Origin of the sequence: Pseudomonas sp. 15A4 (genome assembly GCF_016925575.1) — a bacterium.
Lineage (GTDB): Bacteria > Pseudomonadota > Gammaproteobacteria > Pseudomonadales > Pseudomonadaceae > Aquipseudomonas.
On the sequence record NZ_CP068986.1, the window covers coordinates 3,588,302 to 3,703,644 of the forward strand.

General features: G+C 62.3%; 94 protein-coding genes, 1 tRNA gene and 12 pseudogenes (2 of these 107 running past the window's edge). 78 read left to right on the top strand and 29 right to left on the bottom strand.

Annotated elements, in window-relative coordinates; all coding sequences use genetic code 11:
• The 16 genes and pseudogenes from phnD to JN403_RS16005 all read left to right on the top strand — a co-directional run.
• Nucleotides 1-482, top strand: partial view of a phosphonate ABC transporter substrate-binding protein gene (gene phnD / locus JN403_RS15930; protein WP_205483138.1) — the 3' end only. It extends 523 nt beyond the left edge of the window; the window shows 482 of its 1,005 coding nt (coding positions 524-1,005); its start codon lies beyond the left edge, outside the window; its stop codon occupies nucleotides 480-482.
• Nucleotides 483-539: 57 nt separating this feature from the next.
• Nucleotides 540-1,346: a phosphonate ABC transporter, permease protein PhnE gene (gene phnE / locus JN403_RS15935; protein WP_205483139.1), complete on the top strand. Its 807-nt coding sequence runs from the start codon at nucleotides 540-542 to the stop codon at nucleotides 1,344-1,346.
• Between the two features lie 37 nt (nucleotides 1,347-1,383).
• A complete protein-coding gene (phnF, locus tag JN403_RS15940; RefSeq protein ID WP_205483140.1) occupies nucleotides 1,384-2,103 on the top strand; it encodes a phosphonate metabolism transcriptional regulator PhnF in 720 nt (239 codons plus the stop codon).
• A gap of 14 nt (nucleotides 2,104-2,117) precedes the next feature.
• On the top strand, nucleotides 2,118-2,600 hold the full coding sequence (phnG, locus tag JN403_RS15945; RefSeq protein WP_205483141.1) for a phosphonate C-P lyase system protein PhnG: 483 nt from the start codon (nucleotides 2,118-2,120) through the stop codon (nucleotides 2,598-2,600).
• A 26-nt stretch (nucleotides 2,601-2,626) separates the two neighbouring features.
• A pseudogene (gene phnH, locus JN403_RS15950) lies at nucleotides 2,627-3,258 on the top strand (phosphonate C-P lyase system protein PhnH).
• Entirely contained in the window at nucleotides 3,258-4,331 is a 1,074-nt protein-coding gene (locus JN403_RS15955; protein WP_205483142.1) for a carbon-phosphorus lyase complex subunit PhnI, read from the top strand. Before phnH ends, JN403_RS15955 begins: the two are co-directional and overlap by 1 nt.
• On the top strand, nucleotides 4,328-5,239 hold the full coding sequence (locus JN403_RS15960) for an alpha-D-ribose 1-methylphosphonate 5-phosphate C-P-lyase PhnJ (RefSeq protein WP_205483144.1): 912 nt from the start codon (nucleotides 4,328-4,330) through the stop codon (nucleotides 5,237-5,239). Before JN403_RS15955 ends, JN403_RS15960 begins: the two co-directional genes overlap by 4 nt.
• Entirely contained in the window at nucleotides 5,211-6,041 is an 831-nt protein-coding gene (gene phnK / locus JN403_RS15965; RefSeq protein WP_074887616.1) for a phosphonate C-P lyase system protein PhnK, read from the top strand. Before JN403_RS15960 ends, phnK begins: the two co-directional genes overlap by 29 nt.
• A 22-nt stretch (nucleotides 6,042-6,063) precedes the next feature.
• Nucleotides 6,064-6,804, top strand: a complete 741-nt coding sequence (gene phnL / locus JN403_RS15970) for a phosphonate C-P lyase system protein PhnL (RefSeq protein WP_205483146.1) — start codon at nucleotides 6,064-6,066, stop codon at nucleotides 6,802-6,804.
• Nucleotides 6,798-7,962, top strand: a pseudogene (locus JN403_RS15975) (alpha-D-ribose 1-methylphosphonate 5-triphosphate diphosphatase). Before phnL ends, JN403_RS15975 begins: the two are co-directional and overlap by 7 nt.
• Nucleotides 7,962-8,528 carry a phosphonate metabolism protein/1,5-bisphosphokinase (PRPP-forming) PhnN gene (gene phnN / locus JN403_RS15980; RefSeq protein WP_205483148.1) on the top strand — a complete coding sequence of 189 codons (567 nt, stop codon included), beginning with the start codon at nucleotides 7,962-7,964 and terminating at the stop codon, nucleotides 8,526-8,528. The pseudogene JN403_RS15975 and the gene phnN overlap by 1 nt, the downstream one beginning before the upstream one ends.
• Nucleotides 8,519-9,267, top strand: a pseudogene (gene phnP / locus JN403_RS15985) (phosphonate metabolism protein PhnP). The gene phnN and the pseudogene phnP overlap by 10 nt, the downstream one beginning before the upstream one ends.
• A 137-nt stretch (nucleotides 9,268-9,404) precedes the next feature.
• A complete protein-coding gene (locus JN403_RS15990) occupies nucleotides 9,405-9,590 on the top strand; it encodes a hypothetical protein (protein ID WP_205483150.1) in 186 nt (61 codons plus the stop codon).
• 130 nt (nucleotides 9,591-9,720) lie between these two features.
• The gene (locus JN403_RS15995; protein ID WP_205483153.1) at nucleotides 9,721-10,911 is read left to right on the top strand and encodes a methyl-accepting chemotaxis protein; all 1,191 of its coding nucleotides are present in this window, start codon (nucleotides 9,721-9,723) and stop codon (nucleotides 10,909-10,911) included.
• Entirely contained in the window at nucleotides 10,869-11,408 is a 540-nt protein-coding gene (locus JN403_RS16000) for a methyl-accepting chemotaxis protein (RefSeq protein ID WP_205483155.1), read from the top strand. The genes JN403_RS15995 and JN403_RS16000 overlap by 43 nt, the downstream gene beginning before the upstream one ends.
• Before the next feature lie 712 nt (nucleotides 11,409-12,120).
• Complete coding sequence (locus JN403_RS16005; RefSeq protein WP_205483157.1) at nucleotides 12,121-12,942, top strand: alpha/beta hydrolase; 822 nt, start codon at nucleotides 12,121-12,123, stop codon at nucleotides 12,940-12,942.
• Between the two features lie 89 nt (nucleotides 12,943-13,031).
• Here the strand turns inward: JN403_RS16005 and moaA are convergent, their stop codons facing one another.
• From moaA to JN403_RS16055, 10 genes and pseudogenes are all read right to left on the bottom strand, one after another.
• Nucleotides 13,032-14,030 (bottom strand): GTP 3',8-cyclase MoaA, encoded by a 999-nt coding sequence (moaA, locus tag JN403_RS16010; RefSeq protein ID WP_122535803.1) that lies wholly within the window; start codon nucleotides 14,028-14,030, stop codon nucleotides 13,032-13,034.
• 74 nt (nucleotides 14,031-14,104) lie between these two features.
• A pseudogene (locus JN403_RS16015) lies at nucleotides 14,105-14,931 on the bottom strand (formate/nitrite transporter family protein).
• A 315-nt stretch (nucleotides 14,932-15,246) separates the two neighbouring features.
• On the bottom strand, nucleotides 15,247-16,596 hold the full coding sequence (locus JN403_RS16020) for a sodium:proton antiporter (protein ID WP_205483158.1): 1,350 nt from the start codon (nucleotides 16,594-16,596) through the stop codon (nucleotides 15,247-15,249).
• A 254-nt stretch (nucleotides 16,597-16,850) separates the two neighbouring features.
• On the bottom strand, nucleotides 16,851-17,903 hold the full coding sequence (locus tag JN403_RS16025) for an ABC transporter substrate-binding protein (RefSeq protein ID WP_205483160.1): 1,053 nt from the start codon (nucleotides 17,901-17,903) through the stop codon (nucleotides 16,851-16,853).
• A complete protein-coding gene (locus tag JN403_RS16030) occupies nucleotides 17,900-19,096 on the bottom strand; it encodes an FAD-binding oxidoreductase (RefSeq protein ID WP_205483162.1) in 1,197 nt (398 codons plus the stop codon). Before JN403_RS16030 ends, JN403_RS16025 begins: the two co-directional genes overlap by 4 nt.
• A complete protein-coding gene (locus JN403_RS16035) occupies nucleotides 19,093-20,469 on the bottom strand; it encodes an FAD/NAD(P)-binding oxidoreductase (RefSeq protein ID WP_240356606.1) in 1,377 nt (458 codons plus the stop codon). The genes JN403_RS16030 and JN403_RS16035 overlap by 4 nt, the downstream gene beginning before the upstream one ends.
• A complete protein-coding gene (locus JN403_RS16040) occupies nucleotides 20,466-20,756 on the bottom strand; it encodes a (2Fe-2S)-binding protein (protein ID WP_205483164.1) in 291 nt (96 codons plus the stop codon). The genes JN403_RS16035 and JN403_RS16040 overlap by 4 nt, the downstream gene beginning before the upstream one ends.
• Nucleotides 20,757-20,799: 43 nt before the next feature.
• Nucleotides 20,800-21,594, bottom strand: a complete 795-nt coding sequence (locus JN403_RS16045; protein WP_122535809.1) for an ABC transporter permease — start codon at nucleotides 21,592-21,594, stop codon at nucleotides 20,800-20,802.
• Between the two features lie 3 nt (nucleotides 21,595-21,597).
• Nucleotides 21,598-22,461 carry an ABC transporter permease gene (locus JN403_RS16050; RefSeq protein WP_122535810.1) on the bottom strand — a complete coding sequence of 288 codons (864 nt, stop codon included), beginning with the start codon at nucleotides 22,459-22,461 and terminating at the stop codon, nucleotides 21,598-21,600.
• Nucleotides 22,458-23,485: pseudogene (locus JN403_RS16055) on the bottom strand (ABC transporter ATP-binding protein). The gene JN403_RS16050 and the pseudogene JN403_RS16055 overlap by 4 nt, the downstream one beginning before the upstream one ends.
• A gap of 246 nt (nucleotides 23,486-23,731) precedes the next feature.
• On the opposite strand from JN403_RS16055, the gene JN403_RS16060 reads away from it, so the two are divergent.
• Nucleotides 23,732-24,568 carry an IclR family transcriptional regulator gene (locus JN403_RS16060; RefSeq protein WP_205483166.1) on the top strand — a complete coding sequence of 279 codons (837 nt, stop codon included), beginning with the start codon at nucleotides 23,732-23,734 and terminating at the stop codon, nucleotides 24,566-24,568.
• 265 nt (nucleotides 24,569-24,833) lie between these two features.
• Nucleotides 24,834-26,453, top strand: coding sequence for a methyl-accepting chemotaxis protein (locus JN403_RS16065; protein WP_205483168.1), 1,620 nt, complete (start codon nucleotides 24,834-24,836; stop codon nucleotides 26,451-26,453).
• A 205-nt stretch (nucleotides 26,454-26,658) separates the two neighbouring features.
• Here JN403_RS16065 and JN403_RS16070 read toward each other — a convergent pair.
• Nucleotides 26,659-27,596, bottom strand: a pseudogene (locus tag JN403_RS16070) (class I SAM-dependent methyltransferase).
• A 182-nt stretch (nucleotides 27,597-27,778) separates the two neighbouring features.
• Between JN403_RS16070 and JN403_RS25550 the strand changes: the two are divergent.
• Nucleotides 27,779-28,282 (top strand): annotated as a pseudogene (locus JN403_RS25550) (N-acetyltransferase family protein); the annotation flags it as partial.
• A gap of 38 nt (nucleotides 28,283-28,320) precedes the next feature.
• Here the strand turns inward: JN403_RS25550 and JN403_RS16075 are convergent.
• Nucleotides 28,321-29,565 carry an MFS transporter gene (locus JN403_RS16075; protein WP_205483172.1) on the bottom strand — a complete coding sequence of 415 codons (1,245 nt, stop codon included), beginning with the start codon at nucleotides 29,563-29,565 and terminating at the stop codon, nucleotides 28,321-28,323.
• Between the two features lie 259 nt (nucleotides 29,566-29,824).
• On the opposite strand from JN403_RS16075, the gene hemB reads away from it, so the two are divergent.
• Nucleotides 29,825-30,799, top strand: coding sequence for a porphobilinogen synthase (hemB, locus tag JN403_RS16080; protein ID WP_205483174.1), 975 nt, complete (start codon nucleotides 29,825-29,827; stop codon nucleotides 30,797-30,799).
• A 191-nt stretch (nucleotides 30,800-30,990) separates the two neighbouring features.
• Here hemB and JN403_RS16085 read toward each other — a convergent pair whose 3' ends face one another.
• Entirely contained in the window at nucleotides 30,991-31,938 is a 948-nt protein-coding gene (locus JN403_RS16085; RefSeq protein WP_205483176.1) for a VTT domain-containing protein, read from the bottom strand.
• Between the two features lie 209 nt (nucleotides 31,939-32,147).
• Between JN403_RS16085 and JN403_RS16090 the strand changes: the two genes are divergently transcribed.
• Nucleotides 32,148-32,633 carry a Dps family protein gene (locus JN403_RS16090; protein WP_205483178.1) on the top strand — a complete coding sequence of 162 codons (486 nt, stop codon included), beginning with the start codon at nucleotides 32,148-32,150 and terminating at the stop codon, nucleotides 32,631-32,633.
• Between the two features lie 139 nt (nucleotides 32,634-32,772).
• Here the strand turns inward: JN403_RS16090 and JN403_RS16095 are convergent, their stop codons facing one another.
• Entirely contained in the window at nucleotides 32,773-34,203 is a 1,431-nt protein-coding gene (locus JN403_RS16095; RefSeq protein ID WP_205483180.1) for a mechanosensitive ion channel family protein, read from the bottom strand.
• Nucleotides 34,204-34,426: 223 nt separating this feature from the next.
• Here JN403_RS16095 and JN403_RS16100 point away from each other — a divergent pair, with 223 nt between their 5' ends.
• From JN403_RS16100 to JN403_RS16130, 7 genes are all read left to right on the top strand, one after another.
• Complete coding sequence (locus JN403_RS16100) at nucleotides 34,427-35,419, top strand: MBL fold metallo-hydrolase (protein ID WP_205483182.1); 993 nt, start codon at nucleotides 34,427-34,429, stop codon at nucleotides 35,417-35,419.
• A 112-nt stretch (nucleotides 35,420-35,531) separates the two neighbouring features.
• Complete coding sequence (locus JN403_RS16105; protein WP_205483184.1) at nucleotides 35,532-36,830, top strand: cytochrome c; 1,299 nt, start codon at nucleotides 35,532-35,534, stop codon at nucleotides 36,828-36,830.
• Nucleotides 36,827-37,291 (top strand): (2Fe-2S)-binding protein, encoded by a 465-nt coding sequence (locus tag JN403_RS16110; protein ID WP_172612371.1) that lies wholly within the window; start codon nucleotides 36,827-36,829, stop codon nucleotides 37,289-37,291. Before JN403_RS16105 ends, JN403_RS16110 begins: the two co-directional genes overlap by 4 nt.
• Nucleotides 37,288-39,549: a molybdopterin cofactor-binding domain-containing protein gene (locus tag JN403_RS16115; protein WP_205483186.1), complete on the top strand. Its 2,262-nt coding sequence runs from the start codon at nucleotides 37,288-37,290 to the stop codon at nucleotides 39,547-39,549. The genes JN403_RS16110 and JN403_RS16115 overlap by 4 nt, the downstream gene beginning before the upstream one ends.
• A 466-nt stretch (nucleotides 39,550-40,015) precedes the next feature.
• The gene (locus tag JN403_RS16120) at nucleotides 40,016-41,560 is read left to right on the top strand and encodes a winged helix-turn-helix domain-containing protein (RefSeq protein ID WP_205483188.1); all 1,545 of its coding nucleotides are present in this window, start codon (nucleotides 40,016-40,018) and stop codon (nucleotides 41,558-41,560) included.
• Nucleotides 41,561-41,599: 39 nt separating this feature from the next.
• Complete coding sequence (locus tag JN403_RS16125; RefSeq protein ID WP_205483191.1) at nucleotides 41,600-42,217, top strand: response regulator; 618 nt, start codon at nucleotides 41,600-41,602, stop codon at nucleotides 42,215-42,217.
• Between the two features lie 197 nt (nucleotides 42,218-42,414).
• Nucleotides 42,415-44,700 carry an ATP-binding protein gene (locus tag JN403_RS16130; protein WP_205483193.1) on the top strand — a complete coding sequence of 762 codons (2,286 nt, stop codon included), beginning with the start codon at nucleotides 42,415-42,417 and terminating at the stop codon, nucleotides 44,698-44,700.
• Between the two features lie 29 nt (nucleotides 44,701-44,729).
• Here JN403_RS16130 and JN403_RS16135 read toward each other — a convergent pair whose 3' ends face one another.
• Nucleotides 44,730-45,374 carry a phosphohydrolase gene (locus JN403_RS16135; protein ID WP_205483196.1) on the bottom strand — a complete coding sequence of 215 codons (645 nt, stop codon included), beginning with the start codon at nucleotides 45,372-45,374 and terminating at the stop codon, nucleotides 44,730-44,732.
• Between the two features lie 225 nt (nucleotides 45,375-45,599).
• Here JN403_RS16135 and JN403_RS16140 point away from each other — a divergent pair, with 225 nt between their 5' ends.
• From JN403_RS16140 to JN403_RS16175, 8 genes and pseudogenes are all read left to right on the top strand, one after another.
• Nucleotides 45,600-46,022, top strand: coding sequence for an AraC family transcriptional regulator (locus JN403_RS16140; protein WP_122623816.1), 423 nt, complete (start codon nucleotides 45,600-45,602; stop codon nucleotides 46,020-46,022).
• A gap of 130 nt (nucleotides 46,023-46,152) precedes the next feature.
• Nucleotides 46,153-47,072: pseudogene (locus JN403_RS16145) on the top strand (LysR substrate-binding domain-containing protein).
• 1,018 nt (nucleotides 47,073-48,090) lie between these two features.
• On the top strand, nucleotides 48,091-48,507 hold the full coding sequence (locus tag JN403_RS16150) for a DoxX family protein (RefSeq protein WP_205483198.1): 417 nt from the start codon (nucleotides 48,091-48,093) through the stop codon (nucleotides 48,505-48,507).
• On the top strand, nucleotides 48,500-49,129 hold the full coding sequence (locus JN403_RS16155; protein WP_205483199.1) for an antibiotic biosynthesis monooxygenase: 630 nt from the start codon (nucleotides 48,500-48,502) through the stop codon (nucleotides 49,127-49,129). The genes JN403_RS16150 and JN403_RS16155 overlap by 8 nt, the downstream gene beginning before the upstream one ends.
• Nucleotides 49,130-49,274: 145 nt before the next feature.
• Complete coding sequence (locus JN403_RS16160) at nucleotides 49,275-51,113, top strand: amidohydrolase (RefSeq protein WP_205487406.1); 1,839 nt, start codon at nucleotides 49,275-49,277, stop codon at nucleotides 51,111-51,113.
• Between the two features lie 126 nt (nucleotides 51,114-51,239).
• Nucleotides 51,240-51,863 carry an isochorismate family cysteine hydrolase YcaC gene (gene ycaC / locus JN403_RS16165; protein ID WP_037010340.1) on the top strand — a complete coding sequence of 208 codons (624 nt, stop codon included), beginning with the start codon at nucleotides 51,240-51,242 and terminating at the stop codon, nucleotides 51,861-51,863.
• Nucleotides 51,864-52,018: 155 nt separating this feature from the next.
• Entirely contained in the window at nucleotides 52,019-52,426 is a 408-nt protein-coding gene (locus JN403_RS16170) for an SRPBCC family protein (protein ID WP_205483200.1), read from the top strand.
• 429 nt (nucleotides 52,427-52,855) lie between these two features.
• Complete coding sequence (locus JN403_RS16175; RefSeq protein WP_240356608.1) at nucleotides 52,856-53,479, top strand: dihydrofolate reductase family protein; 624 nt, start codon at nucleotides 52,856-52,858, stop codon at nucleotides 53,477-53,479.
• A gap of 167 nt (nucleotides 53,480-53,646) precedes the next feature.
• On the opposite strand, the gene JN403_RS16180 is transcribed toward JN403_RS16175, so the two are convergent.
• The 3 genes from JN403_RS16180 to JN403_RS16190 form a co-directional block, all read right to left on the bottom strand.
• Nucleotides 53,647-53,722 (bottom strand) — tRNA-Asn (locus JN403_RS16180).
• A 545-nt stretch (nucleotides 53,723-54,267) separates the two neighbouring features.
• Nucleotides 54,268-56,322, bottom strand: coding sequence for a TonB-dependent siderophore receptor (locus tag JN403_RS16185; RefSeq protein WP_205487408.1), 2,055 nt, complete (start codon nucleotides 56,320-56,322; stop codon nucleotides 54,268-54,270).
• A gap of 350 nt (nucleotides 56,323-56,672) precedes the next feature.
• Nucleotides 56,673-57,716, bottom strand: coding sequence for an SDR family oxidoreductase (locus tag JN403_RS16190; protein WP_205483201.1), 1,044 nt, complete (start codon nucleotides 57,714-57,716; stop codon nucleotides 56,673-56,675).
• Between the two features lie 299 nt (nucleotides 57,717-58,015).
• Here JN403_RS16190 and JN403_RS16195 point away from each other — a divergent pair, with 299 nt between their 5' ends.
• From JN403_RS16195 to JN403_RS16370, 37 genes and pseudogenes are all read left to right on the top strand, one after another.
• Nucleotides 58,016-58,420: an antitoxin Xre-like helix-turn-helix domain-containing protein gene (locus JN403_RS16195; RefSeq protein ID WP_172612358.1), complete on the top strand. Its 405-nt coding sequence runs from the start codon at nucleotides 58,016-58,018 to the stop codon at nucleotides 58,418-58,420.
• Nucleotides 58,414-59,106, top strand: coding sequence for an RES family NAD+ phosphorylase (locus tag JN403_RS16200; protein ID WP_205483202.1), 693 nt, complete (start codon nucleotides 58,414-58,416; stop codon nucleotides 59,104-59,106). The genes JN403_RS16195 and JN403_RS16200 overlap by 7 nt, the downstream gene beginning before the upstream one ends.
• Before the next feature lie 86 nt (nucleotides 59,107-59,192).
• Complete coding sequence (locus tag JN403_RS16205; protein ID WP_122625453.1) at nucleotides 59,193-59,624, top strand: DNA methylase; 432 nt, start codon at nucleotides 59,193-59,195, stop codon at nucleotides 59,622-59,624.
• A gap of 59 nt (nucleotides 59,625-59,683) precedes the next feature.
• Complete coding sequence (locus tag JN403_RS16210) at nucleotides 59,684-60,424, top strand: DUF72 domain-containing protein (protein WP_205487410.1); 741 nt, start codon at nucleotides 59,684-59,686, stop codon at nucleotides 60,422-60,424.
• A 143-nt stretch (nucleotides 60,425-60,567) separates the two neighbouring features.
• Nucleotides 60,568-61,690: pseudogene (locus tag JN403_RS16215) on the top strand (GGDEF domain-containing protein).
• A 138-nt stretch (nucleotides 61,691-61,828) separates the two neighbouring features.
• Nucleotides 61,829-63,453: pseudogene (locus JN403_RS16220) on the top strand (NADP-dependent glyceraldehyde-3-phosphate dehydrogenase).
• A gap of 385 nt (nucleotides 63,454-63,838) precedes the next feature.
• Nucleotides 63,839-64,342: a type VI secretion system contractile sheath small subunit gene (gene tssB, locus JN403_RS16225; protein ID WP_205483205.1), complete on the top strand. Its 504-nt coding sequence runs from the start codon at nucleotides 63,839-63,841 to the stop codon at nucleotides 64,340-64,342.
• Nucleotides 64,343-64,370: 28 nt separating this feature from the next.
• Nucleotides 64,371-65,909 (top strand): type VI secretion system contractile sheath large subunit, encoded by a 1,539-nt coding sequence (gene tssC / locus JN403_RS16230; RefSeq protein WP_205483206.1) that lies wholly within the window; start codon nucleotides 64,371-64,373, stop codon nucleotides 65,907-65,909.
• Nucleotides 65,910-65,932: 23 nt separating this feature from the next.
• The gene (tssK, locus tag JN403_RS16235) at nucleotides 65,933-67,288 is read left to right on the top strand and encodes a type VI secretion system baseplate subunit TssK (RefSeq protein WP_205483207.1); all 1,356 of its coding nucleotides are present in this window, start codon (nucleotides 65,933-65,935) and stop codon (nucleotides 67,286-67,288) included.
• 8 nt (nucleotides 67,289-67,296) lie between these two features.
• Nucleotides 67,297-67,968 carry a type VI secretion system protein TssL, short form gene (gene tssL / locus JN403_RS16240; protein ID WP_205483208.1) on the top strand — a complete coding sequence of 224 codons (672 nt, stop codon included), beginning with the start codon at nucleotides 67,297-67,299 and terminating at the stop codon, nucleotides 67,966-67,968.
• A 7-nt stretch (nucleotides 67,969-67,975) separates the two neighbouring features.
• Nucleotides 67,976-69,802 carry an OmpA family protein gene (locus JN403_RS16245; protein WP_205483209.1) on the top strand — a complete coding sequence of 609 codons (1,827 nt, stop codon included), beginning with the start codon at nucleotides 67,976-67,978 and terminating at the stop codon, nucleotides 69,800-69,802.
• Nucleotides 69,768-70,259 carry an Hcp family type VI secretion system effector gene (locus JN403_RS16250; RefSeq protein WP_065991578.1) on the top strand — a complete coding sequence of 164 codons (492 nt, stop codon included), beginning with the start codon at nucleotides 69,768-69,770 and terminating at the stop codon, nucleotides 70,257-70,259. The genes JN403_RS16245 and JN403_RS16250 overlap by 35 nt, the downstream gene beginning before the upstream one ends.
• A 193-nt stretch (nucleotides 70,260-70,452) precedes the next feature.
• The gene (tssH, locus tag JN403_RS16255) at nucleotides 70,453-73,083 is read left to right on the top strand and encodes a type VI secretion system ATPase TssH (protein ID WP_205483210.1); all 2,631 of its coding nucleotides are present in this window, start codon (nucleotides 70,453-70,455) and stop codon (nucleotides 73,081-73,083) included.
• Nucleotides 73,083-75,617: a type VI secretion system Vgr family protein gene (gene vgrG, locus JN403_RS16260; protein WP_205487427.1), complete on the top strand. Its 2,535-nt coding sequence runs from the start codon at nucleotides 73,083-73,085 to the stop codon at nucleotides 75,615-75,617. Before tssH ends, vgrG begins: the two co-directional genes overlap by 1 nt.
• Nucleotides 75,618-75,752: 135 nt before the next feature.
• Complete coding sequence (locus JN403_RS16265; protein WP_205483211.1) at nucleotides 75,753-77,780, top strand: lipase family protein; 2,028 nt, start codon at nucleotides 75,753-75,755, stop codon at nucleotides 77,778-77,780.
• Nucleotides 77,781-77,784: 4 nt separating this feature from the next.
• The gene (locus JN403_RS16270; protein ID WP_205483214.1) at nucleotides 77,785-78,198 is read left to right on the top strand and encodes a hypothetical protein; all 414 of its coding nucleotides are present in this window, start codon (nucleotides 77,785-77,787) and stop codon (nucleotides 78,196-78,198) included.
• A gap of 134 nt (nucleotides 78,199-78,332) precedes the next feature.
• Entirely contained in the window at nucleotides 78,333-78,575 is a 243-nt protein-coding gene (locus JN403_RS16275; protein ID WP_205483216.1) for a hypothetical protein, read from the top strand.
• Between the two features lie 35 nt (nucleotides 78,576-78,610).
• The gene (locus JN403_RS16280; RefSeq protein ID WP_205483217.1) at nucleotides 78,611-79,450 is read left to right on the top strand and encodes a hypothetical protein; all 840 of its coding nucleotides are present in this window, start codon (nucleotides 78,611-78,613) and stop codon (nucleotides 79,448-79,450) included.
• Complete coding sequence (locus tag JN403_RS16285; RefSeq protein ID WP_205483218.1) at nucleotides 79,447-80,241, top strand: hypothetical protein; 795 nt, start codon at nucleotides 79,447-79,449, stop codon at nucleotides 80,239-80,241. The genes JN403_RS16280 and JN403_RS16285 overlap by 4 nt, the downstream gene beginning before the upstream one ends.
• Before the next feature lie 39 nt (nucleotides 80,242-80,280).
• The gene (locus JN403_RS16290) at nucleotides 80,281-81,081 is read left to right on the top strand and encodes a hypothetical protein (protein ID WP_205483219.1); all 801 of its coding nucleotides are present in this window, start codon (nucleotides 80,281-80,283) and stop codon (nucleotides 81,079-81,081) included.
• 160 nt (nucleotides 81,082-81,241) lie between these two features.
• Complete coding sequence (locus JN403_RS16295) at nucleotides 81,242-81,904, top strand: hypothetical protein (RefSeq protein ID WP_205483220.1); 663 nt, start codon at nucleotides 81,242-81,244, stop codon at nucleotides 81,902-81,904.
• A gap of 186 nt (nucleotides 81,905-82,090) precedes the next feature.
• Nucleotides 82,091-82,357, top strand: a complete 267-nt coding sequence (locus tag JN403_RS16300) for a PAAR domain-containing protein (RefSeq protein ID WP_205483221.1) — start codon at nucleotides 82,091-82,093, stop codon at nucleotides 82,355-82,357.
• 2 nt (nucleotides 82,358-82,359) lie between these two features.
• On the top strand, nucleotides 82,360-83,517 hold the full coding sequence (locus JN403_RS16305) for a hypothetical protein (RefSeq protein WP_205483223.1): 1,158 nt from the start codon (nucleotides 82,360-82,362) through the stop codon (nucleotides 83,515-83,517).
• The gene (locus JN403_RS16310) at nucleotides 83,514-86,882 is read left to right on the top strand and encodes an ImcF-related family protein (protein ID WP_205483225.1); all 3,369 of its coding nucleotides are present in this window, start codon (nucleotides 83,514-83,516) and stop codon (nucleotides 86,880-86,882) included. The genes JN403_RS16305 and JN403_RS16310 overlap by 4 nt, the downstream gene beginning before the upstream one ends.
• The gene (gene tssA, locus JN403_RS16315) at nucleotides 86,879-88,483 is read left to right on the top strand and encodes a type VI secretion system protein TssA (protein WP_205483227.1); all 1,605 of its coding nucleotides are present in this window, start codon (nucleotides 86,879-86,881) and stop codon (nucleotides 88,481-88,483) included. Before JN403_RS16310 ends, tssA begins: the two co-directional genes overlap by 4 nt.
• Nucleotides 88,484-88,507: 24 nt before the next feature.
• The gene (gene tssF / locus JN403_RS16320; protein ID WP_205483229.1) at nucleotides 88,508-90,277 is read left to right on the top strand and encodes a type VI secretion system baseplate subunit TssF; all 1,770 of its coding nucleotides are present in this window, start codon (nucleotides 88,508-88,510) and stop codon (nucleotides 90,275-90,277) included.
• Nucleotides 90,241-91,335 (top strand): type VI secretion system baseplate subunit TssG, encoded by a 1,095-nt coding sequence (gene tssG, locus JN403_RS16325; protein WP_205483231.1) that lies wholly within the window; start codon nucleotides 90,241-90,243, stop codon nucleotides 91,333-91,335. The genes tssF and tssG overlap by 37 nt, the downstream gene beginning before the upstream one ends.
• Nucleotides 91,313-91,852 carry a type VI secretion system lipoprotein TssJ gene (tssJ, locus tag JN403_RS16330; RefSeq protein ID WP_205483233.1) on the top strand — a complete coding sequence of 180 codons (540 nt, stop codon included), beginning with the start codon at nucleotides 91,313-91,315 and terminating at the stop codon, nucleotides 91,850-91,852. The genes tssG and tssJ overlap by 23 nt, the downstream gene beginning before the upstream one ends.
• 3 nt (nucleotides 91,853-91,855) lie before the next feature.
• Nucleotides 91,856-92,296, top strand: coding sequence for a type VI secretion system baseplate subunit TssE (gene tssE, locus JN403_RS16335; RefSeq protein ID WP_205483235.1), 441 nt, complete (start codon nucleotides 91,856-91,858; stop codon nucleotides 92,294-92,296).
• Nucleotides 92,297-92,313: 17 nt separating this feature from the next.
• Complete coding sequence (locus JN403_RS16340; RefSeq protein ID WP_205483238.1) at nucleotides 92,314-93,048, top strand: type VI secretion system ImpA family N-terminal domain-containing protein; 735 nt, start codon at nucleotides 92,314-92,316, stop codon at nucleotides 93,046-93,048.
• A gap of 150 nt (nucleotides 93,049-93,198) precedes the next feature.
• A pseudogene (locus JN403_RS25910) lies at nucleotides 93,199-93,561 on the top strand (biliverdin-producing heme oxygenase); the annotation flags it as partial.
• Nucleotides 93,562-93,667: 106 nt separating this feature from the next.
• On the top strand, nucleotides 93,668-93,868 hold the full coding sequence (locus JN403_RS25915) for a hypothetical protein (protein ID WP_345945851.1): 201 nt from the start codon (nucleotides 93,668-93,670) through the stop codon (nucleotides 93,866-93,868).
• Nucleotides 93,861-96,083 (top strand): ATP-binding protein, encoded by a 2,223-nt coding sequence (locus JN403_RS16350; protein WP_205483239.1) that lies wholly within the window; start codon nucleotides 93,861-93,863, stop codon nucleotides 96,081-96,083. Before JN403_RS25915 ends, JN403_RS16350 begins: the two co-directional genes overlap by 8 nt.
• A 126-nt stretch (nucleotides 96,084-96,209) precedes the next feature.
• Entirely contained in the window at nucleotides 96,210-97,466 is a 1,257-nt protein-coding gene (locus JN403_RS16355) for an MFS transporter (protein WP_205483240.1), read from the top strand.
• A gap of 82 nt (nucleotides 97,467-97,548) precedes the next feature.
• Nucleotides 97,549-98,844, top strand: a complete 1,296-nt coding sequence (locus JN403_RS16360) for a HAMP domain-containing sensor histidine kinase (RefSeq protein WP_205483241.1) — start codon at nucleotides 97,549-97,551, stop codon at nucleotides 98,842-98,844.
• A gap of 882 nt (nucleotides 98,845-99,726) precedes the next feature.
• Entirely contained in the window at nucleotides 99,727-101,175 is a 1,449-nt protein-coding gene (locus JN403_RS16365) for an ATPase domain-containing protein (protein WP_205483242.1), read from the top strand.
• A gap of 24 nt (nucleotides 101,176-101,199) precedes the next feature.
• Complete coding sequence (locus tag JN403_RS16370) at nucleotides 101,200-101,562, top strand: response regulator (RefSeq protein WP_205483243.1); 363 nt, start codon at nucleotides 101,200-101,202, stop codon at nucleotides 101,560-101,562.
• 29 nt (nucleotides 101,563-101,591) lie between these two features.
• Here the strand turns inward: JN403_RS16370 and JN403_RS16375 are convergent, their stop codons facing one another.
• From JN403_RS16375 to JN403_RS16420, 10 genes are all read right to left on the bottom strand, one after another.
• Entirely contained in the window at nucleotides 101,592-102,266 is a 675-nt protein-coding gene (locus JN403_RS16375) for a DUF3313 domain-containing protein (protein WP_205483244.1), read from the bottom strand.
• A gap of 274 nt (nucleotides 102,267-102,540) precedes the next feature.
• Entirely contained in the window at nucleotides 102,541-102,777 is a 237-nt protein-coding gene (locus JN403_RS16380) for a hypothetical protein (RefSeq protein ID WP_205483245.1), read from the bottom strand.
• A gap of 94 nt (nucleotides 102,778-102,871) precedes the next feature.
• Nucleotides 102,872-103,663: an amino acid ABC transporter ATP-binding protein gene (locus JN403_RS16385; protein ID WP_205483247.1), complete on the bottom strand. Its 792-nt coding sequence runs from the start codon at nucleotides 103,661-103,663 to the stop codon at nucleotides 102,872-102,874.
• Nucleotides 103,656-104,306, bottom strand: a complete 651-nt coding sequence (gene ehuD / locus JN403_RS16390) for an ectoine/hydroxyectoine ABC transporter permease subunit EhuD (protein ID WP_205483250.1) — start codon at nucleotides 104,304-104,306, stop codon at nucleotides 103,656-103,658. Before ehuD ends, JN403_RS16385 begins: the two co-directional genes overlap by 8 nt.
• The gene (gene ehuC, locus JN403_RS16395; protein WP_205483252.1) at nucleotides 104,303-104,983 is read right to left on the bottom strand and encodes an ectoine/hydroxyectoine ABC transporter permease subunit EhuC; all 681 of its coding nucleotides are present in this window, start codon (nucleotides 104,981-104,983) and stop codon (nucleotides 104,303-104,305) included. The genes ehuD and ehuC overlap by 4 nt, the downstream gene beginning before the upstream one ends.
• A gap of 323 nt (nucleotides 104,984-105,306) precedes the next feature.
• Complete coding sequence (gene ehuB / locus JN403_RS16400; RefSeq protein ID WP_205483254.1) at nucleotides 105,307-106,179, bottom strand: ectoine/hydroxyectoine ABC transporter substrate-binding protein EhuB; 873 nt, start codon at nucleotides 106,177-106,179, stop codon at nucleotides 105,307-105,309.
• A gap of 63 nt (nucleotides 106,180-106,242) precedes the next feature.
• Nucleotides 106,243-107,148, bottom strand: a complete 906-nt coding sequence (locus JN403_RS16405) for an aliphatic sulfonate ABC transporter substrate-binding protein (protein ID WP_240357002.1) — start codon at nucleotides 107,146-107,148, stop codon at nucleotides 106,243-106,245.
• A gap of 250 nt (nucleotides 107,149-107,398) precedes the next feature.
• Nucleotides 107,399-107,920: a peptide-methionine (S)-S-oxide reductase MsrA gene (msrA, locus tag JN403_RS16410; protein ID WP_205483256.1), complete on the bottom strand. Its 522-nt coding sequence runs from the start codon at nucleotides 107,918-107,920 to the stop codon at nucleotides 107,399-107,401.
• Nucleotides 107,921-108,037: 117 nt separating this feature from the next.
• A complete protein-coding gene (locus JN403_RS16415) occupies nucleotides 108,038-109,012 on the bottom strand; it encodes a GlxA family transcriptional regulator (protein WP_205483257.1) in 975 nt (324 codons plus the stop codon).
• Nucleotides 109,013-109,212: 200 nt separating this feature from the next.
• On the bottom strand, nucleotides 109,213-109,881 hold the full coding sequence (locus JN403_RS16420) for an ATP-binding protein (RefSeq protein ID WP_205483258.1): 669 nt from the start codon (nucleotides 109,879-109,881) through the stop codon (nucleotides 109,213-109,215).
• A gap of 857 nt (nucleotides 109,882-110,738) precedes the next feature.
• Here JN403_RS16420 and JN403_RS16425 point away from each other — a divergent pair.
• From JN403_RS16425 to JN403_RS16440, 4 genes are read left to right on the top strand one after another with little or no spacing between them, the layout of a single operon-like run.
• Nucleotides 110,739-111,404: an amino acid ABC transporter permease gene (locus tag JN403_RS16425; RefSeq protein WP_205483259.1), complete on the top strand. Its 666-nt coding sequence runs from the start codon at nucleotides 110,739-110,741 to the stop codon at nucleotides 111,402-111,404.
• Complete coding sequence (locus JN403_RS16430; protein ID WP_205483260.1) at nucleotides 111,385-112,044, top strand: amino acid ABC transporter permease; 660 nt, start codon at nucleotides 111,385-111,387, stop codon at nucleotides 112,042-112,044. The genes JN403_RS16425 and JN403_RS16430 overlap by 20 nt, the downstream gene beginning before the upstream one ends.
• Complete coding sequence (locus tag JN403_RS16435; RefSeq protein WP_205483261.1) at nucleotides 112,041-112,802, top strand: amino acid ABC transporter ATP-binding protein; 762 nt, start codon at nucleotides 112,041-112,043, stop codon at nucleotides 112,800-112,802. The genes JN403_RS16430 and JN403_RS16435 overlap by 4 nt, the downstream gene beginning before the upstream one ends.
• Nucleotides 112,796-113,647: a transporter substrate-binding domain-containing protein gene (locus JN403_RS16440; protein WP_205487429.1), complete on the top strand. Its 852-nt coding sequence runs from the start codon at nucleotides 112,796-112,798 to the stop codon at nucleotides 113,645-113,647. The genes JN403_RS16435 and JN403_RS16440 overlap by 7 nt, the downstream gene beginning before the upstream one ends.
• Before the next feature lie 208 nt (nucleotides 113,648-113,855).
• Here JN403_RS16440 and JN403_RS16445 read toward each other — a convergent pair whose 3' ends face one another.
• Nucleotides 113,856-114,167, bottom strand: a complete 312-nt coding sequence (locus JN403_RS16445; protein WP_172612315.1) for a cupin domain-containing protein — start codon at nucleotides 114,165-114,167, stop codon at nucleotides 113,856-113,858.
• Nucleotides 114,168-114,473: 306 nt separating this feature from the next.
• Between JN403_RS16445 and JN403_RS16450 the strand changes: the two are divergent.
• Nucleotides 114,474-115,343, top strand: a pseudogene (locus tag JN403_RS16450) (alkene reductase) (it continues 260 nt past the right edge of the window).

Below are 115,343 nucleotides of genomic sequence, written 5' to 3' on the forward strand. Positions count from 1 at the left end.
GCACGCTGAACTCCAGCCATGAAGTCAACGCCCTCAGCGTGGCCAAAGGTCAATTGGACGTCGCGACCTTCAACACCGAGAGCTGGGACCGTCTGGAAGTCACCCAGCCAGACAAGGCGGCGATGCTCAAGGTGATCTGGAAATCGCCACTGATCCCGGCCGACCCGATGGTCTGGCGCAAGGGCCTGTCCGACGCGGACAAGAACAAAATCCGCAATTTCTTCGCCAATTACGGCGACACCGACGAAGAAAAGGCCGTGCTGAAGAACATGCAGATGGGCAAGTTTCTCAAGTCCTCGGACGACCAGCTGCTGACCATTCGCCAGCTCGACCTGTTCAAGCAGAAGACCGAAACCACGGCCAGCACCACCCTCAGCGCCGAGGAGAAGGCCACCCGCCTGAAAGACATCGACGCCGGGCTGACCAAGCTGCAGGACCGCATCTCCGAGCTGGAAAAACAAGGCACCGCCAAGGCGGGTTGATGCACGGGGCGCGCTGCAGCTCGAGGGCCCAGCGCGCCAGTCATGACGCTTCACCCGATGGCAACTGGATTCTTTATGACCACTCACGCTGCTTACATCCAGGCCGCTGGCAAGCGCAGCTGGCCGCAATACCTGGGCTGGGGCCTGTTCCTGGCGATGATGGCCTGGGCCTGGCACGGCGCGGAAATGAACCCGCTGGCGCTGTACCGCGACTCCGGCAACATGGCGACTTTCGCCGCCGACTTTTTCCCGCCCGATTTCCACGAATGGCGCGCGTACCTCAAGGAAATGATCGTCACGGTGCAGATCGCCCTCTGGGGCACCCTGCTGGCGATCGTCTGCTCGGTGCCGCTGGGCATCCTTTGCGCCGACAACATCACGCCGTGGTGGATTCATCAACCGCTGCGCCGGGTCATGGATGCCTTCCGCTCGATCAACGAAATGGTCTTCGCCATGCTCTTCGTGGTGGCGGTCGGCCTCGGCCCATTCGCCGGCGTGCTGGCGTTGTGGATCAGCACCACCGGCGTGCTCGCCAAGCTGTTTGCCGAAGCGGTGGAAGCGATCGATCCCGGCCCCGTTGAAGGCGTTCGAGCCACCGGCGCCAGCGCCTTGCAGGAAGTGATCTTCGGGGTCATTCCGCAGGTGATGCCGCTGTGGATTTCCTACGCGCTGTACCGCTTCGAATCCAACGTGCGCTCGGCCACGGTGGTGGGAATGGTCGGTGCCGGCGGGATTGGCGTCATCCTCTGGGAAAACATCCGCGCCTTCCAGTTCACCCAGACCTGTTCGGTGCTGCTGGTGATCATCGTGGTGGTGAGCGTCATCGACATCTTCTCCCAGCGCCTGCGCAAGCAGTTCATCTAATGACCACGACAGGAGAGGGTGCGAACCCTTTTTAGCCATGCAGTTGTCTAGACAATCCGAAGCCCTGCACCGAGAACCGATGTACCTCGAACTGGCGCAGACCCTGCGCAGTGAACTCGACCGCTACACCGCCGGTGAATACCTGCCGGCTGAAATCCAGCTCGCCGCACGCTTCGAGGTCAACCGGCATACGGTTCGCCGGGCCATCGACGAGCTGGTCCGCGAAGGCAGCCTGCTGCGCCGCCAGGGCAAAGGCACCCAGGTGCTGGGGCGTCCGCTGGTGTACCCGGTTGCCGCCGGCAGTGCCTACAGCGAATCCCTTGCCGCGCTCGGCCACGGCGTCGAAGCGGTGCTGCTGCAACGCCGGCATTGCACGGCGACGGCAGAGGAGGCCGGGCATCTGGGCCTCGAACCCCACGCGCCGCTGATCGAACTGCAAACCCTGCGCCGCCTCGACGGCCAGCCGGTCTGCCTGATTCGTCACCGCTACTGCGCCACCCGCGCGTCGTTGATCGCCGACTACGTCAGCGGGTCGGTGCGCCAGTTCCTCACCGAACGGCAATTGCCGTTGACTCGCACCTTCAGCCTGATCGGCGCGCGCCTGCCCAGTCGCGAAGAAGCCAGTGTGCTGCTGATGCCGCGTCATCTGCCGGCGCTGACGGTGCTCACCCTTTCCCATGATGCGCACGGAAACCCGGTGGAGATTGCCCATTCCACCAGCCGCTCCGACCGCTTCCAGTATCAGATCGTCACCTGACGGAGATGCCCTCGATGACTGCGACACCCGTTCCCTCCACCGCGCCCGACGCTTCAGCCCCCGAACTGTCCGCCCGTCAGCACTGGATCGGCGTGCTCTCGCGCAGCCGCCGCGATGAATTGCTCGCCCATGAAGCCGCATTGCGTGACGCCGAATACCAACTGATCCGCGCGCCGGAAATCGGCATGGCCCTGGTGCGGGGCCGCATGGGCGGCAGCGGTGCGCCGTTCAACGTCGGCGAGATGACCGTGACCCGTTGCGTGGTGCGCCTGGCCGACGGCCGCACCGGCTTCAGCTACCTGGCCGGGCGTGACAAGGCCCACGCCGAACTCGCCGCCCTGGCCGACGCCCATTTGCAGGGTGCTCAACAGGCGCACTGGATCACAGAACTGATTGACCCGCTGGCCCGCGCGCAAGACCTGCGCCGGGCCCAACAACAAGCCGAAACCGCGGCGACCAAAGTGGACTTCTTCACCCTGGTCAGAGGAGAAAACTAATGAGCACCTTTCTCGCAACTGAATCCTTGCCCGCGTCCTTGCTGCAGCCGGCATTCAACGATCCGGTGCTGGATGCCCAGCGCAGTTTTCGCGCCGCCCTCAAGGCGCTGGCCGGCCCCGGTGTCGCGCAAAGCCTGCTCGCCGCGCAAACCCCGCCGCACCTCGAAGGCCTCGCCGCGGCCAGCCACGCCCTGTGCCTGGCCTTGCTGGACATCGACACGCCGCTGTGGCTTGCGCCCACGTTCGACACCCAGGCCATTCGTGCCAACCTGACCTTCCATTGTGGTTGCCCGATCGTCAGCGACCGGCAGAACGCCCGCTTCGCGCTGCTCGACGACAGCCAGTTGCACGACCTCAGCGGTTTCGACCTGGGCAATGATCGCTACCCCGATCAGTCCTGCACGCTGCTGGTCCAGTTGCCGAGTCTGCAGGGCGGCACGCAACTGGCCTGGCGCGGGCCGGGCATCGAACGCCAAAACCACGTCAGCCTGCCGCTGCAGGAAGCGTTCTGGCAGGAGCGCGAATCGCGCAATGACTTCCCCGCGGGATCGACGTGTTCTTCGTCGCTGGCAGCGAATTGCTCGGTTTGCCGCGCAGTACTCAAGTGCTGTTCAAGTCCCAGCCTTCGAGTCTTCAACCCTCAAGAGGAGCGGCCTGATGTACGTTGCCGTCAAAGGTGGCGAACAGGCCATCGACAACGCCCACAAACTGCTGGCGAAACAGCGCCGGGGCGACCCCTCGGTTGCCGAGCTGGGCGTGGAACAGATCCGTCAGCAATTGCCCCTGGCCGTCGCCCGGGTGATGACCGAAGGCTCGCTGTACGACGCCGAACTGGCGGCGCTGGCGATCAAGCAGTCGGCCGGCGATCTGGTGGAAGCGATCTTCCTGCTGCGCGCCTACCGCACCACGCTGACGCGCTTCAGCGCCAGCTTGCCGATCGACACCTCCAACATGCAGCTCAACCGGCGTCTGTCGGCCACGTTCAAGGATGTGCCCGGCGGGCAACTGTTGGGACCGACCTTCGATTACACCCACCGCTTGCTGGACTTCACCTTGCTGGCGGAAGGCGAATTCCCTGGCCCTGAAAGTCAGGCCGACGCGGCGGTCCAGGACTGTCCGCGGGTGCTGGGATTGCTGGCGAAAGAAGGCCTGATCAAGGAAGAACAGGACACCGGCGCACCGGTCGCTGATATCACCCGCGAGCCACTGGAGTACCCGGCCAGCCGCGCCGAACGCCTGCAGGCGCTGGCCCGGGGCGATGAAGGCTTTCTCTTGGCGCTGGGCTATTCGACCCAGCGGGGCTACGGCCGGAATCACCCGTTCGCCGGGGAGATTCGCGTGGGTGAAGTGGAGGTGTGGATCGAGCCGGAAGAGCTGGGCTTCCCGATCGCCATTGGCGCCATCGAGGTGACCGAGTGCGAGATGGTCAACCAGTTCGTCGGTTCCGCCACCGAGCTGCCGCAGTTCACGCGCGGCTATGGCCTGGCCTTCGGGCACGCCGAACGCAAAGCCATGGGCATGGCGCTGGTGGACCGCTCGCTGCGCGCCGGTGAGTACAGCGAGGAAATCGTCTCGCCGGCCCAGCAGGAAGAATTCGTCCTGGCCCACTGCGACAACGTCGAAGCCGCCGGTTTCGTCTCGCACCTGAAACTGCCGCACTACGTGGACTTCCAGGCCGAACTGGAACTGATCCGCACACTGCGCACGCCCTCCAAGGAGCAGGCTCAATGAACGCCGCCACGCAGCCACGTCCGCAACCACAGACGCCGCGAGACGAGGCCTACAACTTCGCGTACCTGGATGAACAGACCAAACGCATGATCCGTCGCGGCCTGCTCAAGGCCGTGGCCATTCCCGGTTATCAAGTGCCCTTCGGTGGCCGTGAAATGCCGCTGCCCTATGGCTGGGGCACCGGCGGCATGCAACTGACCGCCGCGATCCTCGGTGCCGAAGACGTGCTCAAGGTCATCGATCAGGGCGCCGACGACACCACCAACGCCGTGTCGATCCGCCGCTTTTTCGCCCGCACCGCCGGCGTCGCCACCACTGAGCGCACCCCCGAAGCGACGATCATCCAGACCCGTCACCGCATCCCGGAAACGCCGCTGCACGCCGACCAGATCATGGTCTATCAGGTGCCGATTCCGGAGCCGTTGCGCTTCATCGAACCGTCGGAAACCGAGACCCGCACCATGCACGCCCTGAATGATTACGGCGTCATGCACGTCAAGCTTTACGAGGACATCGCCACCTTCGGCCACATCGCCACGGCCTACGCCTACCCGGTGACCGTCGACGAGCGCTACGTCATGGACCCGTCGCCGATCCCCAAATTCGACAACCCGAAACTGGACATGAGCCCGGCGCTGATGCTGTTCGGCGCCGGTCGCGAGAAGCGTCTTTACGCCGTGCCGCCGTTCACCCGCGTCACCAGCCTGGACTTTGAGGACCACCCCTTCGAAGTGCAGAAGTGGGAACACAACTGCGCCATCTGCGGCAGCCAGGATTCGTTCCTCGACGAGCTGATCCTCGACGATCAGGGCACCCAGAGCTTCGTCTGCTCGGACACCGACTACTGCGCGCAACGGGTCAGCCAGGGAGGGCCGCGCTATGAACGCTGCTCAACAGATCGACCGTGATGCCGTCAGCGACCGCACCCAGCCACTGCTGAAAGTGCGCGGACTGACCAAGTTGTACGGTCCGGAGAAAGGCTGCCAGGACGTCAGTTTCGAGCTGTACCCCGGCGAGGTGCTGGGCATCGTCGGCGAATCCGGCTCCGGCAAGTCGACGCTGCTGTCGCTGCTCAGCGGCCGTTGCCCGCCCGACCGGGGCGTCATCGATTACCGCCTCGCCGACACCCATAAAAATGCCGGCCAATGGCTGGACCTGTACAGCGCCAGCGAGGCCGAACGGCGCACCTTGCTGCGCACCGAATGGGGCTTCGTCGAGCAGAACCCTCGGGACGGCCTGCGCATGGCGGTGTCGGCCGGTGCCAATATCGGCGAGCGGCTGATGGCCCAGGGCGTGCGCAATTATCAGGCGCTGCGGGCGGCGGGGCTGGACTGGCTCAACCAGGTCGAGATCGACCCGGCGCGCATCGACGACTTGCCACGGACCTTTTCCGGCGGCATGCAGCAGCGCCTGCAAATCGCCCGAAATCTGGTGTCCGGCCCACGGCTGGTGTTCATGGACGAGCCCACCGGCGGCCTCGACGTGTCGGTGCAGGCGCGTTTGCTGGACCTGATGCGCGGGCTGGTGCGCGAGCTGGACCTGGCGGTGGTCATCGTCACCCACGACCTGGCCGTGGCCCGTTTGCTCGCCGATCGGCTGATGGTCATGCGCCGTTCCCACGTGGTGGAAACCGGCCTGACCGATCAGATCCTCGACGACCCGCAACATCCGTATTCGCAGCTGCTGGTGTCTTCGGTGCTGCAGCCATGATCCGACTTTCGGGATGCCTTCAATGAACACGCTGATCGAGGTCCGTGACCTCTCGAAAACCTTCACCCTGCACCAGCAGAACGGCGTCGTGCTCAACGTGCTGCGCGGCCTGAATTTCTCCGTCAGCGGCGGCGAATGCCTGGTGCTCCACGGCCATTCCGGCGCGGGCAAAAGCACGCTGCTGCGCACCTTGTACGGCAACTACCTGCCGGCCGGCGGCAGCATTCGCGTGCAGCACCAGGGCGAGTGGATCGAGCTGGTCGGCGCTGCGCCGCGGGAGGTGCTGCAAGTGCGCCAGCACACCCTAGGCTACGTCAGCCAGTTTCTGCGGGTGATTCCCCGCGTCGCCACCGTCGACGTGGTCATGGAACCGGCCCTGGCCCGTGGCTGGACACGCGAAGACGCCCAGGCCCGCGCCGAGCATCTGCTCGCTCGGCTGAACATTCCCCAGCGGCTGTGGCAGCTGGCGCCAGGGACGTTTTCCGGCGGCGAGCAGCAGCGCGTCAACATCGCCCGCGGCTTCATGGTGCCGTGGCCGGTGATGCTGCTGGACGAGCCGACCGCTTCGCTGGACGACGGCAATCGCCAGGTGGTCCTTGAATTGATCCATGAAGCGAAATGCGCCGGCGCTGCGGTGATTGGCATCTTCCACGACCGACTGGCGCGGGAAGCGGTGTCCGATCGCCACCTGGACATGACCCCGCCAGATGTCGACCTGCAACCCTCGATGGTGTCGAGCCCGAAGGAGACCGAACAATGCTGAACGAACAGATCCTGACCCACGCCAAGATCGTCACTGCCGAGCGCGTGTTCACCGGCACCGTGGTGCTGCGCGACGGGTTGATCAGCGAAGTCGATGACAGCATCAGCCAGCTGTCCCACGCGCAGAACCTCAACGGTGACTACCTGCTGCCGGGGCTGGTCGAACTGCACACCGACAACCTGGAAAAACACCTCAGCCCGCGCCCCGGTGTGGACTGGCCGTCGGCCTCGGCGGTGATGAGCCACGACGCGCAAATCATCGCGGCGGGCATCACCACGGTGTTCGACGCGCTGTCCATCGGCGACGTCAATCCCAAGGGCAAGCGCATGCAGCAATTGCCGGGCATGGTCGACGCGATCGCCAAGGCCAACGCCGCCGACATGACCCGCGCCGAGCACCGCTTGCACCTGCGCTGCGAAGTCTGCCATCCCGACACCCTCAGCGTGTTCCGCGACCTGGTCGAGCAGCCGCTGGTGCAACTGGTGTCGGTGATGGACCATTCGCCGGGCCAGCGCCAGTTCGCCCTCGAATCCAAGTACCGTGAGTACTACATGGGCAAGTACCACCTGAGCAGCGAGCAAATGGACGCCTTCATTGTCGAGCAGGTCGCCAACTCCAAAACCTACAGCGACCGTAATCGCCGGGCCATCGTCGACATCTGCCTGGCCCGTGGGTTGTCGGTGGCCAGCCACGACGACGCCACCCTGGCTCACGTGGAAGAGTCGGGCGGGTTACGGCATGAGCATCGCCGAGTTCCCGACCACCCTCGAAGCCGCACAGGGCTGCCGGCGTCTGGGCATGAGTGTGTTGATGGGCGCCCCGAACATCGTTCGCGGCGGCTCGCACTCGGGCAACATTGCGGCGGCGACATTGGCCGAAGAAGGGCTACTGGATATTCTCTCCAGCGACTACTATCCGGCCAGCCTGTTGCAGGCGGCGTTCACCCTGGGCGCTCAGCTGGATGCAGCGGACGAGTCGACAGGTGCCGGACTGGCTCGCGCGGTGACCACGGTCAGCCTGGCACCGGCCCGTTCGGCGGGCTTGCACGATCGCGGCGAGATTCGCGTCGGCGTGCGCGCCGACCTGATCCACGCCCGGGCTATCGGCACACTGCCGGTCATTCAACAAGTCTGGCGACAAGCGAAGAGGGTGTTCTGATGGCAGGCAGGTTGATCTATCTCATCGGACCGTCGGGTTCGGGCAAGGACAGCCTCCTGGACGCGGCCCGCGAGGCATTGGCCGCGCGGGACTGCCGTATCGTGCGCCGAGTCATCACCCGTTCGGCGGAAGCCAAGGGCGAAGCGGCCCAGGCCGTCAGCGTCAACCGCTTTGCCGAACTGCAGTCTCAGGGCGCCTTTGCCTTGAGTTGGTTCGCCAACGGCCTGCATTACGGCATCCCGAAAGAGATCGATCAATGGTTGGCCGACGGGCACGACGTACTGGTCAACGGCTCCCGCGGGCATCTGCCTCAAGCGCGGTCGCGCTATCCGTCGCTGTCGGTGGTGCTGCTGACAGTTGATCAATCGGTATTGCGGGATCGCTTGCTAAGCCGGGCGCGGGAATCGGCCGAAGACATCGAAACCCGACTGGCGCGCAACGCTCAGTTTGCTGACGACCTGCGGGTGAACGATCCGGCGTTGATCGTGCTCGACAACTCCGGCGCCCTGGAGCAAACCGTCGCCCGATTGTTGCAGCGACTGCAGCGCGCGCCCGCATGCGCCTGACCCTGTTGGGCACGGGGGATGCGCGGCAAGTCCCGGTTTACGGCTGTGAATGCGCGGCCTGTTGCGCGGCCCATACAGACAAACGCCTGCGCCGCCGTCCGTGCTGCGCGCTGGTGGAACTGGGGGAACAACGCTGGCTGATCGACAGCGGCTTGCCCGATCTCACCGAGCGCTTCCCGCCGCGCAGCCTCAGCGGCATCCTGCAGACTCACTACCACGCCGACCATGCCCAGGGCCTGTTGCACCTGCGCTGGGGCCAGGGTTTGGTGATCCCGGTGCACGGCCCGGTGGACCCGGAAGGGTTGTCGGACCTGTACAAGCACCCCGGCATCCTGGATTTCAGCCAGCCGTTCATGCCCTTCGAAAGCCGGTCGCTGGGCGAACTGCAAGTCACCGCGCTGCCGCTGCTGCACTCCAAGCCAACGCTGGGTTATCTGCTGGAAGGCGGAGGGCGGCGCATCGCCTACCTCACCGACACCGTCGGCTTGCCCTACGACACACAAGCTTTTTGCAGCGGGAGGCGCTGGACGTGCTCATTCTCGACTGCTCATTGCCGCCCCAGGCGCAAACGCCGCGCAACCACAATGATGTGACGCTGGCGCTGCAGATCATTGCCGAGCTGAAACCCGAGCGGGCTGTGCTGACCCACGTCGGGCACACGCTGGATGCGTGGTTGATGGAACACGCCCATGAATTACCCGAGCACGTTCGGGTGGCGCGGGACGCAATGCAGCTCTGAGCGCGACGGGGGCTGACGTTTGGCCAGTCGTCCTATGACCACCGGTCGCCCATGTCGCTTAAACCTCGGTCCGGCTTCAACTTTTCCCTGTCATGGCCGTTGCAAATGTAGCCCTACATTTCCTTCGGAGCTTGACCATGTCTTTGATTCCCCGCCGTATTGCTGGACGAATGACCCTGGGGATCCTGACATTGCTGATTCTCACGGCGGTGGCGATTTTCGCGGTCATGACCCTGGGGGCAAACCCCAACTGGTGGCCGCTGGCACCGAGTCGGCGGAGCAGTCAGCCAGCGCCATTACCCGTCAGTTGGCGCTACCATTGAGTCGCATCGAGGGGACCGCTGCTGCCATGGCGCTGCTGGCGGAGACACTGCCCCACGAAGAAACCCTGTACATGAGCAATTTCCCGGGCTGATCGACAGCCAGGGGGATTCCGCCATCGCCGGTGGCGGCGTGTGGCCGGAGCCCAACGCCTTTGCCGCAGGCACCGAGCGGCGCAGTTTTTTCTGGGCACGGGACACCGGCAACCGACTGGACTTCTCGGACGAATACAACCAGGCCAAAACGCCGCCTTATCAGGCTGAATCCTGGTACGCCGGGGCCAAGTCTGCACCGGCAGGGCATTGCGTCTGGTCCGATGCTTATCAGGACCCGGTCAGCGGCGTGGCCATGACCACCTGCAGCGTCCCTTATCGGGCCCAGGGCGCGTTCGCCGGTGTGGCGACCATCGACCTGAAGCTTGACGGTCTGGCGGCCTTCCTCAAGGACAAAGGCGGCGTCACCGACGGCTACGCATTTGCGGTCGATCCTTCAGGGAATCTGCTGTATTTCCCCGATGCGAAGGGCACCAAGGGCCTGTTGACCATTACTGGATTGAGCCAGGAGCAACCCTGGTTAAAGCCGGTGGCTGATCAGCTCGCGAGCAACACCTCGGCGCTCTCGACCCTGAGGATTGAGCACGACGGTCGGCTCAACGGCCCGGCCTACGTCACCCTGGCGACCATGGCCGGCACGGGCTGGCGCATAGGGCTGGTGACCCCGGAAGCCCGCGTCGTCGGCCTGGCCGACCGCCTCACCGGACAAATTCTGTTGTTCCTGTTGCCGCTGTTGGGCGTGCTGCTGGGTCTGGCGTGGCTGGCAGGCAAGCGGCTATTGGCGCAACTGGAGGAAACCACCGCGCAGATATCGAGTCTGGGCCAGGGCGGTCAGATCGATACTCAGCTGGCGATTTTGCGCGCCGACGAGATCGGCGCGCTGCGTGAGTCGGTCAACCGCTACGCCGGTTCCCTGCGCGACATGCTGCACCGCATCGCCGAGGAGTCGGTGTCCCTGGAACGCCAGGCCAACGAGCTGGCGCAGCTGTCCCAAGGCGTCGCCGAGCGGGCCGAATCCCAGCGCCAGGACAACACCTTGCTGGCGACTGCGATCACCGAGATGTCGGCCAGTGCCAACGAAGTCGCCCAGAACACCACGGACTGCTCCGACACCGCCCGCCGTCCCTGGGCGATGCGCAGAAAAGCCAGGATCAGGTCAACAGCAACAGCCAGTCCATCGAAGTACTGGCAACGGACATTGCCGGCGCGGCGGGCGCCATCACCCAATTGGGCGATGACATCGAGCGCGTGGGCAGCGTGCTGGAAGTGATCAAGTCGATCTCCCAGCAGACCAACCTGCTGGCCCTGAACGCCGCCATCGAAGCGGCGCGGGCAGGCGAGCAGGGGCGTGGTTTTGCGGTGGTGGCGGATGAGGTGCGCACACTGGCCGGCAGAACCCAGGCCTCGGCGAACGAAATTCAGGAGATGATCTCGCAACTGCGTCAGGCCTCCAGTGCGGCGGTGTCGACCATGCAGAACGGCGCCGCGCGCACCCGTGAGTCGGTGCAGCAGGCGGTCAGTGTCGCCGCCACACTGGGCACCACCGTCTTCAGCTTTGATGACATCGTCCAGCGCGCCCATCAGATCGCCGTGGCCGCCCAGGAGCAAAGCCACGTCACCCACGAAATCAACGAACTGGCAGTGCGCATTCACGCCTCCAGCGAACAAGGCGCGCGGGACGCCGGCACCCTGCGCGAACTGGGCAAAGGCATGCAGTCGATCTCCGGTCGGCTGGGTGCATTGAGCCGCGGTGGCAACCAGGCCTGAGGCGCCTGTCTCAGGCCTCATCACCGGTGGCCACACCGGCGTCTTCCGGCTAAAGCCGGTCCTACATGTGTATGCGGTCAGTAGGACCGGCTTGCGCCTGGTATGGACGCGGAGCGTCCCGTGATGCATACCCACGCGGAGCGTGGGCACGATCAGACAGTGAGGGTGCGTGCATTCAGCGGAAATGGTGATGGCCACACCGGCCTCTTCCCGGCTAAAGCCGGTCCCACTAAAAGCAGCGCGTCCATTCAGGAAAAGTGGCGGCGACCTCGACCGTAGGACCGGCTTCAGCCGGGAAGCTTTTGATCTGCTTTTGATCTGCTTTTGATCTGCTTTTGATCTTCGTACACAAAAAGCTCAGTCACCGCCAATCGCGACTTGGGTGCAGGCTGAACGCAGGTCTCGCGCAGTGGGCCGAGCCGCATGGATGCGGCGAGAGCGCCGTCAGGGCATGGATGCCCGTTCGGCGCGGGCCCACGGAGCGGGACCGGAGTGAAGGAACCCTGAGGAACGAAGGGCCAAACCAGGAGCAAGCACCCTTGGTTACTTGGGGTGCTTTTCCAAGTAACTCGCCGAAGGCGAAACAGTCTGCCCCCAGGCAGACGCTCTGGATCTCGCTTCACGGCAATTAAGCACATAACTGCAATCCAGCCGCGCCACAAACGACTACGCTCAACCTTCCCCCGCACCCACTCCAGAGGACCGCATCCCAATGACCACCCTGACCCTCAAAGACGGCACCGAATTCTTCTACAAAGACTGGGGCACCGGCCAACCGATCGTCTTCTCCCACGGCTGGCCCCTCGACGGCGACGCATGGGATGCACAAATGCTCTTCCTCGGCCAGCACGGCTACCGCGTCATCGCCCACGACCGCCGCGGCCACGGGCGCTCCGGCCAGACCTGGGACGGCAACGACATGGACACCTACGCCGACGACCTCGCCCAACTGTTCGACGCCCTAGACCTCAAAGACGCCATCATGATCGGCCACTCCACCGGTGGTGGCGAAGTCGCCCGCTACATCGGCCGTCACGGCACCGCCCGCGTTGCCAAAGCCGTCCTGATCGGCGCCGTGCCACCGATCATGCTCAAAACCGACGCCAACCCCGAAGGCCTGCCCATGGAAGTCTTCGACGGCATCCGCGCCGGCTTCACCGCCGACCGCTCGCAGTTCTTCAAGGATCTGGCCGTGCCGTTCTTCGGCTTTAACCGCGACGACGTGAAAACCTCCCAGGGCGCCATCGACTCGTTCTGGTCCATTGGCATGCTCGGCAGCGTTAAAGGGGAGTTCGACTGCATCAAGGCGTTCTCGGAAACCGACTTCACCGAAGACCTGAAAAAGATCGACGTGCCCACCCTGATCCTGCACGGCGATGACGACCAGATCGTTCCGATCGTCGCGTCCGGCTATAAGAGTCACGAACTGGTCAAAGGCTCGACACTGCACGTGGTCAAGGGCGGCGCCCACGGCATGTGCAACGTGCAGCCGGAAGAGATCAACGAGATTCTGCTGGGCTTCATCAAGGGCTGATCAGCCTGTTCAACAGAGGCGGGCGGTCTCAAGCTGGAGGCTGCCAGGCTTCTCATCAACGCCAGGTCAGCTCATGATCAAGGGCGTATTCAGCCGCCCGTCATGTTCATGAAGCGCACCACCTGCACATCATCGTTGAGCTCGAAGTTGTGCTTCCACGGCTTCAGCTGCATGGCGTTGACGATGGCTTTCTCCAGCTTCTCCGGCTGACCCGGATTGGCCCGCAGCACGGCTTTCAGATCGGCCGAGTGCTCGTTCCCGAGACACAACAGCAGACGACCTTCCACCGTGACCCGAACCCGATTGCAGGTCGCGCAGAAGTTGTGGCTGTGGGGCGAAATGAAGCCAATGCGGATGTGCGGTGCTTCCGCCACGCGCCAGTAGCGCGAAGGCCCGGACGTGGTTTCGGTCGAATGCACCAGGGTGTAACGCTCGGCGATGCGTTCGCGCACCTGCTCGCTGGAGTAAAACGACTCGGCGCGGCTGTGCTCGCTGATCGTGCCCAGGGGCATTTCTTCGATGAACGTGATATCGACACCGCGATCAATCGCAAAGGCCACCAGATCATTGATCTCGTGGTCGTTGCGGCCCTGCATGACCACGCAGTTGAGCTTGGTGCGCTCGAAGCCGGCCGCGTTGGCGGCGTCGATACCGGCAATGACCTTGCTCAGATCACCGGTGCGGGTCAATTCCTTGAAGCGCGCCGGGTCGAGGCTGTCGAGGCTGATGTTGAGGCGCTTGAGGCCGGCTTCGAACAGCGGCACGGCGAGTTTGTCCAGCTGCGAGCCGTTGGTGGTCATGCACAGTTCGCGCAGGCCGGGCAGGGCGGCGATGCTGCGCACCAGCCCGACGATACCGGAGCGCACCAGTGGCTCACCGCCGGTCAGGCGAATCTTCTTTGTGCCCAGCGCCACGAAGCGCTCGGCCAGCTGATGGATTTCTTCGAGGGAGAGAATCTGCTGACGCGGCAGGAACGTCATGTCCTCGGCCATGCAATACACGCAGCGAAAATCGCAGCGATCCGTGACCGACATGCGGACGTAATCGACCTTGCGTGAATAGCTGTCCATCAGGACTCGATCTGACATTGATTACTCTCACAACGTGACGCGTGGCAGAAACAGGGTGCGCGCCTGCAGCAACGAAGCGCGCGGCTGCAGCGTTAAATCTGGCGACCGGTCTGCTGCTCGATACTCGCTGCAGCGACGCCGGTGGCCGAAGCCTGAATGGCTTTCGAATAGGACACGTAATACGCGAGCCCGACGAAAATTGCACCCCCACGGCGTTGCCCAGGAACACCGCGACGAAGTTTTCGACGAAATCGGTCCAGCTCAGGGCGTCGGCAAAGATCGCCGCCGGGATCACGAACATATTGGCGACGACGTGCTGGAAGCCGATGGCGACGAAGGCCATGATCGGGAACCACATGGCAACGACCTTCCCGGTCACGTCTTTGCTGGCGTATGACAACCAGACCGCCAGGCACACCAGCCAGTTGCAACCAATACCGGAAATAAACGCCTGGCTGAAATCAGCGCTGGCCTTTGCCTTGGCGATGGCCAGGGTCTTGGCCAGGTACGCACCTTCTGTGAGGCCCAGCACATGGCCGAAGAAGTAGGCGACGAACAGCGCGCCCAGCAGATTAGCGAACGTCACCAGCGCCCAGTTGCGCGCCACCGCCGACAACGGGACCCGACCCGCGAACATCGCCGTCGGCAGGCTCATCATGTTGCCCGTGAGCAGCTCGCCGCCGGCAAGGATCACCAGAATCAGACCCAGCGGAAACACCGCCGCGCCCATCAGGTTGCCCAGTGACGCCCAAGGCGCCGGGATCATGGTGCTGACATGGATGTCCAGCAGAAAGCCCAGGGCGATGAACGCGCCGGCGAGAAAGCCCAGCACCAGAATTGCCGGGGTCGGCAGGTGGGACTTCTTCACGCCGGCTTGAATGGTGATTTCGGCGATCTGCTGCGGTGTATTGATGGACATAGGCTTTCAGGCTCGCAAGCGATGAACCGCGCCGCGGCTCAACGAGCCGTGACGCGTAAACAAAGGAGGGGTCAAGCATCCGGGCTTGGTGCGCGGGGTGTCAGCCGACACGGCGCCGATCCCTGATGGGCAGGCTGCTGCGACGTTAAACCGCAGGGCAGTCAGCGCCCAAAAGACCTGATCAATTCGTGAGCACGCTACCGATCAGGGGGTTGAGCGTCCAATCGCTTGTTCCGATAGCGTCATCGACGCTGTCTATCACAAGTGTTCAGGCACGGGACCGTCCCTCTGGAATCAAAGCGGCATCGTCCCTGGTCAGTCTCTGTTGGCCCGGGCGATGCTGCGTTCGTATCGCTCCAGCAACGGTTGGATACTGATACCGTGCAGCAGGATGCTCAATGCCACCACCGACAACGTCAGGCTGATGGTGGTGTGAACGGCCTCAGCGGGAAGGCCATGGGTCAACGCATAGCAGAGGTAGTACAACGTGCCGATGCCGCGAATGCCAAACCAGCCGACCAGTGCCTTTTGCGGCCGGGTCAGCAATTTGCCACTGATCAGCAGCCAGACGCTCAACGGCCTGATCACGCAGAACAACGCCAGGCCCAGGCCAACGGCGCGCCAGTCCCAGTAAGTGGCGAGGGCCGCGCCGAGGAGGGTGATCAACAGCACCTCCATTGCGCGCTCTACCAGGCTGCCGAAGACCATCATGTCGCCCATCATCACGCCGGCCGCCAGTTGGCTGTCTGACAAAGAATCGCGATCGCCCATGATCGCCGACTCCGGGTCGCTGTGGGTGTGGCCCACCACCGGGATCGCCACGTGCTCCGACGGCACCTCAGACTGGGTGGCGTTGGACTCGGCATGACGCATGCCGATGCCCGCCGCGAATACCGCCAGAAATCCGTAGGCGCCAAGGCCTTCGGCGCTGACGTAGGCAATGGCAATCAGCGCCAGGGCGAGGAAGTCGTTGGGCGACAACGTGCTGTCGGCGTTCTTGATGCGCAGGTAGATCATCAGATGGCCCACGCCTCGGCCCAGGCCGTAACCGAGCATCAGCCCGACCGGCACGCCCCAGATGATGTTTTTCAGCAGCCAGCCCTGGGTCCAGTCGAAATCCGAAAAACCGTGGGTGATGAACATCAGGGCGAAAATCACGAAGGGGAACGCAGTGCCGTCATTCAGCCCGGCCTCACCGGACAGGCCGAAGCGCACCCGGTCCAGGTCCTGGGCGCTGTTGACCTGCACCAAGCCGGCCAGCACCGGGTCGGTGGGCGAAAGCATGGCGCCGAGCAGCAACGCGATCGGCCATGACAGGCCGAACAAGTAATGGGCGGTCAGGCTGACGCCGGCAATGGTCGCCAGCATCACCGGCCCGGCCAGCAGGTACGCCGAATACCAGCCGCTACGGTGCAGGGGCAGGCGCAGCTTGATGCCGGTGTTGAACAGGGAAAACAGCACGGCGATTTCGGTGAGGCGTTCGAGCCAGTGGCGGGCGTCGCGCACGTCGAGCTGCGCAATGTCCAGGCCCCAGGGGCCAATCGCGGCGCCAAACGCCAGACACACCGCCGACGTGGTGACCGGCAGCCAGCGCAGGTAAGAAGAAGTCAGTGCCAGCAGCATCAGCAGGACACCGAAGACGGTCATGCAAAGAATGAAACTCATGCGAATTCGTCATCAGTCAAAGGGCGGGAATGACTGTGTGACTGTAGTAGGCAGGGATAGTTGAAACAAATGTGGGATGGATTCGCGACCGGCGTGGGACCCCGGATGCCCGGGGCATGGTTGGGCCCACTGGCTGCACGCGATCGCCTTGTGGGACCGGCTTCAGCCGGGAAGAGGCCAGCGCATACGCCATAGATCTTGCGGCGTACCTACAGCCCTATTCCCGGCTAAAGCCGGTCCCACTTAAATCGCGCCTACCGCTCGATCGACCGGCTCCACCGCGCGTTCCATTCCGGGCGCACCTGGTTGACCTGATCCCAATCGATGGTCACGGCGGTTTCCAGGTATGTGTTCATGGCTTCAACCTGACCACGGGTCTTGTCGGTGGTCGGGGTTTTCGGATTGGACGGGATCTGGTCGCCCATCTCCAGCGCCGGCGCCTGGGCTTCCGGGGTCAGCAGGAAGGCCGCGAGCTTCTGCGCCAGTTCCGGCTGGTCGTTGTTGGCGATGGTGCATTCGGCCACGTTCAACACCACAGCGCCTTCCTTCGGTGGCGCGTATTCCACCGGCACGCCCTTGAGCTTGAGCGCGGTGACCTGGGTCGGCGTCAGCGGGAACAGCGCCGCTTCGCCGGTCTGCACCATCTCCGAGATCTTCGCCGAGCTGGCGATGTACTCCAGCACGTTCGGTCCGACGGTCTTCGGCCATGCCTTGAAACCTGGCTCGACGTTGGTTTCGTTGCCACCCTGCAGCCGGTTGAACATCAGAAAACCATGCAGCCCGAACGTGGAGGAGGCCAGCGACTGGAACACCAGCTTCTCCTTATACTTGGGGTCCGCCATGTCGGCCCAGGACGTCGGCGCGCTCCAGCCGTTGTCCTTGAACATCCGGGTGTTGTAGGCAAGCCCCGTGACACCGAGGCTGACGGCCACCGCTTCTTCCTTGATCTTGCCCTTGGCCGGAATGTCCGCCAGGCTCGCGCTCGGGCTCAACTTGCCGCACAGGCCCATGGAAATGGCCCGGTACATGATGCCGTCGTCGAGGAACATCACGTGCATCTGGGGGTTGTCCTTGCTGGCCTGGGCCTTGGCGAGGATGTCCGAAGACGTGCCCGGCACGATCACCACCTTGACGTTGTTGGCCTTCTCGAACGCCGGCAACACGTGGTCGGCGTACAACCGCTCCATGGTGCCGCCGTTCATGCCCAGGTACAGCGTCGGTTCGGCCTGTACGGGCATCGAAGCAAGAAACATAGCGAACGGCAGGCAAGACAAGCCAGTCAGGGCAACACGTTTCATGTGAGTCATGGGTTCGACCTTCCTCTGAGCAATGGAATCACGTTATCGGTGCCGGACGGCACGACGATGGCAGGCGATGAAGTGTGCGATGGCGATTGAAAGCGGGTGATCGAGAACGGGCTCAGATCAATGTTCGAAGCCCCGGCACAGACGATCTGCGCCAGGGCCTCGCCCGCCGCCGGGCCAATCTGAAAGCCCGAGCCCGCAAAACCGAAACCGTGCAGAAGGCCGGGCTGGGTCGAACTGGCCCCCAGCACCGGCTCGCGGTCGGGCAAATAACCTTCGGTGCCGCTCCAGGTGCGAATGGCCTGGGCACCGGCCAGCGGCGGATACAGTTCAACGGCGTTGCGCAGGATCTCCAGAATTGCCGCCTGACCCGGGCGGGCGGTGGCCGGGTCCAACGGAAATCCCTGCCCACCGCCCAGTACGCAATTGCCCCGCGCCACCTGTCGGGCATAAATCCCGCCGCCCTCGACGCCGGTGCTGACGTCCATGAACATCGGCAGCGGTTCGGTCACCAGCATCGCCGGGTGGCCCGCGCGCATCGGCACCGGTTCGCCGAACTGCCGGGCCAGCTGAGCCGCCCACGCCCCGGCGCAATTGAGCAGCCACGGCGCGCGAAAACTCAGACCGCTGGCGGTCTTAACCAGAAAAGACTGCCCGTTATGGCTGACCTCGCTGACGTGGGCCTGCTCGAAGGTCTGGGCACCGGCCAGGCGTGCAGCAGAGGCGAATGCCGGCGAGACGAGGCGCGGATTGGCATGGCCGTCCTCGGCGCACAGCGAAGCGCCCACCGCCACGTCGCCAGCCCAGGGGAAGCGGGCGCGCAACTGGGCATGATCGAGCAACTGCAGCTCCATTCCGAACCCGCGCGACGCTTCCTCATACGCGACCAGCGCGGCCATGTCTTTGTCACTGCGGGCCAGTTTGAGATGGCCCGAGCGGACGTATTCGCCGTCAGTGCCGATGAACGCGCGCAGGTCTCCCCAGATTTCATGGGCGCGCTGGGACAGCCGCAGTTGCGACAACGGCCGACCCTGGCGCCGCACGCCGCCATAATTGACGCCGCTTGAGTGAGAGCCGAAAAAGTCCCTTTCCAGCAGCGCCACGCGTTTGCCGCTCAGGGCGAGAAACAGCGCCGCCGACGCACCGACAATCCCGCCGCCCATCACCACCGCATCCACCTCAACGGGCTGGCTCATTGTTCTGCCTCCACACCAAACGGCAGCGGCTTGATCGGCGCCTGCCCGCGCAAACGACCGACGCTGGCGATGTCCCGCCCCGACGCCTGAGCGACGATTTCCGTGGCGGCCAGCCCGCACATGCGCCCCTGACAGCGGCCCATGCCGACCCGGCACATGGCCTTGACCCGGTTGATTTCCCAGTGACCCTCGGCCACGGCCTGACGGATGTCGCCGGCGCTGACTTCCTCGCAGCGGCACACGGTCAGGCTGTCCGGCGCCTTGGCCGCCCAGTCTTCGGGGAAGGGGAACGCGGTTTCCAGTCCCTGGCGAAACCGCTGGATGGCTTCCAGTTGCCGCTGCAATTCAACGCTGCGGGCGCGGTCGACGGGATGACCCATGTCGCCCAACAAGGTCAGCGCCGCCAGTTCGCCAGCCATTTCCGCAGCGTCGGCGCCCATGATCCCGGCGCCGTCACCGGCCAGATAAACCCCGTCGACGCTGCTGCGGCCGGCGGCGTCGCGGATGGGCAGCCAGGCACGATTCAATGGGCTCCAGCTGAACGCGCAGCCGAGCAGATCGGCCAATTGGGTTTCGCTGCGCAGGGCATGGGCGAAGGCGACGGCGTCACAGGCGAGGTTTTTGAGCTGATTGCCCTGTTGCCAACTGACCCCGCTGACCCGGCGCTCGCCCTGAATGTCGCGCAGATGCACGCCTTGGTGCACCGGCACGCCGTGAGCGGTCAGCCAGGCGCGGTAATAAAGCCCTTTGGCCAGCGTCGACGGTTGCCCGAGCAGCGCGGGCAGGGCGCGGGTCTGAGCGGAAAAGGGCGAGCTGTCGAGCACCGCCGCCACCGTCGCACCGGCCTTGGCGTACTGATACGCCACCAGATACAACAGCGGCCCGCTGCCGGCAAAGACCACGGGCTGACCTATGGCGCAGCCCTGAAACTTCAGCGCGATCTGTGCCGCGCCGAGGCTGTAGACGCCGGGCAAGGTCCAGCCCGGCACCGGCAAGATGCGGTCGGTGGCGCCGGTGGCAACGATCAGGTGCTTGAACGGCACCTGCGCGGCGCGGCCATTGCAGAGGGTGTCGAGGGTGCGGGCCTCGGCGTTCCACACCAGCGTCTCGGGGCGGTAGTCGATCTCGCGCTGCAACTGATCGAGGGTGGCGTGAACCGAATCGGCCTTGCCCGCTTCAAAACCGTACAGCGCCTTCGCCGAGCGCTTGAAGTTCTCCGGCTGGCGACGATAGACCTGACCGCCGCCGCGCAGGCTTTCATCCAGCAGACAAGGGCGCAGGCCGTGGGCGAGCAGCGTCTGCGCCGCGCGAATCCCGGCTGGGCCGGCGCCGACGATAACGGTGTTCATGGCTTGAAGGGTTGGCGCACTCATTGGTTGCGCCCCGGTTCACGACTCACGCACACGCCGGCTTCCAGCAGCGTCGAGCAGGCCCGCGCCCGCCGACCGTCGCCCAGTTTCACCCAGCAGTCCTGGCACGCGCCCATCAGGCAGAAACCGGCGCGCGGTTCGCCGCTGAAGTCGCTGCCGCGCAATGAATCCTCAGCCGTTAGCACCGCCGTGAGCAAGGTATCGCCCTGCAAACCACTGGCCGGCTGGCCGTCGAGGGTGAAGGGGATGACGGCGCGGTCGCGTTCGGCGAGTCGTCTCAGCAAGGCCATGGCGCGCGCTCCATCGGGTGAAGGTGGGTAAACCGAACAGTCATCAATGCCTCCCTACCAGCACACGGTCCAGGCCATACACCCGGTCGAGGATGATCATGGTCGCCGCCGTCAGGGCGATAACCAGCGCCGAGACCGCGGCCATCATCGGGTCAATGGATTCGGTGGCGTACACGTACATGCGCACCGGCAGGGTCTGGGTCGACGGCGAGGTGACGAAAATCGACAGCGTCACTTCGTCGAAGCTGTTGATGAACGCCAGCAGCCAGCCACCGGCGACGCCGGGCAGGATCATCGGCAGGGTGATCAGACGAAACAGCGTGAAGCGGCTGGCACCGAGGGATTCTGCCGCTTGCTCGGCGCTGCGGTCCATGCCGATGGAGGCGGCGATCACCAGGCGCAACACGTAAGGCGTGATGACCACGACATGGGCGAACATCAGCCAGACGAAACTGCCGTTCACCCCCATCAGCGCAAACAGGCGCAGCATTGCCACGCCCAACACCAGATGGGGAATGATGATCGGCGACAGGAACAGGCCGTTGAGAAAGTCGCGGCCGGGAAAGCGATAGCGGGTGATCGCCAACGCCGCCGGCACCGCAATCAACGTCGCCAGCGTGGCGGCGACCACCGCCAGAATCAGGCTGTTATAGAAGGACTGAATGAAGTCGGCACGCTCGAACACCGCCCTGAACCAGCGCAGGGAAAACCCGTGCCACGGCAGGCTCAGGGTGTTTTCCGGGGTGAACGCCACCAGGCACACCACCACCAGCGGCGCCAGCATGAAGATCACCACCAGGGCATGAAACGACAAGGCCAGAGGACCGTTTTTGGACATGGCTCATTCCCCCAGGGATTTTTTGTAGCGGCCTTCGACCAGCCGGTTCCACGACAGCATGACCAACAGGTTGATCAGCAGCAGTGCGACGGCGATCGCTGCGCCCATCGGCCAGTTGAGTTCCGAGAGGTATTGGTCGTAGACGACGGTGGCGACCATCTTCAGCCGGCGCCCACCGAGCAGACCCGGGATGGCAAACGAACTGGCCGACAGGCCGAAGACGATCAACGTCCCCGACAGCACGCCCGGCATCACTTGCGGCAACACCACCATCCTCATCACTTGCGCCTGGGTGGCACCGAGGGACAGCGCGGCCTGTTCGGCGGAGGCGTCGAGTTTCTGCAGCGAGGTCCACACCGGGATGATCATGAACGGCAGCATCACGTGGACCAGCGCCAGAATCACCGCGAACGGCGTGTACAGCATTTTGATCGGACGCCCGCCGAGGGCCTGGATCGCCTGATTGATCAGACCGTCGGCGCCCAGCAGCAGGCTCCAGCCAAACGCCCGCACCACCACCGAAATCAGCAGCGGCGTGAGGATCAGGATCAGGAAAATGGAGCGCCACGGGGTGCCCATGCGGCTGAGAATGTAGGCCTCGGGCACGCCGATCACCACGCACAGCAGGGTCACCAGCGCGCTGATCCAGAAGGTCCGCAGGAAGATCTCGTAGAAGTAGGAATCGGTGACCAGATTGGCGTACTGCGCCAGGGTCCATTCACCGCCCTTGACCCCGACTTCGTAGTCGAACACGTTGAACGACAGCACCAGCGTCAACGCCAGTGGCAGCAACAGCAGGCCGAAGAACAGCGCCAGGGCCGGGGCCGACAGCAGATAACCGCGTCCAGTGTCGCGCAGCACACTCATGCCGACACCTCGTCGACGCTGAGCACGCGCAGCAGATCCGACGGCCAGTCCAGCCCCACCGCGAAGCCTTCGTTCATCGGCGCGTCGCCATCGTTGCGGCGCACCACGGTGATTTCGCCGATGGGCGTTTCGATGCGGTACAGCCACTGGCTGCCGAGAAAGTAGCGCATGACCACTCGTCCTTGCAGACGGCCGGTCCCCGCAGGCACCAGGTCGATTTTCTCCGGGCGCAGGCTCAGCACCAGCTGGCCGTCGCCGGGCTCATGGCGCACCTGGGGGCGCCGCTGGCATCGCGATCGCCGCGCAGCAGATTGGCCTTGCCGACGAAGCCGGAGATGAAACGCGTACGCGGGTGTTCGTAGAGGTGGTAGGGCTCGTCGATCTGGGTGATGCGCCCGGCCTGCATGACCACCACACGGTCGCTGATGGACAGCGCTTCGGCCTGGTCGTGGGTGACCATCAGGGTGGTGATGCCGACTTCGCGCTGGATGCGCCGGATCTCGAACTGCATTTCTTCCCGCAGGTTGGCGTCGAGGTTGGACAGCGGTTCGTCCAGCAGCAACACCGGCGGCTCGATCACCAGCGCCCGGGCCAAAGCCACCCGCTGACGCTGGCCGCCGGACAGCTCGCGGGGGTAACGCTCGGCGTGGGGCGTGAGGCGCACCAGTTCCAGCACCCGTGAAACGCGGCGCTGGATGTCGGCGGCGGAGACTTTACGCATCTTCAGGCCGAAGGCCACGTTGTCGCGCACGGTCATGTGCGGGAACAGCGCATAGGACTGGAACACCACGCCAAGCCCGCGACTGGCAGGCTTGGCGTGGGTGATGTCGCGGCCGTCCAGCAAGATGCGGCCGGCGCTGACATCAACGAAGCCAGCGATCATTTGCAAGGTGGTGGTTTTGCCGCAGCCGGAGGGGCCGAGCAGGGAGACGAATTCGCCTTGCTCTACGGAAAGGTCAGTGGCCACGACGGCATCGACGGGGCCGTAGCGCTTGCACAGTGCCTGCAGTTGAAGAAAAGCCATGGCTGCGTTCCACCTTTTTTCGTGCACACCGAAGGCGTGCGTTTTTTATGGGCAGATGCGAAGAGAAGTGCTGCGTGTGACCGTGGACGCTGGCGCTCGATCAATGTCGGCTGCCGCTGTTATTCAAATCGCCCTGTGGACCGATCCTAGGCCCAAGACTAGGATGCGCTCAACGGGCAATTTCATTGAGTGAGTAGTTTTTTCGAATTCATTCATTCAGCGGAAATAGATTGGGAAAAGCGCTATATGGATTTCACTGAGCGGAATAGCGTCGAGAAAGAAACGGGTGTCGGGGCGGTCTCTCGCCTGTTTGCCGTGCTGCGGGCACTGGGCGATTGTCCCGATGGCAGTGAGCGCGTGACGCAACTGGCGCAGAAGGTCGGCCTGTCGCAACCGACCACCCACCGCTTGCTGCGCAGCCTGATGGACGAAGGCATGGTTGAGCAGGACCTGCGCAGCAAGCGCTATCGACTGAGCCTGGAATTCTTCGCCCTGGCGGCTCGGGCCGGGCAGTCCGGCAACCTGCGGGACGTGGTGCGTCCGAGCTTGTTGCGGTTATCGGCCTCGTTGGGAGATTCGTTGTTTCTGCTGGCGCGCAGTGGTTTCGACGCGGTGTGCCTTGACCGCAGCGAAGGTCCATACCCGATCCGCACCTTCACCGGCGACATCGGCGGCCGCGTGGCGCTGGGCGTGGGGCAGGGCAGTCTGGCCATCCTGGCGTATCTGCCGGAAGAAGAACGCGAGACCGTGATCCGCTACAACCTGCCGCGCCTGCGGGATTTCCACCTCTACGACGAAGTGATGCTGCGCTCGGAAATCGACACGGTGCGGCGTACTGGCTACGCCGCGCGCAACACCGGCGTGCTGGAAGGTATGGCGGGTCTGGCGGTGCCGATCCTCGACCGTGATGGCCGGGCGGTGGCGGCGTTGAGCGTGGCGACCATCAGCGATCGCCTCAGTGCAGATCGCATGCCCACGGTGGTGGACATGCTCAAGCGCGAGGCAACGGCGATCAGCCAGAAGATCAACCCCTTCGATCCGGTCTTGCGCAGACCTTCTCAGGTGTTCGGTCAGCGGGAGTGATCGCTGCTTCTTGAGCACTCATCTGAATCCCGTTCAGCGCGTTTCGACAACCGTTTGACGGGGCTGAAAGGCAGATCGTTGACGCTTTTCAACCGCCCGTCGGCTACGTCGGGCTGCCCTTCAAGAAGCCCTGCGCGAGGTCGAATCAATCTGTGTAGGCGCCTCGCTTTCGGATCGATCCGACGCGATGGCACAGGGATGTGGCAAGCCGCAAAAACTCCGGGTGATCCTCGGAGCAGGTTGTCCTCCCTTTTGAGATTCCCGTATGTCGAAATCCCTGAGATTGCAGATCCTCGCGCTGCTCAGCGGCAGCCTCGTGCTGGTCGTGCTGATTGCCCTTGCGTGTTTCCAGTTCCTCTCCAGCAACGTACACGCCTATCGCGGTCTGCTTGAAGGGCCTTTGCACGCCTCGCAACTGGTCGATCAGGCCAACCTGCAATTCAAGGTTCAGGTGCAGGAGTGGAAGAACGTGCTGTTGCGCGGCAAGCAGCCGGCCGATCGCGATAAATTCTGGGCGCAGTTCGAGGACCAGGAGCGTCAGGTGCAGGACACGCTTGGGCAACTGAGCGCCATGAATGGCCTGGACAGCACGACCAAGACCCAGATCGATGCCCTGCGCACCGAGCACCGCACGTTGGGTGCCGCGTATCGCAAGGGCCGTGATGCTTATATCGCCTCCGGTGGTGATCCGGTCGCCGGTGACATGGCCGTGAAAGGCGTCGACCGCGCGGCCAGCGAGCAGATGACCGGCCTGGTGGCCGGCCTGCGCAAACAGAGTGACGAACAGTCGAAAATCCTCAGCAGCACGGCCGACCAGACCATCCTGATCGGCACGCTGGTCATGCTCGCCTCGGCGTTGCTGGTCGGCGTGCTGACGCTGTGGGTGGTCAACCGCAACATCGTCGCGCCGATCAGCATGCTCATCGAATACGTTGCGCAGTTGAGTCAGGGCAAGTTCAGCGACCGTGTCAGCATCACCCGCCAGGATGAACTGGGGCGTCTGGCCGTTGCGGCCAATACCTTGCGGGATTTCCTCGCCGACACCTTTACCCGCCTCAAGCGCAGCACCACCGACCTGGACAGCGCCGGCGGCGAACTGAAAGCGATCGCCGCGCTGATGGCCCAGGGCACCCATGAGCAATTCGAGCGTACCGATCAGGTGGCGACGGCGATGACAGAGATGTCTGCCACAGCTCAGGAAGTCGCACGCCATGCCGCTCAGGCGGCTCAGGCCGCTGACGAAGCGGACCGCAGCTCCCAGGAAGGCAGCAAGGTGATGGGCGCGACCATCACCGCCATTACCCAGATGCGCACCGAAATCAGCAATACCGCTGACGTCATTCGCCGTCTGGAAGCCGACAGCGGCCGAATCGGCAAGGTGCTGGAAGTGATTCGCGGCATCGCCGAGCAGACCAACCTGCTGGCGCTGAACGCGGCCATCGAAGCGGCCCGTGCCGGCGATGCCGGGCGCGGTTTTGCGGTGGTCGCCGACGAAGTGCGCACCTTGGCCCAGCGCACCGCGGCCTCGACGGCGGAAATCAACCAGATCATCAGCTCGGTGCAGACCGGCGCGGTGGATGCTGCCCAGGCGATTGAAAGCGGCCAGGCCCGCAGCCAGGAAAGCGTCGATCAGGTAGCGCTGGCAGGTTCTTCGCTGGAACGCATCACCTCGGCCGTCGAAGCCATCCGCGACATGAACCGGCAGATCGCGACGGCGGCGGAAGAGCAGACCTCCGTGGCCGAAGACATCTCCCGCAACCTGACGGAAATCACCGCCATCGCCACCACCAACCAGGACAACGTCCAGCGCACCCAGACCGCGAGCCAGAATCTGCATGTGTTGTCGGTGGGCTTGAATGACGTGATCTCGCGGTTGAGTGCCTAGCGCTCAACCCCGTTGTCACTGCTGAAGCGCGCTCCTACAGGTTCGTGCGGGCTCTCACCATCCGGGCCGGACGCAGATCTACTGTAGGAGCAATCGGAGGTTACGACGGTCGCGAATGCGGTAGGTCTGTCACACCACCATTGCCTGACCCAACGCATTCGCCAGCAAGCCGGCTCCTGCTGAGATCGCGTCGTGCGGTCACCTTTCAGCCCTGGCGAAACACCAACGCTTTCAAGCCACCCCTTCCTCGGCATCGGCGAATTCGGGCGGGTTTTCCAACCGCTCGACAAACCGTAATCCCGGCGCTTCGCGGGTCACGCCTTCGATGAGAAAGTCAGCGCCCAGCAACGGGTCGTTCATGCAGGCCAGCACAGTGCCTTCCGCCGTCAACAGCTCCGGCAGCTGACGCAGCACCCGCTGGTAATCCTTGGTCAGCAAAAAACTGCCTTTCTGAAACGACGGCGGATCGATGATCACCAGGTCATACGGCCCGGTGCTTTTCACCTTGCCCCAGGACTTGAACAGTTCGTGGCCGAGGAACGTCACCTTGCTCAGGTCATGGCCATTGAGGCGGTGGTTGTCGCGGCCGCGACTCAGCGCCGCCCGGGACATGTCCAGATTGACCACACAATCAGCGCCCCCTTCGATCGCCGCCACCGAGAACCCGCAGGTGTAGGCGAACAGGTTCAGCACCCGTTTGTCCGCGGCATTGGCCCGCACCCAATCGCGGCCGTAACGCATGTCGAGGAACAACCCGGTGTTCTGTTTTTTGCCGAAGTCCACGAGGTAACGCAAGCCGCCCTCGGTCAGTGTCCATTCCTCAAGCACCTCGCCCAGCAGCGCTTCAGTGTGGCTGTCCGGCAGATAACGGTGCTGTAGCAACAGCGTATGGGCGCGGGATTGCTGCCACGCGGGTGACCTGATCAGTGTGAACAGCCGCTGCTTCAGGGCCTCCAGCTCATCGGCGGCCGGTGCCTTGAACAGCGACACCAGCACCACGCCCTGCATCCAGTCGACGGTCAGTTGTTCCAGCCCAGGCCAGCGTCGGCCACGGCCGTGAAACAGCCGACGTGTTTCGGCGGGCGCGTCGGCGAGGGCGGTATGAAGGTGGGAGTCGAGCAGGTCGAGGGCGTCGGCATTCATCGGTGGCGGGCAGGTCGGCAGTGGGAAAGGGCGGCATTCTAGACCAATCGCCGGGCCAGCGTTCGGCGCCCCGGCGCTGGAAGTGAACGCGCAAGAAAATGCCCCGAGCCGGGTTGGACAGGCCCACCGCTTCACGGGCAAGCTTCGCTCCCTCCGCGTTCTGATCTGGAAGAGGAAATGCCATGGCCGACGAATTAATCGTGCGCGACGCCCGTGAGTCCGACATGCCCGCTGTGCAGGCGATCTACGCCCATCATGTGACTCACGGCACTGCCAGCTTCGAGCTGGAACCGCCGACGCTTGCGCAAATGCTGCAGCGCCGCGCCGACATCTGCGCCAACGGATTGCCGTATCTGGTCGCCGAGCGTGAAGGTGAAGTGGTGGGTTACGGTTATGCGACGCTGTACCGGCCGCGGCCGGCCTATCGCTTCACGGTGGAAGATTCGGTTTACGTGCGCGAAGGCATGGCCGGGTTCGGGATTGGTCACGCGTTGCTGGCGGCGGTCATCCAGCAGTGCACCGAATCGGGCCGACGGCAGATGGTGGCGATAATCGGCAACAGCGAAAACGTCGCATCGATTCGGCTCCATGCGCGACTGGGCTTCCGCCAGGTCGGCGTATTTGAGTCCGTCGGCTTCAAGCACGGCCGCTGGCTGGACACGGTGATCATGCAGCGGGAATTGGGGAGGGCGCGAGCACCATCCCCGACCGTTGACCCGGTCGATCAGGTTGCGGCCGCGCCATGCAGATCATCATCCGCCACGCGCTCGCCGGTTTCCGGCACCGCCAGCCACAACAGCACAAACGCCACCGCCGCAATCGCCGCCAACGTCAGAAACGCCGCGCTGTAGCCCGCCTCGCGCACGACCAGTCCGGCCAGGCCGTTGCTCAGCGCCGCGCCCAGGCCGAACACGGTCGAAATAGCCCCGAGGCTGACATTGAAGCGCCCGGTGCCGCGGGTCAGGTCCTTGACCACCAACGGCAGCAGCGCGCCAAACGCCCCGGCGCCGATGCCGTCGAGCAATTGCACGCCCACCAGCCAGTAAGGGTTATCCGACATGACATACAGCACGCCCCGCAGCGGCAGAAAAATGAAGCCCGCCAGCAACAGGGGTTTACGCCCCCACACGTCGGCCTTGGCGCCCACCAGCCAGGCCACCGGCACCATCACCAGCTGCGCGGCGACGATGCAGGCCGAGGTCAGCGGCGTGGCGAGGTTGACGTCGATCTGCGAGAGCTTCTGACTCACCAGCGGCAGCATCGCCGCATTGGCCAGGTGAAACAGCCCGCAGCAGATGGCGAACACCAATAACGGTCGGTTGTGCAGCAATGCTGCCCAGCCGCTGGGTTGATCGTGGGCCTGGACGTGGGCGGGGTCAAAGCCGCGGGCGACGTCATGATCGATCGCCGACGCATCGACGAATGCCACGGCGACAATGCTCGCCAGGGCCATGAATGCCATCAGGTAGAACACCGCAATCGGCCCGAACATCCATGAAAAGATGCCGGCCAGCAGTGCGGCGCAGGCATTGCCGGCGTGATTCCAGGTTTCGTTGCGTCCGGTCCGGCGGGTAAAGGCTTTCGGCCCGGTGATCCCCAGGGAAATCGCCGCGATGGCCGGGGCGAACACGGAGCCGGCAATGGCGCTGATGCTCTGGGTGATCGCCACCCAGGTAAACGAGTGAATGAACGGCAGCACCAGACAGCCGGCCGTCACCAGTAATGCCGCCACAATGACAACAAGCCGCTTGCTGCGGGTGCGGTCAATCAGCGCACCCGCCGGGGTTTGCGTGACCAGCGCGGCAATGCCGGCGAGGGTCATGACCAGCCCGATGCTCGCCGGGTCCCATTTATGGACGGCCAGTAAATAGATCGCGAGATAAGGCCCAAGGCCGTCGCGCACATCCGCCAGAAAGAAGTTCAGACCGTCCAGAGAACGGTTGTTGCGCTGATCGGATGGGTTGCTCAAGGTCGGCCTCATTCTGGCGATGCGCAAGCGAAACGGCTGCGGCATTGCTAAATGACCCGGCGCCGTGCCAATGGTTCTTCACTTGGTTTTCTGGACGGTTTCTTCGCGTCGTTCACGCCCACTGTTGCGTCGCAAGTAACGGACTTTCTCGTCACGGCATTTGAATCGGCGCCGGTGCAGGCATAAGCTTCGCGCCATTGATATCGCCGGACGTGTTGGCTCCGGCGATCTCCCGGATATTCTTGACTCAGGAACCGCCATGTCCAGTCTGTTTCCCGCTGCCCGTCCACGCCGTCTGCGCAGCAACGAAAACTTTCGCTCGCTGTTTCAGGAAAGCGAATTCACCCTGAATGATCTGGTGTTGCCGATCTTCGTCGAAGAAGAAATCGACGACTTCGTGCCCATCAACAGCATGCCCGGCGTGCAGCGCATCCCCGAGTCAAAGCTGGCTCAGGAAGTCGAGCGCTATGCCCGCGCCGGCATCAAGTCGGTGATGACTTTCGGCGTGTCCCACCACCTGGACGCCACCGGCAGCGACACCTGGCAGGAAAACGGCTTGGTCTCGCGGATCTCGCGGACCATCAAGTCCGCCGTGCCGGAAATGATCGTGATGTCTGACACCTGCTTCTGCGAGTACACCGACCACGGCCATTGCGGCGTGATGCACGGCGGCCATGTCGACAATGACGCGACCATTGAAAACCTTGGCAAGCAGGCGGTGATGGCAGCCCGTGCCGGCGCTGACGTGATTGCCCCGTCGGCCGCGATGGACGGCCAGGTGAAGGCCATTCGTGCCGCCCTCGACGCCGCCGGTTTCACCCAGACGCCGATCATGGCGTACTCGACCAAGTTCGCCTCGGCGCTGTACGGCCCGTTCCGCGAAGCCGGCGGCTCGGCCCTGAAGGGTGACCGCAAAACCTACCAGATGAACCCGATGAACCGCCGCGAAGCCCTGCGCGAATCGCTGCTGGACGAGGCCGAAGGCGCCGATGCGCTGATGGTCAAGCCGGCCGGCGCGTACCTGGACATCATCCGCGACATCCGCGAAGCCTCGAACCTGCCACTGGCGGCGTATCAGGTCAGCGGCGAGTACGCGATGATCAAGTTCGGCGCCCAGGCCGGGGCCATCGACGAACACCGCGTCGTACGCGAAACCCTCGGCGCGATCAAGCGCGCGGGTGCGGATTTGATCTTTACGTACTTCGCGATGGATTTGGCGCTGAGCGGGATCTGATTGACGGCTTCGTCACCTCGAGGGTCGGATTGTCCTGTCCTCCGGGGTCGCGAAATCCCGTAGGAGCCGGCTTGCTGGCGAATGCGGTGGGGCAGTCGCTGAATCGGTGCTGATCGACAGGGTTCGCCAGCAAGCCGGCTCCTACGGATCTGTCTCCGACCAGACTCAGGCGGGTGTTACTGGCACCGCCCTCACGCCGCCGTTCTGCCCGGTACCTCAGGCTGCACATGGGCAGCCTGCCACGCATCCAGCCCGCCGATGAGCGCTTTGCCCCGGGTCAGGCCGTGGGCGTGGAGCTTTTCCGCCAGCAATGCCGCCGACAGCTCATTCGGGCAGGCGCAATAGAACACCATGTCGACATCCCCCAGGCGCTCGATCCACGGCGCGATGGGTTCCTCGAGACTGATCGACACCGCTCCCGGTATGCCCTCGACGACGGCCGCATGAAAACTCGGCCGCACGTCGATGACCACCGGCGCATCCACGGTGTCGCGCAGGGCCAGCAGCTCGGGAACAGTGATGCGCGGGACTCGTGCCGTGCGCGCCTTGAGCCGACGCCGCTTGGCGTACTTCCAGCCAATGAACAGCCCCAGCACCGCCAGGACGCTGACGATGACGATCGGTATGTAGCCGCTCAACCAGTCGAGCATGGGGATCAACGCGTCACTGAACAGCATGCCCAAGAGCAGCGCCGAACCCGCCCAGATAAACGAACCGGCCAGGGAATAGCGCACGAACACCCCGATCGGCGTGGCGTTCATGCCGGCCACGGTGGTGACCAGGGCGCCCGCGCCGGGCAGGAATTTCGACAGCAGCATTGCCCTGGGCCCAACACGCTCGTAAACGGTCAGCCCCTGACGAATGCAGGTGTCCTGGGACAGGGAAATCTTGCAAATGGTTTTGAGCAGCACGCCGCCATAACGCTTGCCGGCCCAATACCACAGCCCATCGGCGATCAGGCAGGCGACCATCGCCACCAGCACCCCGGCGCCCAACAGCGGCTTGCTCTGCATGGCCAGCGCCCCGGTCACGATCAGGGTCGGGTAGGCCGGCACCGGCAAGCCGATCTGCTCCAGCAGCACGTTGACGAACACCAGCAACAGCCCGTGGCTTTCATTCAGCTGCTGCAGTTCGTTCATGGCGGTGCCTGTTCGGAAGGTTCAGGGAGTGAAAAGCGGTGGCCGTACCGTCGCCGAACAGCGCTTTTGTGTCAACGCTGGATGGCTTTGGCCGGGCAACGTTTCATAGGCAGTGTCGATGGCGGCGATTGGCAGCGGTGATTTCAGTTAATCGGGCGTGCTCTCTAGAATCGACCCCTCAGCAATCAACAGACCTTAGGGAGCAACTCATGGCTATTGAAATCGGAATCAACGAGCAGGACCGTGCAGAGATCGTTGAAGGACTGTCGCGACTGCTTTCCGACACCTACGTGCTGTACCTGAAAACCCACAACTTCCACTGGAACGTGACCGGCCCGATGTTCCGCACGCTGCACCTGCTGTTCGAAGAGCAATACACCGAACTGGCGACGGCGGTGGACTCCGTTGCCGAACGCATTCGAGCCCTGGGCTTCCCGGCGCCGGGCACTTATTCAACCTATGCGCGGTTGTCGTCGATCAAGGAAGAGCCAAGCGTGCCTGCGGCGACTGACATGATCCAGCAACTGGTTGAAGGGCAGGAGGCGGTGGTACGCACCGCGCGCGAACTGTTTCCGCTGCTGGAAAAGGTCAGCGACGAGCCGACTGCCGACCTGCTGACCCAGCGCATGCAAGTCCACGAAAAGGCCGCGTGGATGCTCCGCTCGCTGCTGGAAGGTGACGGGTTCGTTGCCTGAAAGCTGCGTCGCGGCTGAGGGCAATTCATTGTAGGACCGGCTTCAGCCGGGAAGGCGTCAGGTGTTACACCGCAAAATGTATGGTGTACAAACCGACCTCTTCCCGGCTAAAGCCGGTCCCACTGAATTCACCATTCATTTATCGCTTCTGCAACCATCCCAGAAAATTATTCTTCTTGATCACCGCCGGTTTGCGCATCAGCACATGCTGGGTGCCTTGCTGGCGGACCGCTTGCAGCTTGTTCAACGCCGTGACGATTTCAACGCGCTGTTCCATGGCCTGGCGCGTAGCGGCTTTATCGATGCGGTAAACGACGCAGGAGGTGAGGGCAGTGAAGCGCGCCTGGGATGGCGTGTCGGCCAGCACGCTCTGTTCGCCCATCACTTCGCCGGGGCCCATGCGCCCGGCTTCCACCATCTCGTTGCCATCCTTGACGCTCGCCGACACCACGCCTGTGGCAATCACCAGCAAGCCGTCGGTGATCTCATCGGCTTCGATGATCGTCTGCCCGGCGGTGTATTCCCGCGCGACCATGCTCTGGGCCAGGTGGTCCTTTTCGTCGGCGGTGCTGGTGCGGAACACCTTGACCTCGTCCAGCAGCGCGCGGGGACGAGACATCGCTTCAGCGGTAGCTTCCGACTGCCAGGCGATGCCCGCCGCTTCCAGATGCCGATAGGCCAGATCGAACAGCAGATTGCGCACATCGCTCTTGTTGTTCAGGTCGCTGATGAACCCGGTGACCGCGTATTCAATGGTGGTGGGGCTGGTTTCCTTGACCACTGCGCGAGGCTTGGGCGTCTGCAGCAGAGCGCTGCAGCCCTGCAGCGCACGCTCCAGCGCATCAAGCACCCGGCGCGGGCGAATGTGCGGTGACATCATGATGTTGATCGACACGCCATGAATATGGACCGGTCGGCTCAAATTGACGATCTTGGCTTTCGCCGCCACGGAATTGGGGATGACCACCATGGTGCCGACGCCGGTGAGCAAATGCGTGGCGCGCCAGTCGATGTCCATGACTTTGCCTTCCATGCCGTCGATGGAGATCGAATCGTCGACCTGATAGGGCTTGGTGGTGTTGAGGATGATCCCGGAGAACACGTCGCTCAGCGTGCTCTGCAGGGCCAGGCCGACGATGATCGCCATCGCCCCGGACGTCGCCAGCAGCCCCTTGACCGGGAGCTGCAGCACATAACCCGCCGCCGCCACGATGGCGATCAGGAAAATCACCGCACCGATGACTTCCTGCAACAGCCGACCGCTGTGTCCCACGCGACTGGTCAGCGCCAGCCCGAGGACCACGGTGAGGGTACGCGCGGCGTAGAGCCACCAGACGATCGCCAGCGCCGTGGCGCCGAATTGCAGGGCGCTGTCGTCAGGCCAGGCCGGCGCTTCCAGAGGGCTCACGCCGGCATTGATGATCACCAGGCTGTAGGCAACGAATGCCGCCAGCCGCGTGGCGATGCGCGCCAGCCGGTTGCGGTCGGCCAGCAAGTGCCAGGCCAGCGCGTCGGCGAGCAACAGAAGCAGGCTCCAGGCCAGCGAATAGTGAGGGACGACGGTCGACATGAAAGATATCCGCAGGAAAAGTGCAGGGCCTAACGTGCAGGGCCTGGCTGGCCCGCGCGAATGCGCGCGCTCAATGTAGGCATGACCATGGACGATGTCTATAACCGATGGAGCCTGGTGATCCTGCGAAAAAACGCGTTGCTTCAAGCACAATGCTTCAAGACCATTACCCACGGACAGCGCAGTATCGGACGCCTCTCTTTCTCCGATTCGAGGCATCTCCATGCGCTCATCCGTTCTCCCGCTCGCCCGTTCCGTCGCTCTCGGAGTCGCCTTGTGTTCTGGTCTGGCCTTCGCTCAAGCGCCCGCCCAGCAGAAAACCCAGGTGCCCGGTTATTTCCGTCTGGCTGTCGGCGACTACGAAGTCACGGCGCTGTTCGACGGCTACAACGACCTGTCGCCCAAGCTGCTCAAGGGCATGAAGCCTGAAGCAATCCGCGCCTTGCTGGCCCGCCGCGACATTGACACGCCGGGCGTGCAGACCGCGTTCAACGCGTTCCTGATCAACACCGGCGAGCACCTGATCCTCGTCGACACCGGCGCCGGCCAATGCATCGGCGAGACGGCAGGCCTGCTTTCGCAGAACATCAAGGCCGCCGGGTATCAGCCGGACCAGGTCGACACCATTCTGCTGACCCACATGCACCTGGATCACGTCTGCGGCCTGGTCGACGCCGAAAAGAAACCGGTGTTCGCCAATGCCACCGTGTACGCCGCCAAACCCGAAGCCGATTACTGGCTGGACCCCACCGCCATCGGCCGGGTGCCGGAGCAGGCCAAGGCCTACTTCAGGATCGCCCAGGACTCCACCGCACCCTACGTCGCCGCTGGCCGGTTCAAGACCTTCGCCCCGGGCCAGTCGCCGGTGCCGGAAGTCAGCACAGCGCTGGAGGCGGGGCACACGCCGGGCAGCACGACGTACCAATTCAGCTCCAGGGGCCAGACCATTCTGTTCATCGGCGACCTGATCCACAGCCTGGCCGTGCAGTTCGATCACCCGGCAGTGAGCATCGCTTTCGACGAGAACAGCCAGAAGGCCATCGCCAGCCGTGATCAAGTATTCACCGAGGCGGCCAGCAAGAAGATCTGGGTGGCCGCCGCGCACCTGCCATTCCCCGGCACCGGTCACATCGTCGCCATCGACAAGCACTTCCAGTGGGTGCCGGTCGAGTACGGCACGTATCAGCGCGCGGCCCATGTGCCGTTGCTGGAATAGTCTGAGTTCGCCGGCGCCCAGGCGGCTGCAACTTTGAGCACAGCCGTACAAGTCTCGGTGGATCTAAGGGCTAGTCTGAGCAGACGTTGGCCAGCGAAAGATCGGGGGTGACATGAGGCGTGGGACGCTTTACCGGGCAGCATCGTTGATCGTCGTCGCCGGCCTGATCGTCTGCGCGGCAATGATGTGGCGCCCCTCGATCGATCCATTGGCGAAGGCGCAGGTGACCGACGACGCCAGCGCCCGGCGTGGCGCGCGGGTGGCGGAGCAGGGCGATTGCGCGGTCTGCCACACGCGCCCCGGCGGTGCGTACATGGCGGGCGGGCTACCACTGGTGACGCCCTTCGGTAGGTTGTACACCACCAATATCACCCCCGACCGCGACACGGGCATAGGCAGCTGGCCGCCAGAAGCATTTGTCCGCGCCATGCGCCACGGCGTTTCCCGCGACGGCCACTTTCTCTATCCGGCGTTTCCCTACGTCCACTACAGCAAGATGTCCGATGGCGACATCAGCGACGTATACGCCTACCTCATGAGCGTTGACCCGGTTTCGGCCCGTGCGCCGGAAAACCACATGATGTTCCCGATGAATTTCCGCCCGCTGGTCTCGTTCTGGAACCTGCTGTTTTTGCGGGATGATCGCCTGACCGACCTGCCGGATCGCTCGGCGCAATGGAACCGCGGGCGCTATCTGGTCGAGGGTGCGGGGCATTGTTCGTCCTGCCACACGCCGCTCAACTTCATCGGTGGGGAGAAGAACAGTGAGCATCTGGGTGGCGGTCTGGTGGACGGCTGGAATGCACCGGCCCTGACCGGTATGGCACAGCGCAGCAACCCGTGGACCGCCGAGCAGTTGGTCACCTACCTGCGCGCCGGCGTGGCAGGGCATCACGGTGCGGCGGCCGGGCCAATGCTGCCGGTCAGCCTGAGTCTGGCGCAACTGCCTGAAGCGGACGCTCAAGCCATCGCCGAGTACCTCCTCAGCCTGGACAGCAACACGCCGTCACCCGGTCCAGACTGCGGGGCAACAGGCGCAGCGTCAGCAGGTGCTGCGAGCCGTGTATCGGCGCCGGCGTTGGCTCAGGGCGAAGCGCTTTTCGCCGGGGCCTGCGCGGGCTGTCACGGCGGCGGGGCGCCCATGCGCACGATCGACGGACGGCCGCGCCTGAGCGTGGTGTCGGCGGCTACCGCAAGCGACCCGCGAAACCTGATCAAGACGATTCTCGATGGCATCCCGATGTCAGACCGGGCGCCCAGTCATTACATGCCGCCGTTCGCCGACACCCTCGACGACGCGCACATCGCCGCGCTCGCCGGTTATCTGCGCAATCAGGCGTGTGGCGCCGCGCCGTGGCGCGATCTGCAACAAACGGTCAACACGCTTCGTCAGGAGGGTCAGTCGAAATGATCACGCTGAACGTCAATGGCACGGATCATTCGCTGGACATCGATCCGGACATGCCACTGCTCTACGCGCTGCGCAATTACCTGCAACTCAACGGTGCCAAATATGGCTGCGGCCTTGGGCAGTGCGGCGCCTGCACGGTGATGGTCGAAGGCAAACCGGTCTTTTCCTGCCTGCTGCCTTCGGGCGCCGCCACGGGCCGGGCGGTCAAAACCGTCGAAGGCCTGGGCAGTGCCGACAAGCCCGGGCCGTTGCAACAAGCGTTCATCGACAACCAGGCCGCGCAGTGCGGTTATTGCATCGCCGGCATGATCATGCGCGCCCAGGCGCTGATCGATACCGTCGCAGCGCCCACCGACGAGCAGATTCGCACGCACATGGCACCGAACCTGTGCCGCTGTGGCACGCACCTGCGGATTTTCGCCGCGATCAAGGCCACGCTGGCGGCCAGGGTGAACCCATGAAGCACGGCGAGGAGAGGGTCGACCAGGGCCGGCGGGCGTTCATCATCAATGGCGCGCTGGTGGTGGGGTTCGCGATGGTGCCGGGGGCGGGGCGCGCATTTGCCGACACCGAGGTCGACACCCTGGGCACACAGGTGCTGGCGCCGGATCTGCCTGGCAGCCTGCGCACCAATCCGTTCCTGGACGCCTGGATTCGGATCGACGAGCAGAACGTCATCACCGTCTACACGGGCAAGGTGGAGTTGGGCACCGGTGTGAAGACGGCTTTGCTGCAAGTGGCGGCAGAACGCCTTGAGGTCGCGCCGCAGCTGATTCATTTTCTGACGGCCGACACCGCGCTCACCCCCAACGAAGGCTACACCGCCGGCAGCCACACGATGTTCGACAGCGGCACGGCGTTGTTCAATGCCGCCGCACAGGTTCGGCAACTGCTGCTTGAATCCGCCGCGCGGCAATGGGGGAGCGCGGTCGAGCAGCTCAGCACAAAGGACGCCGTGATCCAGGGGCCCGCCAACCAATCGATGACCTACGGCCAGGCGCTCGTCGGCGTTCAGTTGCACCGCTATGCCAGCGCCCATTCGCCGGCCATGGCGCCCGACCGCTTCACCCGGATCGGCCACTCATTGCCGCGCGTCGACATCCCCGCCAAGGTCAGCGGCGGTGCCAGTTATGTCCAGGACATGCGCTTGCCCGGCATGCTTCACGCCCGGGTCATTCGACCGCCGCGCCGCGGCTGCCAGCTTGAAGACATCGATCAGTCCGCCATCGAAAACCTCGGCGGCGGGGTCAGGCTGGTGCGCAACGGCAGCTACCTCGCGGTGGTCGCCGATGACGAATGGCAGGCGATCAAGGCCATGCGCAAGGGCTATGAACTGGCACGCTGGTCCGAAGGGGATGCGCTGCCTGATTCAGGCACTATCCATCAGTTGCTGACCGAGCTGCCGTCGAAACGCTACCCGATCCGTAATTCCGGCGGGTCGGTGCTCAGTCCGTCGCTCAGTCCGGTGCACCGTTGGAAAGCGACGGTGACCAAGCAGTACTTGATGCACGGCTCCATCGGCCCGTCGTGCTCGGTGGCCTGGTTCAACGAAGGCACGTTGACCGTCTGGACCCACACCCAGGGAGTCTACCCGCTGCGGGCCGGCATCGCCGAAATGCTCAGGCTGCCGCTGGCACAGGTGCGCTGTATTCATGCCGAAGGTTCTGGCTGCTATGGCCACAACGGCGCTGACGATGCGGCCGCCGATGCGGCGTTGATCGCCATGGCGCTCCCGGGCAAGCCGATTCGCGTGCAATGGATGCGCGAGCAGGAACATCTCTGGGAGCCCTACAGCTCGGCGATGCGCGTCGAGCTGGATGTCGCGGCGGATGCCGGCGGGCGCCTGGGCCTCTGGAACGCCGAGCTGTGGACCACGCCGCACAACGAGCGGATCGTCAACGCCGGGCGTCTGATGCCGGCGTGGCTGTTGGCGAAGCCGTTCGCGCCGGCGCCTTCGGTACCGATCGCCCAGCCCGAAGGGGATGGCGACCGCAACGTGATCCCGCTGTATGACGTCGCCAGCAGTCGGATCAACATGACGTTTGTCACGCAGATGCCGTTTCGCACCTCGGCGATGCGCTCGCTGGGCGCTCACGTCAACGTCTTCGGTATCGAGTCCGCCATGGACGAGTTGGCCGTGCAAGCCGGCGTCGACCCGGTCGAATTTCGTTTGCGCAACCTCAGCGATCCGCGGGCCCGGGCGGTGATCGAGCAGGTCGCTGCTGCGTTTCAGTGGCCGACCAAAGCCGGTGACCCCGGCAGCGGCATCGGCTTTGCCTTCGCCCGCTACAAAAACATCATGGGCTACTGCGCGATCGCGGTGCAGGTGCATGTCCAGCGACAGACCGGCGAGGTGGTCATCGATCGGGTTGTCACGGCGGTGGATGTCGGTCAGGTGGTCAGCCCGGACGGGCTGCGCAATCAGGTCGAGGGCGGGATCGTCCAGTCGGCCAGCTGGACGCTGTACGAGCAGGTCGATTATGACCCTGCCGGCGTGCGCAGCTATGACTGGAGCGGCTACCCGATCCTGCGCTTCCCGGCCTTGCCCCGGCAGGTCGAGGTGCACGTGCTCGACCAGCCCGGCCAGGCGTTTCTTGGCGCCGCCGAGATTGTGCAGGGTCCTATGGCCGCCGCGCTGGGTAATGCCCTGTCGAATGCCACGGGCAAACGGCTGCTGTCCCTGCCATTGGCGCGCAGCGGCTGGCACCGCGCGCTGTAAAGGCATTGAGGCAATAAAAACGCCCCGGTCTAAAAAGCCGGGGCGTTTTTTATGGGCGTTCCTGTCGAGGGCAGGTATCAGGCGCCACGGCTGACCGCACCGGCGCCAGGGCGCTGCCTGCGCGGCAAGAAGATGCGTTGAACGCAAAAGTTTTTTGCGTCCAGCGCAAAGCTGCAGTCATGTATATGCCGAATCCGCCGCCTATACTTCGGGCGCCACAAGGGCGGCGATCCTCTGGGCACAGCTCAAGGCTGCGGTCTTGAGCCCTTGCAGCTCAAAGCATGCCGCTTGTGGTTAACCCGTGCGGTCACTATCCCTACAGCTAATATCGGCGATTGTTTTTAACTGGTTAGATGAGCGCTTGTTAAAAATGGATAGCTGCGGTGAACGTCTCCGGGATTCAACCTCGCCCGGACGATGGTCAGCGAATCAGGGCCTGCGACTCCACTTCCAAGGACTGCATGAAATGATAAGTCTCGGTCAGACGATGATTTCCCGCGAGCACAGAGACGTGTTCAAGGACGGCGTCGCCATGCGCATTGGCACCCGCGCTTTCGACATACTCGACATCTTGCTGCGTCATCAGGGTCAATTGGTCAGCAAGGAACTGATCCTTCAGAGTGTCTGGCCGGACACCGTGGTTGAAGAGAACAATCTGCAAGTGCATATCTCCGCGCTGCGCAAAGCGTTGGGAAACGACCGTGAGCGGATCCGCACTGTGCCTGGCCGTGGCTATGTGCTGCTGGGCGGGGAGAGCGTCGATGCCCACAACCATTCCCACAACCATGCTCGCACGCCGTCCATGCTGCACGGCATCAGTTGCCATCACCGCCTGCCGGCCCGCATCGCTTTGCTCGGGCGCCAGGCATTGCTGGATGAAGTGAACAACGCTCTGGCCGAGGGCTGCGCGCTGGTCACGCTGATCGGCCCGGGCGGCGTGGGCAAAACCGCCCTGGCCGTCGAACTGGGCCAGACCCTGCTGGACGCCGGCACAACCCCCGTGTACTTCGTGCCGCTGGCGCAACTGCAATGCGCCGAGCTGCTGCTGGAAGCGTTCGCCAGCGCGGTCGGCGTGGACTGCAGCGGTAGTGATCCGGACCTGCAAGGGCTGATCCGCTGTCTGCAGCAGCAGCCGGGGCTGATCATTCTGGACAACTGCGAGCATCTGGTCGAAAGCGTCGCCAGCCTGCTGGAGGTGATTCTGCGCGGAGCACCGGCGGTGCGCGCGGTTGCCACCAGCCGCGAGCCGTTGCGCATCGCCGGCGAGCGCAGCCTGCAAGTGCCGCCCCTGGACATCCCGGAGCTCAATGCCTCCCGGGAGACCGTTCTGCGCAGTGCGTCGGCGCAGTTGTTCCTGCGTCAGTGGCGTGCGCTGGACAGCCATCTGGCGGCTGACGGCAACGCCGAGCTGGACGATTACAGCGTCGAGCTGGTGAGCGAAATCTGCCGTCGGCTCGACGGTATGCCGCTGGCGCTGGAGATGGCCGCCGCCCGGGCCTGCGCCTTGGGGCTTTATCAACTGGTGGCGAGCCTGGACGGCAGCCTGCACCTGCTCTCGGCATCATTGCGCACTGCGCCGCCGCGTCAGCAAACGCTGCAGGCGTCGCTGGCCTGGAGCCTGCGTTTGCTCGGTCGCGAAGAGCGCACCGTGCTGCGGCGGCTGGCGGAGCTGGACGGTCGCTTTACGCTGGAACGTGCCTGCGATGCCTTGCAGCGAACCCGTTTGCCGCGGGCCTGCATCATGGATTGCATCGTGCGTCTGGCTACCAAGTCGCTGCTGATGGTCAGTGCCCAGGGACCCTTCCGTTTCTATCGAATGCTCGGTACAACCCGCGCCTGCCTGCTGATCGCAAACGCCCACGACACCGCCTCGACGGAGACCCACGCGCCGCGTGCGCAGGATTACGACGCACCTTCGGCCCTGGCGACGCTGCAAAGCATCAGGGCTGTGCCGGCCGGGCCCGACGGGTATCATGCGCGGCATCAAAGAGCATTGGCCATTGGCCGTTAACAGGTCCGTTGCTGCGACGAAATCCTTTATGAGCCTGTCATGAACGTGAACCCCAAGGTCTATGTGGTGGACGACGACGCTGCCATCCGCACGTCCTTACAGCGGCTGTTGCATTCGGCAGACATCGCCTGCGAAGTGTTCGACAGCGCCCAGGCGTTTCTCGACCGCCCCCTGAGCCAGGGTCCCATCTGCTTGCTGCTGGATGTCAATCTGGCCCAGGGCACCGGCTTCGATCTGCAACAGACCTTGCTGGATCGCGGCCAGACCTTCCCGATCATTTTCATGACCGGTTACGGCACCATCGCCATGTCCGTGCGCGCTATCAAGGCCGGCGCCCGGGAGTTCCTGACCAAACCCTTCGAACCGGAGCAGCTGCTGGATCTGGTGCGTGAAGCGCTGACCAGTGACGCGGCAAACATGGACGAGCGCTGTCTGACCGCCTGCGTGAAAGCGCGTTTTGACAGCCTCACGCCGAGGGAACGGCAAGTCATGGCGCTGCTGATCACCGGCAAGATGAATAAACAGATTGCCGGTGAATTGGGCACCAGCGAAGTGACTGCAAAGGTGCATAAAAAGCACGTCCTGACAAAGATGGATGCGCGCAATGTCATTGAGCTGGTGAAGATGAGTGACCGGCTGGGTTGCCTGGCGAAATGACCGTTGATATGGCCGGTGTTCAGAGTAGGACTGGCTTTAGCCGGGCAGAGGCCGGTTTATGCGACCTTAGATTTGCGGTGTGATGCCTGATGCCTTCCCGGCTGAAGCCGGTCCCACTGGAGAAATCCGGTGCTTTTAGTGGGACTGGCTTTCGCCGGGAAATCGCTTAAGGGAAGGGGGGCCAACAAAGGGGTTTCATGAGTAGCGTTTTTCACGGGCCATACACGGCTATCTCCAGCGCCGGGGCATTCGGACCCCGGTGGCTGGAGCGGCTCGTCTGGCAGTTGCTGTTTGTCGATGGAGAAGTCGCCCATTACCGGGTCACGCTGACCCAGGAGGATCGCCACTGGCGCATCGTTCGTCCTGCTCCCGACGCCTCGATCGCTGCAGTCCGCCGTCTTGAACACGAATTCTCACTGGCGCCCCGACTGATGCCGCAATGGGCCGTGCAGCCGGTGGCGCTGCTGTCGGGGCCGGAAGGCACGCTGATGGTGCTGGAGGATGCCAGCGGCGTGGCGCTTCATGATCAGCCCGAGGCGCCGCTGTCCATCGAAGGCTTTTTGCAGCGGGCCATCGCTGCCGCTGCCGCCGTATCAGGCGCTCACGAAGCAGGCCTGCTGCACCGCGATATCAAACCGTGCAACCTGATCCAGGACGCAGACGGTGTGGTCCGGCTCAGCGGTTTCGGCCTGAGCGTCGATGTGCAGTTGGCGTCGCCGCTGCCGGTAGTCGACGCCATTTGTGGCTCGCTCGGCTACATGGCGCCCGAACAGTCGCGTCGGATTCAGCGTCAGGCTGACCAGCGCAGCGACCTCTATGCGCTGGGCATGACCTTTTATGAATGGCTGGCCGGGCGATTGCCCTTCGAGGCCACCGATGCGGTGGAATGGGTGTATTGCCACGTTGCGCGAATACCGCCGCCGCTGAGCCAGCACCGCGGTGATGTCCCTGAGCCGTTGGCCGGTCTTGTGCATCGTTTGATCGCTAAAAACCCGGATGACCGTTATCAAAGCGCGGCGGCCCTGCACCGGGATTTGAACGAAATGCTGCGTCAGTGGCAGGAACTGCGGGACATTCCGGATCTTGAGGCTGACCCGTCCAATGGCCAACATGACGCGTCTATCCGCACGCCTTCCCACGATCCGACCCTTGCGTTGCGTGATCTGAAGGCGTGGTCGGCGCGCACATCGATCAACCTGAGCGGACGTGATGCCCTGGACCTGTCCTCCGTCATGAAATCCGCCCACGCGCTGCGCGACGAGAGTGAGCAGGACCGGCTGATCGAAACGCTGTTGCGCAACACTATTGTTCATGCCGGTGCGCAACGCGCCTTGCTACTGCTGGTAAAGGACGAGGCGCCGGTGATTCGCGCAATCGGCCAGAGCGGCGCCGACGGCTTGCACATCGAGTTGGCGGACAGCGCTCCAGACAACCGGCATCTGCCGCTGTCGATCCTGTACCGGGTGATGCGCACACGCCAGCGCCTGGTGCTGGACGATGTCTGCGGCGATGCCTACTTCGGTGCCGATGAATACGTGCGCCAGCATGGGGTGCGCTCGGCCTTGTGCGTGCCGCTGGTTAAACAGAGCAGGGTGCTCGGCGTGCTGTACCTGGAAAACAACCTCGCGCCCGGCGTCTTCACCCTCTGTCGCACCGAAGTGCTGGAACTGCTCGCCGGCCAGGCGGCGATTTCCCTGGAAACCGCGCGCCTGCATCAGGAACTGGAGCAGGAAAACGCCCGGCGCCGGGATGTCGAGATCGCCCTGCGCGGTGCTCGGGCCCGGCTGGCCAGCATCGCCCAAGCCACGGTGATGGGTGAGCTGGCAGCGTCCATTGCCCACGAAATCAATCAGCCGCTGGCGTCGATGGTGTCCAACGCCGCCGCCGGCATCCGCTGGCTCAATCGCGAAAACCCGCAGGTGGACGAAGCCTTGTCCGGGCTGCGCGACATCGTTGCCCAGGGCCGGCGTGCCGGGGAGATCGTCAACGCGCTGCAGAGTCTGGCGCGGCAGGGGCCCCACCACCGGCGACAGCTGCTGATCAATGACGTGATTCGTCATGTGGTGGCGCTGACCGGTGTCGAAGTCGAACAGCAGCGGGTTTTGATGACCACTCATCTGACCTGTTCACCGTTGCGGGTCTGCGCCTCCAGCGTGCAACTGCAGCAAGTGGTGCTGAACCTGATCCTCAACGCGCTGGACGCCATGAGCGCAGGCGATCACGTGCTGCGGCGGCTGTCTATCACCAGCGAAGTGGTGGGCCGCGATTACGTGGTTGTCAGCGTTGAAGACAGCGGCCGCGGCATCGAACCTGTGGACCTGCATCAGTTGTTCAACGCGTTTTTCACCACCAAGGACAAAGGCATGGGCATGGGACTGGCGATCTGTCAGTCGATCATCACTGCCCACGGCGGCCACCTCTACGCCATGCCGGCCCGCTTCGGCGGTGCGACCTTCGTGTTCACCTTGCCCGTCGTCGAGTAGCGCCGACGGCTCATCGAAGTCCGGGCTGTTCAGTACGGCCATGTCGAAGCAAGCAGTCGTTCGCAAAAGCCGCCCGCGTGCATACGATGGGCGTGAAACGACAGCACGTCGGCGTTGGTCGTGCCCAGCGTGGAGTGCGGGCGATGCAGCTGCCCCATCGCCATGACATGCAGAAACTTGAATTTGAAGCCGGGTTCCCGGGGGTAAGCGGCCAACACCCGCGCCTGGGCGGCGGGGCTGAAGCACTGGCAATGCGCGCCGGTCAAATCGGTTTCGACCGCGGCGCAGAGCAGGGCGGTCAATGGCGGTTTGTGCTGCGGGATGCCCGGCGTGGTGTGCAGGGCAATGGCGTCCCAGACCTGAGCGATGTCGTCCCAGGACCGGCCATGCCCGCGCAGGAACTGGGCGGCGGCGTTGGCGCTGTCGACTTCAAACCGCAGTTGCGACCGGGCGTACAGCCGGGTGATGCCGATGCGCAGAAACAGTGCGGCGGTGTACAAGAGGTCGGTATCTAAACGCAGGCCGCGACTGTGCCCCAGCAGGCTGGCGAAGACGAACGTGCGGCAGGCCGCGTTCAGCAGCAGGTCGGACTGGTGATCACGCATCAGGTCGGTTGCCGCTAGGGCCATCGCACCGTCGGGAATCAAAATTCCGGCCACGTATCGGGTGGTCACATGCAGTCCCTCGCAGCGAACCGAATCTTTGGAGCTGGCACGGTATCGCGCTGGCCAATGGCCGTCCTTGGTGCTGCCTTAAACGTTCTGAAAGCGGCTTGCGCGCACCGCGACGAGGCATGTCGTCGTACGACTTTTCAGAACGATTAATACCGGGAGAAGGACTTTAAGAATGCCGCTGTAGAGACTTCGCTCACCGCCAACTGTGAAGCTGGAGCGCCTGACATGACTGCATTCAACCCCTTGCTGAACCCCGAATCCGTTCTCGAGCGCGTCGCGCTGTCGCCGTGGCAGGAGCGTCGGGCCAAGGACTTGATGTCCAGCCAGATGGACAAGGGGCTGTCCATCGCCCGCATCGCTGCGGAATGTTCGCTGTCGCGCAGTCACTTCTCCCGCGCGTTCAAGAAGAACACCGGGCTTTCCCCTCGCGACTGGTTCTTGCAAATGCGCCTGGACAAGGCCCGGGCGTTGCTTGGCGAGTCAGTGCTGACCATCTCGCAGATCAGCCTGGATTGCGGTTTCGCCGACCAGTCGCATTTCACCCGTGTGTTCAGTCGCGTGGTAGGGCTGACCCCGTGCAGCTGGCGCCGGACCATGGCCCTCATGCCAGCCAAGGGGCGTTTGGCCCAGCGCGCGCACGCCTGTTGAGGGCCGCTGTCCCGAGCCATCGTCGGGCGCGACAGCACCGATGTTCAAGACACGGCCTCGGCAGCTGTGTATACCTGCGCCGGTCTGGCATAGTCAGGCCTCCCGATAATGCCTACTCCGGAATCGCTGAATGAACCGCAACGACCTGCGCCGCGTCGACATGAACCTGCTGGTGATCTTCGAAGCGTTGATGTTCGAGCGCAACCTCACGCGGGTAGCGGAAAAGCTGTTCATGGGCCAGCCGGCGATCAGTGCGGCACTGGCCAGATTGCGCGACCTGTTCGACGACCCCTTGCTGCTGCGCAACGGCCGAGCCATGGAGCCCACCGCCCGGGCCCTGGCGATCCTCAAGGAACTGCAACCGGCGCTGGACACCATCTCCGGGGCGGTGAGTCGGGCGAAGGAATTCGATCCGGCGACCAGCTGCGACATCTTCCGCATTGGCTTGTCGGACGACGCCGAGTTCGGCCTGTTCCCGCCGTTGCTCAACCGTCTGCGTGAAGAAGCGCCGGGCATCATCGTGGTGGTGCGCCGGGCCAACTTCCTGCTGATGCCGGCGTTGCTGGCGTCGGGGGAGATTTCCGTGGGCATCAGCTACACCACTGAACTGCCGGCCAACGCCAAACGCAAGAAACTGCGCGACATCGGCGTCAAGGTATTGCGCGGCGACAAACGCCCGGAGCCGTTGACGCTGGATGAATTCTGCCAGCGGCCGCACACCATGGTGTCGTTCTCGGGTGACCTGAGCGGCAACATCGATATCGATCTGGCGAAAGTCGGGCGGGCGAGGAGGGTGGTGGTGGCGGTGCCGCAGTTCAGCGGATTGCGTGCGCTGCTGGCGGGCACCGAGCTGATCGCGACGGTCCCGGACTACGCTGCCTGCGCCTTGATTGAGGGTGCGCGTTGCGAGCAGAGGATCCGCCCTTTCCGATCGAGCCTGCCGAGTTGTCGATGGTCTGGGCGGGCGTGCACGATAACGATCCGGCGGAGCGGTGGCTGCGCTCGCGGATTACTGAGTTCATGTCTCAGGAGACGCGGCCTTTGCCGTGAGGCTAGGTCTTTAAGATCAAGATCAAGATCAAGATCCAAGGCGTCTGCCTGGGGGCAGACTGTTTCGCCTTCGGCGAGTTACTTGGAAAAGCACCCCAAGTAACCAAGGGTGCCTGCTCCTGGTTGGGCCCTCCTGCGTCGGGTTCCTTCACTCCGGTCTCGCTCCGTGGGCCCGCGCCGAACGGACATCCATGTCCTGACGGCGCTCTCGCCGCATCCCTGCGGCTCGGCCCACTCCGCAAGACCTGCGTTCAGCCTGCACCCAAGTCGCAATTTGTGGTGTTTGGGCTTTTTGCGTATGAAGATCAAAAGCGCTTTAAAGCAGATCAACGGCTTCCCGGCTGAAGCCGGTCCTACAGTCGGAGGCGATTCCACAGGGTATACGCGATGCTTTTAGTGGGACCGGCTTTAGCCGGGAAGAGGCCGGCTCAGGCGCCGACATTTTCGCTGATAGCACCCGCTCGCTGTGGGAGCGAGCTTGCTCGCGAATGCCCTATCAAAAAACACCAGATATCCGATGGATGCACCGGCCCTTCGTGAGCAAGCTCACTCCTACAAGTCCTTCGCTTGACCCGCCCTTGATCTGCACTTGATCTGCTTTTGATCTTTAAACACAAAACTCCCAGACGACGCCAATCGCGACTTGGGTGCAGGCCGAACGCAGACGACGCGGAGTGGGCCGAGCCGCATGGATGCGGCGAGAGCGCCGTCAGGACATGGATGTCCGTTCGGCGCGGGCCCACGGAGCGTCGTCGGAGTGAGGGTATTCCGACGAAGGAGGAACCCAACCAGGAGCAGGCACTTTTGCTTACTTTTGGTGCTTTTCAAAAGTAAGTCGCCGAAAGCGAAACAGTCTGCCCCCAGGCAGACGCTTGTGATCTTAAGGATCTTGATCTTGATCTGGATCCTCAAAAGCACGTCTGTTCAATACCCACCCCCTTCGCCCCGCCACACTGAATTCATCGGCCACGTACTCCGGCACCTCGGCAAACGTGGCCCACGCAATGAATGGTGTGTGATGACCTACCCAACCCACAACGACCGCGCACAAGACCTCGGGCTGCTATTCCTCAGATCCGCCGGCGCACTGTTCCTGCTGTTCGTCCACGGCCTGCCCAAACTGCTCGACTTCAACACCCAGCTGACCCTCATCGAAGACCCGTTTCACCTCGGCGCCACCCTCACCCTGAGCATGGCCATCTTCGCCGAAGTCCTCTGCCCCCTGCTGATTCTGACCGGCGTACTGGCGCGACTGGCGTGCCTGCCTATTCTCATCCTGCTGCTGGTCGCGCTCGTCGTGGTGCACAGCGAGTGGAGCGTCGAACAGGGCCAGTTCGGCTGGTTATTACTGATTATCTTCACCAGTGTGCTGATCGCCGGACCCGGTCGTCTGGCGCTCAACCATGGTTTGCCTGGAGCGCTTCGCTATGCCTGATTACGCCACGACCGCCGACACCGTCCCGACCTCAAAACTGTCCGCCGACGAGATCGTCACCCTGGTGGTCAAGCACCGGATCAAGGCCGGGCTGGAAGCCCAATACGAAGCCTGGCTGCGGCGCATCGTCGCCATGGCGGCCAGCTACCCCGGGCATCTGGGCGTCGACGTCATACGCGGCAAGGCCGACGGCTTGCACATGTTCACCTGCGTGTTGCGCTTCTGTTCGACCGACGCCATGCAGCGCTGGATGGACTCTTCCCACCGCCGCGAGCTCGTCGCCGAAGCAGCGCCCATGCTGGCCGACGGCGATTTCACCGAGGTCAACCCGCACAATGAATTCTGGTTCGTCCCCGCCGCCGAAAGCCCGCCGCCACGCTGGAAACAGGCCTGCGTGACCTTTCTGGTCATCTGCCCGCTGACCCTGCTGGTCCCGCTGGTCTGGGGACCGGTGTTCCGCCTGTATCCGCTGTTGGCCCATTACATCATCAGCACCGCACTGGTCACCGTGACCATCGTCCTGCTGGTGGTCTACGTGCTGATGCCCCGCGCGACGCGGCTGTTTGCACCGTGGCTGAATGCCCGGCCCGCGCCGATGGCCGGAGCCGATCATGAAGGATGATGACGCCGATCAACCGTCTTCCAGCGACCGTCGCCGTTTCGTCGCCAAGGGCTCGCTGCTCGGCGCTGCCGCCGCACTGTTTTCTTCCATGCCTGCCACCGGCCTTGCTGTCGGGGCATCTAAAACGTCTGCCAACGGAGGCGCGATGAACGTCGATCTGATTCTCTTCAACGGTAATTTCCACACGGTTGACCAAGAAAAACCCAAGGTCAGCGCCGTGGCCATCAGCGGCGGGAAATTCGTCGCCGTGGGCGGCGACGCGGAGATCATGGCCCAGCGCGGCGCGGCCACGCAGGTCATCGACATGCACAAGCGCACGGTGATTCCGGGCCTCAACGACTCGCACTTGCACCTGATCCGTGGCGGGCTCAATTACAACCTCGAACTTCGCTGGGAAGGCGTGCCGTCGCTCGCCGACGCGCTGCGCATGCTCAAGGCCCAGGCTGATCGCACACCGACGCCGCAATGGGTGCGCGTGGTCGGTGGCTGGAACGAATTCCAGTTTGCCGAAAAACGCATGCCAACCCTCGAAGAACTCAACCAGGCCGCGCCCGACACCCCGGTGTTCGTCCTCCACCTGTACGACCGCGCGCTGCTCAACCGCGCCGCGCTGCGTGTGGCCGGCTACACCCGCGACACGCCAAACCCGCCGGGTGGCGAGATTGTCCGCGACAGCAACGGCGACCCGACCGGCATGCTGGTGGCCAAGCCCAACGCGATGATTCTCTACTCGACCCTGGCCAAGGGGCCGAAGCTGCCGCTGGAGTATCAGGTCAACTCTACGCGCCAGTTCATGCGCGAGCTGAACCGCCTGGGCCTGACCAGCGCCATTGATGCCGGCGGCGGCTACCAGAACTACCCGGACGATTACGCCGTGATCACGCAACTGGCCGAGGCCAAACAGCTGACCGTGCGCATCGCCTACAACCTGTTCACCCAGAAGCCCAAGGAAGAGCTGGAAGATTTCAAGCACTGGACCAACACCGTCACGCTGCATCAGGGCGACGACTTCCTGCGCCACAACGGCGCCGGCGAGATGCTGACGTTTTCAGCGGCGGATTTCGAAGACTTCCTCGAACCGCGCCCCGATTTGCCCGCCGGCATGGAGCAGGACCTCGAACCGGTGGTGCGTCACCTGGTCGAGCACCGCTGGCCGTTCCGCCTGCACGCCACCTATGACGAATCGATCTCGCGCATGCTCGACGTGTTCGAGAAGGTCAATCGCGACATTCCGTTCAACGGCATCCCGTGGTTCTTCGACCACTGCGAAACCATCACGCCGAAGAACATCGAGCGGGTCAAGGCGCTGGGTGGCGGCATCGCGATTCAGGACCGCATGGCCTTCCAGGGCGAGTATTTCGTCGAGCGCTACGGCGCCAAGGCGGGCGAGCACACGCCGCCGATCAAACGCATGCTGGCCGAAGGCGTGCCGGTGGGCGCCGGCACCGACGCCACCCGCGTGTCGAGCTACAACCCCTGGACTTCGCTGTACTGGATGGTCAGCGGTCGCACCGTCGGCGGTCTGGAGCTGTACCCGGAAGGCTTGTCCCGGGAAACCGCGCTGGAACTGTTCACCCGTGGCAGCGCCTGGTTTTCTTCCGAGCAGGGCAAAAAGGGCCAGATCAAGGTCGGCCAGCTGGCGGACGTGGTGGCGTTGTCCCAGGACTTCTTCAGCGTGCCGGAAGAGTCGATCAAGTGGATCGAATCGGTGCTGACCATCGTTGACGGCAAAGTGGTGTACGGCGCCGGCGAGTTCGACGATCTGGCACCGCCGAGCGTGCCGGTGCTGCCGGACTGGTCGCCGGTCTCCAAGGTTCCGGGCCACTGGCGCCAGGGCGCACCGATGGCAGCGGCGGTTCACCAGTGCAGCGGCCCCTGCGGCGTCCATGCCCACAGCCACGATAAAGCGCGCCAGTCAAAAGTACCGGTCAGCGACTTCCAGGGTTTCTGGGGTGCGTTTGGCTGCTCGTGCTTCGCCTTCTGATCGGCGCCTGAACAAAGCAATTGAAAAGAGCATGAAAGGCCTCGTCGGCACTGACCGACGGGGCTCACCGTCAGCGTGATGCGCTGGCTCCCGTACTCATCCGTCACCCACTCAATGGAGTCAATCATGACCGTTCCCTACAAGCGCTTGAACAAAGATGATGCCGTGGTTCTGCTGGTCGATCACCAGACCGGCCTGATCTCGCTGGTGCAGGACTTCACGCCGAACGAGTTCAAGAACAACGTGCTGGCCCTGGCCGACTGCGCCAAGTTCTTCAACCTGCCGACCATCCTCACCACCAGCTTCGAAACCGGCCCGAACGGCCCGCTGGTGCCCGAGCTCAAGGCGATGTTCCCGGACGCGCCGTACATTGCCCGTCCTGGCCAGATCAACGCCTGGGACAACGAAGATTTCGTCAAGGCAATCAAGGCCACCGGCCGCAAGCAGATCATCATCGCCGGCGTCGTGACTGACGTCTGCGTGGCGTTCCCGACCCTGTGCGCGCTGGAAGAAGGTTTCGACGTGTTCGTGGTCACCGATGCGTCGGGCACCTTCAATGACGTGGTGCAAAAAGCCGCGTGGGCGCGCATGACCGCAGCCGGCGCACAGTTGATGAACTGGTTCTCGGTGGCCTGCGAGCTGCAGGGCGACTGGCGCAACGACATGGAAGGCCTGGCGAACCTGCTGTCCCAGCGCATTCCGAACTACCGCAACCTGATGAACAGCTACTCGGCCTTCACCGCCAAGTAACACCCTGTGCGCCGCCTTTTGCGGCGCACACCTTCCGAATTAGCGGTAACCGTGACAAGATTGCTCGCGGTTAACGCTTATCAAAGAGGGCGCGGCCCCGCCACGCCACTCAGCGTTGGCGGATCGGCCGCTGCCCCACGTCTGGAGAAAACATCATGGCTCAAGCATCTGCATCCGTTCGCATCCCGGTCTCGGCCGAAAAGGTCTGGGCGCTGACCGGAGGCTTCCTGTCGCTGAACGATTGGCTGCCCTTCATCAAGACAAGCGAGTCGCAGGAAGGCGGGCGCGTGCGTCATCTGATCACCGACGACGGCGCTGAAATCACCGAGCGGCTGGAGACTTACGACAACAAGGCGCGCACCTACAGCTACTCCATCGACAAGGGGCCGTTTCCAATCAGTTCGTATCTGGCAACGCTGACAGTCAAAGAAGATGGCGCCAATGGGGCGTTGGTGGATTGGTCAGGGGTTTTCACCGCCGACGGTGTTTCCGATGCGGAAGTCGAGGCGTTGTTCAAGGGCATTTACGAGGGTGGTCTTGAGGCGCTGAAGGCCAATTTCTAAGTCGTTGAAAATGTAGGCCGCCGATCATCGCGGGACCGCCAGGCCATTGCGGCCTGGCATATCGGTGCCGTGCTTGAATCGTTGTCGCGTCAGGCGTTTGAGGCCTTAGATGTGCTCGGACACTGTTGCTGCATTGATCAGGTCGTACAGGGCAAATGCGCGGTTGACCAGGAAAACGGTCACAGCGGTAAGGGCAACGGCATTGATGAGGTGCAGGGTCATGGTCATGGTCCTTGTAGTGGTTCCGTGTCGGGTCTGGAATGACGCGATGGTACGCGAGCCCTTTCGAAGCTGAAGACAATAGGCTTCATGGTCTACATCACCGGCAATGATGGGGCAGGGCGCTGGAAGGGCAAAACCGGGTGACGGGGTGAACTATTGCCGCGCGATCCGGGTCGGCTCTACACACTTATCAGCCTGGAGCCTGCCATGCAGCCTTATGTCATTTGCCACATGATGTCCTCCCTCGACGGCCACGCCCTCACCGACGGCTGGGATCGCGCGTTCAAGAAAGATGCCGGTGATCTGTACGAAAAGCTCGCCCAGACGTTTGAGTTTGACGCCTGGATCTGCGGGCGCGTAACCATGCAGGAAATCGCCCACGACGAAGGCTGTCCCAAAGGCCTCGCCACAGGGCCGATAGAGCGAAGCCATTACTTCGCCGACCGCAACGCCACGGCCTACGCGGTGTCCATCGACCCTCAGGGCAAGGTCGGCTGGAAGAAGAATCAGGCGCTGGACTCCCACGTCGTGGAGGTGCTGACCGAAGGCGTGTCGGATGACTACCTGGCGTACCTGCAGTCGATTCAGGTGTCTTACATCTTCGCGGGGAAGACCGAGATCGACCTGCAGCAGGTGGTGCAGATCCTGTTGAGCGAGCTGGGCTGCAAGCGCTTGATCGTCGAGGGTGGCCCTCACGTCAGTGGCTCGTTCGTCAACGCGGGGCTGGTCGATGAAGTCAGTGTGCTGATCCTGCCGTTGATCGACGGGCGGGGGAGCACCCGGCGTCGTTCGAGGTGTCAGCCGAAGCGTGGAAACAGCCGGCGCATTTGAAACTGACGTCCGCGGAGGTCCAGGACGGCGGTGCTGTCTGGCTGCGTTACACCAAGGCTTGACCCTGGTGCGGAGCGGGACTGATGCAGTCCCGCTTCATCCAGAGAACAAAACCGTCGGAAACGAAAAAGGCCAGCTAAGCGCTGGCCTTTTCGTTTACATCTGTCTGGCTCCACGACCTGGACTCGAACCAGGGACCCAGTGATTAACAGTCACTTGCTCTACCAACTGAGCTATCGCGGAATGCGCGCTATCTTACTGATTGGAAAAGGGAAGTCAAGCGAGGGTATTAAAAAAGTTATCGGACAGGCTCGCCTATCAGATGCATAGCGTTATCGATCTTCCGGCCAGCGAGTCACGTGTGGGAGATTCTATGGTTGTCATCAAGCCAAATCCCCCTTTTGATCGTTCCTACGCTCCGCGTGGTAACGCCGCCTCGGACGCTCCGCGTCCCGCAGACGACGCGCATTCAGGCCGGGGAGGCGACGCGGAGCGTCACGGGATGCATTCCCACGCAGAGCGGGGGAACGATCAAGATCAAAGCTTCCCGGCTGAAGCCGGTCCCACAGAATGCACGCGCTGCTTTTAGTGGGACCGGCTTTAGCCGGGAAGAGGCCAGCCCGGGCGCCGACAGTATTGCGGATCAGCCACACTTCCTGTGTGAGCGAGCTTGCTCGCGAAAGGGTCAGTACATCCGCCAAATCTTCAGCGGCTGCAGTGCCATCTTCGTGAGCAAGCTCACTCCCACACGAGCGGGTGCGGTGTCCAGCAAGTGAGGCAGAGCTGGATCAATAGCGCCAGGTCAACGATGCCGTCAGGTTGCGCGGCGCGCCGTAGTTGCTCGCGGTGCCGCTGTACAGCGACGTCAGGTATTTGCGGTCGGTGACGTTGTTGAAGTTCAGCGCCGTGCTCCAGTTGCTGTCGATGTCGTAGCTGGTCATCAGGTCGACCAGCGCGTAGGCGTTCTGGCGGATGACGCTGTAGTTGTCGTTCTGAATCCCGCTCTGCCAGCTGACCCGGGTGCCGATTCTGGCCTGGGGCAGGCTTGGCAGCCGGTAGCTGGCCATACCGCGAAAGGCGTGGGCGGGCACATAACGGCGGGCCTTGTCACCGTCATCGTTTTCGATGTGCACGTAGGTGTAGCCCGCCAGCAGGTCAAGACCCGGCAGCGCTTCGCCCGACGCTTCCAGCTCGATGCCGTGGCTTTTGTAATCATCGGTGAAGTAGCGGAACTGCGAGCCCACCTCGACGAAGTCCGCCGACTGGACGTTGCTCTGTTTGGTCTTGAACACGGCGGCGGTCAGGTTCAGGCGATCGTCCATCACGCTGCCTTTTACGCCGGCTTCCAGGCTCTTGCCTTCCAGCGGCGCGAGCACTTTGCCGTCGACGCCGACCGTGCCGTACTGCGGATTGAAAATCTCCGTCCAGCTGGTGTAGACGCTCCACTGCGGGGTCAGGTCGTAGACCAGGCCGGTATACGGCGTGACCTTGCCGTGCTCGCGCTGTGAGTGATCGGTGCCATAGCTCTCGCCCGTGCCGTCGACGCTGAGCATGCGCGCACCGGCGATCCAGTGCAGATCATCCGCCAGGCTGAAGCGCGCACCGGCGAACAGGCTTTTCTGCCGGTCCTCGAAATTCTGGGTGTTGGTGTCACGGGTGAAGTCAAACTGCGGTCTCGGCGTGTTGCCGGCAAGAATGCCGGCGAACGAGGTATTAAAGTAGCCGGCTTCGTCGGCGTCGTATTCCCGTGCCTTCTGGTGAGTACGGCCGTAGGCGGCGCCGAAGGTCAGCTCATGGTCGCGGCCGAACAGGCTGAACGGTCCGGAGACTTTCGCTTCGCCCAGCAACTGGTGCGCCTTGCTGGAGGTATCAGCGGCGAACACCGAGGCGACGTCATCGGTGACGCTCGAGACGTACAGCATGTTGGTGTCCTGGTATTCGGTAATACCGGTGCCGGTGAGCGTGGCATTCCAGCCGTTGCCGAAGTCGTGCTTCCATTCTGCGAACGCGCGCTGGGTGTGCATGTTCCAGTAGGTCCACGGCTGGCCGACGTTGGACGAGCGGCTGCTGTAATGGATCGGGTTGTTATTGATGTCGACCAGCGGCAGGTTGCCCCAGGTGCTGCCGTTGGAATCGCTGTTGTGTTGGGTGAAGCCCACGGTCAGGGTGTCGGCATCGGACAGGTCAAAGGCGAGCAGGCCAGCAGCGACGTTTTTCTCGTGGCTGTAGCGGTCCATCCACGAATTGCCCTTGTCGTGGGCATAGATGAAGCGGCCGCGCACGTTCCCGGTGTCGGTCAATGGCCCCGACACGTCAACGTCAATGCGCCGGTTGTCCCATGAGCCCACGCTGGTATCGACTTGCGCCTGGAAATCCCGCGTCGGTCTTTTGCGGATGAAGTTGACCGTGGCTGACGGATTGCCGGTGCCGCTCATCAAACCGTTGGCGCCGTGGAGCACGTCGATCTGCTCGAATTCGGCCATGTCCAGGTCACCGATCATGATGGTCTGGGCGAAGGGCATGCCCATGCCGTCGTACTCGAAACTGCCGATGTCGAACCCGCGGGAGGTGAACTCCGTGCGGTCGCTTTCGCTTTGCTCGACGGTCACCGACGGCGCCGAGCGCAGCGCGTCCTTGACCCCGTTCATTTTGAAATCGTTCATCTGCGCGCGGGTGATGGTCGTGATCGCCTGAGGCGTCTGCTTGTTGGTCAGCCCCAGCTTGGTGGTGCTCGAAGACGGCTTGCCCTGATAGCCCACGCTTTGCCCGTCATCCTGTGCGGCGGTGTCCTGAATCTGCATCGCGGGCAAGGTGACGTCGTCGGCTGCATTGGCAGCAGACATGGCGGTGACGACACCGGCCAGGAGAAAGGTGGCGGGGAGGCGAGGGATCACGATCGAAGTTCCTGAAGACGCGGTGGGAGCGCGATTCTGAATCAAGATGCGAATCATTACCAGATATGACTAACGGGATTTTCACATTTTTTTCACGGGCTGAAGGCTCTGGGATGGGCTCTTCCCGGCTCAAGGCGGTCATGCGATGAAAGCCTCCGCACTCGGCGGCGCGCGGACCTTGACTGTGGGACCGCCTCGGCCGGGAAGACGTCGGCGTGTAACGACCCAGGGGATGGTTGGCACGAGGACAGATTGATTGACCGTGACGCGCTGTCAATCAATCAGTCCCCTTTAACGGCTCAGGGAATCAGCTTTCTGGCCCGCATGTCTTCCAGGTGCGCCAGCAGCACTTCATCCGAACGCAGCGTCATGCTCGAGAACCCTGCCTGCCGGGCTTTGGTGACGTCAAAAATGGCATCTTTTTCGACGTGGAAAATGAAGTCGCCGAAAGAGCCCAGCGCGATTCGGTCCGGGTCGGTTTCCGCCAGCCCTTCGCGTCGCGCCAGGCTTTCCCACACAGGACGCAGCGCGCCTAGGCGCTGGGAGAGGGAAATCGGTTGCGGCTCGCCGACGTCGAGCCCGAACCACTCAGCCAGTTTTGGCCAGACATGGCTCCAGCGAAACACGTCCCCATTGGTCAGGTTGAAGGCGCCGTTCATGTCGTTGACTGCGGCCCAGACGGCTGCCTCGCCAATCAGCTCAGCGGAGGTCACGTTCACCAGGACATTGCGGTAAGCGATGTCGGAGCCTGGAAACTGCATCGCCGTGCCGGTCTCGCGGCACAGTGTGCCGTACAGACCGATGAGATTGCCGAGGTTCATCGCCGAACCCATGGAATGGCCGATGACGATGTCGGGGCGCAACGCTGTCCATTGGACGCCTTGCGCTTCGAGGCTTCTCACGAAGTCCTCGTGGCGGAAGTAGAGGTTGGGCGGGAAGTGGCGGCTGTCATCCTCACGGGCAGGGGTTTTATAGACGCCCAGTTGCGCGCCGTAAATTTTGCCGCCCTGAACGATGGTGATGCGCTTCAGACTCGCGCCCGAATCGCGCAGGGCCGCGACCAGATTCTCCAGCATTGCGGCATTTTCATCGGCTTCGACGCCCGGATCGCTGTCGGGCTTGAGGGCGCTGTAAAACAAGTGGGTCACAGCCTTCAGGCTGGCATTCGAGGCGTCGAGGGTCTCGGGCTTCAGCAGATCAGCAGTCAGGTGTGGAAAGCGACTTGGCGCGGTCGTCGATCTGCCAACCGTGGACACTTGCCAGCCGGCGTCGGCGAAACTTTCTACCACCGCTTTACCGATAACCCCGCTGGCGCCGGCGACGAGTAAGTGCTGTTCAGGCATGGGTAGGTTCTCCTCTGGACATCAGTGGGCGCGCCGCAGGGGAGCAGCGCAGTCAAAGGGCAGACCGTGGCGGTTTCGGTCCGTGCATTCTTTTGCGGGGTGGCGAGACAGCCGTTCTGCGATGCGCTCATGGTGGAGGCTGGATTGAAGGGCGCCTGATGGAGCGGCCTTGGCCCGGAAGCCATCCAATAACGCAGTGCAAATCTACGCTGCTGAAACTTGAAATTGCGTCCATGGATGCAAATGAAGTAGGGTTGCGTCTGTAGATAATGTAGCCGCTGTGACCAAGAGGTAATTCCATGACCATCGCCCTTCCAGCGCGACAACTTTCGAAGTCCGAATGCGTGGTCGGTTTGCGGGCGGCGTTACGGGTGCTGGACAAATGGAAAGCCACCAGCGAGCAAGCATGTCAGATCCTGCGGATTTCCCGAAGCACGTACACCCGCGCTCGCCAGGACGACGCGCAGTGGTCGGTGGCACTGGATCAGGACCAGATGCAGCGGGTCAGCTTCGTGCTGAACATTCACGCCGCCCTCCGAACCCTGTTTGATAACCCCGACAACGCCTACGGCTTTCCGTCGATGGAGAACCACAACGAGTTCTTCAATGGCAGAAAGCCTCTGGACGTCATGGCCCAGGGCGACATGATCGCGCTGTACGAAACCTTCCGTCGCATCGATACCCTCCGGGGCGCCCAATGGTGACGCCGGACGCGCTCCCCGCACTCGCCGGTGAGACGCAGCAGGCCTATCGCCTGGTCAATTCCAAATTCCCTCCCATCGAGCTGTTCAGCGACGTTGCCGATTCCGCCGAGTTCGAGACGCTGTACCGAATTCAGGCGCTGACCAACCCGCGCCTGCAAAACGAAGTCGGCCGCATCGAGCTGATTCCCCTGGCCGAGATCCCGTTCGGCATCCCCGGGTGTTCTTATGCGGTTGCACCCTTTACCCATGTCAATCCGGCGGGCTCGCGCTTCAGCAGCGGCGAGTTCGGCGTGCTGTATCTGGCTGACACCGTCGACACGGCCCTCGCTGAAGTGCGTCACCATCAGCAGTTGTACTGGTCGCGGGTCGCGGCGCTGAAGTACGAGCGCTTCGTGTTCCGCTGCCTGAGTTGCAGCTTCAGCGAGGAGGGCAGCGTCGACGCAACTTCAATCCCGTTCTCCGACCCCATTTACGCACCCGACGACTACGCGCAGTCCCACGTGCTGGGCAAGGCCGCGAAGCAGGCCGGGATGGCCGGCCTGCGTTACTGCTCGGTACGCTCGCCAGGCAATGTCTGCTGGGCATTGCTGACCCCGCGTCACGTCACGTCCATTGTGCAGAGCGCTCACTACGAGATGATCTGGAGCGGCGAGGTCATCGGCATCAATCAGCTATCCAACGCCTGACGCTGGTCGATCCGCACGCCGCGCAAAACATCGAACTCAACCGCCGCTTGAGAAGTCACTCCAGCAATGGATATCGAGGAGCGGTCATGGGCAAAAACATCACAGCGCTGGAATTGGGCATCGACCTCGTCGAGGGCGGTGAGGCGGCGCTGTTCAAATGGTTGCTGGCCAGTTTCCTGATGGGCAAGCGTATTCGGGCGCAGGCGGCGGTGCAGACCTACCACGTCATCGTCGACAGGCACGGCCGAGACACGCCGCGCAAGCTGGCCGGGTGTACCCATCGGGAATTGGTGAGGATGCTGGGCGAGGGCGGCTACGCGCGTTACGACGAATCCACGGCCGTGCGCTTGCTGGCGCTGGCATCCAGGCTGATTAACGAATATGGCGGCACTGTCACCGCGATCGTTGCTGCCAGCGCCGACCGTGGCGAGTTCGAAAAGCGCCTGCAGGCGTTCGACGGCATCGGGCCGAAGACTGCAGAAATCTTCATGGGCGAAGCCGGGGAGGTGCTGTTTTGAACGATGCGGTTTTGACGGATGCTGTGTTTGACGGCGCTGTCCCGCAAGTGCCTGGCGGAATCTTCGTGGGCTGCGCCGGCTGGAGTCTGGGCCGCGAGTATGCGTCGGCGTTTCCGGGCGACGGCACTCACTTGCAGCGCTACGCCCGGCAATTCAATACTGCGGAAATCAACAGCTCGTTCTATCGCCCCCACCGACCGCAGACCTACGCCCGCTGGGCTGAGTCAGTACCGGCGGATTTCCGCTTTTCGGTGAAAATCCCCAAGCTCATTTCCCACGAACAGCGCCTGCACGACAGCGCCCGGGCGCTGGATGAATTCCTCGGTCAATGCGGGGAGCTGGGCGAACGGCTTGGCTGCCTGTTGCTGCAGTTGCCACCGTCGCTGGCGTTCGAGCACCGGGTGGCCGAGGCCTTTTTCATCCAGCTGCGCGAGCGCTATGAGGGCCATGTGATCATTGAACCGCGCCATGAAAGCTGGGTGCAAGGCGAGCCGATGCTTATTCACTATCGCATCGCGCAAGCAACGGTCGATCCGTCGAGGCTCAGCAACGACAGCCAACCCTCAGGCTGGCCGGGGATGCGTTACTGGCGACTGCACGGCGCGCCGCGCATCTATTACAGCGGCTATGAAGAAGATTATTTGATTCGTCTGGCCGTCGAGTTGAAAGCTAAGACGCAAAACGGTGCGCCGACGTGGTGTATTTTCGATAACACCGCCAGCGGCGCCGCAACGGGCGACGCCTTAAAGCTGATGGAGTTGCTCGGGCTGCAGCCGTCCGGACTTGCGAAACAGGATTGACTCCGGGACGTCCGAACCGTCATTTTTCCGGCGGATTGCCGCGCTCGCCGGCTGGGGCAACATTTAGTTGGCGCGCGAGTTGTTTACTGTCATAGCACGATGCCACAATCCGCTCCATCCAATGCCAGGGTCGGGCGAATTCGATGTACCTCCATGATTCTCAACCGGCGCGCGAGGCCCTGATACGGGCCCAAGTGCGTAACGATCGTTTGCAGTTACTATTCCGTCAGAGTTTTTCTCGGTGTTCGGCAGTGCTCTGGCGGCAATTATGCTCTCCTGGATTTGCTGGGAGCGCCTCGAACATTCGCTGATTCTCTGGTGGCTAGGGTTGCTGGGCGCCTCGACCACCCTGCGCCTGATCATGTTGACCACCTATTTCCGGATGCCGGAAACCGCCCGGACGCCGGAGCGCTGGGAACCCGTTTACTGGATCACGCTGGTACTGTCCGCCGGCATCTGGGGCGGTGGTGCGCTGGCACTGATGCAAGCCGGTGATCTGCTGATCCAGACACTGGTGCTGCTATTCGCGGTGGGCATGACGGTGAGCGCGGTGTCCTGTTATTCCGCGTACCGCTCGATGACCCTGGTGTCGATTGCGCTGGTGCTGTTGCCGTGCTCGCTTTGGCTGCTGTTTCAGCCCCAGACCGCGCAGCAGGGCATGGCTGCCGCGTCGCTGATCTTTGCCATTTTCGTGGTCAGTGCGACGCGCAAATTGTGCCGGGCGATGGAGCGGGCATTTCGCCTCAGCCGCGAAATGGAACATGCCCATGGCATCGCTGACCACGCCGCACAGACCGACGAACTGACCGGGGTGAAAAACCGCCGGGCTTTTTCCATCGGGCCGAGCGCGCCTACGACACCTGCAAGCGCAGCCGGCTGCCGCTGTGCGCGCTGATGCTGGACATCGATCACTTCAAGCGCATCAACGATTGCCACGGCCATCAGGCCGGCGATGACGTGTTGCGGCAGATCGGCCGGGTCATTTGCCAATCCGTGCGGGAAGGCGACGTTTGCGGACGCCTGGGCGGCGAAGAATTTGCGCTGGTGCTGGCCGACACCACGCTCGAAGCGGCCCATGCCATCGCCGAAAAGCTCCGTCAGGCCATCGCCGACATTACCTGCCAGCACGACGAAGGGGTTACCGCCAGCCTCGGTGTCGCCGCGCTGAGCGACACCGATCAGGACGTACACGGCTTGCTCGGCCTGGCGGACAAGGCGCTGTTTCGGGCCAAGGCATCGGGTCGCAACCAGACGGCGGTGGCCTAGGGGCATCTCTGAAACGAACGCGGACGATTTTAGTGTCACTCGGACGTGACATGTGTCTCGACGCTTCATTCGGCGGCGGCTGTGGCGTAGTGTGTCCAGCCTGTTTGGCACGAAGACCGACTGGAAGAGGTAAATGAGATGACCCTGCAAAACCGCCTGGACAACCTGTACCCGCGCGCCGACGAGATCCCTGAGCCGTTCCGCGCAGGCCCGGCCATCGAGCAGCGCGATTACCTGGTCAATGGCGAACTGCACCAATGGCACGGGCCGTTGGCGCCGGTGTTGAGCCCGGTCTCGCTGCAGACCGACACAGGCCTTGAGTCCGTGGTGCTGGGCAGCACGCCCCTGATGGACGCCGACACGGCAATGACCGCGCTGGACGCTGCCGTCAAAGCCTACGATCGGGGCCAGGGCGCCTGGCCCACAATGCGCGTGGCCGATCGCATCCATCACGTCGAGACCTTCCTCAAGCTGATGCGCGAGCAGCGCGACGCGGTGGTCACGCTACTGATGTGGGAAATCGGCAAAAACCTCAAAGACTCGCAGAAAGAATTCGACCGCACCTGCGATTACATCGTCGACACCATCAACGCCCTCAAGGAACTCGACCGCCGTTCCAGCCGCTTCGAGCTGGAGCAGGACACCCTCGGCCAGATCCGCCGTGTGCCCCTGGGTGTGACCCTGTGCATGGGCCCTTACAACTATCCGCTGAACGAGACCTTCACCACGCTGATTCCGGCGCTGATCATGGGCAATACCGTGGTGTTCAAACCGGCCAAGTTCGGCGTGCTGCTGATTCGTCCGTTGCTCGAAGCGTTCCGCGACAGCTTCCCGGCCGGGGTTATCAACGTGATCTACGGCAGCGGCCGCGAGACGGTCAGCGCGCTGATGGCCAGCGGCAAGATCGACGTGTTCGCGTTCATCGGCACCAACAAGGCCGCCAGTGCCCTGAAAAACTCCACCCCAAGCCGCACCGTCTGCGCGCCGCCCTGGGCCTGGACGCCAAAAACCCGGGCATCGTGCTGCCGGATGTGAACCTGGACAATGCGGTGACGGAAGCCATTACCGGCTCGCTGTCGTTCAACGGTCAGCGTTGCACGGCGTTGAAGATCCTGTTCGTGCACGAAAACGTCGTCGGCAGTTTCCTCGAGAAGTTCGAAGAAAAACTCGCTCAGCTCAAACCTGGCATGCCATGGGAGCCGGGCGTCTCGCTGACGCCATTGCCGGAGCCGGGCAAGACCGAGTACCTGCAAGGTCTGGTGGACGACGCTGTGGGCAAGGGCGCCAAAGTGGTCAATGAAGGCGGCGGCACGACCCACGGGCAGTTTTTCTACCCGGCCGTGTTGTACCCGGTCACGCCGGACATGCGTGTGTATCACGAAGAACAGTTCGGGCCCGTGGTGCCGGTGGTGGCGTACCGCGATCTGGAAACGGTGATCGAGTACGTGCTGGATTCTGATTTCGGCCAGCAGTTGAGCATCTTCGGCAATGATTCCAAGCAGGTCGGGCGTCTGGTCGATGCGTTCGCCAATCAGGTGGGGCGGATCAACATCAATGCGCAGTGCCAGCGCGGCCCGGACAGCTTCCCGTTCAACGGCCGCAAGAATTCGGCTGAAGGCACGCTGTCGGTGCACGATGCGTTGCGGGTGTTTTCGATCCGTACCCTGGTGGCGACCAAGTTCCAGGAGAGCAACAAGGCACTCATCAGCGACATCATCCATAACCGTGAGTCGACGTTCCTGACCACCGATTACATTTTCTGATTCATTGCTCGACGTCACCGCAAGCCTGTTGAACAGTTGATGCTGTTCAACCGCTTGCGGTTTTTTATATCTGTACTTTAAAACCCGCCGCCACTGTATGGCGCAGGCTGTTTAATTCTGCAGCCGTTCCGCTCTCCGGGATCATTTTGTAGGAAAGTTTCTAGACTTCCGTAGGACAGCTCTCGACCTGCCTTTGTGGGTAGAGTTTTTATTCGTAGGGTATTAGCCTTGCCGCTTCCCGAATGCGATGAAAACTTCATCAGCCCATTCGCTGCTCACACTTGTTAAAACTTGACCGCTTGGGTCCTGGACGCTCGACTGATAAAAAGGCCCTGCGGTCCAGATATTCCCCTTTGTGACGTGTGGCATTTTCGACGGAGGAGTTATGGCTTCAAACAGCTTTCAAAATGAAGTGCCCAAAGCCCGGGTCAATATAAAACTCGATTTGCACACGGGTGGTGCGCAGAAGAAGGTCGAGTTGCCGCTCAAATTAATGGTGCTGGGGGATTACAGCAACGGCCGGGAAGACCGAGCCTTGTCCGAACGCACCAAAATCAATATCAACAAGAATAATTTCGACAGTGTGCTGGCTGAATTCGCTCCGACATTGAAACTGACCGTTGAAAATACCTTTGCCGACGACGGTTCCGATGCCTCCGTGGATTTAAACTTCCAAAAAATGAAAGACTTCGAACCGGAACAGGTAGCAAGACAAATACCGTCATTGCGTGCGTTATTGGCGACCCGCAATCTGCTGCGCGATCTCAAATCAAACCTGCTCGACAACGCGACCTTCCGTCATGAACTTGAACGCATCGTCAAAGACGAGACGCTCAGTGACGAGTTGCGCGCCGAACTGGCCGTACTCGCCGCACCCACAGCGCGTTAATCAACCGGGTCTCTAGCAGGTATCAAACATGTCCTCGAAGCACTCTTCCGCAGTCTCAGGCGGTGGCACCGTTTTGTCCGAAGAAAGCCCCGGCGTGTATAACACGCTGTTTTCAAAAATCAACCTCAACCCGGTTTCAGCGTTGGGCGATATCGAGGCGTTTCAGAACAACGAAGCGCTGTCGGAGATCTCCGCCGATGAGCGCGTGACCGCGGCGGTCAGCGTGTTCCTCAACCTGCTCAAAGGCTCGTCGCGCAAGGTCCAGCGTCTCGACAAGACCCTCCTCGACGAACACATCGCCTCGCTGGACGCGCAGATCAGCCGCCAGCTCGACGCCGTCATGCACCATCCGGACTTTCAGCGGGTGGAGTCCACATGGCGCGGCGTTAAATCGCTGATCGACCAGACCGATTTCCGGCAAAACGTGCGCATCGAGTTGCTGGACATCAGCAAGGACCATCTGGTCCAGGATTTCGAAGACGCCCCTGAAATCGCTCAAAGCGGTCTGTACATGCACACCTATACCCAAGAGTACGACACGCCTGGCGGTGAACCCATTGCCGCAGCTGTTTCCAGTTACGAGTTTGATCGCAGCCCGCAAGATATCGCGCTGCTTCGCAATATATCCAAAGTCGCGGCGGCCGCGCACATGCCGTTCATTGGTTCGGTAGGGCCGGCATTCTTCGGCAAGGAAAGCATGGAAGAAGTCGCTGCCATCAAAGACATCGGCAATTATTTTGATCGCGCCGAATACATCAAATGGAAGTCGTTCCGCGACACCGATGATTCCCGTTATATCGGGTTGACCATGCCCCGGGTATTGGGACGGCTGCCCTATGGCCCGGACACCATTCCGGTACGCAGTTTCAATTATGTGGAAAGTGTCAAAGGCACCGATCACAGTAAATATTTGTGGACCAATGCGTCGTTTGCCTTCGCTGCCAATATGGTGAAAAGTTTTGTCGCCAATGGCTGGTGTGTGCAGATTCGCGGACCGCAGTCCGGGGGTGCGGTGTCGGACTTGCCTATTCATTTATATGACCTTGGCACCGGCAGTCAGGTGAAGATCCCTTCGGAAGTGATGATTCCGGAAACCCGAGAGTTTGAATTCGCCAACCTGGGCTTTATCCCACTCTCGTATTACAAGAATCGCGATTACGCCTGTTTCTTTTCCGCCAATTCGACACAAAAACCTGCGTTATATGACACCGCCGATGCCACGGCCAACAGCCGGATCAACTCGCGCTTGCCTTATATCTTTCTGCTGTCGCGCATTGCGCATTATTTGAAATTGATTCAGCGCGAGAACATCGGCACCACCAAAGACCGGCGTCTGCTGGAACTGGAATTGAATAAGTGGATCAGCGGGCTGGTCACCGAAATGACCGACCCCGGGGACGACCTGCAGGCCTCGCACCCGCTGCGTGATGCACGGGTGACGGTGGAAGACATCGACGACAACCCCGGTTTCTTCCGCGTGAAGTTGTACGCCGTGCCGCATTTCCAGGTGGAAGGCATGGACGTGAACCTGTCGCTGGTTTCCCAGATGCCCAAAGCCAAATCCTGACGTCGGCCATAGGTGAGCACAACATGAAAATCGACCGACCTCTCTGGGCCGCCGGGGCGCTACTGTCCCAGCAGCAATTCCAGCAGCAAGCGCGCTGGGAAGCCTGGACCAACGAATGCATCGCTTACCTGTCGCGGGTTTATCCGTGGGGTGTGCAGACGGCGACCTTCGATCTTGAGGCGTTGCGGCTGGGCAAACTCAAGGCGTCCGCGCTGCGCGTCCGCATGCCCGACGGCACGCTGATTGATACCGACAGCGTTGATCGGCTGCCCGCCGCGCTGGCCCTCGAACAGATTCAGATTGAGCCGGGGCAGGGCGCGACGGTGGTGTTGTGCCTGCCGCTGGAGCAGGCCAACGGTGGTAATTGTCTGTTTGAAGACGCTCGCGCTGACCGGCCGGTGCGTTACCGCCAGGATTGGCGACAGGTGCAGGATCTGTATGGCGACGATCAACAGTCGATCGGCGTGCTCGATCACATGCTGAGCCTGCGTCTGGCCAGCGATGACAACGCTGATTACCTGACTTGTTCGGTCGCCCGGCTGGTGCGTGACGGGCAGGGCCGCGCGTGCCTGGACGAAGCCTTCGTGCCGCCGCTGTTGAGCTTCGCCGGGCACCCCGGTTTGCAGGTCCAGCTGGACAATCTGCTGACCCAACTGGCGTCCAAGCGCCAGCGCTTGATGGGCATGCGCCGCGAGAGCAATCAGCGCATGGCCGACTTCGCGGTGGCCGATGTTTCGCTGTTCTGGCTGCTCAATGCGCTGAACACCTACCAACCCGTGCTCGCCGATTTCAAGGCCAGCCCGGCGCGCCATCCCGAGCAGGTCTATCAGGAACTGGTGAAGCTGGCGGGGGCACTGCTGACGTTCTCCCTCGAACACGACGTTGACGCCATTCCGGCCTACCGCCACGACGACCTGGAAACCGTGTTGCCGCCGTTGATGCAGATGATCTCGACGTTGCTCGAAGCCAGTCTGCCGTCGCGAGTCATTGCCCTGGAGCTGGAGCGGGTGCTCCCCGGTCGCTGGCAAGTGACGTTCAACGACCCGCGCCTGCGCGAAGCCGACGCTGCTGACTTTTACCTGTCGGTGCGCTGCCGCGAGGCCCCGGCCCAATTGCAGGCGCAGTTCCCGCGGCTGTGCAAAATCGGCACACCGGACGACGTCGATCAGTTGATCAATGCCGCGCTGGACGGTGTTCCGTTGCAGCCGCTGAGTCATGTGCCGGCGGCGATTCCACTGCGTCTCGAGAACCAGTATTTCACCCTCGACTTTGCCCATCCGAGCGGTCAGGCCGTGCTCGCCGAAGGAGTCTGCGCATTCTACGTGCCGGCAACGCTGCCGGACGTCAAGCTTGAGCTGTTTGCGGTGTTGCGCTCATGAGCCGGTCGATGAAAAGCCAGGCGGCTGCGCAGCACGTCGATGTCGATCAACTGCTTCAGGACAGTTACCTGCTGGTGGTCGAGTTGCGCCATGGCGCGTCCTCTCCAGACAGCGATGCGCTCTGGAACCTGTGCACCCGGCAGGTGGTGATGGTTCGCGACGGGCTGACGCAAGCCGGTGTCAGCCAGCGCCATGTTGATTTCATCAGCCACGCCCAATGTGCACTGCTGGATGAAACCGTGCTGATCCACGCCGGTGCCAGTGCCCGCGCCAAATGGACCCACGAACCGCTTCAGGCGCATTACTTCGGACGTCATCAGGCGGGGCAGTTTCTCTACGAAGAAATGCGTGAGGTGTTGAACGAGCCTGCTCCGGACCCGAGCGTGCTGAGGGTGTATCAACGCGTGCTGATGCTGGGCTTTCTCGGTCGCTACAAGGCGCCCGACCACCCCGAGCGTCAGCAGTTGATGGCCGAGTTGACCACCCGGGTTGCGCCGGTGAGCCTGGATCAGGCGCTGCCGACGTGGATCGACGCACGGGGCCGCAAGCCCTTGCCGGCATGGATGCGCGCCCCGTTGCTGCACCTGTTCGCGGCCGGTCTGCTGCTGGCGGGCCTCTGGTGGCTGCTGGATTCGCATCTGGCGGCTTTGGTCGCCTCCCTTGTGACTGAGCGGGTGTGACGCGCCCATGACACTCAAGTTAATGCGCGCACTGGCCCTGTGGTCGGGATGCCTGGCGCTGATGGTGATCAGCGTGTTGCCCCTGAGCGCGGTCGCTCAAGCCCTTGCTGTCACGGCCGCCCTGGGTCTGGCGGCGGGGGCGTGGGTGCTGGCGGGGCGACGCGCTGTCCGTGTTGGTGGTCCTCTGGGGTTGGGTGAGAGTCGAACCTTGCCCGGCAGTGAGTACCGCCTGCCCGTAGTGCTGGTGTGCGGGCAGGGATCGTCGGCGCTTTTTGCTGCTGATCTTCATGTCGATGCCGATATCGCTGAGCAAACCGCTGTGCGGACGACGGCGAGCGGGTGTTACGTCAGCGTGCCGAGCATTGAGCGATTGCCTGGTATGGCCGCTGCGCTGCTGGCCGCCCGTCCGCAATGGCGCGCGCAGATGAGCGTCATGTTTGTCATCAATCCAGCCCAACACGCTGACAGCGCGGAACTGGAGGGCCAGCTTCGTGCGCTGACCCACCAGCTTTCGGTGATCCGCAAGCGCGCGCAGACCCTGCCACTGTGGGTGGTGAGCTATCAACAAGCGTCCCAGGATGCGCGCGATGTGGGTGCGAAAGAGGGCGGTGCGAACGGGGAATCCGTCTGGTTCAGTTGGGAAAATGGCCAGCCATCGGCGCGGGTACGACACAACGGCACCTGCGTCAGCGTTGAGGACTGGCAGAGACAAGAGCCCGCCGCTCTCACCGACCGCATGCAGCTCGCCGTGCAGGTGCACGCCCACGCTGCATGGCTGGAACAATGTGTTGTCCCGCATTTCACACACCCCGGCCGCCATCGCCCGCGGTTGCCGGTGGCCTACGCGATCTGCCGCGTACCGCGTTTGCCGGAACAGGTTTCGGGCAGTGTCTGGCAGCACTGGATACAGGCAAAGACCGGGCTGTTGCCGACTTTTCTTGCAGGGCACGCGGGTGGTGTATTGCCTGTGCCGAACGTTTTGCTGGAATTGCTGCCCCGGCACACCGGCAACAGCGCCGCGCGGCGCGCCGGTGTCATGGGCATCTGGCTGGCGGTTTTCGCTGCCGTTGTCGCCATGTCGAGCTCGGCCCGGCAGAACACCTTGCTGATCCGGCAGGTCGGTGACGACCTGCGCCGCTACGCCTCGATCAACGAAACCGCCCGAGACGATCAGCAGGTCAGGGCCTTGCGCGAAGCGGCGTTGACCGTCCTGCACGACGACGTCCGGCGGCTGGATGACTACTACCGCTACGGCGAACCACGGTCGTTGGGCCTCGGCCTTTATCGCGCCGAACAACTGCGGATCAGGGTCTGGCACGCCATCGGCCGTTACCGTCCGCCCGTCGAGATGGCGCAGGCGTCCGCGCCGGTGCGTCTGGACACGCTGTCGCTGTTCAACATCGGCAGCGCCGAACTCAAGGCGGAGTCGACCCAAGTGCTGATCAATGCGCTGGTCGGCATCAAGGCCAGACCCGGCTGGTTGATCGTCGTCACCGGGCACACCGACGCCACCGGCAGCGCCGAGCAGAACCTGCGCCTGTCCCGCGACCGCGCCGCTTCAGTGCGCGACTGGATGCAGCGCATGGGCGGCATTCCCGGCAGTTGCTTTGCCGTGCAGGGCTACGGCGCCAGTCAGCCGATCGCCAGCAATGACACCGAACAAGGGCGCAGGGCCAACCGCCGCGTCGACATCCGTCTGGTGCCGGAAGAGGGGCCTGCGGGTCGCTTTCTGCCGGGGCCGGGCCGGCTACCCCCGTCGCATTTCGCGGCACTCGATAACCCAAGCAAGGAGTTTTCACATGGCAATCCCCGTTTACCTCTGGCTCAAAGATGACGGCGGCGCTGACATCAAAGGCTCGGTCAACGTGCAGTCCCGGGAAGGCAGCGTCGAAGTGGTCGCCCAGGACCACAGCGTCTACATCCCCACCGACAACAACACCGGCAAGTTGACCGGTGCCCGGGTGCACACGCCGTTCCTGTTCACCAAGGAAATCGATGCCAGCAGCCCGTACCTGTACAAGGCCGTCGGCACCGGCCAGACGCTGAAAAGCGCCGAGTTCAAGTGGTACCGCATCGACGACGCGGGCCAGGAAGTCGAGTACTTCAACACCCTGCTGGAGAACGTCAAGGTCGTCCGCGTCGCGCCGAAAATGCACGACGTCAAGGACCCGGCCAAGGAGAAGCACAACCACCTGGAGATGGTCGAGCTGCGCTACGAGAAGGTCACCTGGACCTACAAGGACGGCAACATCATCCACTCCGACTCGTGGAACGAACGCCAGACCGCCTGACGCTGCATGGCCGGCAGGCAGGCAGTTTTGCGCGCCTGTCTGCCGGCTGCGGTGTGTTGGGTTGAGCGCCCGGTCGCGGGCGCTCCGCCAAGCACATCGACACGCCACGTTTCTCCAGACAACACAGCGAAGCGCTGACCGCTCAACGGTCTCGTCGACGCTCCTTACCCCATCCGTTCAAGGACGATGACCCATGGCACAGAGCTCCTCTCGTTTGCTACGCCGCCTCAACCCTTTCTGCGCCCAGGCCCTCAGCGCTGCGGCAACGCTGTGCCAGAGCCGGGGCCACGGCCACATCACCATCGAGCACTGGCTGCTGAAGCTGCTGGGGCAGGGCGACGGCGATCTGGTGCTGATCGGCCGGCGTTACGAGTGGGACATCGAAGCGCTGTGGACCGGCTTGCTCGACCACATTGATCGCCTGCCGCGCAGTGTCCAGGCCAAGCCGCAGTTGTGCGACAAACTGCAGCGGCTGATCAAGAACGCCTGGGTGCGCGCCTCGATGGAGGAGGACAACGAGCAACTGCGTTCGGCCCACGTCTTGGCGGCGCTGATCGAAAGCCCCGACCTGCTGGCGTGCGTGGAAGCCTGGCCGTTGCTCAGCCTGAGCGAGGTGCAGTTGCGTCACTTGCTGCCGTTTCTGGACGAGCATTCCGATGAGCGTCCGCAGACCGGGCAGGTTCTGGACCTTGGCGCGGATGTTTCGCCCGTGGAGGGTGAGGCTGGTCGCCAGGAAAACCCTGTACTGGCCAGGTTTACCCAGGACATCACCGACAAGGCGCGCAACGGCGAGATCGACCCCGTGCTGGGCCGTGACGACGAGATTCGTCAGGTCATCGACATCTTGAGCCGTCGTCGCAAGAACAACCCGATTCTGGTGGGCGAGCCGGGCGTCGGCAAAACTGCGCTGGTGGAAGGGCTGGCCCTGCGCATCGCCGAAGGCAACGTGCCCGCCAGCCTCAAACCGGTCAGCGTGCGCACGCTGGATCTAGGGCTGTTGCAAGCCGGCGCGGGAGTGAAAGGCGAGTTTGAACAACGCCTCAAAGACGTGATCGAGGCCGTACAGCAGGCCGAGCATCCGGTGCTGCTGTTCATCGACGAAGCCCACACGCTGATCGGCGCGGGCAATCAGGCCGGAGGCGCCGACGCCGCCAATCTGCTCAAGCCCGCTCTGGCCCGAGGTGAACTGCGCACCATCGCCGCAACCACCTGGAGCGAATACAAACAGTACTTCGAGCGCGACCCGGCGCTGGAGCGGCGCTTCCAGACGGTCAAGGTCGACGAGCCTGATGACACCACGGCGATGATCATGCTGCGCGGGTTGAAGGCCCGCTACGCCAACCATCACGGCGTGCACATCGAGGACGCCGCGATACAGGCGGCGGTGGTGCTGTCGCGCCGCTATCTGCCCGGCCGCCAGTTGCCGGACAAAGCCGTCGACCTGCTCGACACCGCCAGCGCCCGGGTGCGCATGAGCCTGGACTGCGAACCCCAGGCGCTGATCGCGAGCAAGGCCCGGCAGTCCGCGCTGGAGCAGGAACGCCAGGCGCTGCAAGACGATCAGCGCATCAGTGGACGCAACGCCGATGAACGTCTGGCGGCCATCGCCAAGCAGCTTTTGTCCCTGAGCGATGAGCTGGGGCGACTGCAGCACCAGCACGCCAACGAATTCGATCTCGCGCAGACGTTGCTCGCCTCCCGCGATGCCGAGTCCTTCGACGCCGACACTTGCGCGGATCTACAGGCGCAGCTCAAGACGGTTCAGGGCGATGTACCGTTGCTGTCGCTGGACGTGGACGATCGCAGCGTTGCCCAAGTGGTCGCCGACTGGACCGGCGTGCCCCTGAGCAGCCTGCTCAAAGACGAACAGGCTGGCTTGCTGACACTGGAACAATCCCTGGCTGCGCGGGTGATCGGTCAGGACCGCGCGTTGACGGCGATGGCCCAGCGCCTGCGCGCCGCGAAAACCGGCCTGACCGAAGAAGACTCACCGCTGGGGGTCTTCCTGCTGGTGGGCAGCAGCGGCATCGGCAAGACCGAAACCGCCCTGGCGCTGGCCGACACCCTGTTTGGCGGCGAGAAATCGCTGATCACCCTGAACCTCTCCGAGTACCAGGAAGCCCACACCGTCAGCCAGTTGAAAGGCGCGCCGCCGGGTTACGTCGGTTACGGCCAGGGCGGCGTGCTCACCGAAGCGGTGCGACAGCGACCCTACAGCGTCGTGCTCTTGGACGAAGTGGAAAAGGCCCACCGCGACGTACTCAACCTGTTTTATCAGGTCTTTGATCGGGGCTTCATGCGTGACGGCGAGGGGCGCGAAATCGACTTCCGCAACACCGTCATCGTCATGACTTCCAACCTGGGCAGCGATTTGTTGCAGGACTACCTGCTGGCTAACCCCGATGCACTCGACGGGGAGGTCCACGAGCAACTGCGGCCGGTGCTGCGGGAGCACTTTCAGCCCGCGTTGCTCGCGCGTTTTCAGACGCTGGTTTATCGACCGCTGCAGGCGCCGGCGCTCAAACGCATCGTCGCAATCAAGCTGGACAAGGTGGCGGAGCGTCTGCGGCGTCATTACGGGCTGGACTGCAGGATCGACAAGCGCTTGCATGACGCGCTGGTAGAGGCGTGCCTGCTGCCCGACAGCGGCGCGCGGAACATCGACAGCCTGCTCAATCAGCAGATTTTGCCGGTGCTGAGTCAACAGCTTTTACAGCGTCAGGCCGCACGATTGCCCACCCGGGGCGTGGTGCTTGGGCACTGCGAGGAGGACGGCATCACCCTTGAGTTCGTCGATTCCTCTGCTTGTGTGGAGGGCGAATGATGAACGATGCCATCGGGGTGTTTTTCGACCATAGCCGTCACAAACTCGTCGTTCATAACTTGCCGGTGGCGCTGGATGTGCTGGCGTTTGAGGGCGAGGAGCAGCTGAGTCAGCCCTTTCATTACCGCATTGAATTTACCTCGGCTGAGCAGGACATCGGGGCTGAACGGATGTTAGGGCAGGACGCGCAGTTCAGTCTGCATGCTGCGGCCCACAAGTTGCCGATGGCTATTCCTGGCTTGCCGGTGCCTAAGGTTGAGGCGCTGCGGACGCTGCATGGGGTGATTACCGGGTTCAAGCGGCTGTCTGGTTCCGCTGACGAGGCGCGCTATGAAGTGACGCTGGAACCGCGCCTGGCGTTGCTGGCGCGTGGGCGGCAATTTCGGATCTATCAGCATCAATCGGTGCCGCAGATTGTCGAGAGCATTTTGCGCACGCGGCATGATTTTGAGGGGCAGGATTTTCTATTCACGCTGGTGCGGGAGTACCCGGCGCGCGAGCAGGTGATGCAATACGGCGAAAGCGATCTGGCGTTCATCTCGCGCTTATTAGCCGAGGTGGGGATCTGGTATCGCTTTAGCAACAATGAGCGATTGGGCATTGCGGTCGTCGAGTTTCATGATGATCAGCGGCATTACGTCAGACCTCGGATCAGTTTGTCGTTCAGGCCTCAGTCGGGGTTGGGAAGCAGCGGAGCCGACGGGGTTTGGGCGCTGCAGGTCAGTCATGAAGTGGTGGAGCAGAGCGTTCACTTTCGGGCGTATCACCACCGAGAAGCGAGTGCCTGGCTGGATGGCGATGTCGATCAGACGCGAGGTGACACCACGACTTATGGCGAGGCGTATCACTATGCTGAGCCGTTCAAGGCCTTGGGCCACAAGCTGGATCAGGATGAGGATCTGCTGGGGGAGAGCGGGTTTTGCTATGGGCGGCTGCGGCATGAGCGGTATCTGAATGATCAGACTCGGCTCAGCGGTATAAGCAGCAGTGCTTCGTTGGGGCTGGCGCAGGTCCTGCAAATTCCTGGCGGCGCGCCCCAAGCGTTTGAGCCTGGTGCTGTGATCACGCGATTGCATTTGCGTGCAGCGCGGGACCGCAGTTTCGAACTGAGCTTTGAAGCGATCCCCTATTCCGAGAGCGTTTGCTTTCGGCCGCCTTTGCTGGCGAAACCGCAAATTGCCGGAACCGTCCCGGCCCGGGTCACCAGCTCGCTGGCCAACGATCCCTACAGCCACATCGACCGCGAAGGCCGCTACAAGGTCAGCTTTCTGTTTGACCGCGACAGCTGGGAGCTGGGCGAAGAAAGCCTGTGGCTCAGATTGGCCCGTCCCTACGCCGGCGATACCCACGGCCTGCACCTGCCGCTGATCTGCGGCACCGAAGTGGCGATCGCGTTTGAACAGGGTGACCCTGATCGGCCGTACATCGCCCATGCCCTTCACGACAGCCGCCATCCCGACCATGTGACGCTGCTGCGCAGCGATTACAAACGCAACGTGCTGCGTACTCCGGCGAATAATAAGCTGCGCATGGAAGATGATCGCGGCAAGGAACACATCAAACTCAGCACCGAGCACAGCGGCAAGAGTCAGCTGAACCTTGGGCATCTGGTCGACAACGAGAAGGATAAGCGCGGCGAAGGCTTTGAATTGCGCACGGATGGCTGGGGCGCGATTCGGGCCGGGCGTGGGGTGTTTATCAGTTCGGATGGGCAGACCAGGGCCCAAGGTGAGCAGCTCGATATGGACGCTGCAATCGAGCAGCTTGAAAGCGCGTTGTCGTTGGCACGCTCCATGGCTCAAGCCGCGCGGAGTGCCCAGGCTATTGCGGCTGATACGAGTGGCCACGAACAACTCACTGCGGCCCTGACCAACCTGGCCGAGCCCGGGCTTTTAATGCATGCACCGGCCGGCATCGGCGTGGTCAGTCCCGAGGCTGTTTTGCTGTCCTCCGGCCGTGACAGCGTCGCCATCACGTCGTCGCGCTCCACCAACATCAGTGCCGGCCACGACATCACCGGCACGGCTGAGGGTGCGATCAGCCTGTGCGCTGTGACCAAAGGCCTCGATCTAAAAGCCGTGGATGGGGATGTGCAGCTGCACGCCTACGGCGGCGCGATGCACGCGTTGGCGAATGACCAGATAAAAATTGAAAGCCTGGCCGGCCGTGTCGAGATCAGTGCGCCGGAAGAAATCGTCTTCAGCTGCGGCGGCGCGTTCATCCGCATCAAGGGCGGCGAGATCGAGCTGGGCGCGCCGGGGAACATCCATCACCGGGCCGCGTACGTGCTAAAGGGCGGTGCCACCACGCTGACCACCCCGGCGACGCCGATACCGCCGGGCTATGCCGCGGGCTACACCCTCAGCGACTCGGATAAGGGTTACGCACCCTTCGTCCGTTACCTGATCACCACCCAGGAGGGCGAACGGTTCCCCGGCGTGACCGATAAGGACGGCAGAACGATCCCGGTTCACACGCTATTGCCCGGGAACGTGGTGATCGAGTTTCCCAATGACAAGCCCGATGAGCAGTGACCACCGCTCAGGGGCCCCGTCGCCCGGATGGGTTGCGATCTGCATCGCAACGGCTACCGACACTGCGTCCCCCGGCAAGCAATCGACCGCAACGATTTATCACCGCAGCAAATCTTCAATCAGGAAGGACCCGGCATGAAAGACAGACAGCACCAGACGGACATTTTTTGCACCTACAAGCCTGTGGCCATCGGCCCGCAGAAAACCCATTGGGTTGAATTTCAACTGGTGGATGAGCTCGGCGCGCCGCTGGCTAATCTGCCATGGCGTGCGATCAATCAGGCAGTGCGGGATGGCTGCGTTCCCGAATATTCTGGGTTCACCGATGCCCAGGGTGTCATTCGACTCGAAGATCTTCACCCGCTCGACGTAACACTGCTGATGCCGGCGGCGCCGTTGGCTGAAGTTCTGCAACAGCGGCGCTTGCGCGCGGTGCGCCCGGAGCCCGAGCGGCCAGGTGCAAGTGACAGCAAACCTCTGTACGGAAAGCAGCGTCCCGGGTTTTCGCCGGTGGAACAACAGGCACTTGAGCAGGGGCATGCCTATCACTACCTGCGAATAGGGCAACTGTGTGATGAGCTGCCGGCGTTCAACCCGCCGTGGCCAGAGCTGGATCCGCCGCCGGCTTATCATTTCCCCGACGCTGAGTTTTCAGGGTTTACGGTGCAATACGAAGCGCTGAACTGTCGGCATGTATTGGAAGTTTGCCCGCTGCGGGCTTGGTCGTTGGTGCTGCATCATCAGCCTGAGTACAGCCTGGCGAATGCCTACAACTTGGGGCTGATGAGTATCTTGTCATACAGCAACCGCGCGGAGACTTTGTACGGCTCGCCTCAGGAATTTTTCGCGCAGCAGTGCGTTGATTTATCGAGGACGCCTAGGGTGTGTGATGGTGGGAGAAATTGGCCCTGTCTGGTCACTGATGTACCGTTCGATGATAGGTATGAGCGCTGCGATGTGTTGGACACTGCCAAAGCAGACATTCCCAAGGGTGATACACAGCTTTTCTATGTCAGGAACACCGCTCAGATGTTGGTCGCTTGGCGAGGTACCGACTTTGACAAAGTTCATGCTCCTGACCTTATCACTGACCTGACATTTCGCCCTGTAAAGGTTGACTTCAAAGCCGAATGCGCCCCCTCCGTGCCCTGCACTGATCTGACGTCCGAAGGGCGAGTTCATTTGGGTTTTCGAAACGCGTTTAAGGCTGTACAGACGGTATACGCCCGACGTTTCGAAGAGGAAATTCCCGAAAAGATTCTCGGTCGGAAGATTTTTATTTGCGGGCATAGTCTTGGCGGCGCGCTAGGTCTTATTCATTCGGCAACCCTGAAAGATAACAATCCGCTGTTATATACCTATGGCATGCCGCGCACTTTCACCCTTAGTGCGATAAAGGGATTGAGCGAAGTTGGACACTTCCGTCACGTAAATGATACGGACACCATTCCAAGTGTTCCGCCTGAGGCCGATCTTGATAATCAACTCTACAACTTGTATGGGCCGTTAGGCACAACGTTGGGTTTCGGATGGTCAATGGGCCAGACCCTCATGAACAATCTCATCAAATCCGGCGATCCGTACGGCCATCACGGCGAACTTGCCATGTTCTACCGTGTAGAGCAGCACACTCAGAGCCGTGGATCTTCTTACCCTGCATATCGTAGTAAAGATGGTCTGGGCGCGCCTTACTACAACACTGTAAAAACCCGACTGCCTGAGCGGCCAAATCTCTATCTAGTGCAGAGTTTCGATAAGAAAAAAAGTGAAAAAAGCGAACAATCACAGCTCCACTTCATTGCCGGGCTTGACTCTAAGACGCTCGATCAGAGATTCCCACAACAAAAAAACCTGAAGCCGGGAGGGCTGCTAGGCATCGGCAACCACATGATGGGTGAATATATGATGCATATTACCAATCGCCTACTCGCAGCTATTGAACCTGGTCGGAAGCCGCGGCTTGCTGCACAGTGCAAAATTAATCGTTTCAGAAAACAGATGGAAGAACATGGCAGCACTTCGCCGAAAGATGAACTTGAGCGTAATCGCTGGTTTCTGTCTATGCATGAGGAACTCGATGCGGCATTGAATGTGACGCAGCAGTTGGACGGAGGGGGCGAAGCGCTGAAACGTCTTGATTCCATCGTATGTGGGCGGGGATGAACAAGTGAGTGAAGTCACTGTTCAGTTTAAAGCTTTTTTGCTGTGGGTCGCGCTGTTTATCTCAGTGAGCGGCTGTGCAAAGGATCGTAGCATGTCACCACCACAACAGGGCGAGAAGGTCTCCGTAATCATCAAGGTGCCAGATGAGCTCGAGCCGAGCACCATGCATGTTATGTATCGTTCGGCAGTATGCCCGCGCATTACCCGTGACGGTTATGGGCGGCCTAAATCCATAGATGGCCATAATGGTTTTGACGTAACGCTGAAGCGAAGTAAGGATGATCTTTACGAAACGGAGCTGCATGTCGACGGCGGTGGCCCTTGTAGATGGCGTTTAAGTAATGTGAGCTTCGGCGTGCAATATCGCGTACCGACTCCGTTTGGAGAGGATGTGATGCCAGGAGGGGAGGCGCATTAGTCATCGTCTTCGATAAAAATAATCCTCAACGTCGAGTATCCAGCCCAATTACTGTGAGTGGCGAAGTGTTGGATGTTTTGGAGGATTATTACCCCTTGATAAGCGAGCACTTCATTGGTGGCTACCGGAGGTACATGAGTCTCGTTGGTGTAGGCGGAGGCGACTTAAGATATAACGCGCCCAAAGTCAGAAATATTTATTTTGAGCCGGTGCTCCATCGGGAGTACATAGTGAAGTCAATTGCCCCAAAGAAAAATGTACTTGGTGACTTTACGAAGTTTTATTATCCGGATCGGACGATTAAATCCGATCGGCGATCAGAAGCTGATTTTGAAAAAATGCAGGAAATCCGCCTGAAAGCGGAAGCGAAGAGATGATGGGGCGCACGGTAAACAGGCGCTTGGAGGGTGTCATGAAGGCCGTAACGGGATCCGTAAGGCCTTCAGCTTTGTTCTTTTTGTTGCTAACTGTGATTGGCGGATGCTCAAAGGACTACACAATGGCTCCATCGCCGGATGGCGAGAAAGTCACGATTACGATAAATGCTCCGCAGGAGTTAGCGCCTGAGGTGCTGCGTGTGATGTATCGATCGGCCAAATGCCAACGTGTAACCCATGACGCACATGGTCAGCCACAAATGCTTGACGGCAACAACTCTTATGAGGGGAGGTTTGAGCGTAGTGGTGAAACAGGTATGTATCATACAGAGCTATTCGTGAATGGAGGAGGGGCTTGCGAATGGCGCCTAAGTAATGTGGTATTCAGCGTTGTTTACCGCACGCCCGAAAGATTTGGAGAAGGCGTAGTGTCCGGTGCGGGCGCAGAAGTAATCTTGGTTTTCGATCACAACAACCCCCAGCTCAGAGTTTCGGCGCCAATGGCGGTAACCGGTTCAGAGTTAAATGTCGTGAAAGATTTTTACCCTTGGATTAAGGAGAGTTACATTCGGGGGTATATAAAACGTGTGGGTCTTTCTGGAGGGGATGGTGGTGATTATACCTATTACGCGCGTCAGGCTAGGAATGTATATTTCGAACCCATTCTGCATTCAGGCTTTGTGGTGTCTTCTGTGGCACCCAAAAAACACATCGTTGGGGATTTCATAAAGTTTAAATACCCTGACGGAACAGTAGAGTCTGATGGGAGGTCAGAGCCTAACTTTGAAAAAATGCAGAAAATCCGCGCTGAAAGCGGAAACAAAAGAGTGAAGTCGCCCGCTGTCCCACCGCCTGTATTGAGAAATCTTCCATGAATCATGCTAAGTCATATTTAAAGACTTCGGTTATGTGCTTCGTATTGCTCACTTTCCTCAGCGGCTGCGCGAAAGACTACAGTATGAACCCGCCACCAGATGGTGAGAAAGTCGAAATCGTTATAAAGATGCCCCAAGAACTGGAGCCAGAACCACTAAGAGTCATGTATCGCTCGTCTGTATGCCGAAAAGTGGTGCATGACGGTGATGGTAGGCCTGAATCCCTGGAAGGATATAACGGTTACGGTTCGGAACTAACGAGGCGTGGGGCCACAGAGTTCTATGATGCGAGGTTGTTCATCGATGGAGGCGGTCGCTGCAAGTGGCGGCTTAGTAATGTCGTATTTAGCATCAACTACCGTATTCCTAGTCGCTTCGGGGAAAGTGTAACGCAGGGCATAGGCGGCACGGTCATCATAGAGTTTGATGGTAACGATGCGCAGCTCAGTTTCGGAAGAACAAGGAATGTGGTGGGTCCAGACTTAATAATGGTCAAAGATTACTATCCATGGCTAAGCGAAAAATTTATCGGCGGTTATGCCAGGCGTGCAAATCTCTCTAGCGAAGGTGGCGGTTATCTTACTTATAAGGCTCGGGAGGCAAGGCGCATATATTTTGAGCCAGTTTTGCATTCGGACGTGGTCGTGACATCCGTGTCGCCAAAGAAACACATCATTGGAGATTTCATACAGTTTTACTACCCAGATGGGACAGTAGAGTCCAATGGGCAGTCGGTACCCAATTTTACTAAAATGCAAAAAATACGCTTGGCAGCTGAAGCAAACAAATGAAGTCGCTCGGTGTGCTGCACCTGTTTTTAAGGAGTTTAGATGAGCAACGCGACGCTATACGCAAAAACTACACTCTTATGCCTTGCGCTGCTCGCTCTCTTAAGCGGTTGCGTGAAGGACTATAAAGTTCTGACTCCGCCGCCCGACAGCGAAAAGGTAAAAATTGTTATAAAAGTGCCTGCCGAGCTTGAGCCCAAAACTTTGCTCGCCAAGTACGAATCGGCCAGATGCCGAATGTTTGTCGACTTTCCCGGTGTGGGCACTGTGCCATTTCCAGGATCAAATTATCAAAATTCGAAGTTCACAAGGCGGGGAGAAACAGATTTGTACGAGGCGGAGGTATTCGTTGATGGCGGCGGTGAATGTGAATGGCAACTAGATAGCATCGAGTTTGGAGTCGTGTATCGTATTCCTAATCGTTTTGCAAAAAAAGTAACCGCTTATTATGGTGGGGCAGTTCTAGTTAAGTTCGACGGGCAGCACGCGGCCTTTAATACGGTTGATCAGTTTATAGAAGGGCCGGACCTGAAAATCGTAAAGGATTACTACCCATGGGTAAGGGAAGCCTATGAGCTCGGTTACTATGATAAGAGTGTAAATCTGGCCAAAGAGTATGAAAGTTATCGTACCTACAGGGCTCGGGACGCAAGAAATATCTATTATGAGCCGGTGCTGCATTCAGATCTTGTCGTGACGTCGACTTCCCCGAAGAAACGCGTCGCTGACGAAATCGTAACGACAACATTTCGCTACCCCGACGGAACGGAAGAATCCAACAGGGAACTTGAGCCAGACTTTAAGAAAATGCAGGAAATTCGCTTGAAGACGGAGGCGAAATAATGAAGTTTTCCAGCGCCGCGAGATATCTTCAGGGCGATCAACCGAATCAGAAAGCATCAAGCTTCAGCGCTTTACTCATAAGTATCACGTTGTTGGCATCGCTCAGTGGTTGCGCACTTGACTACGAACTCCATCCGGACACGGAGGGGAGAGAGTCACGATGACGATTAAAGCATCGGAAGGGTTAGTCCCGCCGCCCATGGCCGTGGGTTATCTATCTACGATCTGCGAAAACGTTTATGAGGGGCCTGATGTATTCGGCAATATCAGGGAGCAGCGTGTAGCGTTGAAACGGCGCGGGGAGGGCAATTTCTATGACGCCGATTTCGCTGTAGACGGTGGCGGTATGTGTCGGTGGCGCGTGGCTTACGTGAATTTTGGGGTACGTCCTCAATGGCCTGAGCGCTTTGGCGAAGGTGCGGTAGTGGGAACGGGAGGTGATGTCCTGGTCGTGTTTCAGCATAACAATCCGGATTTTCCGTCCGAAGGGGTTAAAAATGTGGTGGGCACCCATCTTGATATCAAGAATAATTACTACCCATGGTTAAAAGATGTCCTAAAGAAGGACTACGTCAAGAGGCTTAATCTGGTGGGTGAAGCGGTGCCTTACCAGACTTACCTGGCTCCCCAGGTGCGCAACATAAACGTTGAGGCAGTGCTTCACGCCAAGTATGTCGTGACATCCAAACAGCCAGAGTTCAAAGGCATCGGAATTCACCCTGCCTTTATCTATCCAGACGGGACTTCGGGCCCTGATGATAGTGATACGCCAGATTTCCCCACGCTTGAGGCCATTCGTTTAAAGGCTGAAGCCAACCGATGAGGATATCAAACGACCTAAGTTGCCACGCCTGATCTTTTATATCGGTCATCAAGTCGGTGAGTTCAGGCCCGCACCGTTAAAACCCGGCACGTATGACAAGCACGCGCAACACATTAGCTCGTCCAGGCATCCGCTCGCGCGGAATAAATACACGGCTTCATCTATTCATTAACAAAGGATCTTTCAATGTCACAAGGATTCGTATTGTTGGGTGACAAGACCACCCACGGAGGAGCGGTAATTTCCGCGTCGTCCACTCATATCACCCAGGGCAAAGCAGTCGCTTTAGTGGGGGATATGGTCATGTGTCCCATACCGGGACATGGCGTTAATCCCATTATTGAGGGTTGTGTCGACTCGTTGGAGGAAGGCCGTGCGCTGGTGGTCGATGGTTGCCACTCGCTGTGCGGTTGCCAGGTCATTTCCAGCGCACCTGACTGGGCGGTGGATTGAAGATGGCGTGGCAACGTGAATACGTGCAAGCAGGGCTCGCACCCAAACCGCCTTCACCGGTTCGCTGGCTGCTGATCGTGGTTTTAGCAGGGGCAGCGGCTGTGCTGATGTTCCTGCTCTACGTCGTGGTGCCTGAATTGCAGGCGTTAAACGTATGGGCGCTCACCGCCTCGCCGTTGGTGGTGGCGATTCTCGCGCTGGCGGCGCGGGTGCATGCCTACGGTGGCGCTCTGGATGAGTACAGGCTGCTGCAGGAGCGGTCCCGGCTGGCACAGGTCGCCTGGGCGGAATGGGGTCAGCGTTACATGGCAGTCATGGCCGGTCTGGTTCTTTTGCCCGAGCATTTGTCTGCGGTGGCGATGATGAAACCGCCCCATACGGCTGTCCCACACTCAGGCAAAGCCCGCCGCATCGTTGGCCTGCCGAAGGGCCACAAGGGCCGGGCCATGGCAGGCCTTGCCCAATTGATGGGTTCGCTGTCGACGGTACTGGCGCCGCTGCCGCCGAGTGAAAAGCTCAGTGTCACTGTTCTGACCGACGCGCCACAGGATGAGCATCCAGCACTGGCCGACGCCTGCCAGCAGCACCTGGCCGATCTCACCCCGTCGTCCACCCTCACCGGCGTCCACGTAACAAGCCAGCTCTCTTTCACCTGGATGGAAGAAACACTTAAAACCCCACGGGACGCCGTCGAGCTCGTCCTCGTCGTCCAGGCCCACGGCAAAGACGCTTACTCCGACGGACTGGCTGCCCTCCTGCTGTGCCCCGACGCAGTCGCCAAAGCCCACAAGCTTCCAATCGCCGCGCGCCTGTTGCGCCCGATGCCCCTCGACGTCGATTCCCTGGAAACCGACTTCACCACTTTCCTCCAGATTCAGGCCAAAGCTCGCGATGCAACGGGCGTGCTGGCCGACTGCGCCGACTGGCAACCGGAAACCACCCCATTACTGGCGGCAGCGGCGCGCGAGGGTGCAGCGCTGTCGGTGGACCACCGCTGGATTCTGGAACCCGTAAACGGCGTGCCGGGCCCCTGCGGTCACTGGCTGCTGGCAGCGCTGGGCATCGAGATGACCAGACTTGCGCAGCAACCCTTGTTGCTACTGAGCAGCGAAGACACAGGCTGCTGGATCAATACCGTCACACCGGGAGAAATCGCATGAAATCCCTGATCGGCAATGGCTGGCGTCGCGCGGGTGGCGCGGTATGGCTGGTCGCCTTCGCAGCGGCGCTGGGCTGGCTTGTTTACGCCTATGGCGCAAGGGTTGGACTGACGGAGAGACATCAGCAAATCACGGCGTTTCTGTTGCTGGCGGTGATCGCGCTGTTGGTGCAAACCATTCCTCGTGCGCTGGCGCTGATGAAGGCTCACCGCAGCGTTGAGCGGCAGAAGGGCGACGGCGTGTTCCCACCGGAGGAATCGTCATCCAACCCTGAAACCAAGAAACTCCCGGGCGTCGCTGAACTCAAGGAGCACCTCGACCACCAATACACCGCCTTCCAGCGCACCCGTACCCGTTTCATTCTGGTCGTCGGCGAACCCAAACAGATCGAAGCCATCGCCCCAGGCCTGGCCGACGCCCAGTGGCTCGAAGGCCAGAACACCGTGCTGCTCTGGGGCGGCAGCCCGCAATCCGAACTTCCCGAAGCCGCCACCCGCTGGCACGCGTTAATTCATCGGCGGGGTCTGGACGGCGTGGTCTGGGCCCTTGATAAGCAGCAAAGCGCGAACGCCGCGACAATGGCCGGTGGCGTCGCCGGTTTGCAGCAACTGGCGCGAACCCTGGGCTGGCAGTTGCCGCTGCACCTGTGGGAGGTCTGCGAGAGCAATCGGACGCAGCAAAAGCACCCACGGGGGCCCGCCGGGTCGCTGCTGCCCCCGCGCTTCAGCGGCTCGCAACTGCAGACGATATTGGCCCCCATTGACGACTCGTTGCACCAGATGGGCCTGGCCGAGCTGGCGGTCTACCCTGACCATGACTTTCTCTCACGGTTGTCTTCCAACCTGAAAGCAGAGGGCATCGCGCGCTGGCGGCAGGCCCTGACGCCGTTGCTGGGCAAGTTCGCGCGGGGCGTGCCGTTACGCGGGCTGTGGTTCAGTTTGCCGGCGCCACTGACTGAGTCCAACGGCAATCTGTGGCTGCCAGGTCCGGCGTGGGCCGGCGTGCTCGCGGACACACCTCGCGACGTCCGGCGCTTGAATTGGCCCGTCACGCGCATCAGCTACGCACTGGCCCTGGGTGCCGCGCTGATCTGGGCGACAGGCCTGCTGCTGTCGTTTTCCACCCACCGCGCGCAGATCCTCGACATCCAGTCGTCGCTCGCGGCCGTCCAACCTTCGGGCGACGGCGATGAGCAGTTGCTGGCCCTCAACGCGCTCATCCTCGAAATGGGGCGTCTGAAGGACCGCGCGCGGCGTGGCGAGCCGTGGTACCAGCGCTTCGGGCTGAGTCAGAACGACGCGTTGCTCGCGGCGATGTGGCCGCGTTATGTGGAAGCCAACAACCGGCTGATGCGCGACCCGGCGGCGGAGAACCTCAAGCGTCAGCTCGCGTCCTTGGCGGCATCGCCCGCCGACAGTTCGCGGCGGGCGAAGGGCGCGCACAACGCGTACGTGCAGCTAAAGGCCTACCTGATGATGGCGCGGCCGGAGAAGGTTGACGCCGCGTTTCTGGTGAAGGCCTTGGGTCATGCCGAGCCGACGCGCATGGGTGTGTCGCCGGGGTTATGGAAAGGGCTGTCGCCCTCACTGTGGCAGTTCTACGCCGAGCAGTTGCAGGCCAATCCGCAGTGGCGCATCGAAGCGGATAACGCACTGGTGGCCCAGGCGCGGCAGGTCTTGCTGGTGCAACTGGGCCAGCGCAATGGCGAGGCCAGCCTGTATCAGCAAGTGCTGGAGGCTGCCGCGACCCACTTTCCCGATCTTGGGGTTGAGCAGATGGTCGATGACAAAGAGGCGTGGCCGCTGTTTTTCACCGAGGCGCGTGTGCCGGGCGTGTTCACGCGGCAGGCGTGGGAAGGGCAGGTGCGTCAGGCGATCGATGACATTGTCGAGGCCCGTCGCGAGCAGATCGACTGGGTGCTCAGCGATCGTGAAAACAGCGCCGTCGCCGACACCTCGCCCGAGCAGCTCAGAGCGCGCCTGACCGAGCGCTACTTCCATGACTACTCGGGCGCCTGGCTGGCGTTTCTCAACAGCGTGCAGTGGCGACGGGCCGACAGCCTGGCCGACGTCATCGACCAACTGACGCTGATGAGCGACGTCCGTCAGTCACCGTTGATTGCGTTAATGAACACCCTGGCGTGGCAGGGTCAGGCCGGCAATCGCAGTCAAGGGCTGAAGGACTCGCTGGTGCAGTCGGCGCAGAAGCTGATGGGCGGCGAACGCTCGATGCCGGTGCCTGCCATCAGCCAGCAGCTCGACACGCCGGTCGGGCCGCTGGATCCGACCTTCGGCCCGCTGCTGGGGTTGTTGGGCAAGGACCCGCAAGACAAGGGCGGCGACGACGATCTCAGCCTGCAAGCGTTTCTGACCCGCGTGACCCGGGTGCGCCTGAAGTTGCAGCAGGTCAGCCACGCCGCCGATCCCCAGGGCATGACCCAGGCCATGGCGCAGACGGTGTTTCAGGGCAAGAACATCGACCTTACCGACACCCGCGCCTACGGCGAGCTGCTGGCGGCCAGTCTCGGCGAGGAATGGGACGGTGTGGCCCACGCGCTGTTCGTGCAGCCGCTGGATCAGGCCTGGCGCAAGGTGCTCGAGCCCTCGGCGGCCGCCCTGAACCGGCAGTGGCAGCAGGCGGTGGTTGATGAATGGGACAAGGCGTTTCTCGGCCGTTACCCCTTTGCCGCCACCGGCAGCGACGCCTCGTTGCCGATGCTGGGCAAGATGATTCGTGGTGATTCGGGACGTATCGAGCAGTTCCTGCAGCGGGAGCTGACCGGTGTGTTGCGCAAGGACGGCGGCCGCTGGGAGGTGGACCCGACCCACGGTCAGGGCCTGTTGATCAATCCGAAATTTCTCGCGGCGGTCAATCAGCTCAGCCACCTGGCCGACGTGCTCTACACCGACGGCGGCATGGGCATCAACTTCGAGCTCCAGGGCAAGGCGGTGCGCGACGTGGTGCAGACCAGCTTCGTGCTCAATGGCGCGCGGCATCAGTACTTCAATCAGAAAGAGAGCTGGCAACGCTTCGCCTGGCCCGGCAGCAGCGATTACCCCGGCGCCAGCCTGACGTGGACCAGCGCGCGCAGCGGCGAGCGTTTGTATGGCGACTTTCAGGGCGCCTGGGGGCTGATCCGTTTGCTGGACGCCGCCACCGTCACTGCGCTGGACGACAGCGACAGCCGCTACCGCATCAGCATTCCGGCGCCGGATGGCCTGGACCTGACCTGGCACATGCGCACTGAACTCGGCGCAGGACCGATGAGCCTGCTCGCGCTGCGCAATTTCAAACTGCCGCGCCAGATCTTCCTCAATGGCATCGCCAGCGCACAAAGTGCATCGCGCGCCGAGGTGATGGAATGAGCCTGCAAGCGTTGGTCGCCACGACGCTGGGTGAGCGCGACGCGGTGGCCATCGCCAGGGGCGACGCTGAACACTGGGCAGCGTGGCTGGCGCCGATCAGTGCTGAGTCCCCCGTGGGTCAGGACCCCGGCTATGACGATGATTTCCAGAGCATGCGCGAGGAGGTCAACAAACTGTCCGGAGCGGACGCCGATCGGGTCATCGTGCTGGCGGAAAAACTGCTCAAAGGCACGTGCAAGGACTTGCGCGTGCTCACTTACTACCTGTGGGCGCGCCTGCAGCGGGACGGCGAAGCCGGATTGGCGGAAGGCTTGAATCTGCTGGCTGGAATGGTTGATCGCTACAGCGCCGAAGTGCTGCCTGCACGGCCCAACAGTCGCAAGGTGGCGCTGGAGTGGCTGGCCAGCGCCAAGGTGCTGGACAGCCTGATGCTGTACCCGGAAGTGGTAAAGGCTGAGGCCGAACGTACGGTGGCCGCACTCGTCTGGCTGAATCAGGTGCTGGAAGGCTGGCCCGCCGAGCAGCGGCCGGACTTGGGCGCGCTGTACTCGGCGCTGTCGGCACGGCTGGCCCAGGCCGGCGGAATCGAGGCCGTAGTGCCGCAGTTCAGCGCCAACCATGATTCTGCACCCCGAGAAGCCACCAGCCACGGCGCCAACCATGGCGCTGGTCCGAACGCCATCCGCTCGGGCCGTGACCTGCTGGACAATGGCCGCGCGTTGGCCAGTTATCTGCGCGAACAACCCCAGGGCTGGCTGGCCGCCCATCGGCTGATGAAAAGCCTGCGCTGGGACACCGTGCACCAGTCGCCGCCCCAGGACGCCAATGGTCGGACGCGACTGGCACCGCCGCGATCTGAGTACCGCGCGCAACTCAAACGGCTGTACCTGCAACAGAGCTGGAGCGAGTTGCTCGATCAGGTCGAGCGGATGTTCGCCGAGGGCGTGAACCATTTCTGGCTCGACCTGCAGTGGTTTCTGTATCAGGCGCTGAGCCGCCAACCCGCACCATTCGAGGGCTGGGCGCGGATCGTCAAAGAAGATTTGGGCCTGCTCCTCGACCGCCTGCCGGGCCTCGAAACGTTGTGCTGGGACGACGGCTCGGCGTTTGCCGACGAGACCACCCGCGAGTGGATCGAGCAGCACGTCAGCACCCAGGCCGCTTCTGCCTGGCTGCCCACGTCGACCGCGTCCATTGCAGACGAAGCCGAGATTCTGGCCCTGGAAAGCGAGGCGCTGGCCCAGGCCGACCGCGACGGCGTCGAGGTGGCGCTGGCCTGGCTCGACACGCGTCCCGAGATTCACAGCGGTCGGCAGCGCTGGTTGCTGCGCCTGCTCATGGCGCGGGTCGCCGAGCAGTACGGCAAAAGCGAGCTGGCGTTGCACCTGCTGGGTGAACTGGACGCGACCGGCCAGCGCCATGGGCTCGCTGAGTGGGAGCCGGCGCGGGTGTTTGAAGTGAAGGCGCGGTTGCTCAAGCTGCTGCGCATCAAAGCCCAGCGCAGTGACGCCGACAAGGCCGCGCTGGGCAAACGCATGGAGCCGCTGCTGGCGTCTCTGGTGGCCATGGACCCGGTACGCGCGGCAGTGCTGTGCGGCTGAAACTCAAAAAAACAGGAGGTTTGCATGAATGAGGACAATCTGACCCTGCGCTATTTCGATGCGGAAATGCGCTACCTGCGCGAGGCCGGCAAAGAGTTCGCCCAGGCGTTTCCCGACCGCGCCGCCTCGCTGAATCTGGACAAGCCCGGCGCTCACGATCCCTACGTCGAGCGGCTGTTCGAAGGTTTCGCGTTCCTCATGGGACGCCTGCGGGAAAAGCTCGACGATGACCTGCCTGAGCTGACCGAAGGTCTGGTCAGCCTGCTGTGGCCCCATTACCTGCGCACGATCCCGTCGCTGTCGATCGTCGAGTTGCAGCCCGACGTGCACCAGATGAAGCAGAGCGAGCAGATCGTGACCGGCTTTGAAATCCAGTCGCAACCCATCGGTCCCCAGCGCACGCGCTGCAGTTACACCACCACTCAGGACCTGACCCTGCGCCCGTTGGCCCTGGATTCGGTACGCCTGGCCCAGGAGCCGGACGGCCGCTCGGTGATCCGCCTGCGTTTTTCCTGCGGTGCCCTGAGCAACTGGGGCCAACTGGATTTGCGCCGCATCCCGCTGTACCTCAACGCAACGCCGGCGGTGGCCAATGCGCTGCACCACGCACTGACCCTGGGCACCCAGGCGCTTTATGTGCGTCAGCCCGGCGACGCGCAACGTCAACCGCTGCAAGGACGTTTTGGCCCCAAGGGCTTCGGCGATGACGACCGGCTCTGGCCCAAGGGGGACAGCGCCTTCAGTGGCTATCAGTTGCTGCTGGAGTATTTCAGTTTTCGCGAGAAATTCATGTTCGTGACCCTGTACGGCCTCGAAAGCATGAGCATCGCGCCCGACGCGCCGTGGTTCGAGCTCGAGGCCGTGCTGAGCACCGCCTGGCCCCATGGGTTTGCCCTCAGTGCCGAGCACATTCGCCTGCACGCCGTGCCGGTGATCAATCTGTTCCCGCTGGAGGCCGACCCGCTGTCCCTGGACCCTCTGCAGACCGACTATCTATTGCGGCCCATGCGTCTGCAGGACGGCCACACCGAGATCTATTCGGTCGACCGGGTGACGGCGTCCCGCGACTCGGGCCGGGAAGAGTACGTGCCGTTTTCCAGCTTCCGGCACAAGGGCGGCATGCTCCGCGACGAGGCGCCCGAACGTTATTTCCACACCCGCCTCAAGCGCGGCGCGAACGGGCTGCATGACACCTGGCTGATACTGGGTGGCGAGGGCGCCGATGTTGATCGGCTGGCCGAGCGCCCGTGCCTGTCCCTTCGGCTCACCGGCACCAACGGACAGTTGCCGAGAAAAGCCCTGCAAAGCACGATCCTCGACATGCCCCTGCACGCGACCCAGGCCGGTCTGCGGGTGCGCAACCTGTGCGCGCCGACCCTGCCGTGCTATCCGCCGAGCCGCGACCGTTTTCACTGGCGGGTGTTGAGCCACCTGGGCTCGAACTTCCTGCCGATGCTCGACAACGCCGAAGTGCTGCGCGGCACCCTGGCGCTGTACGACTGGACCGGCAGCGAGCTCAATCGCCGGCGTCTGGAAGCCATCGTCGAGGTGCGTCATCACCTCATCCAGCGCTTCGAAAAAGGCTTTCTGCTGCGCGGCGTGGACATCGAAGTGACCCTCGATGCCAACGGTTTTGCCGGCGAGGGCGACATCTGCCTGTTTGGCGAAATGCTCAACCGGTTCTTTGCGCTGTACGCCGACATTCATCTGTTCACCCGGATCACCCTGATCCTGCAACCGACCGGGAGGAGCCTGCGATGGAGCGAAAACCACAGCCAGCGGATTCCCGGTTAAGGCTCATCGAATGGCTCAATGCCGCGCAGGGGCGGGTGGCCGAGGCCGGTGTCTACCGCTTCTGTCAGCTACTGGAATGTGCCGCGCCGGAGCAGCCGCCGTTGGGCAGCTCGGAGGATCCGGCCGATGATCTGGTGCGTTTTCGCCCCGATCCCGGCATGGGTTTTCCGGCCAGTGAACTCAAAGCGCTGGAGTGGCCGACGACCGATGAAGGGTTGCCGGCGACCGTGCGGACCCGTTTGCTCGGCCTTTATGGTGTGGACTCGCCACTGCCCACCCGTTACCTCGACGACATCGCGCAAAAGCGGGAAGGCCACGAGGCGCTGGAAGGGTTTCTCGACATCTTCAACCATCGGGTCTTCACCCAGTTCTACCGGATCTGGCGCAAGTATTCTTACCCGGCCTCGTTCGCGCCGGCTGGCGCCGACCCCACCTCCCAGTGCCTGTTCGGGCTGATCGGGCTGGGCATCCCCGGCACTGCGAAGCGCATCGCCACGCCGCTGTCGCGTTTTCTGGCGCTGCTCGGCGTGATGCGTCTGCCGACCCGCAACGCTGAGGGCATTTCGTCGCTGGTGCATTTGCTCGCGTCTCATACTCAGGCTTCGATCAAGCCGCACTGGCCGCGAAGCATTGGGTTGGACGCGCCTGCCAGCCTGTCCTCAACACGGCCGGTGAGCCTGTCCCAGGGCACGCCGATGGGCAGCCTCGGTCGTGACGTCAACAGCGAACTGATGCTCACGCTGTTCACCGCCGACCACGACGAGGCGCGGGAATGGTTGCCCGGCGGCGGCTTGCTCAGCGACCTGAGGGTGCTGTTGCAGGTGTACCTCGGTTGGCGCTGTACGGCACGGTTGCGCCTGTCGCTGCCGGTCGATTGTCTGCCGGTGTCAGCACTGAGCGGACGGGGCGTGCTGCTGGGCATGACCGCGGGACTCGCGTTGAAAGGCCGCGCTGCCGGGAGAACCGACACCATCACTATTCATCTGGGCCGTTATCAGGGGCTCCAGGTTGATCCTCAGGAAAGAGAACCCGCCCATGTCGACTATTACTTTTGTTAAAGCGTTGCCCGTCATCGCCCTCGTGCTCCTCGCCAGCGGCTGCGGGGTGACGCAACGCGTGTCCGAGTCCACCGCGTCGATGACCCAGGCAATCTTCTACAAACAGGTCAAAACGCTGCGCCTGGACTTCGACGGCCGCCTGGCCCTGAACACCGAAGGCACCGACATGCGCGGGTTGTCGGTGCCGGTAATGGTGCGGGTGTATCAACTGCGCGACGACCAGTCCGTGAACAAGGCCACCTACGACGATCTGCTGCGTGACGCCGACCGCCTGCTCGGCGCTGACCTGTTGGAACAGCGATCGCTGGTGATCAAGCCCGGGGAGGGCGCGCAGCTGGACGTGCCGCTGAACGAAAACGCCGGGGCGATCGCCGTCGTCGGGTTGTTCCGCGAGCCCGATTCGCAGCGCAATGACTGGCGCTTGCTGCTCAACCGTGACGACCTTGATCCGGACCGACCCCGGGTCATCGAGCTGGGCGAAAGCCGGTTGACCCTGCGCTCCCTGGCCGAGGGTTGAGCCATGAGCGAGCTCAACCCTTCGCTGTACGAAACCCTGCTGCAGAATTTCAGCGGCGAGCTCGACCTGTCCCGGGTGGGTGAAGACGACCAATACGTGCTCTCGGTGCTGGACAATGTGCAACGCGTGCTCAACAGCCGCGCGGGCACCCTCGCGCATTTGCCCGACTACGGCCTGCCGGACATGGGCGCTGTGCTCGAAGGCTTGCCGTCTGCCGCCCATGGACTGATGCGGACCATCGCCGACACGCTGCTCAAGTACGAGCCGCGCCTGTTGTCGCTGCACATCGAACTGTTGCCGCAGACCCAGCCCGGCCATCTGGTCTACGCCCTCGACGCCACCCTTGAAGGGAACCGCATCGCGACGTTCGGCACGACGTTGAGCCCGGAGGGAAGGGCAGTGGTGCGTCACCTCAAGCGCCATGATGTGCGGGCCCGAGGTTGATCCTCACAGAGAGCCCGATGACCAAGGGCCTTGCGATGGGGATCAAGGCCGGCGGCGATCCACGCGCGTTGCCTGACTACCGGACGTTGTGCATTGAGATGGCCAGACTCGCTCATCCGGCCTGCCCGGATGTGGATTGGCGAGCCATCGAGCGTTGCTGCCACGCCTTGTTTGCGAGCAATGGCGCGGACCTGCAAACGGCGGCGGCCTACGCCCTGGCGCGCAGTCATCTGGCCGGGCTGGACGGGATGTTTGAAGGCGTGGTGGTGCTGGAAACCCTCTTGCACGCAGATGCCAAACCATGGCCCCGAGGGCTATCGGCGCAGACGGCAATTGTGGGCCAATTGTTCGGCCAGTGGCAGGCGGTGCTGCGGGAACTGGAGATCAATCTCTGTGATCTGGCGGGCCTGCGTCTGTTGGGCGCGCAGCTTGAGCGCCTGCGTCAGACGCCGGTTGCTCAACGCCTGGAATTCATCATTGCGCTGGAAAGGTTGCACCAGCAGATCGGACAGCTCGCGTCACGTATCGAGCGCGATGCTCAAGCCGCTGAAGTGCTCGGGCAACAGGCAATGCCAGATCCAACGCTCCCCGCTGCGATTCACTCCCCGGTGCATTGCACAACCCACCCGCCGGGCATGCAGCCGAAGGCCGCGCACAACATCCCGCGGATCAAGAGGCGCCGAGCGTCATGGATGGGATGGCTCGTCGCCGCGCTGTTCATCCTGATCATCGTCCTGGCCGCAGCGTGTTAGGGTGCGCTGCCATCCTGTTTCGCGGCGCCGTTCGTGCAGAGAACGTACCGCCCAGCCGAACATCGGTATTTACCCGCCAGCCATATTTACAGCCGGGCACTGTCTCCATTAGTGTGCGCGCATCATCTGCCTCAACACCGCGGCTGCCGCATGTTCAGGCACGTCCGCTCAGACCGGACACTTTCGCCCTTGGTTGAAATCACCCCTGCGTTGCGCGACCCTTGCGTCCCGACCTCCTTTGCCAGTGTCCTTGAGCAATTGCGAACGGCTACCGCCGTCCAGCACACGACACTCGAAGCCCGATTGCCACTGACCCACCCTCAGCTTGATCTCGGCACCTACAAACGGATCATCGCGGCCTACTACGGCTTTCATCTGCCCTTGCAACAATCGATTGAGCGCTTTCTGGCGCCCCAGGCCGTCGACCCTGCGCGTCAGAAAATCCCGGCGCTGATCAAGGATCTGCACGCCCTCGGCCTGGACGACCTGCAGATCCAGGCCTTGCCGCTGTGCACTGAACTGCCCGCCATCGACAGCGTCGCGCAGTTGCTCGGCGTGATGTACGTGATGGAGGGGCGACGCTGGGGGGCAAGTCCTGCGTCGGATCATCGCGGAAAGACTGGGCGTCGACGCCGACAGCGGTGGCGAGTTTCTGGACGTGTACGGCCGAGAGACCGGGCGTTTGTGGAAAGCCTTCCTCAAACAGTTGGCCGAGTTTGACAATCCGCTGTCCAACACCGAGGTGGTGCAATCGGCCCGCCTCACCTTCGAATCCTTTCAAACCTGGCTGGAGCGGGCGGGAGTGCTGAACGATGCTTAACGACATGCAGACCATGGACGACCTGCTGGATAACTGCGCCAACGAACCGATTCGTATCCCGGGCGCCATTCAGCCCCACGGCGCTCTGTTGACCCTGCTCGAAACCGACTGGACCGTGCAACAGGCCAGCGCCAACGCCTGGCAGATGTTGAACATCGGCAGTGACGTGCAGCCCGGTGATCCACTGGTGCGCTGGCTGGGCGAGGCGCAGACGGACGCCTTGCGCGACGCCGTTCAGGACGCGGATCTGCACAGCCTTGATCCGTTGCCGATGCAGTTTGCCGGGCAGGCATTCGATGGCCTGTTGCATCGCCATGACGGCCTGTTGTTTCTGGAGCTTGAGCCCGTCGCCACACAAGCATCGATGCAGGGATTGGGGCCGCGCCTCACGCGCACCTTGCGTCGCCTGCAATCGGCCAAATCGCTGGACGATCTGTACGCCATCAGCGTCTCGGAAATCCGTGCGCTGACCGGCTACGACCGGGTCATGATCTATCGCTTTGAAGAGGAGGGTCACGGGCAGGTCATTGCCGAGTCGGCGACGGCCGACCTGGACGCCTACCTGGGGCTGTTCTTCCCCGCCACCGACATCCCGCAGCAGGCCCGCGAGCTGTACCGCCTGAACTGGCTGCGCATCATCCCCGACGCCGCGTATGTGCCGGCGCCTCTGGTCCCGGCCCTGCGCCCCGATACCGGCGAGCCGCTGGACATGAGCCACTCGGTGCTGCGCAGCGTGTCGCCGATCCATTGTCAGTACATGCACAACATGGGCGTGCGCTCATCGATGAGCATTTCCCTGCTCAAGGATGAACGCCTCTGGGGCCTGATCAGTTGCGGCAATCGCGAGCCGCTGCAGGTTCCCCACACGCTGCGCTCGGCCTGCCAGACCATCGGACAAGTGCTGTCGATGCAGATCAGCCTGCTGGAAGATCAGCAGACTCAGCGCCAGCGACTGGCCAAACATCACATGCTGGACAGGCTGTCCAGGGCGATGAACGAGTCCGCGGACGACGTCTACAACGGGCTGCTTGAACACGCCCAGGCGCTGCTGACACTGGTCGACGCCCACGGGGCGGCGGTGATCATCGACGGTCAGGTACACCTGATCGGCCAGTGCCCGAGCACCGAGCAAGTGAGCGCGTTGCAGCAATGGCTGCAGAACCGGCCCGGATCGGTGTTCGAGACGTCCAGCCTCGGCGCCGTGTTCCCCGACGCGCAAGCGTATCAACGCGTGGCCAGCGGACTGCTGGCGTTCAGCTTGCCCAAGCCGGTGGCCAATGGGGTGCTGTGGTTTCGCGCCGAAGTCCGGGGCAGCGTGGAGTGGAGCGGCAACCCGCAACAAGCCAAACGGGTCGTCAATGACCGCTTGCAGCCACGGGAATCCTTTGCCCTGTGGGAGCAGCAGGTTGAGGGTAAGGCCAGAACCTGGAGCGCCGGCGAGGTCTACGCGGTGTCCGACCTGCGTCGCTCTGCGCTGGAGGCGGACCTGTCGCGGCAGGTGCTGCGTGAAAAAGAGGCGGTGCGTGCCCGCGATGAACTGGTGGCCGTGGTGTCCCATGACCTGCGCAGCCCGCTGACGGTTATCGTCATGCAGTGCGGCATGATGCAGCGGGTGATCAACGCTGACGCCACTGCGTCTACCAAACGACTCAACTCTGCCGTCGACATCCTGCAGCGCGCATCTTCGCGGATGACCAGCCTGCTGGAGGATTTGCTCGATACGTCAAAGATCGAAGCCGGCCGCTACTTCATCGACGCCGAGCGGCTGGAAGTCAGCCAGTTGTTCGAAGACGCCTGGTCATTGCTCACGCCACTGGCGCTGAGCAAATTTATCGAGCTGACGTTCCACGCCGAGCCCGACCTGACGATTTTCGCCGACCCGGAGCGCATGTTTCAGGTGCTCTCCAATCTGGTGGGCAATGCGATCAAATTCACCCCCAAGGCCGGCAGTGTGAAGGTCACGGCGGCGGGTGAGGGTGACCACGTGGTGTTCACCGTGGCGGACACCGGAGAGGGCATTCGCAGCGATCAGTTGCCCCACGTGTTCGAGCGCTACTGGCGCAGACGTGAAGGCAATCCGAGCGGGACGGGTCTAGGGCTCTACATCTCCCAAGGGATCGTCAGGGTCCACGGTGGTGAACTGACGGCCTCTAGTGAAGAGGGGGTCGGCAGCGAATTCCGCTTCACGGTGCCGCGCGCGTCCATGGCGTCCTGACCCTGCTGCGACCGCCTTGGCGGCGGGGGGTATTCCTGGCTGGAATCCCCCGCATGAAAAACATGAATTTTATTTATGGCCGTCAGCCCTCTACCGTGTGCGTATTCCGTTCACGGTAAAGCCGTTATGACCACGCCCTCTCACCCTCAGCCATCCCTCGTCGAAGAACACTGGAAGCGCAACCTGGCGGTCTGCGTATTCGGCGCGTTCACCACCATCATCGCGATGACGTTGCTGCTGCCGTTTCTGCCGCTGTATGTCGAGCACCTGGGCGTCACCGATCCGGCCGCCATCGTGCAGTGGTCGGGGGTGGCCTTTGGCGCGACCTTTCTGTCTGCCGCGCTGACCGCGCCGCTGTGGGGGCGGCTGGGTGATCGCTACGGGCGCAAGTTGATGCTGATCCGTGCCAGCCTGGGCATGGCGGTGGCGATGTCGCTGATCGGCCTGGCAGAGAACATTTATCAGTTAGTCGGGCTGCGTTTGTTGGCGGGGTTGCTCGGCGGCTATGCCTCTGGCGCGACCATTCTGGTGGCGACGCAGACACCCAAGGCGCGCACCGGCTGGGCGCTGGGTATGCTCTCTTCGGGAATCATGGCCGGTAATCTGACCGGGCCGTTGATTGGCGGGCTGTTGCCGCCGATGATCGGCATCCGCAACACGTTCTTCCTGGCCGGGGGCGTGATCTTTCTGACCTTCCTTGCCACGCTGTTTCTGATGAAGGAAGCCCCTCGGCCCAAGCGTCAGACTGGCGTGGCGAAAGCGCCGGCGGTGCGGGCGTGGGACGTCATCCCTGACAAGAAGCCGGTGCTGACCATGCTCGTGGTGGCCTGTCTGGTGATGTTCTCGATCATGTCCATCGAGCCGATCATCACCGTGTACCTGACCCAGTTGCACAGCGAAAATGTCACGCTGATGGCCGGGTTGGTGATGTCGGCGACCGCGCTGGCCAGCGTGTTGTCGGCCTCGCGCATTGGCAAGCTGGCCGACCGTGTCGGCCACTGGAAAGTGGTCATTGGCTGTCTGACTGCGGCGGCTGTCTTGCTCATCCCCCAGGCCTTCGTCACTCATGCCTGGCAACTGGTGCTGCTGCGTTTCCTCATGGGCATTGCCCTGGGCGGTCTGTTGCCGTGCATTGCGGCGATCATCCGCCATTCGGTGCCCGACGCTGTGGCAGGGCGCATGCTCGGCTATTCCACGTCCAGCCAATACATCGGTCAGGTGCTGGGGCCGCTGACCGGAGGGTACCTGGGCGGGCATTTCGGCATGCCGGTGGTCTTCATCGTCACCTGCCTGCTGATGGGCGGCTGCGCGATCGGGATGTTGCTCATGCGGCCTCTGATTTCCAGTGGGACCGGCCTCAGCCCGAAAGAGGGTGGCATTTGACAAAACCATGACATCCCGCACCGGATAATCGCCGCCGGTGGGGCCACGCCCCGGAGTCGAGTACCGCCATGCACGGACCTTCATGGACATCAAACACAGCCTTAAACAACGCATTGTCATCGTATTTGCGTTGATGAGCGCGCTGGTCGCCGGGGTATTCGCCGCCGGCATCATCGCCACCGTGCACGTGGTCGAAAAGCGCCTGTCGATCATGAGCCTGAAGGGCAATATGCACCGTTTGCTGGCCGTGGACAGCGTCAACGACTGGCGCCACCGGCCGGAAAAAGACGAATTGTTCTACGCCGAAGAGGGCGTTGGCGACCTTGCGATGAGCGATGACCTCAAGGCCCTTCCCCTGGGATTTCAGGAGTTCTTTCGCGGCAAGAAAGCCTATTACGCCATGGTCTCGGAGGTGAACGGGCGCCATTACGTGTTGTTGCGAGATCAGCGCAGATTCCAGAAACGTGAACGGATTCTGTTCGGTGTCGTGCTGGTCGGCTTCTTCCTCAGCGTGCTGTTGGCAGTGTTGCTGGGTCGGCTGCTTGCGTCCCGGGTGATCACGCCGGTGTCGCGCCTGGCCGGCCAGGTACGTCATCGCGATCAGTTGCTGGAGCTGGCGCCGGTACTCGCCAGCGACTACGCCAACGACGAAGTCGGCGCCTTGGCCAGATCCTTCGACGAAACCCTGGGCCGGCTGCGGGCCGCGCTGAGCCGCGAGAAGCTGTTCACCAGCGATGTCAGCCATGAACTGCGCACGCCGCTCATGGTGCTGGCGACGTCCTGCGAATTGCTGATGGAATACCCGGCGCTGGACGACCGTTCCCGCACGCAGGTGAAGCGAATCGGCAAGGCAACGGCGGGTATGAACCAGTTGGTCGAAACCTTTCTGCTGCTGGCCCGTACCGAGGGCAAGAACACGCCCCAGGGTCAGCGTTCGACCCTGGTATTGATCGCCGATGAATTGGCGGACACCTGGCGCACGCCCATCGAAGCCAAGGGCTTGCGCTTCATCTATCAGCGTGACGACCGCGACCTTGATGTCTACAACGCGCCCTTGCTGCGTTCGGTCATGGGCAATCTGCTGCGCAACGCCTGGCATTACACCGATCAAGGCTTGATTCAGCTGACCCTGCGCAGCGATGGTTTCAGCGTCGAGGACAGCGGCATCGGCATTCCGCTGGAGAAGCAGCAGGCCATGTTCCAGCCCTTCGTGCGCGGCGACGAACAGCGCGGGGAGGGGCTGGGCCTGGGGCTGTCGCTGGTCCAGCGTATCTGTGCCAACCAGCACTGGACAGTCACGCTGACCAGCCGTGATGACGGGGGATGCTGTTTTACGGTGTTGTTGAAGCTGGATTCAACCGGGGAAAAGCCGGTATGAGTGCGTTCCATTTTCGTTGTGTTGCCCGGCGCGTTCCCGGCTAAAGCCGGTCCCACTAAGTGCTGCGTTTAGCCAGTTGCCCCCAGGCAAATTGCCCAGAGGTGGCGATCCTCTTGAGTGCACGCTGTCGTGTAGTGCGACCGGCTTCAGCCGGGAAGAGGCCAGTGCGGACAACCTGAATTTTGCGGCGAAACGATTAACGCCTTCCCGGCTAAAGCCGGTCCCACTAAGTGCTGCGTTTAGACAGTTGCCCCCAAGCAAATTGCCCAGAGGTGGCGATCCTCTTGAGTGCACGCTGTCGTGTAGTGGGACCGGCTTCAGCCGGGAAGAGGCCAGTGCGGACTGCCTGGATATTGCAGCGAAACGATTGACGCCTTCCCGGCTAAAGCCGGTCCTACAGTCGAGGTCACCGCGAGTTCTGCACGTCGCGCACGACGCCGCTCATTCCACTGGTCCGACGAACCGCACGAATGCGCGGCACCACGCTCCAACGCCGTGCCTACCCCTACGGACCTGCGACCATGTGCCCGATCCGCCCATCACTCGTTTGCGGGAGTGCCGACAATCAGCCTGCAGACCGCGACGACACCCCCGAATACCCGCTCTCCGGGCCCATCAAGCCTGATGACCCAGAACGTCGCACTGAGCAGTCTCAGGCCGAAACCGACGGCTGTGCCCCGGAACCTGAAGCCAATTTGGCTGATCGGTAATCACCCGTTCGGGTGGACTCGGTATCACGTCTGTCGGCGAATGTCGGTGCAACTGTCGCGGAATTTGATGATTGCCCTTGGAAAGCTCCCTTAAAAACGGAAGAATGTGCGATTAGTCGCGCACTTAACTCGCAATATTCACGACGCCAACACCGTGGCGGAGGAAGCAAATTTGAATCAGCTAAAACGCCTTCAGAGCGGAATTGAAGGGCTTGATGAGCTGCTAATGGGCGGTTTCGTTGCCGGATCCTCGTACATCATTCAGGGGCGACCGGGCTCCGGCAAAACCATCCTGGCCAACCAGATCGGTTTCAATCACATCCGCAACGGCGGCCGCGTGCTGTTTGCAACCCTGCTTGCCGAGCCCCACGAGCGGCTGTTTCAGTTCCTCTCCACCATGAGCTTCTTCGACAAGGACCGGGTTGGCGATCAGATCCAGTTCGTCAGTGCGTTCGACACCATGGAAAACGACGGCCTCGATGAGGTCGTCAAGCTGCTGCGCCGGGAGATCGTCCGCCAGAAGTCCACGGTGATGATCCTCGACGGGCTACTCAATGCCCGCTCCAAGGCCGAATCCTCGATCAACACCAAACGCTTCATCTCCGAGCTGCAGGGCCACGCCGCCTTCGCCGGTTGCACAGTGTTCTTCCTGACCAGCTCACAGCTGGACGACGGCAGCCCCGAACACACGATGGTGGACGGCGTGCTGGAAATGGGTGAGGAGGTGGTTGGCAACCGTTCCGTGCGCCGCATCAAGGCCCGCAAGACCCGTGGCAGCGGCGCCATTCCTGGCGCCCACGAATGCGAAATCACTGAAAACGGCCTGGTGGTCTACCCGCGCCTGGAAAGCACCATCACCCACTCGGCGCTGCGCGACAGTGCAGAATTCAGTGTCATCCCCAGCGGGATCGACACGCTGGACCCTTTGATCGGCGGCGGCCTGGTGGAATCGTCCGTGACCTTGCTCCTCGGCCCGTCGGGCACGGGCAAGACCACGTTTGGCCTCAACTTCCTCGCTCGCTCCACGCCCGATGAACCCGGGCTGTTGTTTGGCTTCTACGAGTCACCGCAGCGTCTACGGGCAAAGGCGGCAGCGCTCGGGCTGGACTTCGAGGCGCTGGAACGCTCCGGTGCACTGCACATTGCCTGGAAATCACCCACCGCCGAGTTGATCGATAAACTGGCGCTCGATCTGCTGCGGATCGTCGAGCAGCACGGCATCAAGCGGGTGTTCCTCGACAGCCTGGGTGGCATGGCCCGCGCGTCGGCCGATCAATCACGGATTCTCGACCTCTTCAGCGCCCTGATGAGCGAGCTTCGCGCCCGTGGCGTTACGGTGGTCTCGAGTTGGGAAATCCGCGGCCTGATCGGCGGCAAGATTGACGCCCCGGTCCCGGACATGTCGGGCATTGTCGACAACCTCATGCTGATCCGCTTCGGGCAATCAACAGCGGGGCTGACCCGGCAACTGTCGATCCTCAAAATCCGCGATAACCCCTACGACCCGGCCCTGCTGGACGTTTTGATCGGCGAGCAGGGTCTGACTGTGAAAAAGGCTGCGTTCCATGCCCTCGACGATTCAGGCAATGCCACGGCGCAGCAGTCATCATCGAGCCGATGATGGCTCGTTCGCGCGGAGGGTTGCATGACCACAATTCTGATTGTCGATGATGAATACCTCATCGCCGACATCCTGAGCTTCGCGCTGGAAGATGAAGGCTACTTGACCGTCACTGCCGGCAGCGGGCAGAAGGCCCTGGGCATTCTCGAACGCGAACGTCCGCAGCTGATCATCACCGATTACATGATGCCGGGGATGAACGGCATCGAGCTGGCAGAAGCGGTGCGTGTGAATCAGAGCCTGGGGCAAATCCCTATTGTGCTGATGAGCGGTGCGCAGTCTCATCTGGGCATCGCCCGCCCGGATCTGTTCAGCAAGGTGTTCGACAAGCCATTCGAGATCAGTGCTGTGCTGGAAGCGGTGCGCGCGCTGTTGGGTGCTGGCTAGCGCACGGTCGCTTGGGTCAGGCACCTGACTCAGTGCTTCGTCTTGAGGGTCTCGTAGCTCAGTCGCAGGTCTTTGGCCCAGCCGTCGAGCACCGGCTTGACAGCGTCCAGAGTCAGTTGCGTCTTTTCGTTTTCCAAGGGAGTGCCGCTGCCTTTGCGCACGATCTGGGCCAGCACCTTCTGGGTGTCGGCATCAAGAAACGCCGCCTCGGTGGCGATTGCCACGTTCTGATCCCGACCGCCGGCTGCGGTGTTCACGGCAGCCGCCACCAGCGCGAGGGGCACCACTTCGTAGGGCTTGAGGCTCTGGGTGCTGGTCGACACGGCGGTAATCGCCGGCCGCACGATAAGGGTGTCAGGTCCTGGCCCATTGACGACGCGCAAGTTCTTGCCGAGTTCGCGTTGCAGCGCGGTATCGAAGTAACGGGTGATCGACTGCAGGGTCTGCGCCGAGATCACCGCAGTCGGTTGGGGCCTGGGGTAAAACTGACTGGGTTCGATGTACACCTGGGTGTATTTGCTCAGCTTCACGTCCGGGTCGATCCAGCGCATGACCGGCGCGCCCGTCGCACTTTCCGCCGGCTTGAGGCGGCTGTAATCCTTGAGAAAGCCCGAATACTGACTGGGGTCTACCTGCGAGCTGGCGCAACCGCCGACCCCCAGAATGGCGCAACAGATCAGTGCCTTGAGCACCGGCATTTTCATGGTGTGACTCCCTTCGCTTTGTCCATTGGATGGTTCCCGTCTGCGCGCCTGGCGCCAGGGGCAGCAGACAGCCCACGCCGGCGCAGCGCATCCGTTCGACGCCTGAATGCGGCGCTGCCGGCCGAGCGCTTCGTGGTGCTCAAGCAACGCTAGCAGTTAATTATTTTGCCGCCAGTGAGCTGAATCGATGAAGGGGAAATACTTCGGGAACGAGAGGGAGTAACGAGTAGAGATCCGGGCAGCGCTGGGCCGCCCGGGGATATCAACTGCCGTATTAACGGCCGTCAGCCACCTTGCGCTCGATCTCGGCTGACTTCTTGTTCAGCTCTTCGACGTCCTGTTCCTTCTCGCGAATGGAGGTCGGGGTGATGACTTCGTCCACCGCGCGGGTGTTGTCGTCGGTGTCGTTGAGGTCTCGCTGTACGACGTTGACGGGTTTGCCGGCGCTGTCCAGGGTTGGCGCGTCAGGCTGGGTGACGTTACGTGGGTCAACCGGGGTGTCTTTGCTCATGGATTCATCCTCGCTGTGGGTATGTAGCTTGGATGTGTCGGAGGTCGGCGAGTTCGGGTTTTTTCGACCGCGCGCGAACCCGATCCTGACCCGGTCAACGTTGCTCCACCAGATTGAGAAAGCGTCGCGTGCGCTCGTTGTGCGGATCGACCAGCACTTCGTTCGGCGAGCCGTCGGCGACGATGCGGCCGGCCTCCATGAACAGCACGCGATCGGCAATGTCCTGGGCAAACTTCATTTCGTGGGTCACTAGCAGCATGGTCATCTGCTGCTCGTGGGCGATGGCGCGAATCACCGCCAACACTTCACCGACCAGCTCCGGATCAAGCGCCGAGGTGACTTCGTCGAACAGCATCACCTGGGGCCGCATGGCCAGCGCCCGGGCGATCGCCACGCGCTGTTGCTGGCCGCCGGAAAGCTGCGCGGGATAGGCATCGGCCTTGTGACTCAACCCGACCAGCCCGAGGTATTGATGGGCGCGCTCCAGGGCCTCTTCGCGGCTCAGCTTGAGCACTTGAAGGGGCGCCTCGGTGACGTTCTCCTGCACGGTCAGGTGCGGGAACAGATTGAACTGCTGAAACACCATGCCGACGCGGTGCACCACCGGTGGCTTTTTCGCGCCCGGCCAGTGCCAGCCGCCGGACTTGGCGGGCACCGGCGCGCCGGCCACCTCGATGCTGCCGTGCTGATAGGCCTCAAGGCCCTTGATCAGGCGCAACACCGTGGATTTGCCCGAACCGCTGGGGCCGATCAGGGCAACTTTCTGGCCGGCGGGAATGCTCAGGTCAAGATGATCAATGACCCGGGTTGCGCCGAAGTTTTTCACCACTTGCTTGAGGATGATCTGCGGCGAAGCGCCGGGCAGAGCGTGTGCGAGATCAGACATGGCTGCGCCTCTCGAAATATTTGAACAGCAGGGAGGTCGGCACACTGATCGCCAGGAACATCAGTGCCATCACCGTGTAGGGCTCGTTGTAGCGGTAGGTCATGCCGGCGATCTGTTTCGCCGCCTGGAACAGCTCGGGAATGGTGATCACCGCCAGCAGCGGGGTTTCCTTGAACATGCCGATCAGGTAATTGCCGAGTACCGGCAGCATCGGCTTGAGGGCCTGGGGCAGGACGATCCGCCGCCATGTGGTGGCGCCGTCGAAATCCAGAGCCCTGGCCGCTTCCCATTGACCGGCCGGCACGCCTTCGATGGCGCCGCGAAAGGCTTCGGCAATGTAGGCGGCGTAATACAGCCCGAGGCCGATGACCCCAGTGGAAATCGCCGGCAGGGTGAGGCCGGCCAGGGGCAGGGCGAAGAACACCACGTACAGCTGAACCATCAGCGGAGTGTGTCGAAAGAAGCTCAGGTAGCCGGCGCTCAGTCTTTGCACCAACGGGTTTTGAGATCGCTGAGCAATGGCCAGCAGCAGACCGAGCAACACCGCCAGCAGGAAGCCGAGAATCACCACTTGCAGCGTCACCAGCAGGCCCTGAAGCAGATCGGGGACGATGGACCAGGCGAAGGCGTAATCGAAATTCATCGCGCCACCCCGCGACGCCAGTGAGTGACCCGCCGCTCATAGCGTTTGACCAGCCAGCTGAGCGGCCAGGCCATGACGAAATAACACACCAGGACGATGCTCCAGATCAGCGTTTGCTGGCCCAGGGTGGTGATCAACTGGCCACCGGAAAAGGTCAGGTCGCTGAGGGTGATCAATGACACCAGTGAGGTGGTCTTCAGCAATTCGACCAGTTGGTTGCCCATCGGCGGCAGCATGAACGGCAGCGCTTGGGGCAGGATGATTCGGCGAAACGCGGTCATCGCGTCGAAGTCCAGGGCCTTGATCGCGTCGCGCTGGCCTCGGGCGACATTGCTCAGGGCGGAGCGGACGATTTCCGAACCGTAGGCCGAGAAGGTCAGGCCCAGGCCGAGAATCCCGGTGGTCATCGGCGCCAGGGTGATACCGAACAGGGGCAGGATGAAGAACAGGTAAAACAGCAGCACCAGGGCGGAGATGCCACGCAGGATCTCGACGTAGACCGTCGCGATCCAGCGCAACGCGCGCCACGGCGACAGGCGCATCAGCGCGATGACAAACGACATCACCACCACGACGACCTGGGCGAAGAAGGTGATTTCAAGGGTGACCAGTGCGCCGTTGGCCAGTTGGCGGGCGATGAAGCGCGCGGTGTCCAGGGTGGAAGCATCAAAAAGCATGGGCCGTACTCGTATGGGTTGGGGCCTTGATATTGAGGGGGCGAAAATTGGCAGCGTCAGGTGCTTGCGGTCCTGCGGAATGCGCGCGGTCTGAAGGACCGGCTTCAGCCGGGAAGAGGCCCGTGCAGGCGCCATCAATTTTGCGGTGTGCTCACCGACGCCTTCCCGGCTGAAGCCGGTCCCACTGAATGCACTCGATCCCACAGTAGGACTGGCTTTAGCCGGGAAGAGGCCCGTGCTGGCGCCCTCCATTTTGCCGTGTGCCCACCGACGCCTTCCCGGCTAAAGCCGGTCCTACAATGGCAACGGCATCGGCATCGGCATCAGCGATTGCAGCGCTGCTCGGCGGTCACGTCTGCGGGTGGCAGTTCGTTTTCGGTGTAGCCGTATTTCTGCAGGATCTTCAGCAGGTCGCCGGAAGCGCGCAGTTTCGCCAGTTGCTCGTTGAACGCCTGGATAAACGCCGGATCGTTTTTCGGCAGGCCGTAGGCGTGGTAATTCCAGGTCGGCTTACCGTCGGCATCCGGGATCTGCTCGAACGGCAGCGCCCGTTCAACCGGCGTGCCTTCGGCTTTTTTCAGCAGGCCGATGATTTCGGCATCCGGGAAGTACACCACGTCGACGCGGTCGGCCTGCAGCGCGGCGAGGGCTTCGGTGTCCTTGTCGAAGAGCACGACGTTGCCATTGCTGATGCCGCTGTCCTTGGCTTCCTGCACCTGATTGCTGCCTGGCTGGGTCGCCAGGCGCGCCTTGCCGTTGGCCGCGACGTCCTTGAGGCTGTGCAGCTTCAGCGGGTTGCCGGCCTTGACCAGAAACGCGCCGCCGGAACGGGTGACCGGGTTCGAATAGCCAATGACTTTGCAGCGCGCCGGATTGATGAACAGGCCGGCACCGATCAGATCGAAACGACCTGCCGCGAGACCCGGCACCAGCGAGCCGAACTCGGTGATGGGCAGTTCAACCTTGGTGACGCCCAGCGGTTCGAGAATGGCCCGGAGGATCTCGACGTTGGCGCCGACGATTTTCCCGTCGGTGCCCACGTACGCATAGGGTTGCTCATTGGCGATGCCGGCGGTCAGGCCCTGGCTGCGGCCCTTTTCCAGCAGACCGGCAACGGCAGGGAACGAAAACACGGCATTCAGCAGCAGGGCGGAGCCGAGTGCGGCAGACAGCGACAGCGGTTTTAAGCCTTTCATCAAGTGCGCTCAAGAGTGGGAATGAAGGTCAGGTGCAGCAGTTGGTTACGCCAGGTGCTCCGTTCATGGCGTCCAGATGTCCACGTCCTTGGCATCCACAGCAGTGGGCAATAGCCCGGCCTTGAAAAAGGCGTCGGCGATCTTCTGTTGCTCGCCCAGTTGGTCTGCCTTCACCGGCTTGACCTGATAACTGCGATGGGCGTTGGCGGCCTCGACGGTGTCCACGTCCAGATTGCCCCACAACGGGCCGAGCACTTGCGCCGCCTCACGGGGGTGGCTTTTGACCCAGCCGCCGGCCTGTTGCAACTGTTCATAAACCCGCTTCAGTACCTCCGGATGAGCCTTGGCGTAGGCCGTGCTGGTCAGGTAATAGCGCTTGTAACTGGCCAGGCCGACGCCGTCAGTCAACGTGCGCGTCGGCAACTGGCGCTGCACGCTGGTGAGGAAGGGTTCCCACGCCACCCAGGCGTCGACCTTGCCATTCTCGAACGCCGCTCGGCCGTCTGCCGGGGACAGGTACGCCGGCTGGATATCGGAGAACGAAAGGCCGGCCTTGCTCAGCGCGGCGATCAACAGGTAATGGGTACCGGCCGCCTTGGTCACGGCGATCTTCTTGCCTCTCAAATCCGACAACTGGCGGATCGGCGAGTCATTGCGCACAACGATGGCCTGGGCGGCGGGCGAAGGCGACTCTTCAGCGAAATAGGTGAGCCTGGCCTTCGCGGCCTGGGCGAAGATTGGCACGGTGTCGGCGACGTCCGCGCTGATGTCGACGTTGCCGACATTGAGTGCTTCAAGCAGGGGCAGACCGCTGGGAAATTCATGCCAGGTGATGTCGATGTTGTCTTTGCCCAGCGCCTGCTCGAGAGTGCCCTGGGTCTTGAGCAGGGTGATCAGGGTGGAAGATTTCTGATAGCCGATTCGCACCGTTTCTCGCGCATTTGCCGACACCGCGAAACTACTCGCCATCGCAGCGAGCAGGCCGATCAGCCAGGCGTGTCGGACGAAAGTGCCTGCGGTTGTGCGTGGAAAGGGCATGGCGGGGCTCGTGGCGTGAGTGAAGCGCGGGAAGGCGCAAGCCACAAATCATAGAGTTCTAAAAAGAATTGGCTAAATATCGTTTGGTTATGAGGTTATGCACTCCGGCGTCACGTGGCAAAACCGGTGACCAGGACGGGGACCGCTCTGGCACGGCGGTCCCCGGTCTTGCGGCGCACAATCAGGCCGTGGTGGCCTTGTCGCGCACAGGCAATGTCCAGTTCGGTCGAATGAAGTGGCAGGTGTAGCCGTTGGGGATGCGTTCCAGGTAATCCTGATGCTCGGGCTCGGCTTCCCAGAACGGGCCGGCGGGGGCGATTTCGGTGACGACTTTGCCCGGCCACAGGCCCGACGCCTCCACATCGGCCACCGTGTCCAGTGCGACTGCCTTCTGCTCGTCGCTGAGGTAGAAAATCGCCGAGCGATAGCTCACGCCCTCGTCGTTGCCCTGTCGGTTCGGGGTCGACGGATCGTGAATCTGGAAGAAGAATTCAAGGATTTTGCGGTATGAAATCTGCTTGGGGTCGAAGACGATTTCAATGGCTTCGGCGTGGGTGCCGTGGTTGCGATAGGTGGCGTTGTCAACGTCGCCACCGGAGTAGCCGACGCGGGTCGACACGACGCCGGGGTAGCGGCGCAGCAAGTCCTGCATGCCCCAGAAGCAGCCTCCGGCGAGCAGCGCGGTTTCGGTGTGGGTGGTCATGGGCAAGTCCTTCCAGCGGTTAACGGTGTGTGTCAGGTACGCAGTGCAGTGTGCGTGTCTGCGAGCGCGCGGCGCAACGGCCGCCTTGAAGATCAGATGACTGACGCGCGCACTCGTTCAGTCGCCGCCGAACTGCTGACGGTATTGGCCGGGCGTCACGCCAATGCGCTCGCTGAACGCCTTGCGCATGTGCCGCGCGCTGCCAAAGCCGCAGCGACTGGCCACGACCTTGAGGGGCAGGTCGCTGCCTTCGAGCAGTTTGCGCGAGTGATCGATGCGCGCGTTGAGCAGAAATTGCATGGGCGTCAGGCTGACTTCGCGCTGGAACGCCCGGGCGAAATTGCGCGGGCTCATCGCTGCCAGGTCGGCCATGCGCTGCACGGTGTAGGCCTCATCAATGTGGTCGACGACGTAGGCCTGCACCCGGGCGATCGCGCTGTCATCCCGGGGTACTGCCGCCAACAACGGGCCGTAGGGTGTTTGACCGCCCTGACGCTTCATGACCACCAGCAGCACTTTGGCCACCTCCAGGGCGATCTCTTTGCCGTGGTCTTCCGCGACAATAGCCAGCGCCATGTCGATGCCCGCCGTAATACCACCGGACGTGATCAGGTTGCGGTCGACGACGTAGATCTGCTCGGTCTCGACGCGGGAGGCAGGGAAACGCCGAGCCAGGCGCTCGACGTAGTTCCAGTGGGTGGTGCAGCGGTAGCCGTCGAGCAGACCAGCGTCACCCAGCAGAAACGCGCCGGTGCAGATCGCCCCGAAACGCCGGGCGCCCTGGGCGGCGGCCGGTAGCCAGGCGGTGAGCTGAGGATGGCTGACGCCGTACGCACCTGGCCCGCCGGGGACCAGTAGCAGGTCAACGTCGGGGGGCAGATCGGCCAGCGCCACATCCGCCTGGACCTTGAGCCCGCAGGAGCTGCGGATGAGCAGCGGAGGTTCGGCCACCGTGATCAGTCGATACTGTTTTTCCGGCGCCAGCAGTCGATTGGAGATCGAAAAAACGTCCATGGGGCCGGTCACGTCGAGCATGAGCACGTCGTTGAACAGCACCACCGCCACCGTTTTCTGCCCTGAGATGTCGCGCATGCCTTGATTGCCTTTCTATTACCGCCACTGCCAGCGCAGGGCGACGAGCCTGAATCCAGGCGGCATTCTAGGGGATTGTGCGAATGAATGTGAATGATTGGCGTTTGGAAGCCAATTGGATGAGTTCGGCGGGTTTGTCGCGGTTGATTGAACCGGGCTTGATCAGAGGAATCGGGAGCGGCTGGCTTGATAACCGCCTTTCAGTAACAGCAGGTCGGTAACTGAAAGCGAATGCGTGCGCCACCGCTGGCCGACGCTTGTGCCCAGATGCGCCCGTGGTGCGCGTCGACCACCGAGCGGCAGATCGCCAGTCCGACGCCGAGGCCACTGGTCTTGGTGGTGTAGAACGCGCCGAAGATCTGCTCGCGACGGTCAGGCGGGATGCCCGGGCCGTTGTCCTCAACGCAGACTTCGACACCGTCGCCGAGGGAAAATGAATGGATGCGCAACACGGCGGCGTCACGGCCGGAGCCGGCCATGGCTTCCACGGCATTGGTGATGAGGTTGACCAGCAATTGCTGCAACTGCACGGCATCGGCGACGATGGATTGGTCGACGTATAGCCCGGTTTCGAGCCGTACCCGCTGGGCAGTCAACAGCGGCTGGGTTAGGCCGACGGCGTCGCGAATGACATCGTCAATTTTCAGGACGCGCAGCTGCAAGGGCGCCTGACGGGCCAGCGCGCCGAGGGCTTTGACGATGTTGGCGGCGCGTTCGCAGCCGGCGCGGATGTCCTTCAAGCCGGCGATGGCTTCGTCGACGTCCGGCACGTCGCGTTGCAGCCAACGCAGGCTGGCGGCGGCGTTGGCGGCGATGCCCAAAAGGGGCTGGCAGATTTCATGGGCGATGGAGGCGCTGAACTCGGCCATCTTTCGGACGTGGAGAGTGTGAGCATAGTCGCTTTGCGCGGCAGCAACCTGATCGCAGCCCCCTGGGCGGTGTGCTGTCGGGTGCGCCAGAGGGGGCAGGGAAGGGTGCCGAATCGCATCCGGCCAGTGCTGCTCCGCTGGCGGCGGGAAGCGCGTGTAAAGAGGAGATTGATGTTCGTCCAGCATCGTAGCCCCCGGCGGTCCGACGTCTTGTGCTTCGTCGCGCTTGAGTATACGCAGCGTGTCCGGCTTGAAACGCAGGCGAGGGCGGTTTGGCAGGAACAGGCACCCGGATGTCTGTCAGAGTCCCCACACGGGCTGAACGGAATGCCAGCCGCGCGTTCCACCGGCCCCGTTTCGCAGCACCGTATCAACAAGGTAAGACCGCGATCACCTGTGGGACCGTTTTTAGCCGGGAAGGCGTCGGCTATCACACCGCAGCATCAGTGGCGTACACAGATCGCGAAGCGGACTTCGGCAAAAAAGCCTGTCATGGCAAGGCCTTGGGTAAGCGCGGTGGCGGCCTGTGCTTAGGACCTGCAACCCTGTAAGCCGCTGACACTGTTGCCCCAGCAACAGCACTCCACCACTTTCCATGGAAAACAAACAGTTACGCCCCTTCACACCCCCGATTGCCCTGAAACCCCGGGACTTTCCGGCGTGGCATAAAGCCTGCAATGACCCGCAAACGAACCCGTGTCGACCCGCTTATGGCGTCACGTTTTGGCAGTCATTGGCAGGAGTAATTGTGTCTACAGCCCCATCATCAAACCCTCACAACCTTTCAGCGCCGGGACCGGCCGGCATCCATCGACGCCTCGATGGCGACAACCTCATCACCCAGGACCAGGGTTGATATGGCGTTCGATGTTGAATTTGTCGTGTCCACGCTGCCCGCGTTCGTCAGCGCCGTTGGAGTCACGTTGCAGGTCGGCTTCATCGCCATCGGCACGTCGCTGTGCGTGGCGCTGATCAATGCCGCGATTACTGCGTTCAGCGTGCCCATCCTGCGCCCACTGGTACGGGTGTACGTGGAGCTGGCGCGCAACACGCCGTTGCTGATCCAGCTGTTTTTCATCTACTTCGCGCTGCCGACCCTGGGGATCCGCATCTCCGGGTTTGCCTCGGCGATCATTGCCATGACTTTCATGGGCGGCGCTTACCTGACCGAGATCCTGCGCGCGGGCATCGACGCGGTGCCCAAATCGCAGATCGAATCGGGGCTGTCCATCGGCCTGTCGCGCTGGCAGTTACTGCGCCACGTCATTCTGCCCCAGGCCGGGATCCTCAGCCTGCCGGCGCTGTTCGCCAATTTCATCTTCCTGCTCAAGGAAACCACCGTGGTTTCGGCGGTGGCGGTGCCGGAAATTCTCTACACCACCAAGAGCTACATCGCGCTGTATTACAAAACCTACGAAATGCTCGCGGTGATGACCGGCCTCTGCGTGCTGCTGTTCGTGCCGCTGTCGCTGCTGCTGCGCCTGATTGAAAGGAGGCTCCAGCATGGCCAGTTCGGGTCTTGAATTGTTGTGGGTGTCGGCGCCGCAATTGGCCCAGGGCATCGGCCGCACGCTGGGCATTTCGCTGCTGGCGATCGCCTTCAGCAGTGTTGGCGGTGTGATCTATGGCGTGCTGCGCAACCTTGGCGTGCGCTGGATCGACGGGGTGCTGCTGGTCTACCTGGAACTGTTCAGGGCGATCCCGGTGCTGGTCTGGTTGTACCTGTTCTTCTTCGGTTTGCCGATTTTTCTTGGCTGGAGCATCCCGGGTTTCTGGTGCGCGGTGCTGGTGTTATCGCTGTGGGGCGCCAGTGAAACCGGCGAAGTGGTGCGTGGCGCACTGCGCTCGATTCCGAGGGGGCAGCGGGAAGCGGGTCTTGCGATTGGCCTGGGCCCGTTGCAGCTTTACGGCCGCGTGCTGCTGCCTCAGGCGCTGCGACGCATGACGCCGCCGCTGATCAACGTCTTCACCCGGCTGATCAAAACCAGTTCCCTGGCGGTGCTGATCGGCGTCGTTGACGTGATCAAGATCGGCCAGCAAATCATCGAACGAACCTATGAGTCGGTGCTGATCTACGGCTTCCTGTTCGTATTCTTCTTTCTTGCCTGTTATCCGCTGTCGGCCGCTTCGCGGGTGCTCGAGCGGCGTTGGAATCATTCATGAGCCCATTGATAGAACTGACCCGCTTCAGCAAAAACTTCGGTTCCGTGCCGGTGTTGCAAGACGTTGACCTGAGCGTTCGCGAAGGCGAAGTGGTGGTGATCCTCGGGCCCAGCGGCTGCGGCAAAAGCACCCTGCTGCGTTGCCTCAACGGTCTCGAACTGGGCCACGCCGGGCAGTATTGTTTCGCTGGTCAGAACCTGCCGGCCAATACCGATTGGCGTCAGGTGCGGCAACAGATCGGCATGGTGTTTCAGAGCTACCACCTGTTCCCGCACATGACCGTGCTGGAGAACATTTTGCTCGGGCCGCTGAGCGTGCAGAAGCGCACACGGGTCGACGCGCAGCAACAGGCCGAGACGCTGCTGAGCCGTGTCGGCCTGCTGGACAAGCGCGACACCTACCCGCGCGAGCTTTCCGGTGGCCAGCAGCAACGCATCGCCATCGTTCGCGCGCTGTGCATGAACCCCAGGGTCATGCTGTTCGACGAAGTCACGGCTGCGCTTGATCCGGAAATGGTCAAGGAAGTGCTGGAAGTCATCCTCGACCTGGCCCGCAGTGGCATGACTTTGTTGATCGTCACCCACGAAATGGCCTTCGCCCGCGCGGTGGCCGATCGAATCCTGTTCATGGACGGCGGCCGTATCGCCGAACAGAGCGACCCCGAATCCTTCTTCAGCGCCCCGCAGACCGCACGCGCGCAGCAGTTCCTGGAGAAATTCTCCTACGTAGAAAACATGCCAAAAAGGAAAGCATCGTGACCCTTAAATCTGCCTTTGTACTGCCACTGCTCGCCCTCGGATTGCTGGTGGGCACGGCTGCCGCCCATGCTGCCGACTCTGCCGCAGGGTCATTGGAAAAAATCAAGGCGCGCGACAAGTTGATTGTCGGCGTTTTCAGCGACAAACCACCTTTCGGCTTCGTCAACGAACAGGGCGACTACGTCGGCTTTGACACGGACTTGGGGCGGCGCTTCGCCAAGGACCTGCTCGGCGACGAGAAGAAGATCGAGTTTGTGGTGGTAGAGCCCGCCAGCCGGATTCCGTTTCTGCAGAGCGACAAGGTTGACCTGATCCTCGCCAACATGACGGTGACGCCGGAGCGGGCGCAAGTGGTCGATTTCACCCACCCCAACCTGCGCGTCGCGGTGCAGGCGCTGGTGCCGGACAGCAGCCCGGTGAAGACGCTGGACGATCTGGCCAGCAAAACCGTCATCGTCACCACCGGCACCACGGCGGATATCTGGCTGACCAAGAACCACCCCGACTGGAAGCTGCTCAAGTTCGAGAAGAATTCCGAGTCGCTGCAGGCGCTGGCCAACGGCCGAGGCGATGCTTATGCCCAGGATAACCTGGTGCTGTTCAGCTGGGCCAAGCAAAACCCGGGCTATCGCGTGCTGGCGCAGAAACTCGACGACGAAGCGCCGATCGCCCCGGCGGTGAAGAAGGGCAACACGGAACTGCGCGATTGGGTGAACACCGAACTGGCCAGCCTCGGTCAGCAGAAGTACCTGCTCACGCTCTACAACCAGTACGTGCGGGATCAACTGGCGGCGGACACCGAACCGTCGGCGGTGATCGTTGAAGGCGGGGCGTGGAAGCCCTGATTGATCGAGCTTGTGGCTGGTAGCCGGAAAGCGGTCATTTCGAACACCCTGGGTCTAGCGGTGTGGCCTCTGACGCTTTCCTGGCTAAAGCCAGTCCTACGGGAGTACGCGGTCCTGCTGGATGCATGCGTTGTTGTTGTAGGACCGGCTTCAGCCGGGAAGGGGCCCGTCCAAGTACCACCACTTTGCAGTGATCAGGCAGCTTGGCTCACACGCTGCCCTCGCTCTCGATCACCAGAACGCGCGCTTCACCCAGCGGGTGGGCAACGTGGGCCGTGCCGATGGAGGCGTAGAAAATATCCCCCGTTTGCAGCACGGTCCTTTGCTCGACGCCGTCCTGCTTGAAACGCATCTCCACTTGCCCGTCCAGCACCACAAATACTTCCTGACCGTCGTTGACGTGCCATTTGTAGGGCTGATCGGTCCAGTGCAGGCGCGTGGTGATGCCGTTCATGTTGGCGATGTCCAACGCGGCCCACGGGCGCTCACCGGTGAAGTCTTTGCTGCGGATGATGTTCATGGGGAGGTCCGTTCAAATGCGGATTGGCAGTCGATCAACCGCGATGTTGCGGTGTCGGGTTTCCAACGCTCAATGCGCAGAATCATAAGGCCGCGATGACAGGGTGCAACGGGTCGCCAGCGCAGTAGGGGCTAAAAGCGCAAGATTCTGCAAGTGGCGCTGTCTGCGGTCGATGTCCGGAATCATTGCGAATCTGACATTGCCGGGCGTGCGGGTGCACTTTAGACTCCCGGCCATCCACTAGACGACTGGTCTACGCAGGTCGGTCTGATCAGAACTTTCAACGACTTAACGGAGTATCACCCTATGGCCACGCAACCCTTGCTCACCCACGTTAACCTTGGTCGGCATGTGCTGAAAAACCGCATTGCCTTCCCGCCATTGACCCGCCAGAGAAGCCTGCAGCCGGGTGATATCGCTTCGGATCTCATGGCCACCTACTACCAGCAGCGTGCGTCCGCCGGTTTCATGATCACCGAAGGCACGCAGATCGAGCCGCGCGGCCAAGGCTATGCATGGACCCCGGGCATCTACAGCGCCGAGCAGGTCGAAGGCTGGCGCAAAGTGACCGACGCGGTGCACGCGGAAGAGGGCGTGATTTTCGCTCAGCTCTGGCATGTGGGCCGTGTGTCCCACCACGCGTTGCAGCCCAACGGCGAAGCGCCGGTTGCCCCTCGGCGATCCCGGCGGCCAACGCCAAGGCGTTCATCGAAACCGGGCCGGGCGCAGGGCAACTGGTGGTGCCGCCGACGCCTCGCGCGCTGACTGCCGAAGAAATCCGCGAGCTGGTGAAGCTGTACGCCCAGGCGGCGAAAAACGCCATCGAAGCGGGTTTTGACGGCGTGGAAATTCACGCGGCGAATGGTTACCTGGTCAACCAGTTCATCTCCGAACACGCCAACCACCGGGACGACGAATACGGCGGCTCGCTGGAAAACCGCCTGCGCTTCCTGCGCGAGATCGTCACTGCCGTCGCCGAAGCGGTAGGCGGGGACCGTCTGGGTGTGCGCTTTTCGCCACTGTTCGCCAGCACCGATGAAGAACGCGTCTACATCGGCCTGGTGGAAAGCGACCCGCACCACACCTACGTCGAAGCCATCAAGGTCCTGGAAAATGCAGGCGTCGCTTACGTCTCCATCGCCGAAGCCGACTGGGACAACGCCCCCGAACTGCCGG

What these genes read in the sequence shown, in the direction of transcription:
- phnE (WP_205483139.1), top strand. Translation starts at nt 540, where the DNA reads ATGGCAACTGGATTCTTTATGACCACTCACGCTGCTTACATCCAGGCC.
- phnF (WP_205483140.1), top strand. Translation starts at nt 1,384, where the DNA reads ATGCAGTTGTCTAGACAATCCGAAGCCCTGCACCGAGAACCGATGTAC.
- phnG (WP_205483141.1), top strand. Translation starts at nt 2,118, where the DNA reads ATGACTGCGACACCCGTTCCCTCCACCGCGCCCGACGCTTCAGCCCCC.
- JN403_RS15955 (WP_205483142.1), top strand. Translation starts at nt 3,258, where the DNA reads ATGTACGTTGCCGTCAAAGGTGGCGAACAGGCCATCGACAACGCCCAC.
- JN403_RS15960 (WP_205483144.1), top strand. Translation starts at nt 4,328, where the DNA reads ATGAACGCCGCCACGCAGCCACGTCCGCAACCACAGACGCCGCGAGAC.
- phnK (WP_074887616.1), top strand. Translation starts at nt 5,211, where the DNA reads ATGAACGCTGCTCAACAGATCGACCGTGATGCCGTCAGCGACCGCACC.
- phnL (WP_205483146.1), top strand. Translation starts at nt 6,064, where the DNA reads ATGAACACGCTGATCGAGGTCCGTGACCTCTCGAAAACCTTCACCCTG.
- phnN (WP_205483148.1), top strand. Translation starts at nt 7,962, where the DNA reads ATGGCAGGCAGGTTGATCTATCTCATCGGACCGTCGGGTTCGGGCAAG.
- JN403_RS15990 (WP_205483150.1), top strand. Translation starts at nt 9,405, where the DNA reads ATGTCTTTGATTCCCCGCCGTATTGCTGGACGAATGACCCTGGGGATC.
- JN403_RS16005 (WP_205483157.1), top strand. Translation starts at nt 12,121, where the DNA reads ATGACCACCCTGACCCTCAAAGACGGCACCGAATTCTTCTACAAAGAC.
- moaA (WP_122535803.1), bottom strand. Translation starts at nt 14,030, where the DNA reads ATGTCAGATCGAGTCCTGATGGACAGCTATTCACGCAAGGTCGATTAC.
- JN403_RS16020 (WP_205483158.1), bottom strand. Translation starts at nt 16,596, where the DNA reads ATGAGTTTCATTCTTTGCATGACCGTCTTCGGTGTCCTGCTGATGCTG.
- JN403_RS16025 (WP_205483160.1), bottom strand. Translation starts at nt 17,903, where the DNA reads ATGACTCACATGAAACGTGTTGCCCTGACTGGCTTGTCTTGCCTGCCG.
- JN403_RS16030 (WP_205483162.1), bottom strand. Translation starts at nt 19,096, where the DNA reads ATGAGCCAGCCCGTTGAGGTGGATGCGGTGGTGATGGGCGGCGGGATT.
- JN403_RS16035 (WP_240356606.1), bottom strand. Translation starts at nt 20,469, where the DNA reads ATGAGTGCGCCAACCCTTCAAGCCATGAACACCGTTATCGTCGGCGCC.
- JN403_RS16040 (WP_205483164.1), bottom strand. Translation starts at nt 20,756, where the DNA reads ATGGCCTTGCTGAGACGACTCGCCGAACGCGACCGCGCCGTCATCCCC.
- JN403_RS16045 (WP_122535809.1), bottom strand. Translation starts at nt 21,594, where the DNA reads ATGTCCAAAAACGGTCCTCTGGCCTTGTCGTTTCATGCCCTGGTGGTG.
- JN403_RS16050 (WP_122535810.1), bottom strand. Translation starts at nt 22,461, where the DNA reads ATGAGTGTGCTGCGCGACACTGGACGCGGTTATCTGCTGTCGGCCCCG.
- JN403_RS16060 (WP_205483166.1), top strand. Translation starts at nt 23,732, where the DNA reads ATGGATTTCACTGAGCGGAATAGCGTCGAGAAAGAAACGGGTGTCGGG.
- JN403_RS16065 (WP_205483168.1), top strand. Translation starts at nt 24,834, where the DNA reads ATGTCGAAATCCCTGAGATTGCAGATCCTCGCGCTGCTCAGCGGCAGC.
- hemB (WP_205483174.1), top strand. Translation starts at nt 29,825, where the DNA reads ATGTCCAGTCTGTTTCCCGCTGCCCGTCCACGCCGTCTGCGCAGCAAC.
- JN403_RS16085 (WP_205483176.1), bottom strand. Translation starts at nt 31,938, where the DNA reads ATGAACGAACTGCAGCAGCTGAATGAAAGCCACGGGCTGTTGCTGGTG.
- JN403_RS16090 (WP_205483178.1), top strand. Translation starts at nt 32,148, where the DNA reads ATGGCTATTGAAATCGGAATCAACGAGCAGGACCGTGCAGAGATCGTT.
- JN403_RS16095 (WP_205483180.1), bottom strand. Translation starts at nt 34,203, where the DNA reads ATGTCGACCGTCGTCCCTCACTATTCGCTGGCCTGGAGCCTGCTTCTG.
- JN403_RS16100 (WP_205483182.1), top strand. Translation starts at nt 34,427, where the DNA reads ATGCGCTCATCCGTTCTCCCGCTCGCCCGTTCCGTCGCTCTCGGAGTC.
- JN403_RS16105 (WP_205483184.1), top strand. Translation starts at nt 35,532, where the DNA reads ATGAGGCGTGGGACGCTTTACCGGGCAGCATCGTTGATCGTCGTCGCC.
- JN403_RS16110 (WP_172612371.1), top strand. Translation starts at nt 36,827, where the DNA reads ATGATCACGCTGAACGTCAATGGCACGGATCATTCGCTGGACATCGAT.
- JN403_RS16115 (WP_205483186.1), top strand. Translation starts at nt 37,288, where the DNA reads ATGAAGCACGGCGAGGAGAGGGTCGACCAGGGCCGGCGGGCGTTCATC.
- JN403_RS16120 (WP_205483188.1), top strand. Translation starts at nt 40,016, where the DNA reads ATGATAAGTCTCGGTCAGACGATGATTTCCCGCGAGCACAGAGACGTG.
- JN403_RS16125 (WP_205483191.1), top strand. Translation starts at nt 41,600, where the DNA reads ATGAACGTGAACCCCAAGGTCTATGTGGTGGACGACGACGCTGCCATC.
- JN403_RS16130 (WP_205483193.1), top strand. Translation starts at nt 42,415, where the DNA reads ATGAGTAGCGTTTTTCACGGGCCATACACGGCTATCTCCAGCGCCGGG.
- JN403_RS16140 (WP_122623816.1), top strand. Translation starts at nt 45,600, where the DNA reads ATGACTGCATTCAACCCCTTGCTGAACCCCGAATCCGTTCTCGAGCGC.
- JN403_RS16150 (WP_205483198.1), top strand. Translation starts at nt 48,091, where the DNA reads ATGACCTACCCAACCCACAACGACCGCGCACAAGACCTCGGGCTGCTA.
- JN403_RS16155 (WP_205483199.1), top strand. Translation starts at nt 48,500, where the DNA reads ATGCCTGATTACGCCACGACCGCCGACACCGTCCCGACCTCAAAACTG.
- JN403_RS16160 (WP_205487406.1), top strand. Translation starts at nt 49,275, where the DNA reads ATGAACGTCGATCTGATTCTCTTCAACGGTAATTTCCACACGGTTGAC.
- ycaC (WP_037010340.1), top strand. Translation starts at nt 51,240, where the DNA reads ATGACCGTTCCCTACAAGCGCTTGAACAAAGATGATGCCGTGGTTCTG.
- JN403_RS16170 (WP_205483200.1), top strand. Translation starts at nt 52,019, where the DNA reads ATGGCTCAAGCATCTGCATCCGTTCGCATCCCGGTCTCGGCCGAAAAG.
- JN403_RS16175 (WP_240356608.1), top strand. Translation starts at nt 52,856, where the DNA reads ATGCAGCCTTATGTCATTTGCCACATGATGTCCTCCCTCGACGGCCAC.
- JN403_RS16185 (WP_205487408.1), bottom strand. Translation starts at nt 56,322, where the DNA reads ATGTCTGCTGCCAATGCAGCCGACGACGTCACCTTGCCCGCGATGCAG.
- JN403_RS16190 (WP_205483201.1), bottom strand. Translation starts at nt 57,716, where the DNA reads ATGCCTGAACAGCACTTACTCGTCGCCGGCGCCAGCGGGGTTATCGGT.
- JN403_RS16195 (WP_172612358.1), top strand. Translation starts at nt 58,016, where the DNA reads ATGACCATCGCCCTTCCAGCGCGACAACTTTCGAAGTCCGAATGCGTG.
- JN403_RS16200 (WP_205483202.1), top strand. Translation starts at nt 58,414, where the DNA reads ATGGTGACGCCGGACGCGCTCCCCGCACTCGCCGGTGAGACGCAGCAG.
- JN403_RS16205 (WP_122625453.1), top strand. Translation starts at nt 59,193, where the DNA reads ATGGGCAAAAACATCACAGCGCTGGAATTGGGCATCGACCTCGTCGAG.
- tssB (WP_205483205.1), top strand. Translation starts at nt 63,839, where the DNA reads ATGGCTTCAAACAGCTTTCAAAATGAAGTGCCCAAAGCCCGGGTCAAT.
- tssC (WP_205483206.1), top strand. Translation starts at nt 64,371, where the DNA reads ATGTCCTCGAAGCACTCTTCCGCAGTCTCAGGCGGTGGCACCGTTTTG.
- tssK (WP_205483207.1), top strand. Translation starts at nt 65,933, where the DNA reads ATGAAAATCGACCGACCTCTCTGGGCCGCCGGGGCGCTACTGTCCCAG.
- tssL (WP_205483208.1), top strand. Translation starts at nt 67,297, where the DNA reads ATGAAAAGCCAGGCGGCTGCGCAGCACGTCGATGTCGATCAACTGCTT.
- JN403_RS16245 (WP_205483209.1), top strand. Translation starts at nt 67,976, where the DNA reads ATGACACTCAAGTTAATGCGCGCACTGGCCCTGTGGTCGGGATGCCTG.
- JN403_RS16250 (WP_065991578.1), top strand. Translation starts at nt 69,768, where the DNA reads ATGGCAATCCCCGTTTACCTCTGGCTCAAAGATGACGGCGGCGCTGAC.
- tssH (WP_205483210.1), top strand. Translation starts at nt 70,453, where the DNA reads ATGGCACAGAGCTCCTCTCGTTTGCTACGCCGCCTCAACCCTTTCTGC.
- vgrG (WP_205487427.1), top strand. Translation starts at nt 73,083, where the DNA reads ATGAACGATGCCATCGGGGTGTTTTTCGACCATAGCCGTCACAAACTC.
- JN403_RS16265 (WP_205483211.1), top strand. Translation starts at nt 75,753, where the DNA reads ATGAAAGACAGACAGCACCAGACGGACATTTTTTGCACCTACAAGCCT.
- JN403_RS16275 (WP_205483216.1), top strand. Translation starts at nt 78,333, where the DNA reads ATGAGTCTCGTTGGTGTAGGCGGAGGCGACTTAAGATATAACGCGCCC.
- JN403_RS16280 (WP_205483217.1), top strand. Translation starts at nt 78,611, where the DNA reads ATGAAGGCCGTAACGGGATCCGTAAGGCCTTCAGCTTTGTTCTTTTTG.
- JN403_RS16285 (WP_205483218.1), top strand. Translation starts at nt 79,447, where the DNA reads ATGAATCATGCTAAGTCATATTTAAAGACTTCGGTTATGTGCTTCGTA.
- JN403_RS16290 (WP_205483219.1), top strand. Translation starts at nt 80,281, where the DNA reads ATGAGCAACGCGACGCTATACGCAAAAACTACACTCTTATGCCTTGCG.
- JN403_RS16295 (WP_205483220.1), top strand. Translation starts at nt 81,242, where the DNA reads ATGACGATTAAAGCATCGGAAGGGTTAGTCCCGCCGCCCATGGCCGTG.
- JN403_RS16300 (WP_205483221.1), top strand. Translation starts at nt 82,091, where the DNA reads ATGTCACAAGGATTCGTATTGTTGGGTGACAAGACCACCCACGGAGGA.
- JN403_RS16305 (WP_205483223.1), top strand. Translation starts at nt 82,360, where the DNA reads ATGGCGTGGCAACGTGAATACGTGCAAGCAGGGCTCGCACCCAAACCG.
- JN403_RS16310 (WP_205483225.1), top strand. Translation starts at nt 83,514, where the DNA reads ATGAAATCCCTGATCGGCAATGGCTGGCGTCGCGCGGGTGGCGCGGTA.
- tssA (WP_205483227.1), top strand. Translation starts at nt 86,879, where the DNA reads ATGAGCCTGCAAGCGTTGGTCGCCACGACGCTGGGTGAGCGCGACGCG.
- tssF (WP_205483229.1), top strand. Translation starts at nt 88,508, where the DNA reads ATGAATGAGGACAATCTGACCCTGCGCTATTTCGATGCGGAAATGCGC.
- tssG (WP_205483231.1), top strand. Translation starts at nt 90,241, where the DNA reads ATGGAGCGAAAACCACAGCCAGCGGATTCCCGGTTAAGGCTCATCGAA.
- tssJ (WP_205483233.1), top strand. Translation starts at nt 91,313, where the DNA reads ATGTCGACTATTACTTTTGTTAAAGCGTTGCCCGTCATCGCCCTCGTG.
- tssE (WP_205483235.1), top strand. Translation starts at nt 91,856, where the DNA reads ATGAGCGAGCTCAACCCTTCGCTGTACGAAACCCTGCTGCAGAATTTC.
- JN403_RS16340 (WP_205483238.1), top strand. Translation starts at nt 92,314, where the DNA reads ATGACCAAGGGCCTTGCGATGGGGATCAAGGCCGGCGGCGATCCACGC.
- JN403_RS16350 (WP_205483239.1), top strand. Translation starts at nt 93,861, where the DNA reads ATGCTTAACGACATGCAGACCATGGACGACCTGCTGGATAACTGCGCC.
- JN403_RS16355 (WP_205483240.1), top strand. Translation starts at nt 96,210, where the DNA reads ATGACCACGCCCTCTCACCCTCAGCCATCCCTCGTCGAAGAACACTGG.
- JN403_RS16360 (WP_205483241.1), top strand. Translation starts at nt 97,549, where the DNA reads ATGGACATCAAACACAGCCTTAAACAACGCATTGTCATCGTATTTGCG.
- JN403_RS16370 (WP_205483243.1), top strand. Translation starts at nt 101,200, where the DNA reads ATGACCACAATTCTGATTGTCGATGATGAATACCTCATCGCCGACATC.
- JN403_RS16375 (WP_205483244.1), bottom strand. Translation starts at nt 102,266, where the DNA reads ATGAAAATGCCGGTGCTCAAGGCACTGATCTGTTGCGCCATTCTGGGG.
- JN403_RS16380 (WP_205483245.1), bottom strand. Translation starts at nt 102,777, where the DNA reads ATGAGCAAAGACACCCCGGTTGACCCACGTAACGTCACCCAGCCTGAC.
- JN403_RS16385 (WP_205483247.1), bottom strand. Translation starts at nt 103,663, where the DNA reads ATGTCTGATCTCGCACACGCTCTGCCCGGCGCTTCGCCGCAGATCATC.
- ehuD (WP_205483250.1), bottom strand. Translation starts at nt 104,306, where the DNA reads ATGAATTTCGATTACGCCTTCGCCTGGTCCATCGTCCCCGATCTGCTT.
- ehuC (WP_205483252.1), bottom strand. Translation starts at nt 104,983, where the DNA reads ATGCTTTTTGATGCTTCCACCCTGGACACCGCGCGCTTCATCGCCCGC.
- ehuB (WP_205483254.1), bottom strand. Translation starts at nt 106,179, where the DNA reads ATGAAAGGCTTAAAACCGCTGTCGCTGTCTGCCGCACTCGGCTCCGCC.
- JN403_RS16405 (WP_240357002.1), bottom strand. Translation starts at nt 107,148, where the DNA reads ATGGCGAGTAGTTTCGCGGTGTCGGCAAATGCGCGAGAAACGGTGCGA.
- msrA (WP_205483256.1), bottom strand. Translation starts at nt 107,920, where the DNA reads ATGACCACCCACACCGAAACCGCGCTGCTCGCCGGAGGCTGCTTCTGG.
- JN403_RS16415 (WP_205483257.1), bottom strand. Translation starts at nt 109,012, where the DNA reads ATGCGCGACATCTCAGGGCAGAAAACGGTGGCGGTGGTGCTGTTCAAC.
- JN403_RS16420 (WP_205483258.1), bottom strand. Translation starts at nt 109,881, where the DNA reads ATGGCCGAGTTCAGCGCCTCCATCGCCCATGAAATCTGCCAGCCCCTT.
- JN403_RS16425 (WP_205483259.1), top strand. Translation starts at nt 110,739, where the DNA reads ATGGCGTTCGATGTTGAATTTGTCGTGTCCACGCTGCCCGCGTTCGTC.
- JN403_RS16430 (WP_205483260.1), top strand. Translation starts at nt 111,385, where the DNA reads ATGGCCAGTTCGGGTCTTGAATTGTTGTGGGTGTCGGCGCCGCAATTG.
- JN403_RS16435 (WP_205483261.1), top strand. Translation starts at nt 112,041, where the DNA reads ATGAGCCCATTGATAGAACTGACCCGCTTCAGCAAAAACTTCGGTTCC.
- JN403_RS16445 (WP_172612315.1), bottom strand. Translation starts at nt 114,167, where the DNA reads ATGAACATCATCCGCAGCAAAGACTTCACCGGTGAGCGCCCGTGGGCC.